At 72.7% G+C, this 115011-nt stretch carries 100 protein-coding genes, 3 tRNA genes, 2 pseudogenes and 1 riboswitch (1 of these 106 only partly in view); of the genes and pseudogenes, 65 read left to right on the top strand and 40 right to left on the bottom strand.

From position 1 onward, the window contains the following. Nucleotides 1-116: 116 nt before the first annotated feature. From BXY45_RS24825 to BXY45_RS08625, 3 genes are read left to right on the top strand one after another with little or no spacing between them, the layout of a single operon-like run. The gene (locus tag BXY45_RS24825; RefSeq protein WP_170131396.1) at nucleotides 117-593 is read left to right on the top strand and encodes a transposase family protein; all 477 of its coding nucleotides are present in this window, start codon (nucleotides 117-119) and stop codon (nucleotides 591-593) included. Next, nucleotides 590-841, top strand: a complete 252-nt coding sequence (locus BXY45_RS08620; RefSeq protein ID WP_109773938.1) for a hypothetical protein — start codon at nucleotides 590-592, stop codon at nucleotides 839-841. The genes BXY45_RS24825 and BXY45_RS08620 overlap by 4 nt, the downstream gene beginning before the upstream one ends. Beyond that, nucleotides 838-1119 (top strand): hypothetical protein, encoded by a 282-nt coding sequence (locus BXY45_RS08625; protein ID WP_146211140.1) that lies wholly within the window; start codon nucleotides 838-840, stop codon nucleotides 1117-1119. The genes BXY45_RS08620 and BXY45_RS08625 overlap by 4 nt, the downstream gene beginning before the upstream one ends. Nucleotides 1120-1191: 72 nt before the next feature. Here the strand turns inward: BXY45_RS08625 and BXY45_RS08630 are convergent, their stop codons facing one another. After that, the gene (locus BXY45_RS08630; RefSeq protein ID WP_109773940.1) at nucleotides 1192-2463 is read right to left on the bottom strand and encodes a transposase; all 1272 of its coding nucleotides are present in this window, start codon (nucleotides 2461-2463) and stop codon (nucleotides 1192-1194) included. Nucleotides 2464-3040: 577 nt separating this feature from the next. On the opposite strand from BXY45_RS08630, the pseudogene BXY45_RS24830 reads away from it, so the two are divergent. From BXY45_RS24830 to BXY45_RS08660, 6 genes and pseudogenes are all read left to right on the top strand, one after another. Continuing rightward, nucleotides 3041-3298 (top strand): annotated as a pseudogene (locus tag BXY45_RS24830) (transposase family protein); the annotation flags it as partial. Nucleotides 3299-3482: 184 nt separating this feature from the next. Further along, the gene (locus tag BXY45_RS24170) at nucleotides 3483-4058 is read left to right on the top strand and encodes a hypothetical protein (protein WP_245961705.1); all 576 of its coding nucleotides are present in this window, start codon (nucleotides 3483-3485) and stop codon (nucleotides 4056-4058) included. Beyond that, a complete protein-coding gene (locus BXY45_RS08645; protein ID WP_109773943.1) occupies nucleotides 4058-4714 on the top strand; it encodes an ISAs1 family transposase in 657 nt (218 codons plus the stop codon). The genes BXY45_RS24170 and BXY45_RS08645 overlap by 1 nt, the downstream gene beginning before the upstream one ends. Before the next feature lie 395 nt (nucleotides 4715-5109). Continuing rightward, nucleotides 5110-5478: a peptidase inhibitor family I36 protein gene (locus BXY45_RS08650; protein WP_109773944.1), complete on the top strand. Its 369-nt coding sequence runs from the start codon at nucleotides 5110-5112 to the stop codon at nucleotides 5476-5478. Nucleotides 5479-5588: 110 nt separating this feature from the next. Next, the gene (locus tag BXY45_RS08655; protein ID WP_146211141.1) at nucleotides 5589-6134 is read left to right on the top strand and encodes an RNA polymerase sigma factor; all 546 of its coding nucleotides are present in this window, start codon (nucleotides 5589-5591) and stop codon (nucleotides 6132-6134) included. Beyond that, nucleotides 6131-7315: a CU044_5270 family protein gene (locus BXY45_RS08660; RefSeq protein ID WP_109773946.1), complete on the top strand. Its 1185-nt coding sequence runs from the start codon at nucleotides 6131-6133 to the stop codon at nucleotides 7313-7315. The genes BXY45_RS08655 and BXY45_RS08660 overlap by 4 nt, the downstream gene beginning before the upstream one ends. Nucleotides 7316-7344: 29 nt before the next feature. Here the strand turns inward: BXY45_RS08660 and BXY45_RS08665 are convergent, their stop codons facing one another. Beyond that, nucleotides 7345-8628 (bottom strand): MFS transporter, encoded by a 1284-nt coding sequence (locus tag BXY45_RS08665; RefSeq protein WP_211319377.1) that lies wholly within the window; start codon nucleotides 8626-8628, stop codon nucleotides 7345-7347. Between the two features lie 110 nt (nucleotides 8629-8738). Here BXY45_RS08665 and BXY45_RS08670 point away from each other — a divergent pair, with 110 nt between their 5' ends. Further along, entirely contained in the window at nucleotides 8739-9794 is a 1056-nt protein-coding gene (locus BXY45_RS08670; protein ID WP_281270567.1) for an NAD(P)-dependent alcohol dehydrogenase, read from the top strand. 87 nt (nucleotides 9795-9881) lie between these two features. Here BXY45_RS08670 and BXY45_RS08675 read toward each other — a convergent pair whose 3' ends face one another. The 4 genes from BXY45_RS08675 to acs form a co-directional block, all read right to left on the bottom strand. Beyond that, on the bottom strand, nucleotides 9882-11528 hold the full coding sequence (locus BXY45_RS08675) for an FAD-dependent oxidoreductase (RefSeq protein WP_109773947.1): 1647 nt from the start codon (nucleotides 11526-11528) through the stop codon (nucleotides 9882-9884). 113 nt (nucleotides 11529-11641) lie between these two features. After that, a complete protein-coding gene (locus BXY45_RS08680) occupies nucleotides 11642-12169 on the bottom strand; it encodes a CoA-binding protein (RefSeq protein WP_172601933.1) in 528 nt (175 codons plus the stop codon). A 4-nt stretch (nucleotides 12170-12173) separates the two neighbouring features. Further along, the gene (locus BXY45_RS08685) at nucleotides 12174-13580 is read right to left on the bottom strand and encodes an O-acetylhomoserine aminocarboxypropyltransferase/cysteine synthase family protein (protein WP_109773948.1); all 1407 of its coding nucleotides are present in this window, start codon (nucleotides 13578-13580) and stop codon (nucleotides 12174-12176) included. A 141-nt stretch (nucleotides 13581-13721) separates the two neighbouring features. Beyond that, a complete protein-coding gene (gene acs, locus BXY45_RS08690; RefSeq protein ID WP_109773949.1) occupies nucleotides 13722-15794 on the bottom strand; it encodes an acetate--CoA ligase in 2073 nt (690 codons plus the stop codon). 78 nt (nucleotides 15795-15872) lie between these two features. Here acs and BXY45_RS08695 point away from each other — a divergent pair, with 78 nt between their 5' ends. Beyond that, nucleotides 15873-16319, top strand: coding sequence for a hypothetical protein (locus BXY45_RS08695; RefSeq protein ID WP_211319378.1), 447 nt, complete (start codon nucleotides 15873-15875; stop codon nucleotides 16317-16319). Nucleotides 16320-16323: 4 nt separating this feature from the next. Here BXY45_RS08695 and BXY45_RS08700 read toward each other — a convergent pair whose 3' ends face one another. The 3 genes from BXY45_RS08700 to BXY45_RS08710 form a co-directional block, all read right to left on the bottom strand. Further along, entirely contained in the window at nucleotides 16324-17214 is an 891-nt protein-coding gene (locus BXY45_RS08700; protein ID WP_109773950.1) for an ABC transporter permease, read from the bottom strand. Then, nucleotides 17211-18272, bottom strand: a complete 1062-nt coding sequence (locus BXY45_RS08705) for an aliphatic sulfonate ABC transporter substrate-binding protein (RefSeq protein ID WP_245961706.1) — start codon at nucleotides 18270-18272, stop codon at nucleotides 17211-17213. Before BXY45_RS08705 ends, BXY45_RS08700 begins: the two co-directional genes overlap by 4 nt. A gap of 84 nt (nucleotides 18273-18356) precedes the next feature. Beyond that, nucleotides 18357-19196 carry an ABC transporter ATP-binding protein gene (locus BXY45_RS08710; protein ID WP_109773951.1) on the bottom strand — a complete coding sequence of 280 codons (840 nt, stop codon included), beginning with the start codon at nucleotides 19194-19196 and terminating at the stop codon, nucleotides 18357-18359. Beyond that, nucleotides 19190-19288: riboswitch (SAM riboswitch) on the bottom strand. It overlaps the preceding gene by 7 nt. A gap of 363 nt (nucleotides 19289-19651) precedes the next feature. Between BXY45_RS08710 and BXY45_RS08720 the strand changes: the two genes are divergently transcribed. From BXY45_RS08720 to BXY45_RS08735, 4 genes are all read left to right on the top strand, one after another. Next, nucleotides 19652-20023, top strand: coding sequence for a BlaI/MecI/CopY family transcriptional regulator (locus tag BXY45_RS08720; protein ID WP_109773953.1), 372 nt, complete (start codon nucleotides 19652-19654; stop codon nucleotides 20021-20023). A 15-nt stretch (nucleotides 20024-20038) separates the two neighbouring features. Next, nucleotides 20039-21049: a M48 family metalloprotease gene (locus BXY45_RS08725; protein WP_109773954.1), complete on the top strand. Its 1011-nt coding sequence runs from the start codon at nucleotides 20039-20041 to the stop codon at nucleotides 21047-21049. 106 nt (nucleotides 21050-21155) lie between these two features. Continuing rightward, nucleotides 21156-22445 carry an acyltransferase family protein gene (locus tag BXY45_RS08730; protein WP_170131397.1) on the top strand — a complete coding sequence of 430 codons (1290 nt, stop codon included), beginning with the start codon at nucleotides 21156-21158 and terminating at the stop codon, nucleotides 22443-22445. Nucleotides 22446-22545: 100 nt separating this feature from the next. Next, nucleotides 22546-23919: an ATP-dependent 6-phosphofructokinase gene (locus BXY45_RS08735; RefSeq protein WP_245961708.1), complete on the top strand. Its 1374-nt coding sequence runs from the start codon at nucleotides 22546-22548 to the stop codon at nucleotides 23917-23919. 47 nt (nucleotides 23920-23966) lie between these two features. Here BXY45_RS08735 and BXY45_RS08740 read toward each other — a convergent pair whose 3' ends face one another. The 3 genes from BXY45_RS08740 to BXY45_RS08750 all read right to left on the bottom strand — a co-directional run bounded on the left by BXY45_RS08740 (nucleotide 23967) and on the right by BXY45_RS08750 (nucleotide 25985). Continuing rightward, nucleotides 23967-25343, bottom strand: coding sequence for an FAD-binding oxidoreductase (locus BXY45_RS08740; protein ID WP_109773956.1), 1377 nt, complete (start codon nucleotides 25341-25343; stop codon nucleotides 23967-23969). 23 nt (nucleotides 25344-25366) lie between these two features. Continuing rightward, nucleotides 25367-25867, bottom strand: a complete 501-nt coding sequence (locus BXY45_RS08745) for a phage tail protein (protein ID WP_109773957.1) — start codon at nucleotides 25865-25867, stop codon at nucleotides 25367-25369. A gap of 44 nt (nucleotides 25868-25911) precedes the next feature. Next, nucleotides 25912-25985 (bottom strand) — tRNA-Gly (locus BXY45_RS08750). Nucleotides 25986-26094: 109 nt separating this feature from the next. Between BXY45_RS08750 and BXY45_RS08755 the strand changes: the two genes are divergently transcribed. The 5 genes from BXY45_RS08755 to clpX all read left to right on the top strand — a co-directional run bounded on the left by BXY45_RS08755 (nucleotide 26095) and on the right by clpX (nucleotide 31050). Next, nucleotides 26095-26168: transfer RNA gene (locus tag BXY45_RS08755), tRNA-Pro, on the top strand. 157 nt (nucleotides 26169-26325) lie between these two features. After that, nucleotides 26326-27918 carry a trigger factor gene (tig, locus tag BXY45_RS08760; protein WP_109774047.1) on the top strand — a complete coding sequence of 531 codons (1593 nt, stop codon included), beginning with the start codon at nucleotides 26326-26328 and terminating at the stop codon, nucleotides 27916-27918. A gap of 446 nt (nucleotides 27919-28364) precedes the next feature. Then, nucleotides 28365-28949 (top strand): ATP-dependent Clp protease proteolytic subunit, encoded by a 585-nt coding sequence (locus BXY45_RS08765; protein ID WP_109774048.1) that lies wholly within the window; start codon nucleotides 28365-28367, stop codon nucleotides 28947-28949. Between the two features lie 31 nt (nucleotides 28950-28980). Next, a complete protein-coding gene (locus BXY45_RS08770; RefSeq protein ID WP_109774049.1) occupies nucleotides 28981-29631 on the top strand; it encodes an ATP-dependent Clp protease proteolytic subunit in 651 nt (216 codons plus the stop codon). A 135-nt stretch (nucleotides 29632-29766) separates the two neighbouring features. Continuing rightward, complete coding sequence (clpX, locus tag BXY45_RS08775; RefSeq protein ID WP_109773958.1) at nucleotides 29767-31050, top strand: ATP-dependent Clp protease ATP-binding subunit ClpX; 1284 nt, start codon at nucleotides 29767-29769, stop codon at nucleotides 31048-31050. Nucleotides 31051-31115: 65 nt separating this feature from the next. Here clpX and BXY45_RS08780 read toward each other — a convergent pair whose 3' ends face one another. Both BXY45_RS08780 and valS read right to left on the bottom strand, forming a co-directional pair. Next, the gene (locus tag BXY45_RS08780; RefSeq protein WP_109773959.1) at nucleotides 31116-32054 is read right to left on the bottom strand and encodes a type IV toxin-antitoxin system AbiEi family antitoxin; all 939 of its coding nucleotides are present in this window, start codon (nucleotides 32052-32054) and stop codon (nucleotides 31116-31118) included. A gap of 120 nt (nucleotides 32055-32174) precedes the next feature. After that, nucleotides 32175-34832 carry a valine--tRNA ligase gene (gene valS, locus BXY45_RS08785; RefSeq protein ID WP_342799529.1) on the bottom strand — a complete coding sequence of 886 codons (2658 nt, stop codon included), beginning with the start codon at nucleotides 34830-34832 and terminating at the stop codon, nucleotides 32175-32177. A 118-nt stretch (nucleotides 34833-34950) separates the two neighbouring features. On the opposite strand from valS, the gene BXY45_RS08790 reads away from it, so the two are divergent. Then, nucleotides 34951-35730, top strand: coding sequence for an SDR family oxidoreductase (locus BXY45_RS08790; protein ID WP_109773961.1), 780 nt, complete (start codon nucleotides 34951-34953; stop codon nucleotides 35728-35730). Between the two features lie 57 nt (nucleotides 35731-35787). Here BXY45_RS08790 and BXY45_RS08795 read toward each other — a convergent pair whose 3' ends face one another. Continuing rightward, a complete protein-coding gene (locus BXY45_RS08795; RefSeq protein WP_109773962.1) occupies nucleotides 35788-36672 on the bottom strand; it encodes a sugar phosphate isomerase/epimerase family protein in 885 nt (294 codons plus the stop codon). Between the two features lie 83 nt (nucleotides 36673-36755). On the opposite strand from BXY45_RS08795, the gene BXY45_RS08800 reads away from it, so the two are divergent. From BXY45_RS08800 to BXY45_RS08815, 4 genes are all read left to right on the top strand, one after another. Then, a complete protein-coding gene (locus BXY45_RS08800; protein ID WP_109773963.1) occupies nucleotides 36756-39383 on the top strand; it encodes an AMP-binding protein in 2628 nt (875 codons plus the stop codon). 372 nt (nucleotides 39384-39755) lie between these two features. After that, entirely contained in the window at nucleotides 39756-43082 is a 3327-nt protein-coding gene (ileS, locus tag BXY45_RS08805) for an isoleucine--tRNA ligase (protein ID WP_211319379.1), read from the top strand. After that, entirely contained in the window at nucleotides 43079-44497 is a 1419-nt protein-coding gene (locus tag BXY45_RS08810) for a bifunctional folylpolyglutamate synthase/dihydrofolate synthase (RefSeq protein WP_109773964.1), read from the top strand. Before ileS ends, BXY45_RS08810 begins: the two co-directional genes overlap by 4 nt. 157 nt (nucleotides 44498-44654) lie before the next feature. Next, entirely contained in the window at nucleotides 44655-45257 is a 603-nt protein-coding gene (locus BXY45_RS08815) for an anthrone oxygenase family protein (protein WP_211319380.1), read from the top strand. A 369-nt stretch (nucleotides 45258-45626) separates the two neighbouring features. Here BXY45_RS08815 and BXY45_RS08820 read toward each other — a convergent pair whose 3' ends face one another. Then, complete coding sequence (locus tag BXY45_RS08820; protein WP_109773965.1) at nucleotides 45627-46793, bottom strand: hypothetical protein; 1167 nt, start codon at nucleotides 46791-46793, stop codon at nucleotides 45627-45629. A gap of 695 nt (nucleotides 46794-47488) precedes the next feature. Here BXY45_RS08820 and BXY45_RS08825 point away from each other — a divergent pair. Then, nucleotides 47489-47881: a methyltransferase family protein gene (locus BXY45_RS08825; RefSeq protein WP_109773966.1), complete on the top strand. Its 393-nt coding sequence runs from the start codon at nucleotides 47489-47491 to the stop codon at nucleotides 47879-47881. A gap of 130 nt (nucleotides 47882-48011) precedes the next feature. After that, nucleotides 48012-48491, top strand: a complete 480-nt coding sequence (locus BXY45_RS08830) for a DUF4233 domain-containing protein (protein ID WP_109773967.1) — start codon at nucleotides 48012-48014, stop codon at nucleotides 48489-48491. A 10-nt stretch (nucleotides 48492-48501) separates the two neighbouring features. Here the strand turns inward: BXY45_RS08830 and BXY45_RS08835 are convergent, their stop codons facing one another. Next, nucleotides 48502-49170, bottom strand: coding sequence for a biliverdin-producing heme oxygenase (locus tag BXY45_RS08835; RefSeq protein ID WP_211319381.1), 669 nt, complete (start codon nucleotides 49168-49170; stop codon nucleotides 48502-48504). A 100-nt stretch (nucleotides 49171-49270) separates the two neighbouring features. Between BXY45_RS08835 and ndk the strand changes: the two genes are divergently transcribed. Continuing rightward, a complete protein-coding gene (gene ndk / locus BXY45_RS08840) occupies nucleotides 49271-49717 on the top strand; it encodes a nucleoside-diphosphate kinase (RefSeq protein WP_109773969.1) in 447 nt (148 codons plus the stop codon). Between the two features lie 20 nt (nucleotides 49718-49737). Here the strand turns inward: ndk and BXY45_RS23780 are convergent, their stop codons facing one another. The 3 genes from BXY45_RS23780 to BXY45_RS08855 form a co-directional block, all read right to left on the bottom strand. After that, entirely contained in the window at nucleotides 49738-50511 is a 774-nt protein-coding gene (locus BXY45_RS23780; protein ID WP_211319382.1) for a class F sortase, read from the bottom strand. A gap of 133 nt (nucleotides 50512-50644) precedes the next feature. Then, nucleotides 50645-51553: a DUF4397 domain-containing protein gene (locus tag BXY45_RS08850; RefSeq protein WP_170131398.1), complete on the bottom strand. Its 909-nt coding sequence runs from the start codon at nucleotides 51551-51553 to the stop codon at nucleotides 50645-50647. A 157-nt stretch (nucleotides 51554-51710) separates the two neighbouring features. Next, a complete protein-coding gene (locus BXY45_RS08855; RefSeq protein WP_109773971.1) occupies nucleotides 51711-52757 on the bottom strand; it encodes a hypothetical protein in 1047 nt (348 codons plus the stop codon). A 183-nt stretch (nucleotides 52758-52940) separates the two neighbouring features. Between BXY45_RS08855 and BXY45_RS08860 the strand changes: the two genes are divergently transcribed. The 11 genes from BXY45_RS08860 (at nucleotide 52941) to BXY45_RS08905 (ending at nucleotide 63456) form a co-directional block, all read left to right on the top strand. Next, entirely contained in the window at nucleotides 52941-53531 is a 591-nt protein-coding gene (locus tag BXY45_RS08860; protein WP_245961711.1) for an NYN domain-containing protein, read from the top strand. Nucleotides 53532-53919: 388 nt separating this feature from the next. Beyond that, nucleotides 53920-57180 (top strand): Rne/Rng family ribonuclease, encoded by a 3261-nt coding sequence (locus BXY45_RS23785; protein WP_218566908.1) that lies wholly within the window; start codon nucleotides 53920-53922, stop codon nucleotides 57178-57180. Between the two features lie 221 nt (nucleotides 57181-57401). Further along, on the top strand, nucleotides 57402-57707 hold the full coding sequence (rplU, locus tag BXY45_RS08870; RefSeq protein WP_109773973.1) for a 50S ribosomal protein L21: 306 nt from the start codon (nucleotides 57402-57404) through the stop codon (nucleotides 57705-57707). A 28-nt stretch (nucleotides 57708-57735) separates the two neighbouring features. Continuing rightward, nucleotides 57736-57999 (top strand): 50S ribosomal protein L27, encoded by a 264-nt coding sequence (gene rpmA / locus BXY45_RS08875; RefSeq protein WP_109773974.1) that lies wholly within the window; start codon nucleotides 57736-57738, stop codon nucleotides 57997-57999. 156 nt (nucleotides 58000-58155) lie between these two features. After that, the gene (obgE, locus tag BXY45_RS08880) at nucleotides 58156-59697 is read left to right on the top strand and encodes a GTPase ObgE (protein WP_109773975.1); all 1542 of its coding nucleotides are present in this window, start codon (nucleotides 58156-58158) and stop codon (nucleotides 59695-59697) included. Beyond that, a complete protein-coding gene (proB, locus tag BXY45_RS08885; protein WP_245961712.1) occupies nucleotides 59694-60917 on the top strand; it encodes a glutamate 5-kinase in 1224 nt (407 codons plus the stop codon). The genes obgE and proB overlap by 4 nt, the downstream gene beginning before the upstream one ends. Nucleotides 60918-60973: 56 nt before the next feature. Then, a complete protein-coding gene (locus tag BXY45_RS08890; protein ID WP_109773976.1) occupies nucleotides 60974-61429 on the top strand; it encodes a hypothetical protein in 456 nt (151 codons plus the stop codon). 79 nt (nucleotides 61430-61508) lie between these two features. Beyond that, the gene (locus BXY45_RS23180) at nucleotides 61509-61661 is read left to right on the top strand and encodes a hypothetical protein (protein WP_170131399.1); all 153 of its coding nucleotides are present in this window, start codon (nucleotides 61509-61511) and stop codon (nucleotides 61659-61661) included. A gap of 59 nt (nucleotides 61662-61720) precedes the next feature. Continuing rightward, nucleotides 61721-62293, top strand: a complete 573-nt coding sequence (nadD, locus tag BXY45_RS08895) for a nicotinate-nucleotide adenylyltransferase (RefSeq protein WP_211319383.1) — start codon at nucleotides 61721-61723, stop codon at nucleotides 62291-62293. 45 nt (nucleotides 62294-62338) lie between these two features. Beyond that, on the top strand, nucleotides 62339-62749 hold the full coding sequence (gene rsfS / locus BXY45_RS08900; RefSeq protein WP_109774055.1) for a ribosome silencing factor: 411 nt from the start codon (nucleotides 62339-62341) through the stop codon (nucleotides 62747-62749). Beyond that, nucleotides 62746-63456: a histidine phosphatase family protein gene (locus BXY45_RS08905; RefSeq protein WP_170131400.1), complete on the top strand. Its 711-nt coding sequence runs from the start codon at nucleotides 62746-62748 to the stop codon at nucleotides 63454-63456. Before rsfS ends, BXY45_RS08905 begins: the two co-directional genes overlap by 4 nt. Before the next feature lie 54 nt (nucleotides 63457-63510). Here BXY45_RS08905 and BXY45_RS08910 read toward each other — a convergent pair whose 3' ends face one another. Next, on the bottom strand, nucleotides 63511-64626 hold the full coding sequence (locus BXY45_RS08910) for a 3-dehydroquinate synthase II domain-containing protein (protein WP_109773979.1): 1116 nt from the start codon (nucleotides 64624-64626) through the stop codon (nucleotides 63511-63513). A gap of 26 nt (nucleotides 64627-64652) precedes the next feature. Next, nucleotides 64653-65477 (bottom strand): beta/alpha barrel domain-containing protein, encoded by an 825-nt coding sequence (locus tag BXY45_RS08915; RefSeq protein ID WP_170131401.1) that lies wholly within the window; start codon nucleotides 65475-65477, stop codon nucleotides 64653-64655. 208 nt (nucleotides 65478-65685) lie between these two features. Here BXY45_RS08915 and BXY45_RS08920 point away from each other — a divergent pair. Then, a tRNA-Ala gene (locus tag BXY45_RS08920) sits at nucleotides 65686-65758 on the top strand. 76 nt (nucleotides 65759-65834) lie between these two features. Here the strand turns inward: BXY45_RS08920 and BXY45_RS24690 are convergent. Then, nucleotides 65835-66848: pseudogene (locus BXY45_RS24690) on the bottom strand (aldo/keto reductase). A 516-nt stretch (nucleotides 66849-67364) separates the two neighbouring features. Here BXY45_RS24690 and BXY45_RS08930 point away from each other — a divergent pair. Next, nucleotides 67365-68288: a P-loop nucleotide/nucleoside kinase family protein gene (locus BXY45_RS08930; protein WP_170131402.1), complete on the top strand. Its 924-nt coding sequence runs from the start codon at nucleotides 67365-67367 to the stop codon at nucleotides 68286-68288. A 212-nt stretch (nucleotides 68289-68500) separates the two neighbouring features. Here the strand turns inward: BXY45_RS08930 and BXY45_RS08935 are convergent, their stop codons facing one another. The 3 genes from BXY45_RS08935 to BXY45_RS08945 are packed head-to-tail and all read right to left on the bottom strand — an operon-like array spanning nucleotide 68501 to nucleotide 71354. Next, the gene (locus tag BXY45_RS08935; protein WP_211319385.1) at nucleotides 68501-69178 is read right to left on the bottom strand and encodes a pyridoxamine 5'-phosphate oxidase family protein; all 678 of its coding nucleotides are present in this window, start codon (nucleotides 69176-69178) and stop codon (nucleotides 68501-68503) included. Further along, the gene (locus BXY45_RS08940; RefSeq protein ID WP_109773982.1) at nucleotides 69175-69990 is read right to left on the bottom strand and encodes a creatininase family protein; all 816 of its coding nucleotides are present in this window, start codon (nucleotides 69988-69990) and stop codon (nucleotides 69175-69177) included. Before BXY45_RS08940 ends, BXY45_RS08935 begins: the two co-directional genes overlap by 4 nt. Further along, nucleotides 69987-71354 carry an FAD-binding oxidoreductase gene (locus BXY45_RS08945; RefSeq protein WP_109773983.1) on the bottom strand — a complete coding sequence of 456 codons (1368 nt, stop codon included), beginning with the start codon at nucleotides 71352-71354 and terminating at the stop codon, nucleotides 69987-69989. Before BXY45_RS08945 ends, BXY45_RS08940 begins: the two co-directional genes overlap by 4 nt. Before the next feature lie 34 nt (nucleotides 71355-71388). Here BXY45_RS08945 and BXY45_RS08950 point away from each other — a divergent pair, with 34 nt between their 5' ends. Then, nucleotides 71389-72036: a helix-turn-helix domain-containing protein gene (locus tag BXY45_RS08950; protein ID WP_109773984.1), complete on the top strand. Its 648-nt coding sequence runs from the start codon at nucleotides 71389-71391 to the stop codon at nucleotides 72034-72036. Nucleotides 72037-72065: 29 nt separating this feature from the next. On the opposite strand, the gene BXY45_RS08955 is transcribed toward BXY45_RS08950, so the two are convergent. The 6 genes from BXY45_RS08955 to BXY45_RS08980 form a co-directional block, all read right to left on the bottom strand. Then, on the bottom strand, nucleotides 72066-73124 hold the full coding sequence (locus tag BXY45_RS08955) for a methylenetetrahydrofolate reductase C-terminal domain-containing protein (RefSeq protein WP_211319386.1): 1059 nt from the start codon (nucleotides 73122-73124) through the stop codon (nucleotides 72066-72068). Beyond that, nucleotides 73121-74221: a methylenetetrahydrofolate reductase C-terminal domain-containing protein gene (locus BXY45_RS08960; RefSeq protein WP_211319387.1), complete on the bottom strand. Its 1101-nt coding sequence runs from the start codon at nucleotides 74219-74221 to the stop codon at nucleotides 73121-73123. Before BXY45_RS08960 ends, BXY45_RS08955 begins: the two co-directional genes overlap by 4 nt. After that, entirely contained in the window at nucleotides 74218-75468 is a 1251-nt protein-coding gene (locus BXY45_RS08965) for a hypothetical protein (protein ID WP_211319388.1), read from the bottom strand. The genes BXY45_RS08960 and BXY45_RS08965 overlap by 4 nt, the downstream gene beginning before the upstream one ends. Nucleotides 75469-75614: 146 nt before the next feature. Next, a complete protein-coding gene (locus BXY45_RS08970) occupies nucleotides 75615-76520 on the bottom strand; it encodes an ABC transporter permease (protein ID WP_109773986.1) in 906 nt (301 codons plus the stop codon). Then, nucleotides 76517-77317 (bottom strand): ABC transporter ATP-binding protein, encoded by an 801-nt coding sequence (locus BXY45_RS08975; protein ID WP_109773987.1) that lies wholly within the window; start codon nucleotides 77315-77317, stop codon nucleotides 76517-76519. Before BXY45_RS08975 ends, BXY45_RS08970 begins: the two co-directional genes overlap by 4 nt. After that, complete coding sequence (locus BXY45_RS08980; protein WP_109773988.1) at nucleotides 77314-78594, bottom strand: amidohydrolase family protein; 1281 nt, start codon at nucleotides 78592-78594, stop codon at nucleotides 77314-77316. Before BXY45_RS08980 ends, BXY45_RS08975 begins: the two co-directional genes overlap by 4 nt. 215 nt (nucleotides 78595-78809) lie before the next feature. On the opposite strand from BXY45_RS08980, the gene BXY45_RS08985 reads away from it, so the two are divergent. Next, nucleotides 78810-79814 carry a PDR/VanB family oxidoreductase gene (locus BXY45_RS08985; protein ID WP_109773989.1) on the top strand — a complete coding sequence of 335 codons (1005 nt, stop codon included), beginning with the start codon at nucleotides 78810-78812 and terminating at the stop codon, nucleotides 79812-79814. Between the two features lie 17 nt (nucleotides 79815-79831). Here the strand turns inward: BXY45_RS08985 and BXY45_RS08990 are convergent, their stop codons facing one another. The 3 genes from BXY45_RS08990 to BXY45_RS09000 form a co-directional block, all read right to left on the bottom strand. Further along, nucleotides 79832-81223: an amidohydrolase family protein gene (locus BXY45_RS08990; protein ID WP_109773990.1), complete on the bottom strand. Its 1392-nt coding sequence runs from the start codon at nucleotides 81221-81223 to the stop codon at nucleotides 79832-79834. Nucleotides 81224-81628: 405 nt separating this feature from the next. Then, a complete protein-coding gene (locus tag BXY45_RS08995) occupies nucleotides 81629-82333 on the bottom strand; it encodes an ABC transporter ATP-binding protein (protein WP_109773991.1) in 705 nt (234 codons plus the stop codon). Continuing rightward, a complete protein-coding gene (locus tag BXY45_RS09000) occupies nucleotides 82330-83439 on the bottom strand; it encodes an FtsX-like permease family protein (protein WP_109773992.1) in 1110 nt (369 codons plus the stop codon). The genes BXY45_RS08995 and BXY45_RS09000 overlap by 4 nt, the downstream gene beginning before the upstream one ends. 169 nt (nucleotides 83440-83608) lie before the next feature. Here BXY45_RS09000 and BXY45_RS09005 point away from each other — a divergent pair, with 169 nt between their 5' ends. Both BXY45_RS09005 and BXY45_RS09010 read left to right on the top strand, forming a co-directional pair. Further along, a complete protein-coding gene (locus BXY45_RS09005; RefSeq protein ID WP_109773993.1) occupies nucleotides 83609-84811 on the top strand; it encodes a sensor histidine kinase in 1203 nt (400 codons plus the stop codon). Further along, complete coding sequence (locus BXY45_RS09010) at nucleotides 84808-85425, top strand: response regulator transcription factor (protein ID WP_109773994.1); 618 nt, start codon at nucleotides 84808-84810, stop codon at nucleotides 85423-85425. Before BXY45_RS09005 ends, BXY45_RS09010 begins: the two co-directional genes overlap by 4 nt. An 18-nt stretch (nucleotides 85426-85443) precedes the next feature. Here the strand turns inward: BXY45_RS09010 and BXY45_RS09015 are convergent, their stop codons facing one another. Continuing rightward, the gene (locus tag BXY45_RS09015; RefSeq protein ID WP_172601934.1) at nucleotides 85444-87051 is read right to left on the bottom strand and encodes an AMP-binding protein; all 1608 of its coding nucleotides are present in this window, start codon (nucleotides 87049-87051) and stop codon (nucleotides 85444-85446) included. 698 nt (nucleotides 87052-87749) lie between these two features. Here BXY45_RS09015 and mscL point away from each other — a divergent pair. Beyond that, entirely contained in the window at nucleotides 87750-88157 is a 408-nt protein-coding gene (gene mscL / locus BXY45_RS09020) for a large conductance mechanosensitive channel protein MscL (protein WP_109773995.1), read from the top strand. Between the two features lie 114 nt (nucleotides 88158-88271). Further along, nucleotides 88272-88715: a ChaB family protein gene (locus BXY45_RS09025; protein ID WP_109773996.1), complete on the top strand. Its 444-nt coding sequence runs from the start codon at nucleotides 88272-88274 to the stop codon at nucleotides 88713-88715. A 69-nt stretch (nucleotides 88716-88784) separates the two neighbouring features. Here the strand turns inward: BXY45_RS09025 and BXY45_RS24520 are convergent, their stop codons facing one another. Then, nucleotides 88785-88910: a hypothetical protein gene (locus BXY45_RS24520; protein ID WP_281270570.1), complete on the bottom strand. Its 126-nt coding sequence runs from the start codon at nucleotides 88908-88910 to the stop codon at nucleotides 88785-88787. 233 nt (nucleotides 88911-89143) lie between these two features. Between BXY45_RS24520 and BXY45_RS09030 the strand changes: the two genes are divergently transcribed. From BXY45_RS09030 to BXY45_RS09095, 15 genes are all read left to right on the top strand, one after another. After that, entirely contained in the window at nucleotides 89144-90097 is a 954-nt protein-coding gene (locus tag BXY45_RS09030; protein WP_170131403.1) for a GGDEF domain-containing protein, read from the top strand. Nucleotides 90098-90202: 105 nt separating this feature from the next. Next, nucleotides 90203-90340, top strand: coding sequence for a hypothetical protein (locus BXY45_RS23185; protein WP_170131404.1), 138 nt, complete (start codon nucleotides 90203-90205; stop codon nucleotides 90338-90340). Nucleotides 90341-90490: 150 nt separating this feature from the next. After that, entirely contained in the window at nucleotides 90491-93436 is a 2946-nt protein-coding gene (leuS, locus tag BXY45_RS09035; protein WP_109773998.1) for a leucine--tRNA ligase, read from the top strand. Nucleotides 93437-93575: 139 nt separating this feature from the next. Further along, nucleotides 93576-94451: a ComEA family DNA-binding protein gene (locus BXY45_RS09040; protein ID WP_211319390.1), complete on the top strand. Its 876-nt coding sequence runs from the start codon at nucleotides 93576-93578 to the stop codon at nucleotides 94449-94451. Continuing rightward, the gene (locus BXY45_RS09045) at nucleotides 94448-96112 is read left to right on the top strand and encodes a ComEC/Rec2 family competence protein (protein ID WP_109773999.1); all 1665 of its coding nucleotides are present in this window, start codon (nucleotides 94448-94450) and stop codon (nucleotides 96110-96112) included. Before BXY45_RS09040 ends, BXY45_RS09045 begins: the two co-directional genes overlap by 4 nt. A gap of 47 nt (nucleotides 96113-96159) precedes the next feature. Next, complete coding sequence (gene holA, locus BXY45_RS09050) at nucleotides 96160-97227, top strand: DNA polymerase III subunit delta (protein ID WP_109774061.1); 1068 nt, start codon at nucleotides 96160-96162, stop codon at nucleotides 97225-97227. 303 nt (nucleotides 97228-97530) lie between these two features. Then, complete coding sequence (locus BXY45_RS09055; RefSeq protein ID WP_109774000.1) at nucleotides 97531-99186, top strand: ABC transporter substrate-binding protein; 1656 nt, start codon at nucleotides 97531-97533, stop codon at nucleotides 99184-99186. Nucleotides 99187-99219: 33 nt separating this feature from the next. Next, on the top strand, nucleotides 99220-100224 hold the full coding sequence (locus BXY45_RS09060) for an ABC transporter permease (protein ID WP_109774001.1): 1005 nt from the start codon (nucleotides 99220-99222) through the stop codon (nucleotides 100222-100224). Then, nucleotides 100217-101134: an ABC transporter permease gene (locus BXY45_RS09065; protein ID WP_109774002.1), complete on the top strand. Its 918-nt coding sequence runs from the start codon at nucleotides 100217-100219 to the stop codon at nucleotides 101132-101134. The genes BXY45_RS09060 and BXY45_RS09065 overlap by 8 nt, the downstream gene beginning before the upstream one ends. After that, on the top strand, nucleotides 101131-102045 hold the full coding sequence (locus tag BXY45_RS09070; RefSeq protein ID WP_109774003.1) for an ABC transporter ATP-binding protein: 915 nt from the start codon (nucleotides 101131-101133) through the stop codon (nucleotides 102043-102045). Before BXY45_RS09065 ends, BXY45_RS09070 begins: the two co-directional genes overlap by 4 nt. Then, nucleotides 102042-102908 carry an ABC transporter ATP-binding protein gene (locus BXY45_RS09075; RefSeq protein ID WP_109774004.1) on the top strand — a complete coding sequence of 289 codons (867 nt, stop codon included), beginning with the start codon at nucleotides 102042-102044 and terminating at the stop codon, nucleotides 102906-102908. The genes BXY45_RS09070 and BXY45_RS09075 overlap by 4 nt, the downstream gene beginning before the upstream one ends. Then, a complete protein-coding gene (locus tag BXY45_RS09080; RefSeq protein WP_109774005.1) occupies nucleotides 102905-104080 on the top strand; it encodes an ROK family protein in 1176 nt (391 codons plus the stop codon). The genes BXY45_RS09075 and BXY45_RS09080 overlap by 4 nt, the downstream gene beginning before the upstream one ends. A gap of 43 nt (nucleotides 104081-104123) precedes the next feature. Beyond that, entirely contained in the window at nucleotides 104124-105407 is a 1284-nt protein-coding gene (locus BXY45_RS09085; RefSeq protein WP_109774006.1) for a family 4 glycosyl hydrolase, read from the top strand. Continuing rightward, nucleotides 105395-106417, top strand: coding sequence for an N-acetylglucosamine kinase (locus BXY45_RS09090; protein WP_211319391.1), 1023 nt, complete (start codon nucleotides 105395-105397; stop codon nucleotides 106415-106417). Before BXY45_RS09085 ends, BXY45_RS09090 begins: the two co-directional genes overlap by 13 nt. Beyond that, nucleotides 106414-107253 carry a PIG-L deacetylase family protein gene (locus tag BXY45_RS09095; protein WP_146211142.1) on the top strand — a complete coding sequence of 280 codons (840 nt, stop codon included), beginning with the start codon at nucleotides 106414-106416 and terminating at the stop codon, nucleotides 107251-107253. Before BXY45_RS09090 ends, BXY45_RS09095 begins: the two co-directional genes overlap by 4 nt. 392 nt (nucleotides 107254-107645) lie before the next feature. Here BXY45_RS09095 and rpsT read toward each other — a convergent pair whose 3' ends face one another. Further along, nucleotides 107646-107909 (bottom strand): 30S ribosomal protein S20, encoded by a 264-nt coding sequence (gene rpsT, locus BXY45_RS09100; protein ID WP_109774008.1) that lies wholly within the window; start codon nucleotides 107907-107909, stop codon nucleotides 107646-107648. A 354-nt stretch (nucleotides 107910-108263) separates the two neighbouring features. Between rpsT and BXY45_RS09105 the strand changes: the two genes are divergently transcribed. Genes BXY45_RS09105 through BXY45_RS09115 form a run of 3 tightly spaced genes read left to right on the top strand, consistent with a single transcriptional unit; the run spans nucleotide 108264 to nucleotide 111606 of the window. Next, nucleotides 108264-109823 carry a circularly permuted type 2 ATP-grasp protein gene (locus BXY45_RS09105; protein ID WP_109774063.1) on the top strand — a complete coding sequence of 520 codons (1560 nt, stop codon included), beginning with the start codon at nucleotides 108264-108266 and terminating at the stop codon, nucleotides 109821-109823. After that, complete coding sequence (locus tag BXY45_RS09110; protein WP_109774009.1) at nucleotides 109817-110764, top strand: alpha-E domain-containing protein; 948 nt, start codon at nucleotides 109817-109819, stop codon at nucleotides 110762-110764. Before BXY45_RS09105 ends, BXY45_RS09110 begins: the two co-directional genes overlap by 7 nt. Beyond that, nucleotides 110761-111606: a transglutaminase family protein gene (locus BXY45_RS09115; RefSeq protein WP_109774010.1), complete on the top strand. Its 846-nt coding sequence runs from the start codon at nucleotides 110761-110763 to the stop codon at nucleotides 111604-111606. Before BXY45_RS09110 ends, BXY45_RS09115 begins: the two co-directional genes overlap by 4 nt. Here BXY45_RS09115 and BXY45_RS09120 read toward each other — a convergent pair. Together BXY45_RS09120 and BXY45_RS09125 are read right to left on the bottom strand one after the other, a co-directional pair. Continuing rightward, nucleotides 111590-114406, bottom strand: a complete 2817-nt coding sequence (locus BXY45_RS09120) for an alpha/beta fold hydrolase (RefSeq protein ID WP_170131406.1) — start codon at nucleotides 114404-114406, stop codon at nucleotides 111590-111592. The two genes, BXY45_RS09115 and BXY45_RS09120, sit on opposite strands and share 17 nt — an antisense overlap. 146 nt (nucleotides 114407-114552) lie before the next feature. Continuing rightward, nucleotides 114553-115011, bottom strand: partial view of an amidase family protein gene (locus tag BXY45_RS09125; RefSeq protein ID WP_211319392.1) — the 3' end only. 1359 nt of this gene lie beyond the right edge of the window; only the last 459 of its 1818 coding nucleotides appear in the window; the start codon falls outside the window, past its right edge; the stop codon is at nucleotides 114553-114555.

Here is a 115011-nt window from a genome sequence, read left to right on the forward strand (position 1 = left end):
GTCGGTTCTCACTGACATCGCGCGGTGACCGCTCAACTTGATCTTTGCGAGCCGTCGATGTGGACGGCCCGTTGATCATCGGGAGCGGCTCCGGGATTTACACCACTTCACGGGACGTGACTGCGGCCAGCGACCACCGGCAGTCCACGTTGCCGACCAGACTGGCCAGCGCTGCCACCTCGTCCGCCACTCGCTTCGCCGACCCGGTCAACCCTGCCGACCAGGCCCCCTCGCTGCAGGAAGCCCTCGCCGCCCTGCCCGACCCACGCCGCGCCCGAGGAGTACGCCACCAACTACTCGTCGTGCTGCTGCTGGCGTGCTGCGCGGTGCTCGCTCAGCACTCCTTCTACGTCGCCATCGCCGAATGGGTCAGCCACAGCGGACCGGCGGTCCTGGACGCGCTGGGGTGGAACGACGTTCACTCATGTCGGCGTCTGCCATGCGAGTCCACGATCTGCAGGCTCCTGAGCAGCATCGATGCCCCTGCCCTGGAAGCGGCCTTGTGCTCGTGGGCTGCCCGCCACCTGGCCGTCCGACGACGCGCCTTGACCCCACCCGGCTGCTGCTGCCCCGCGCCGAGGCGACCAGGGTGATCGCGCTGGACGGGAAGACCCGCCGCGGCTCGGCTGCCCGCGGCACCCCCGAAGCCGATGCGGCCGCCGCCGGCGGCGGCCGCATCCACCTGGTCGCCGCCCTGGTCGCCGCCCTGGTCGTCGAAGCCGGCGTCGTCCTCGGGCAGGCAGAGGGCGACATGAGTGAGGGCAAGGGCGGAGAGATCGCCACCGCACGTCACGTTCTGGAGAACTGCACGAACGTGGGCTGCTCGCGGGGGCGGTGGTGACGATGGATGCGCTGCACGCCCAGCGATCCCATGCCGACTACCTGCACGCCGCCGGAGCGGACTGGATCTTCACAGCGAAGGGCAACCAGCCCATCCTGCTGGCCCGATTGAAGGCGCTGAACTGGGCTGATGTCCCTGTTGGGGAGCGCATCCGCGAGGTCGGCCACGGCCGCCGCGAGACCCGGACGGTCTACGTGATGAGCATCGAGAACATCCTCGACCGCCCGGCTACGGCGTGGTGGAGTTCTTCCCCCAGGGCCAGTGCAAGGTCGCAATAACTGTGTGTGACCTGCACTGATGCGCCTCGGCGGGCCAGCCTCGGCCTGCCCTGCTGTGAGCCAGTGGGCAGCTCATGCGGCCAGTAACACGGCGAGGGCTTCCTCCTCGCGGCGGCACCATCGACGGGTCGTACGGGCGACGTTCGACCTGCCGAACAGCCGGGCCAACGAGATCACCGTGTTGCGGATCGCGGCCATCACCTGCGGTCCCGAACCCGTCCGCACCCGCGAGGCGTCCTCACCCAGAGTTACATCCCTCACGTGATGGACGCGGTTCTCGATCGTCCAGTGACCACGGATCCACGCCGCCAACGCCGCCGGTGTCGCCGTGGTGTGGTCCATCGAGGTGACGTAGTAGACCACCTCACGCACCTTGGTCTTCTTGGGCGTCGTGCTCTTGGGTGTCTTGCTGGTCTTGCACGCCTTGGAGGCGGCCTTGCCCTTGCCCTTCTTGGGTTTGCGGGCGGTGCGCGGACGCGGCACCGGGGTGTCGGCAAGGGTGGTACGGGTCCGGGTCATCTGCAGCATCTGCGTCGCGCCGGGGATCGCCTTGCGCAACTCGGCCAGCTGCTCCTCGGTGCAACCCAAGACCTTGATCGAGCGGGACTCCTTACGGGCATGGCCGCGTTCACGTCCACCGCCTGCCTGCCCGGGGGCCGGCGGGATCGCCACCCACGGCTGCTCAGCCAGCAGGTCATACAGCGTGGGGGTGTTCGCCTTCACCGCGAACACGTAGTGCGCGCCGTAGCCCAGGATCTGGGTGGCGGTGGCGCGCACGGTGTGCCGAGCGTCAGCGGTGATGACGCATCCGCGCAGGTCAACCGCTGCGGCGAGGTCTTCCAGTGCGGCCTGGGCGGCGGCGACCTCATCGCCGCCTTCGATGGCGCTCTGGGTGATGGTGATGCCGGAGTCCACGTGCAGGACTGACACGAACGCGGCCCGCACCGTGCGCGCCGCCTGCTCCTGCTCCTGGGCGGGCTCCTGGCTGGGCTGGTCATCAGCCGCGCCGACGGGCTGCTCGACGGGCTCGGGGTGGGCTGAACCCGTGGCGACCTTGCCGTCCAGGGCGAACGCATTGGTGGCCCACGCCATCTCGGTGGCTGTGCCCGGGCGGCGGCGCAGCTGTGCGGTGCGAGCTTGGGCGTGGGCCAGCATCCGCCGGGTCGCCCACCGCCGCAGCGCTGCTTCCAGCGCCGGGGCGCCGGCCGCGATCAGCACCCGGCGGATGGTGGAGCGGTGCGGCAACCCCCAGCGTGGGTGACACAGCCCGATGACGTCGATCAGCTTCTCGGCGGCGTCTTCAGCAGCGTCAGCGATGGCGGCGAACGACCTCGCTCCGCCCATGACGGCCCAGATCGCCAGAACCAGGATCGGTAACGCAACGCGGACGAAGCCCTTGGCGGCTGCGGCCGTCGATCTTCAAGGCGTCGGCGGCCAGCTCAGCTACGAGCAGGTGCGCGTCAGCGGCGCTGACCTCCTCCAGGGTGGGCAGGACGTCGGCGGGGAGAGCACTCAGGGCAGGCAGGACATGGGAAGATGGGAACGCGGACACGGGCCACCTCGGCAGGGTCACCGCATAGTCGCGAATACGGTGCGTGACCTGGGCGTTTGAACTGCGGGGATGCCGCTCGCAGAAGGGTCCGGACCCTGGGGTGAGGATGTGGGTGTCTAGACCAGTCCCACCAAGAGAGCCCGGACCCGCATGGCATCTTCCCCGACTGCCGCGGTGATCGACCACCCCACACCGGTCAGCACCGTCCACCACGTCGCCAACCACCATCTCGAGCACCCTGCCGGGCACGCTGCCGACCGTGTCGATCACGCCGTCGATCACGCCGTCGATGTACTGCCGGAGTCGCTGGCTGCGCTGGTCACCGACGCCCGCACCGAACCCGCGACCTCGGCGCACTCTTCGCTGCTGATGCAGCTCGAACGCGGCCCCGAGGACCTCACCGCTGTGCACGACGCCCTGGCCGCGCTCGGCAAAGCCGAGCTGAAAGCCTTGGCAGCAGCGTTGGGACGCGCCAACCGCGTCGCGGTGTCCTCCCTGGCCGCTGCCGCAGCCACCCTGGTCGACCCTCGTGACCCCCGAGGGGTGCGCCACCCCTTCATCTTGATCGTGGTGGTGACGGCGTGCGCGGTGCTGGCCGGCAAGAACAGGTGGGTCTCGATCGCTCGCTACGCCGCGGTGCGTGGCCCCGCCATCCGCGCCGCGCTGATCGCCGAAGGATGGATCCCCCCAGAACCCCAGGACGACCTCAGCGGCGGTGGTGTCGGTGGTGTCCGTCGTTCTCGCCGCAAGGGCAGCAAGGGCAAGGGCGGCAAGAACGTCACCGCCCCCCGGGGCGATGCCGAGCCAGGATGTGTTCGCCCGCACCATCGCCGACATCCCCGCCGGGGAGCTGGCGGGGATGCTGGCGACCTGGACCATCGCCTCCCTGGCCGCCGCCCGAGCTGTTGCTCTCGGCCTGAACGGCACCAGCGTTGGTGCCCCCACCAGCACAAACACCAGCACCAGCACCAGCAGTGGTACTGGCACGGGCGCTGGTACGCGGCCGTTCGTGCCGGTCAATGCCCGCCGGATGGTCATCAGCATGGACGGCCAGACCGCTCGGGGGTCGGGCACGCAGAACACCGGCCCGGACGGGCGGGTGCACATCGTCTCGGCCTACGAGCACGCCAGCGGCTTGACCCTGGGCCAGGTGGCCACCGGCGCCCACAACACCCACGCACACACTGCGACGAGCACGACGAGCACGGAGTCCAGCTCACAGCGGGAGGACCCGCAGGTCGACGCCGACGTGAGCACCGACGAGCACTCCCAGGTCGACCCTGCGGCCTGCACAGCTGCCTGCCGTGACGGCAGTGACCGTTCCGGCAAGGGCGGGGAGGTCGCCGCCGCCCGCGTGTTGATCGACGACCTCGCCGACCGGGCCTGATGAAGGGCACTGTCATCACCGGCGATGCCGGCTTCACCTGCCGTGACCTGGCCGGACACATCCTCGCCATCGGCTGGGAGTACCTGCTGCGGATCAAAGGCAACGCCGGCACCGTCCATGACCGCCTCAAGGCGCTGCCGTGGTCGGCCGTTCCTGAGGCAGCCAAAGTGATCAGCGTCGGGCATGGTCGGGCCGAGACCCGCACCATCCGCGTCATCGACCTGGCCGCTTCCCGCGACGCCGCCTACGCACGTCGGGGTGGGTTCTACCCCGGTGCGGTGCAGGCCGCCAAGATCGTGCGCCGGCGCAAGGTCAACGGCCGCTGGCAGGTCCGCACCGTCTACGTGATCACCTCGTTGGGGGCGGGGCAGGTGGACCCGGCGTTGCTGGCAACCTGGGTGCAAGATCATTGGGGTATCGAGGTGCGCCTGCATTGGATCAAGGACGTGACCTGGGGCCAGGACGCCTGCCGGGTGCGGCGGCGCAACGGCCCGGCGAACCTGGCCGCGTTCAACACCTTGGCGTTGAACGCCCATCGGTTGGCGGGGTGGACGAACATGGAAGCCGCCCAAGACGAGCATCAGCTGGTACCGACGCTGGCGTTGCACACCTTCGGGCTCCTGTCGGACCCCTTACCGGCCAGCTCATCAGCATGATCACGCGACTATGCGGCGACCCTGGAGGGTCGGGCCGTCTGTGGCTGAGCGGTCCACGAAGGCATCGAGGTGGGCTGCTGTTGCCTGCGCGGTGATCCCGGCCTGCCAGCGGCCGTCAACCGTGCTCGACGGCGGTGTGTCGCGCAGGATGACCACCCGCGGAGGCTCTCCGGTGAAAGGAGCCGGCAACGTCCGCAGCGGGGCTTGCGTCGAAGCAGATGAGGCCGCCCCCTGCGCCGTCGCCGGTGCCGGTGCCGAATGAACGGTGTTGGAGCCGCACGCTGTGGTGAGCAGGGCGGCGCTGGCCAGGAGGGCTCGCCGTGACATCACCGAACTGTGATGCGAATCACTGGGGCGTTTTGTGATCGCCATCGCTGACCTCCGCATGAGGGGGCATGACTCAGCTCAGATTCCGCCTTCTTTCCGGCGCCATCGCCATGATCGCACTGCTGCTCGCAGGAGCCCCTGCTGCCGGTGCCTACACGGTGCAGGGCACAGAGGATTGCCCTTCGAGTCGCCTCTGCCGCTGGCCGGAGTCAGGGTTCCAGGGGCGGATGCAGGTGGTCCCCTCCTCCTCCACGGTGATCAACGTCAGTGGCACCTACTCGTCGTTGTACGTGAACCGCTCGGGAGCAGTGAGGCTTCACTCCGGCAGCAACGGCACCGGTTCGGCCGTGTGCATCCGCCCTGGCCGGGCCGTCAGCTCCCTCAGCGGCTGGCGGGCCAGCCCCGGCTCGATCACGCTGCTCTCGAGCGGTTGCTGACGTTCCATGGTGCTGACCATCGAACCCTTACGCCGGATCATCTCTGGGGGCGGCGGTCGGACTCCGTACGCTGCGGTCCGGACAGGCCCGCCATCGGGCGCAGTTATGAGGTGCCGGGGTGGGTATCGGTGCAGGAGGCGCAGTTCGATGCCCTCCACCGGACCATGGCCGACGAGGTCTACCGCTTCGCCGCTCGCCGTACCAGTCACGCCACGGCTGAGGAGGTGACGGCCGAGGTGTTCATGGCGCTGTGGACCGGCCGCCACAAGATCCCTGAGCCACCCGATGAGCAGCGGGCGTGGGTGTTCGGGGTGGCTCGCCGCCAGTTGCTGCGGGCACAGGCCGCAGAGGAGCGCCATCGCACCATCGGGGCAAGGGTGCGTGCCGCGCTGGGGGTCGGGGCGCCGGTCGTCGAGGAGGACGTGGCGCTCGACGTCCTGGAGACCCACGCCGCGCGGCGGCTGTGGGACCAACTGCCGGTACGAGACCAGGAGGTGTTGGCGTTGACCGCATGGGAGGGACTCACTCCGGCCCAGGTAGCGGCGGTGCTCGGCGTGAGCATCACGGCGGTCACCACTCGCCTGCATCGCGCTCGTAGGCACCTGGCGGACCTGCAGCAGTCCCCGCATGAGGACACCGCGGGAGACAGGTCATGAACCGCCGCCGGCTGCGACGCGCGTTCGGTGAAGCGTCAGCCGATCAGCGACGTGCCGCCGACGAGGCAGCGGCTCAGGCGCGCGCGGACCTCGCCGCCGGCGGCTTCGCCGCGAACGTCTCGCCTGATCCGGCGCTGGAAGCGCAGGCTCGTGCCGTCAGCTTCGACGCAGTCATGAGGCTTCGGCAAGCCGAGGCCGAGGGCAAGGCCACCAGCGCCCGTTCCGCAGCGCTCAGTTCCGCAGCGCCCCGCTCGGTGCTGCGGCGACCGGTGCTGCTGACCGGACTGGTCGCCGCAACAGTGGTGGTGGCGGTCGTGGTCAGCGCCGTCTTGCCCGGGGGTACACCGTCCGCAGCGGCAGGCACGCCGCCGCTCCTGACCTTCTCCCAGGTGTCGGTCTCCACCGACCTCGACGATGTCGAACCCGCCCGCGCGGAGCTGCTCACCCTGGCCTCGCGCGCCGCGGCACAGCCCGCGGTGGACGGCAGCCGCGGGTACGTACTGACCCGCTCGGAATGGGCGTTGTCCTCCTCGGCCGACGCCTCGGACCCTCGGGCCGCTGTGGTGCCCTTCGAGACCACCATCACCGTCACCCCGGATGGCGCGGCCGTCCGAGTCGACCACCGGGGAACTCCGCTGACCCCTGACGGGCGCGGCATCGCGGGCTCTAGCGCACCTCCGGGCGGGCCTGCTCTCCAGACTGACCGGTTTCCCCCCGGCTACCTCGACCTCCAGCTGCCGGCGTCATTACCGAGGGACCCGACGGCGTTGCGAGGGGACCTCGTGCAGAGGGGCGACTGCCTCGCCGCGTCGGCGCAAGGGGCCGCCGCGTCCGGCGGCGATGATGGCGAGGACGCTGTATGCCTGGTGAAGGCCGTCACGTCCCTGTACTCCTACCAGCTGCTGCCTCCGGATCTCCAGGCTGCGCTGTGGCAGGTCCTGGCTGCCGAGCCCGGACTGAAGCTCGCAGGAACGGGCACTGACCGCGCGGGGCGCCCGTGTGTCGCCGTCGTCCTGGACACCTCCCAGGGCGGCCGCACCGAACGGTGGGTGCTCATGGCAGACCCCGCCACCGGTGCCTTCCTCGGCATGGACCAGATGCTGACAGCGGGCTCCGAGGGAGGGGTCCCGGCGCCCGTCGTCCTCGACTTCACCGTCGAGCGCGGCGCGCGCTCCTTCTGACGGTTGCCCACGGACCCCGGCGGCGCAGCTCAGCCGGCGCCGGGGGCGGGGTGAGAGGTCGACGACGGCGGCAGCAGCGGCCGCGTTCGCGCCAGCAGGCCCGTGAGTACCAGCGCCACCAGCGCCGCCGCCCCTGCGAGCAGCACCACCGCGGACCACCCTCCGGCGGACCACGCGACCCCGCCGCCGGTGCCTCCCAGCGACGAGCCGACGTAGTAGGCGAACAGGTACGTGGACGCCGCCTGCGCCGTCGCCCGGCCACCGGCCCCGGCGCGCGCGGCCACCCAGCCGCTGGCCACGCCGTGCGCGGCGAAGAACCCGGCGGTGAACACCGCCATCCCCACGATCACGGCCCACAGTGGCGCCGCCACCGTGATGGCGAGCCCGACACCCATGACCACCACCGAGACGGGGACGACGACGCGCCGGCCGAGTGCATCAGCCAGCCGCCCGCCCTGCGCCGACGTGTACGACCCGAGCGCGTAGACCGTGAAGACAAGCCCCGCGACGGCCGGGCCCAGCGAGTACGGCGGAGCCTCGAGGCGGAACCCGATGGCGTTCCACACCGCCACGAAGGAGCCCATGAGCGTCAGCGACAGCCCGTACAGCGCGAGCAGCGCCGGGTCGGTGACCACTCCGCGGGTGCGGTGCGCGAGCGCCCGCAGGCCCGCGGGCGCTGGGGTGAACCGCCGCGAGCGCGGCAGCAGCCACCACACGAGCGCCGCGCACACCAGTCCGAGGACGGCGACGCCGCCCTGCGCGGCCTTCCACCCTCCGAGCTCGGCGAGCCCGGAGGAGACCAGCCGGCCGAGCATCCCCCCGATGGCGTTGCCGCCGACGTACAGCCCGGTCGCGCGGCCCGCGGCCAGCGGGTGCACCTCCTCTCGGAGGTAGGCGACGGCGACGGCGGGCAGCCCGGCCAGCGCGAGTCCTTGGACGGCGCGCAGCGCGACCAACCAGTCCCACGTTGGCGCGAGCACCGCGACCAGCCCGAGCACGCTGGCCAGGACGAGGGAGCTGTGCACGAGGCGTGTGCGCCCGAAGCGTTCCGAGACAGGCCCCGCGACCAGGAGCCCGACCGCCAGCGCCGCCGTGGTGGCCGAGACCGCCAGGGTGGCGGCCGCCGGTGTCTGGGAGAAGTCCGACGCCAGCAGCGGCAGCAGTGGCTGCGGCGCGTAGAGCAGCGCGAACACCGCGACCCCGGCGAGGAACAACGCCCACGAGGCCCGCCGCAACCCGGAGGAGCCGGGCAGGTAGCCCTCGTCCGCTCCGGGGCTGCCACCGGAGTCGGCTCCGGGATCGGGAGGGATCACGGGCACCAACGCTAAGGACCCATCGTGCGCGACCCGCAAACCGGCCCCAGGATGGTTCGGTAACCCAACCGTTCGTGACGGAACCCGACCCTCGACCACGGAGGAGACCCGTGCCCACCATCGTGCACGCCCGCAGCACCGCCGGACCCGGCGAGCCGTTCCAGGCGGCCACCATCGAGCGCCGTGACCTGGGCCCTAAGGACGTCCTCATCGACATCGCCTACGCCGGCATCTGCCACTCCGACATCCACACCGCTCGCGGCGAGTGGGGCAAGACGCTGTACCCGCTGACCCCCGGGCACGAGATCGCTGGCGTCGTCGCCGAGGTCGGCTCCGAGGTCACCCAGCACGCTGTCGGTGACCGCGTCGGCGTCGGCTGCATGGTCGACTCCTGCCGCGAGTGCTCCGAGTGCCAGGCCGGCCGCGAGCAGAACTGCCAGAACGGCAATGTCGGTACGTACAACGCCATCGGCAAGGACGGGCGCCCCACCGAAGGTGGCTACAGCGAGAAGATCGTCGTCGACGAAGACTTCGTGCTGCGCATCCCCGAGGGCATCGACCTCGACGTCGCCGCGCCTCTGCTGTGCGCCGGCATCACGCTGTACTCGCCGCTGAGTTACTGGAAGGCCGGGCCCGGCAAGCAGGTCGCCATCGTCGGCATGGGCGGCCTCGGCCACATGGGCGTGAAGATCGCCCACGCGATGGGCGCCGAGGTGACCGTGCTGTCGCAGTCACTCAAGAAGCAGGAGGACGGCCTGCGCCTCGGCGCTGACCACTACGTCGCCACCGGTGACGAGGGTGCGCTGGAGTCCCTCAAGGGCACCTTCGACCTCATCATCACGACGATCTCCGCCGACGTCGACATCAAGCCCTACATCGCCGCGCTCAAGCCCGAGGGCGTGCTGTGCACCGTGGGCCTGCCGAGCAAGCCGTTCCAGGTGCCGGCCGGAGCGCTGATCATGGGCCGCAAGAGCCTGGCCGGCTCCAACATCGGCTCGATCGCGGAGACCCAGGAGATGCTCGACTTCTGCGCCGAGCACCACATCGGCGCCGAGGTCGAGGTCATCACCGGTGACCAGATCGACGAGGCGTGGGACCGCGTCGTGAACTCCGACGTGCGCTACCGCTTCGTCATCGACACCGCGACGCTGGCGCCCTCCGCCTGACAGCTGCTCCGGAGGTCCATGGTCACCGTGATCATGGACCTCCGGAGCACGTTCACTTCCCCGTGATCATGGGCTTCCGGAGCACCTTCAGGGACGGAGCAGCTCCTCTTCCAGCTGCAGCACTTCGAGGTCGCGACCGACGCCGGCGACGGCGGTGACCCGGCCATCGGCGTCGCGGTAGCGGATCACGGCGTCGCCGTCAGTCAGGGAGCCGTCCACCTCCGCGGAGCCGTCAGAGAGGTCCGGCACGTCTCCGGCCAGGCGGTACTGGCGGCTGAACTGCTTGGTCCAGAAGAACGCCGGCTCCGCCAGACCGCCCTCCTCGCCGCGACCGAGGATGTCCAGCGCAGCCGCCGCCCCCTGCCGCTGCGCCTGCGCCCAGTGCTCCACCCGACGACGACGGCCCGTGGTGGCGTCCGGCCAGGCGGCGATATCACCCGCGGCCCAGACACCCGGCGCCGAGGTGCGCCCGCACGCGTCGACGAGCACGCCCCCGCCGTCGTCGTCGCCGGCCATCGCGAGATCCGCGCTCTTGGCGAGGTCGAGTCGCGGCGTCACCCCCACCCCGACCACCAGCAGGTCCGCGCGGCCCTCGGCCGGCGCCCGCGAGCCGTCCTCGAGCTCCAGCACCCCGTCGTTCCAGCGGGCAGCGCGCCCGGTGACGAACGCGACTCCCTCCGACTCGTGCGCGGCGCGGACGGCACGGCCGACGTCCTCGCCCATCTGCCGCGCCAACGGCACCGGCGACGTCGCCACGACGGTGACCTCCACGCCCTTCTCGCGCAGCACCGCCGCGGCCTCCAGACCGATGAAGCCGGCGCCGAGCACCACGGCCCTGCGCTGGGTACCGGGCGACTCGGGGGAGTCACCGACGACGGCGAGCAGCGCATCGGCGTCGTCGAGGGTGCGCAGCACGTGGACGTCGTCACGGGTGAAGCCCGGCAGCGGCGGGCGCACCGGCTCCGAGCCGGGCGCCAGCACCAGCGCGTCGTAGCCCATGACCGTGGGCGCCCCGTCGGGCCCGCGCACCGTGAGGCGCTTCTGGGCCTTGTCGAGCACCGTGGCCTCGCTGGCCAGGCGCAGCTCGACGCCGTGCTCGGCGTACCAGTCGGTGCCCAGCAGCGGCAGCGCGTCCTTCGGCTTGGCGCCCGCGAGGTAGAACTTGCTCAGCTGCGTCCGGTCGATGGGTGGGTGCGGCTCCGCGGAGACGAGCACCAGCTCGCCGTCGTAGCCCTCGCGGCGCAGCCGTTCCACCGCCGCGAATCCCGCGGCGCCACCTCCGACGACGACGACGCGGTGCAGCGCCCCTTCGCGCGGCGCGACCGCGGCGTCCGGGCCGGGCGCCGGCTCCTCCGCGGGGCCGATGACGCGGACGACGGCGTCGTCGCCGTCCCCGCTCACCTCCACGGAGTACCGCGTCAGCGGCGCGTACGCCGGAGCCAGCAGTGCCTCACCCGAGCGCAGGTCGAAGCACGCGTGGTGGAACGGGCAGCGCACGAGGTTCCCTGTGCGCAAGCCCTTCGCCAGCGGCGCACCGACGTGCGTGCACGTCGCGGAGACCGCGGAGACGCGCACTGGGCCGTCGCGGGCGTCGTCGTCGACGAAGCGGGTCAGCAGCACCTGCTCGGCATCGTCACCCGTGCCCAGGGTGCCGGCGAGCACGCCGTCGAGGGGGAGGTCGCGCAGTGGGACGCCGCGCGTGAGGTCGGGGGTCGTGTCGGTGTCTTCAGCCACGGCGACCCCCTACCCGGGCAGTCCCCACTTCACGCACCCACCCCTCCTCGACGATCAAGGACGTTGTGCACGGTCACCGTGCACAACGTCCTTGATCGTCGAGGAGGGGGCGGTCAGGCGCGGATCTGGCGCCGGCTGGAGATGACGCCGGTGTCGAAGCCCGCCAGGTGCAGCCCGCCGTGGAAGCGCGCGTGCTCGATCTTCACGCAGCGATCCATGACCACGGACAGTCCCGCAGCCTCGGCGCGACGGGCGACGTCCTCGTGCCAGGAGCCCAGCTGGAGCCACAGCACCGACGGCGAGGTGCTGCCCCCCTTCGCGTCCCGGAGAGCGAGTACCTCGTCGAGCACCGACGGCAGGTCGTCGTGCCTGCGGAACACATCCACGACGTCCGGCACCACCGGCAGCGCGTCGAGGCTCGGGTACACGGGGTGCCCGAGGATCTCCTTCGCGCGCGGGTTGATGAAGTAGACGTCGTAGGGGGAGCTGGAGAGCAGGTACGTCGACACGAAGAAGCTCGCGCGCGCCTGGTTCTCCGAGGCGCCCACGATGGCGATGCTCTTCGCCGCACGCAGCAGCACGAGGCGCTCGGGGGCGGTCGGGCCCACCCAGGTGCGGGTGGTGTCCACGGTCAGGGTCATCGCCTTAGCCCTCCTTCACAGCGGCGGTCAGGGCCTGGTCGAGGTCCCAGAGGATGTCGTCGAGGTCCTCGAGCCCGACAGAGATGCGGACCAGCTCCGGCTTCACGCCGCCGGCTTCGAGCTGCTCGGCGCTCAGCTGCTGGTGCGTCGTCGACGCGGGGTGGATGACGAGGGTGCGGGTGTCGCCGACGTTCGCCAAGTGCGAGGCGAGCTGCACCGCCTCGATGAAGCGGCGTCCAGCCTCGCGGTCACCGGCCACCCCGAAGGAGAACACCGACGACGGCCCCAGCGGCAGGTACTTCTTGGCCCGCTCGAAGTGCACGTGCGAGGGCAGCCCGGCCCAGTTCACCCAAGCCACGCGCGGGTCCCGGTCGAGCCACTCGGCCACGCCGCGGGCGTTGCGTAGGTGCTCCTCCATGCGGGGAGCGAGCGTCTCGACGCCCTGCAGCAGCTGGAACGCCGACTGCGCGCTCAGCGTGGGCCCGGTGTCGCGCAGCTGCTCCGAGCGCAGCTTGGTGAGGAAGCCGTACTCGCCGAAGTTCTGCCACCAGCGGATGCCGTTGTAGCTGGGCACCGGCTCGGTCATCTGCGGGAAGCGACCGCTGCCCCAGTCGAAGCGACCGCTCTCGACGACGACGCCGCCCAGCGTGGTGCCGTGCCCGCCGAGGAACTTCGTGGCGGAGTGGATGACGATGTCGGCGCCGTGCTCGATGGGCCGCACGAGGTAGGGCGGGGTGAGCGTGGAGTCGACCACGAGCGGCACACCCGCGGCGTGCGCCGCCGCGGCCAGACCGGCGAGGTCGGCGACCTGGCCGGAGGGGTTGGCCACCACCTCGGTGTAGACGGCCTTGGTGTTGTCCTTGATGGCGGCGGCGTAGTCGGCCGGGTCGGTGCCCGCTACGAACGTCGTGTCGATGCCGAAGCGGCGCAGCGTCACGTCGAGCAGCGTCACCGTGCCGCCGTACAGCTGCGAGCTCGCGACGATGTGGTCGCCCGCGCCGGCCAGCGCCGCGAGCGTGATGAACTCCGCGCTCATCCCGGACGCGGTGGCCACGGCGCCGATGCCGCCCTCCAGGGAGGCGATGCGCTCCTCGAACGCCGCCACCGTCGGGTTGGCCAAGCGGGAGTAGATGTTCCCGTACTTCTGCAGGCTGAAGAGGTTCGCGGCGTCGGCGGTGTCCTCGAACACGAACGACGTCGTCTGGTAGATCGGGACGGCGCGGGCGCCGGTCGCCGAGTCGGGGGTGCCGCCGGCGTGCAGCGAGCGGGTGCGGAAGCCCCACGTGCGCTCGCCGCTGGGCCGCTGGGCGAGCGGGTCCGGGGAGACCGCGCCGGGAACGGCCTGTGGGGTGGCTTGCTGGCCGGCGGTCTCCGGGTCGACGGCGGCGCCGCCGGGGGTGTCCTGGCTCATGCGTCCATCCTCTCTCTGACTGTCGTGGGGCCTGTCTGTCCACTCCCTTGACGACGATCAAGCGCTCCAGCGCCACCCCGCCAGGCCCGCAGCCTGTGGGCGTGACGCTCACGTGCTTGATCGTCGCGGAGGGGGTGGGGGTCAGGGGGCGGAGCGGGCGCGGCGGGCGGCGATGCCGTCGCGGACGGCGTCCACGGCGCGCTCGTCGGACAGCGACGTCGTGTCGCCCGGCGCCCTGCCCTCGAGCAGGTCGCCGAGGATGCGCCGCATGATCTTGCCGCTGCGGGTCTTGGGCAGGTCGCGCACCACCACGACGTGCTTGGGCTTGGCCACCGGCCCGATGACGGTGGCCACCTGGGCGCGCAGCGCCGCCTCCAACGCGGGGTGCGCGTCGTCGTCGTCGAGCACCACCCGGCGGGACGGGATGACGAAGGCCGCCACCGCCTGGCCGGTCAGCTCGTCGCTGATGCCCACCACGCCGGCCTCGGCGACGTCGGGGTGCGCCACCAGCGCCGACTCCACCTCGGTGGTCGACAGTCGGTGCCCGGAGACGTTGACGACGTCGTCGAGGCGGCCCAGCAGCCACAGGTACCGGTCGGCGTCGTAGCGGGCGCCGTCACCGGCGGCGTAGTAGCCCTGCACGGCGAACTGGCGCCAGTACGCGTTGCGGTACCGCTCGGGGTCGCCCCAGACCGTGCGGGCCATGCCCGGCCACGGCTTCCGCACCACCAGCCAGCCGCCCTGCCCGGGCTCGACCTCACGGCCGGTGTCATCGACGACGGCGGCGTCCAGGCCCGGCAGCGGCCGCGTGGCCGAGCCCGGCTTGAGCGTGGTCGCACCCGGCAGGGGAGCGACCACCGTGGCGCCGGTCTCGGACTGCCACCACGTGTCGACGACGGGCGCGGTGCCCCCGCCGACGTGCTCGCGGAACCACATCCACACCTCGGGGTTGATGGGCTCCCCGACGCTGCCCAGCAGCTTCAGCGAGGACAGGTCGTAGCGGGCGGGCACGTCGTCGCCCCACGTCATGCATGCCCGGATCAGTGTCGGCGCGGTGTAGTACGTCGTCGCGCGGTACTTCTCGATGATCTCGAAGTGCCGGCCCGGGGCCGGGAAGTCGGGCACGCCCTCGTACATGACCTGCGTGACCCCGTTGAGCAGCGGCCCGTAGATGGCGAAGGAGTGGGCCGTCACCCAGGCGAGGTCGGCGGTGCACCAATGGACGTCGGTCTCGGGGTGGGCGTCGAAGTGCGCCCAGTGCGCGTACCGCGCGTGCGTGAGGTAGCCGCCCGTGGTGTGCAGCAGCCCCTTGGGCTTACCGGTCGAGCCGGAGGTGTAGATGATGAAGAGCGGGTGCTCCGCGGGGAAGGCGACGGCCTCGTGGACGGGCTCGGCCACCTCGACGGTCTCGTGCCACCACACGTCGCGGCCCTCGGCCCAGGGGATGGGCTCCCCGGCGTAGGCCTCCTCGCCCGTGCGGCGCACGACGAGTACGTGCTCGACGTGGTCGAGCCCAGCGACGGCCTCGTCGACGGCGGCCTTCACCGGCACCGCCTTGCCGCGGCGGAACTGCCCGTCGGTGGCGACGACGACCTTCGCCGTCGTGTCCGCCACCCGGAACCGCAGCGCCTCCGCGGAGAAGCCGCCGAACACCAGCGAGTGCACCGCCCCGATGCGCGCGCACGCCAGCACCGTGACGAGCGTCTCAGGGATGACCGGCAGGTACAGCACCACGCGGTCACCCGGCTCCACCCCCAGCGCCGTCAGCGCGTTGGCGGCGCGGCTGACCTCGGCGAGCAGGTCGGCGTAGGTGATGGTGCGGGTGTCGCCGCGCTCACCCTCGAAGTGCGTGGCCGCCCGGTCTCCGAGGCCCGCGGCGACGTGCCGGTCGAGGCAGTTCACGGCGGCGTTGAGGGTGCCCCCGTCGAACCACCGCGCCGACGGCACGGACAGCTCCGCCAGAGGGTCGGCGGGGTCGGCGCCATCCCCGAACTGCGGCGGTGACCACTGGAGCACCGTGTGCCACGGCGTCTCCCAGTCCAGGTGTGCCGCCTGCTCCGCCCAAAAGCCCTCCGGGTCGTCCTCACCGCGCTGCCGCCAGGCCTCCGCCGTGGCAGCGTCGAGGTTGGCCACCTCGGCGACGGCTGCCGGCGCGGGGAACGTGCGCTCCTCGGCGAGCAGGGTGGTCAGCGTGGCGCTCGCGGGCTGCGGCATGGGGCGGATCCTCCGGGCAGGGATGCGGGTGACGGGCGACAGTGGGGTGTGAGCGGTGGCGTGGAGAGTCTGGCGATCGTGCTGCTCGTCGCAGCCACCGCGCTGCACCTGGGCTTCCAGCTGGTGGTGACGCTGCTGGTCTACCCGGTGCTGCTGGCGGACGGCACCGAGCAGGACGACGACGGCGACGGGCGGGGCGAGGGCCGCTGGCGCCGCGCGCACGATCTCCATCGGAGGCGGATCACGCCCGTGGTCGGCCTCGTGTACGGCCCGCTGGCGATCGCCTGCGCGTGGGTGCTGCTGGTCGGAGCGCCGACAGGGTGGCGGGGCGTGGCAGCACTGCTGGCCGTGGCGGCGGTCGTCGTCGTCGTCCTCATCACGGCGACGACAGCAGGCCCGGCCCACGGGCAGCTTGCCAGCAGGGGTCGGTCCGAGGCGCTGGTGCGCCGGCTGCGGCGCGCCGACGCTGCTCGGCTGGCGGGCGCTGCCGTCGCGGCGGTAGCAGCCCTGCTCGCAGCGGTGTGACGCCTCACGCCCACCGCCGCAGCGCCCAGCGCTCGAACAGCCCGACCACCGCGTCGCTGAGCTTGCCGAGCACTGCGAGGGTGATGATGGCCAGGAAGATCCTGTCGGTGCGGCCGTTGTTGACGCTCTCGGTGAGCAGGTAGCCCAGGCCGATGGACGAGGCCAGCAGCTCCGCTGCCACCAGGAACAGCCAGGACTGCGCCAGCGCCAGCCGCAGTCCCGCGATGACGGCCGGGACGGCGGCGGGCAGCTGCACCTGGGTGAGCAGCGCGATTCCGCGCAGACCGTAGGCGCGGCCGGCCTCCACGAGCCCGGCGTCGACGTGGCGCAGCGCCGACGCCGTGGTGGTGAACACGGGGAAGAACGCCCCGATGGCTACGAGCGTCAGTTTGGGTGGCTCACCCAAGCCGATCCACAGGAGGAGCAGCGGCACCCACGCCAGTGACGGCACCGCGCGCAGCGCGCCGATGGTCGAGCCGAGCAGGGCGTCGGCCCAGCGGGAGAGCCCGACCAGCGAGCCCACCGCGAGGCCCGCGGCGGCGCCCAGGGCGAAGCCCACGAAGACGCGCTGCGCGGAGATGGCGATGTGCTGCTGCAGCAGCCCGCGCTCCCACAGGTCGCCCGCCGCGCGCACCACGGCGGCGGGGGAGGGCAGCTGCGAGGCGGGGTAGTTGCCCGTGCTCGTGGCCAGCTGCCACGCGCCGAGGAGCACCAGCGGCAGCAGCGCCCCCCACCACGGGGAGAGCCGCTTGCGCGTGCCTGGTTCACCACTCGCAGCGGGGCGACGCGGGCCGAACCCCGCTCTCAGCCCCCGCGGTGAGGACGGCTCGTCCGAGCCACCGAGGCCTTGAGCCTGCGCGCTGCGACCGCTCAGCGGGACAGCGTCGGCGCTCACGACGGGTCGGCCTTCTGCGCGTAGGTCGGCTCGAAGAGGCTCCCGAGGGCCTTGTCCACCGTGGCCTGGTCGGGCACGTCACCGTTGGCCACGAAGAGGGGGCCGATCTTCTCCAGCACCGCTTGCTGCGTGGCGCCGGGAACGGGGGAGATGTCGAGCTTGGTGCGTCCCAGCGTGGTGGTGGCCACCTGCGGGTCGATGCCGGCGACCTCGGCGAGCAGCGCGGTAGCGGCGTCGAGGTTGGCAGGTACCCACGCACGGGCCTTCTCGTAGGCGTTCACCACGGCCTGAGCGAGGTCGGGGTGCTCGGCGAGGAAGTCCTCGCGGGCGTTGAGCACGCCGTAGGAGTTGAAGTCGATGTTCTGGTAGATGATCTTTGCGCCGCTCTCGGCCTGCGCAGCGGCCATGATCGGGTCGAGTCCGGCCCAGGCGTCGACGTTGCCGGCATCGAGCGCGGAGCGGCCGTCGGCGTGCTGAAGGTTCTCCAGCGTCACGTCCGACGTGGTCAGCCCGGCCGTCTCGAGAGCCTGCACGAGGAAGAAGTACGGGTCGGTGCCGGTGGTCGCGGCCACGCGCTTGCCGCGCAGCGCTGCGACGTCGGTGAGCGGAGAGTCCTTGCCGACCACCACGCCGGACCAGTTCGGCTGGCTGAAGACATCGACGACCTTGATGGGCGAGCCGTTGGAACGCGCCAGCAGGGCAGCAGCCCCGGCGGTGGAGCCGATCTGGATGTTGCCGTTGCGGAGGAACTCGTTGGCCTTGTTCGAGCCTGCTGACTGCACCCACTCCACCGTGACGCCCTGGCCGCCGAGCTCGGTCTCGAGCCACTTCTGGTCCCTGATGACCAGGCTGAGCGGGTTGTAGGTGGCGAAGTCGAGGGTCAGCGTGCGGGCGGCCTGACCTGCCGAGGAGGCGCCGCCGGTCGCGGCGGGAGCAGCCCCGGAGGCGTCCTCGCCCTGCGCGCAGGCGGCCAGTCCAGCCGCGCCGAGGGGAGCAAGGGCGAGCAGGCCGAGCAGGGACCGGCGTGAGGGCTGGCTGGGCAGGACGTGGCTGGGCACGGTGGAACTCCAAGGGGGTCGGCGCAGGGCGTCGGCACTGGGCGTCGGCGCGGTGGGTGATGCGGGTGCGAGGTCGGTGCGCCGTCAGGCGCGAGGCACACCGAGTAGCTCGAGCAGCTCGGCGCGCAAGGAAGCCAGGTGTGCGTCGCCACGGTCGCGCGGGTGCGCCAGCTCGACCTCGGTGGTGCGCAGCACGCCCGCGCCCTGCTCGGGGGGAGCGCCGGTGGGGCGCCCCAGGACGACGACGCGGTCGGCCAGGTGCAGCGCCTCGTCGACGTCGTGCGTGACGAGCAGCACCGTGGTGGGCGTGGCTGCCAGCACGTCGAGCAGGAGGTCCTGCATGGTCAGCCGGGTCAGCGCGTCGAGCGCAGCGAACGGCTCGTCGAGCACGAGGACACCGGGACGGCGCGCCAGCGCCCGTGCCAGCGCCGCACGCTGCGCCATGCCCCCGGACACGCTGCGGGGGCGGTGGTCGGCGAAGCGGGCCAGGCCGACGACGTCGAGGAGGGCGGCCACGCGCTCTCGGCCCTCGGCCTTCGGGGTACCCGGCGGCAGGCCCAGGGCCGTGTTGCCGGCCAGCGTGCGCCACGGCAGGAGACGGGGCTCCTGGAAGGCGACGGCGCAGCGCGGGTCGTGGTCGCGCACGGGGGCGCCGTCGAGCAGCACGCTGCCCGTGCTCGGTGCGTCGAGGCCGGCGACGGCCCGCAGCAGCGTCGACTTGCCGCAGCCCGACGGCCCGAGCAGCGCCACCACCTCGCCGGCGGCGACGTCGAGGTCGACGTCAGCGAGGACGACGTGGTCGCCGAAGGTGCGGCCCACACCCTGCAGCTGGACCGCCACGGGGGAACCTGCGCCGCGCGGCGCGGCGGCGGAGCCGGCGCGGGACGCGGGTGCGCTGACAGCGCTGGACACGAGAGCCTCCATCGGTCCTGGCGGTAGCACCGGCCCGCGCTGGAGTGCGCGGGTGGTTGCTGCGGCGTCGCTGAGCCAGGTCTCTCGGCCGCTCGGGATGGTCGGCGTCCATCTTACGGGCCGGTCAGCTGTGCCTGCCCGCGCTGACCGCGCGGACGATGGGGCGGATCACCGTGCAGATCACCGTGCAGATCACCGGGCGCGTGACCGCGTTGTGGTCCGCCGGTGACAGTTGGGCCTCCGCTCGGGGGAGGGCAGTGCCCCGGGCGGCCCCCTGTGTCGCCCGACCGGAGTGCTCCGCGGTGGACAGCCCCCTCGCCGAGAGGACAACCTCCCGGACGTGGACACCGCGACGGAGCAACTCATCGCCTCTCTCGAGGCGCTGTTGCACGCCGCCAGTCTCGACGGCCCGACCACACAGGTCGTTCCGCTGGAGGACTGGGCTGCTGAGCAGGCATGATGCTTCGATGGCAGGGGGCGGGGCGCGGCGTGCGCGAGGCGATCTCGAGCGCGAGGTGCTCGCGGCCCTGACCGCCGCGGGAGCCCCGTCGACGCCGGCCGAGGTGCGCGAGCGGATCAGCGCCGACCTCGCCTACACCACGGTGATGACCACGCTGGTGCGTCTGCACGAGAAGGGCCTCCTCGCGCGTGAGCGCGACGGGCGCGCCCACCGCTACTGGGTGGCCGACGCCGCCGAGGTGGCCGCGGCGCGCATGCGGCAGGCGCTCGAGGCCAGCGACCGGCGCGACGCCGTCCTGGCCCGCTTCGTCGGTGACCTGCCCCCCGAAGACGTGCCGGTGCTGGAACGGCTGCTGCGCGACGCCGAACGCCGCGGCTGAGGGCGGGCGGTCGGCGTGCTCTACGCGATGCAGGCGCCCCTGGTGGCGAGCCTCCTGCTGACCCTCGTCGCGCGCGCCGTGGCCCACCGCTGCCCGCCGAGGGCGGCGGTCATGGTGCTCGTCGCGTGCGCCGTCGGGTGCGCCGTGACCACAGCGCTGGTCCTGGCCCTGCACCTGCTCGTGCTGGTCGCGCAGCAGCCTTCCGTCGCCGCGGCCCTCGGCTACGACCCCGCGCGCTTCGCCCACCACGTTCCGGTGCCCTGGCAGGCGTCCCTGCTGGCCGTGGCGCTGCTCGCGGTCGCCGTGGTGCGGGTGCGACTGCTGCGCCGTCGGCGCAACCGGGCCCTGCGCGCCGCTGACGACCTGTGCTCCCGGCTGGGCGGGCAGGTCGGCGGGGTCGTCGTCGTCGATGACGGCGCGGAGGCGTTCGCCCTGCCGACGCGCGGCGGACGGGTCGTCGTCTCACGGGCGCTGCTCGAGGCGCTTCCCGCTGGCGAACAGGCGGCGCTGCTGGCCCACGAGCGGGCCCACCTGCGTGACCACCACGACCTGCTCCGCGCAGCCACCGCATGGGCGGCCGCGATCGACCTGCTGCTGCTCGGGGTGCCCGCCGCGGTGCGGTACGCCAGCGAGCGGTGGGCCGACGAGTCCGCCGCGGCCGAGCTCGGCGGTGATCGGCCGCTCGTGGCGCGTGCAGTGGCCCGCGCCGGCCTGGCGCGCACTGCGCTGCAGGAGCGACCCGCCTGGGCGAGCGTCGCGCTCGCAGGTGGTGAGGGCGACGTCGTACGGAGGGTGCGGGCGCTGCTGGCGCACCGCCCCGGCCGCGGGCGGCCCCTGCTGGGGCTGGGGGCGGTGTGCCTGGCCCTGCTCCTCGCGGCCGGGGGGCACGCGGTGGAGGACACCGCGGAGGTGTTGCAGCACGTACGCAGCGGCGGCCAGGACACCGAGCACGGGCTGGCGTCCGTGGAGCTCGCCCACCAGGTGGGCCACCGAGCTCTCGAGGAGCTGGTGCCGTCGAGGGGCTGACGGTCGCTCACGGCGAGTTACCGCCATTACCCGTTCGGCAGAGCGCCGTAGATGCTCTATCTCCGATCTCCTACTACGTTCTCAGTAGTAGGAGATCGGAGGATGCGTGGTCCACCACGTCCCCGCCCGCTCGGCGGCCACCTCACCGGCCGTTCAGTCGGCGCCCACGCGCAGCGGCTTCCGCCCGGACGTCGAGGGCCTGCGCGCCGTCGCCCTGGGTCTGGTCCTGCTCTTCCACGCCGGAGTCCCGGGATCAGGGGGCGGCCGCCTCGGCGTCGACGTCTTCTTCGTCATCTCCGGCTTCCTCATCACCGGGCTGCTGGTGCGCGAGGTCGAGCGCACCGGCCGCCTCGACCTCGCGGGGTTCTACGCCCGGCGTGCCCGCAGGATCCTGCCGGCGGCCGTCGTCGTCCTCCTCGCCACCCTGACGACGACGGCGGCCCTCGCGCCCGCCCAGCTCGCCACCACCGGGCGCGACGGCCTGGCCGCGGCCCTGCAGCTGGCCAACTGGCGCTCGGCCCTGGCCGACCCGATGGACCTGCACCCCGACGCCGCCGCCAGCCCGCTGCTGCACTACTGGTCGCTGGCGGTGGAGGAGCAGTTCTACCTGCTCTGGCCGCCGCTGGTGCTCCTGGCGCTCGCCGCCGCTCGGCGCCGTGGCAGGTCATCTGACGGGCCGGGTGGCACCTCGATACGGCGGGCGCTCGCGGTGGCCGCAGGCGCCGTCGCCGTCGTGTCGCTGGCCTGCTCGGTGCTGCTCACCCCGGTCCTGCCGACCCTCGCCTACCTGGGCACGCCCACGCGCGCCTGGCAGCTGGCGGCCGGCGCCCTGCTCGCGCTGGCCGTGCCCCGGCTGCAGTGGTGGAGCACCGGTACGTCGCAGAGGCGGCACCTGCGGCGGTGGGCGCCCGCCGTCAGCTGGGCCGCACTCGCCGTGGTGCTCACCAGCTCGCTCTGGACGGACGACGTCCCCTACCCCGGCTGGGCGGCCCTCGTGCCCACCCTGGGCACGGTCGCGCTCATCGCGGCGGGCATCCCGGGGCTGACGGGCGCTTCGGGTCAGGGTGACGACGGCGTGGGTGCCCGACCAGTGGGCGCTGCTCGCCTGTTGTCCGCCCGGCCCGTGCGCTGGGCGGGGCGGGCCTCGTACTCCTGGTACCTGTGGCACGTGCCCGTGGTCTTCGCCGGGGAGGCCCTCGGCGTCTCGGGCTGGCCCGCGCTGCTCGCCCTGGAGCTGCTCGTGGCCGGGCCCCTGGCCGCGCTCACGCTCGTCGTCGTCGAGCAGCCGTTCCGCACGTCTCCGCGCTTCGCAGGCGCACGGCGAGGGCTCGTCCTGGGCGCTGTCGCCACGGCTCTCGGGGTCGCGGCCTCGGTGCTCGCCATCGCCGCCTCATGAGGCCGGGTCCGCTGGGTCACTGCCTGTCCACTCGTCTCGGAAGGGTGAGATCGCAGGGTGGGCTCCCGCGCGGCGCCGCGGTGGAGCAGACTCCCGCCACGTGAACCACCCGAACCCCCACCCGGCGCCTGACTCTGCTGTGCAGCCGGGCGGCGCGTCCCAGTGGCAGATCGCGACCCTCGGCACGGCGCGACTCGACTCGCCGCTGAAGCCGCTCATCGAGGCCCGGGAGCGCAGCGAGAACTACGTCGACGAGAGCGACCTCGTCCTCGTCGACGACGTCCTCTCCACCGCCTGTGAGCGCGGGGTGCCCGTCGAGCAGCTGCCCGGGCTCGAGCCGGGCGGACCGCGCCGCAAGATCTTCTTTGACCCTTCCAAGCTGCGGGCCGCCATCGTCACGTGTGGCGGCCTGTGCCCGGGCCTCAACAACGTCGTGCGCGGCGTCGTCGACGAACTGTGGTGGCAGTACGGCGTGCGCCGTATCCACGGGATCCGCAACGGCTACGAGGGGTTCATCGCCTCCTACGGGCACGAGGTGCTCGACCTGACCCCCGCCTCCGTGCGCGGCATCGACGAGCAGGGCGGCACGGTGCTCGGCACCTCCCGCGGCCAGCAAGACCCAGAGGAAGTGGTCGACTGCCTGGAGCGCCTCGGCATCGGCGTGCTCTTCGTGGTGGGTGGCGACGGGTCGATGCGCGGAGCCCTGCGGATCGCGAGCGTCGTCGCCGAGCGGGGCTTGAAGATCAGCGTGGTCGGCATCCCCAAGACCATCGACAACGACATTCCCTTCATCGACCACAGCTTCGGCTTCCAGACCGCGTTCGCGCGCGCTGCCGAGACCATCCGGTCGGTGGTGGTCGAGGCCCGCTCCACGCCGCACGGCGTGGGCCTGGTCAAGCTCATGGGGCGTCACTCGGGGTTCATCGCCGCGTACGCCGCACTCGCCCGCAACGACGCCGACTTCGTGCTCGTCCCCGAGGTGCCGTTCGGGCTCGACGACGACGCCGACGGCAGGCCGGGGCTGCTCTCGCTCGTGCAGCAGCGGGTGGCGGAGCGCGGCAACGCCATCGTCGTCGTGGCCGAGGGCGCCGGTCAGGACCTCGTGCCCGGCGAAGGCGTCGACGCCTCCGGCAACGCCGTCCTCGGTGACGTGGGGCGCTACCTGCGGCGGCGCCTCCTCGACTCCTTCGCCGAGGCGGGACGCCCGGTGAACCTGCGCTACGTCGACCCGAGCTACGCCATCCGCAGCGTGCCCGCCAACGGCTACGACGCCGTGTTCTGCCTGCGCCTCGCCCACGCCGCGGTGCACGCGGCCATGGCCGGCCGTACCGCGATGGTGGTGGGTCGCTGGCACGGCAGGTTCGTGCACGTGCCGACCGAGCTGGCGATCAGCCGCCGCAATGTCGTCGACCCCCACGGCGACCTGTGGCTGTCCGTGCTGGAGGCCACCGGGCAGCCCCCGCGCATCGGCTGAGCTCCGCCGCTCGGGTCTGCGGCGTTCGGGTCTGCGGCGTTCGGGTCTCAGGCGCCCGCCGGGAAGAGGCCGCCGGGGTCGAAGGCGGCCTTGAGGCGCCGGTACAGCGCGGTCTGCGCGCTGCCGCGCTGCAGTTCCAGGTAGGGCAGCTTCGCCAGGCCCACGCCGTGCTCGCCGGTGATGGTGCCGCCCAGCTCGAGCGCCGTCCGGTACACCTCGCCCCAGGTGGCCCGGGCGGCGTCCGCGGCGCCGTCGTCGGACGGGTCGTAGCAGAGGACGGGGTGCAGGTTGCCGTCGCCGGCGTGACCGAACACGGCGACGTCCAGGCCGCGGCCTCGCGTGGCCTCGCCGATGCGGTGCACGGCCTGCGCCAGGTGCGGGCGGGGCACGCCGACGTCGCCCAGGTCGGCCACGGGCGCCAGCCGCTGCAGCGCCGGGAGGGCGCAGCGGCGCGCCGCGAGCAGGTCCTCCGCCTGGGCTGCGCCCTCGGCGACGACGACGTCGCGACCACCGCCGGCCGCGCACACCTGCGCGATCTGCTCCAGCGACCGCTGGACGGCGCTCGCGTCGCCGTCGTCCCCGAAGATCAGCAGCGCCCCGGCCGTGGTGTCCAGACCCAGGTGGGCGGCGTCCTCGACGGCCGTGATCGAGCGGTGGTCGAGGAACTCCAGCGTCGCCGGGACCACGCCCGCGGCGAGCACGGCGGTCACGGCGCGGCTGGCGGCCTCGAGGTCGTCGAAGACCGCCACGCCCGTGCTCGAGGTCTGCGGCACCGGCTGCAGCGCCACGATGAGCTCGGTGATGACGCCGAGTGTGCCCTCCGAGCCCACGAGCAGCCGCGTGAGGTCGTAGCCGGCGACGTCCTTGCGCAGCCGACCGCCGGTCCTGATGACCTCGCCGTCGGCGAGGACCACCTCCAGCCCGAGCACGGCCTCGCGGGTGGTGCCGTGCTTGAGGCCTCGCAGTCCGCCCGCGCTCGTCGCGGCCGAGCCGCCGAGCGTGGCCCACGCCGAGCTTGCCGGGTCGGGGGCGTAGCGCAGGCCGTGCTCGTCGGCGGCGGCGTCGAGATCGGTGAGGACGACGCCCGGCTGGGCGACCGCCAGCAGCTCCGGCCGGCTCACCTCCAGCACGCGGGCCATCCTGCGCGTGGAGAGCACGACCCCGCCGCGGCTGGGCACCGCAGCGCCCGCCAGGCCCGACCCGGCGCCGCGCACGGTGACCGGAGCGTCCAGTGCCGCTGTGGTCCGCACGACGGCGACCACCTCGGCGGTGCTGGAGGGCTCGACGACGACGTCGGGGCGCGCCGCGTGCAGCGGAGCGGTGTCGCGGCCGGCCGCGGTCAGGGCGGCGTCGTCGACGAGGACGGCGTCGGCCGGGAGGACCTCGACCAGGGCGGCGACGAGCCTGTCAGCGCTGACGTGCACCCCGTCATCCTGCCCCGGTGCTGTCAGGTGCGCGGCGGGGTGTGCTCGCCCTTGATGATGAAGAACGAGCCACGGATGGTGCCCGCCAGCTTGGACCGCTGGCGGGCGAACTTGAACTTGTCGGCCAGCTCCGGGGGCACCTCCATACCGTCGGAGAGCTTGAAGCCGACGGCGCGCTTGGACCCGGGCTCGAGGCCGTAGAGCACGTTGATGCTCAGTCCCGACGCGTAGAAGACGTACGTCCAGCTGGTGCCCTCGACGACGAAGGTCGTGGCCTCCAGCGGCGGGGAGGCGATGACCAGGTCGCGCTCGGTGGCGAGCAGGTCGGCCACCCAGGCCGCCAGGTCCGCGCCCGGCTCACCGCCGCCCGCCGGCTCGGTGGTGAAGACGTGGCCGTACTTCGTGTGGAAGTAGCGGGCCTCGTTCGCGCGCAGGCCCGCGAGGGCCGGCGCGACGGGGGATGACTCCAGACCGGCCGTCGAGACGGTGGTGAAGTCGACGGCGTGCGGCGCGGGGACGGACATGTCCGCATCTTGCTCCGGGCACCGGGACCGTGCTTCGGAGCCTGTGGAGCGGGTGACGAGAATCGAACTCGCGTAGCCAGTTTGGAAGACTGGTGCTCTACCATTGAGCTACACCCGCAACACCGTGAGTCACTGACCCCGAGGGGTCGTGCACAACGGCGCGAGGATGAGAGTAGCGGCACGGCGCAGGGTCCCGGGCGCGTAGCCTTCGGTACGTCCGCCGGGCACGGGGTGTGGCGCAGTCAGGTAGCGCGTCCGCTTTGGGAGCGGAAGGCCCCCGGTTCGAATCCGGGTACCCCGACGTGCGGCGATAGAGTGACCGGCAGTGCCCGGCGTCGATGAGTGCTGTGCGGTTCGGTGTTGCCCGCGTGAGTTGGCACCTGGTCGTCGCCATCACGCTTGAGCACGACCTGATCGCTGGAACGCCCGACCACCTGAAGACCTGGAGAACCCCTGCCGTGAAGAGCGACGTCGAGACCCTCAACCCGACGCGGGTCAAGCTCACCGTCGAGGTGTCCTACGCCGAGCTGAAGCCGAGCCTCGACAAGGCGTACAAGTCGATCGCTGGCCAGGTCTCGGTGCCGGGCTTCCGCCGCGGCAAGGTGCCCGCGCGCATCATCGACCAGCGGTTCGGCCGCGGCACGGTGATCCAGGAGGCCGTCAACGACGCGCTGCCGGGCTTCTACCAGCAGGCCGTTCAGGAGAGCTCGGTGCGCCCGCTGGGCCAGCCCGAGGTCGAGATCACCGAGGTGCCCCTCGGTGAGGGCAAGGACGCCGGTGAGCTGAAGTTCACCGCCGAGGTCGACGTCCGCCCCACCATCGACCTGCCTGACTTCTCCACCATCGCCGTCACCGTCGACGACGTCGAGGTCACCGACGCCGACGTCGACGCGAAGCTCGAGGAGCTGCGCGTCAGGTTCGGCACCCTCGTTCCGGTCGACCGCGCCGTCCAGACCGACGACACCGTGAGCCTCGACCTGCGCGCCGAGATCGACGGCGAGCTCATCGACTCCGCCGATGGCATCACCTACGTGGTGGGCATCGGCACCATGCTCCCCGGCCTGGACGAGGCGCTCGAGGGCGCCACCATCGACGAGGAGCGTTCCTTCACGACCACGCTGGCCGGTGGCGAGCACAAGGGTGAGACCGCCGAGGTCACCGTCGTCGTGAAGGCCGTCAAGGTCCGCGAGCTTCCCGACCTCGACGACGACTTCGCCCAGCTCGCCAGTGAGTTCGACACCGTCGAGGAGCTCCGCACCGACCTGCGCGACAAGGCCGAGGACGAGGCCGTCTTCCGCCAGGGCGTCCAGGCGCGCGACAAGGTGCTCGAGGCGCTGCTGGAGCAGGTCGAGATCCCCGTGCCGGACGGCGTCGTCGAGGACGAGGTGCACCGCCACCTGGAGAACGAGTCCCGCCTCGAGGACGACGAGCACCGCGCCGAGGTCACCGAGGAGACGCGCCGCGTGCTGCGCACGCAGTTCCTCCTCGACGCCGTCGCCGAGGCCGAAGAGGTCACGGTGGCTCAGCAGGAGCTCATCGAGTACATCGTCGCCCAGGCGCCCGCCTACGGCATGGACCCGAACTCCTTCGCCCAGGCCATGGACCAGGCCGGCCAGGTGCCGGCGCTGGTGCAGGAGGTCGCCCGCCGCAAGGCGCTGGCCGCCGTCCTGGAGAAGGCCGTCGTGACCGACGCTTCCGGCAACACCGTCGACCTCGGGGACGACGAGGACGACGACGCCGAGGCCAGCGCCGAGGCCGACGCCCCGGCCGCCGAGGAGAAGCCGAAGCGGACCCGCGCCAAGAAGCCGGCCGCTGACGCTGCCGACGACGCTTCCGCCGCGGAGGACGCCGGCGAGGAGAAGCCGAAGCGCACCCGCGCCAAGAAGCCGGCCGCTGACGCTGCCGACGAGGCCCCCGCGGAGGACGCCGCCGAGGCGCCCGAGGCCGAGGAGAAGCCGAAGCGCACCCGCAAGCCGAAGGCCGAGGCCGCTGAGGCCGCCGGTTCGGCCGAGGCTGCCGAGGGCGCTGAGGCTGCCGGCACCCAGAGCTGACGCCCGTGGCTCCGCCTCTGCCGCGGAGCCACGGCGTTGCCACCACCGCCAGTCCTGACTGGCACGGGGTGGCCCTGTGCCAGACCTACTGGCACGGGGCCACCCCGTGCCATTCCGGGACGGGCGTAGATCCACCCAGACCTGGGGCGCGAGGCCGCCGTCGTCGTCGTCCTCGGATGTCGCCCTGGCCCCTGTCGCGGCGCACGCCCGAGCGTCGGCCTCCGGCTCGCGGCGTGCGCTCGCAGCGAACAGGAACGCAGACCGGGACTGACGCGTCAGCGCCCGGCGCTAGGGTCGACAGGGTCGCCAACCCGTCACAGGGGGCGACCACGACGGTGGCCGGAGCGTTCCGGCCCAGATGGATGGAGACCGACCCCGTGAGCGATTCCCGGCCGCGCGGACCCGAGGCCGCCGACGTGACGGCCCGCAGCCAGCCCTCGTCCCCGATGGGGCTCGACGAGCACATCTACCAGCGCCTCCTGCGCGAGCGGATCATCTGGCTCGGCTCGGACGTCCGTGACGACAACGCCAACGCGATCTGCGCCCAGCTGATGCTGCTCGCCGCCGAAGACCCCGACCGCGACATCTGGCTGTACATCAACAGCCCCGGTGGCTCGGTGACCGCGGGCATGGCCATCTACGACACCATGCAGTACGTCAAGCCCGACGTCGCCACGGTGGCGATGGGCCTCGCCGCGTCGATGGGCCAGTTCCTGCTGGCCAGCGGCGCCAAGGGCAAGCGCTACGCCACGCCCCACGCGCGGATCATGATGCACCAGCCCTCGGGCGGCATCGGCGGCACGGCCAGCGACATCGCCATCCAGGCCGAGCTGATCCTCGACATGAAGCGCACCCTGTCCCAGCTCACCGCTGACCAGACCGGTCAGACGATCGAGCAGATCAACAAGGACAACGACCGCGACCGCTGGTTCACCGCGGCGCAGGCCAAGGAGTACGGCTTCATCGACCACGTCATCACCAGCGCCGCCGACGTGCCCGAGGGTGGCGGCACCGGCTCGGCCGCGGCCTGAGCGCGCCGACGAGCAGAGTCAGGAGACTCCCATGAACACCCCGGCCTTCCCCCACGGCGCTCCGACGTCGCGGTACGTGCTCCCGCAGTTCGAGGAGCGCACCGCCTACGGCTTCAAGCGCCAGGACCCGTACACCCGCCTCTTCGAGGACCGCGTGATCTTCCTCGGGGTGCAGGTGGACGACGCCTCCGCCGACGACGTCATGGCCCAGCTCCTCGTCCTCGAGGCGCAGGACCCGGACCGCGACATCACGCTGTACATCAACAGCCCCGGTGGCTCGATGACGGCGCTGACTGCGATCTACGACACCATGCAGTACATCCGCCCCGACATCCAGACCGTCTGCCTCGGGCAGGCGGCGTCGGCGGCCGCGGTGCTGCTCGCCGCGGGCAGCCCCGGCAAGCGCCTGGCGCTGCCGAACGCCCGTGTGCTCATCCACCAGCCGGCCAGCCCGGGCGGTGACTACGGCCAGGCCTCGGACATCGAGATCCAGGCCGCCGAGGTGCTGCGCATGCGCTCCTGGCTGGAGACCACGCTGGCGCACCACACCGGACGGACTGCCGAGCAGGTCAAGATCGACATCGAGCGCGACAAAATTCTCACCGCCGCCCAGGCCAAGGACTACGGCCTCGTCGACCAGGTGCTCGAGAGTCGTAAGGCCTCTGCCCTCACCTCTGCGTGACCCCGCGGGCGGTGCCCGGAAGAACCTCCGAGCACCGCCCGCAACTCAGGCTGTCCCGCTGACACAGCGTCGTCAGTGGTGTTCCATGGACCTATCCGCGCGGGTGCGCGGGACGACTCGAGGAAGGCCCCCCACGTGGCACGGATCGGCGATGGCGCGGACCTGCTCAAGTGCTCGTTCTGCGGGAAGAGCCAGAAGCAGGTCAAGAAGCTCATCGCGGGCCCTGGGGTCTACATCTGCGACGAGTGCATCGACCTCTGCAACGAGATCATCGAGGAGGAGCTGGCCGAGGCCAGCGAGCTGGGCCTGGTGGAGCTCCCCAAGCCCCGCGAGATCTTCAGGTTCCTCGAGCAGTACATCATCGGCCAGGACGACGCCAAGCGCGCTCTGAGCGTGGCCGTCTACAACCACTACAAGCGCATCCAGGCGTCCGACCCGGCGAAGAAGGTCGAGGAGCCCGTCGACATCGCCAAGTCGAACATCCTGCTCATCGGCCCCACGGGCTGCGGCAAGACGTACCTGGCGCAGACGCTCGCGAAGATGCTGAACGTGCCGTTCGCCATCGCCGACGCCACGGCCCTCACGGAGGCGGGCTACGTCGGCGAAGATGTCGAGAACATCCTCCTCAAGCTCATCCAGGCCGCCGACTACGACGTCAAGAAGGCCGAGACGGGCATCATCTACATCGACGAGGTCGACAAGATCGCTCGCAAGAGCGAGAACCCGTCGATCACGCGTGACGTCTCCGGTGAGGGCGTGCAGCAGGCGCTGCTGAAGATCCTCGAGGGGACGACGGCGTCGGTGCCGCCGCAGGGTGGTCGCAAGCACCCGCACCAGGAGTTCATCCAGATCGACACGACGAACGTGCTGTTCATCGTGGGCGGGGCCTTCGCCGGCCTCGAGGAGATGATCTCCGGGCGGATGGGCAAGAAGGGCATCGGCTTCGGAGCCCCGCTGCACGCCGCGTCCGACCTGCCGAGCATGTTCGGCAAGGTCATGCCGGAGGACCTGCTGAAGTTCGGCCTGATCCCCGAGTTCATCGGCCGTCTGCCGGTCATCACGTCGGTGCGCGAGCTCGACTCCGAGGCGCTGGTCCGGATCCTCACCGAGCCCCGCAACGCCCTGGTGAAGCAGTACCAGCGGATGTTCGAGATCGACGGCGTGGAGCTGGAGTTCACCGACGAGGCGCTCGTCGCCGTCGCCGAGCAGGCCATCCTGCGCGGCACCGGGGCCCGCGGTCTACGCGCGATCATGGAGGAGGTCCTCCTCCCCGTGATGTTCGACCTGCCGAGCCGTGACGACGTCGCCCGCGTCGTCGTCGACCACGACGTCGTGCTGAAGAACGTCAACCCGACGCTGGTACCGAAGGACAAGGCGTCCGAGGCTCGCAAGCGCGAGCGCCGCGACAAGTCCGCCTGACCCTCGACGATCAAGCAAGTTCTGCACGGCTCCTCTCCCCTTTCTCACGATCAAGGAAGTTCTGCTCACCAGAGCCGCTTCCGGATCTGCGGTTCGAGGCCGAGGAGTTCCCCGACAGCGCGTTCCACCGCCATGTCGTGTCCGAGCACCTCGCCCTTGCGGACTGGCCACACGGTCCAGCCGTAGCGGTTGCGTAGGTCGTCGCGGCGAGCGTCGTCGTGGTCCTGTGCTTCCTGGGAAGTGTGGTCGGCTTCGCCGTCGTACTCGATGGCCTTCCGTAGTTCCTCCCAGCCCATATCGAGCCGGTAGGCACCTGGACGCTTCTCAGGCACCCAGATCTGCGGACGAGGCCGGGGAAAGCCGGCATCGACGATGCGCAGCCGTGTCCACGACTCCCCGTAAGACTCAGTGTCTGGCTCGCAGAGGTCCAGGCACCTCTTGCCCCGGGCCATCCAGCGCTGTCGCGGTGGCCATTCGTCGTAGCGCGTCAGGAGCTCGACCGGGTCGACGAGCCCCGCGTGAGCGATGGCGTCAGCGACGGCCAGGCCCATGTGTGGCGCGAGGAAGCGCGATGTGTCGAGAACCGTCCGCTCGATCGTGGTGACCGCGATGCCGTGAATGGTGGTGACATCGTCGTCAGGGAGCCTGTCGCGGTGGGTGATGAGGCCACGACGGTCTGGGGTTCGTCGGCCAGGTACCGCCACGCACTCGAGAGCGAGCGGCCGCTCCTGCTCGTGGGGTGCTCGGGGATCGAACCCGTGCAGCCAGGCCGCCAGCCCACGTGCCACAACAGCATCGTCACCCGTGGCGAGGTGGATGACCTGGGCACGAATGATGGCGTCGTCCGCGAGGCGCGCGTCAACGTAGACGCCTGTCACGGGCTGGAGCATCGCTCCCGATCTCAGCGACGCAGCCAGGGCCCGGCGTGAGATGCCGAGCCCGGTGAGGTCGCGGTAGCGAAACGGGTGCGGCGGCTCATCCGAGAGCCACGAGGGAGTCGTCACCTCTGCACTGTGGCGGCTCCGTGAGAAGAGCCGCTGAAGTTATCCACAGGCCAGGGCGCGGCTGTGCATAACTTCCTTGATCGTCGCGGGGGAGGGGCGGCGACCAAGGAAGCGCGCCCGTCAGGCGGTGGGGGCGGGGGGAGCCAGCTCCACGTCGGTCACGGTGATCGCCTCGGCGCCACCGGCCGCCGCGGGGTCGGCAGCGATTCGCAGGTCGGCCACGCGGCCGGCCGCGGCCAGGTCGGACGCACCCGCCTCCAGCAGCGGCACGAGTGCGGCCGGCGCCGTGACCGTGGCCGTGAGGACCTCGGCGCGCATGCCGACCTTTGCCACCGTCTTGGCCTTGCGGACCCCGGCCAGCGCCCGGCCGACGGCGGGCAGCAGCGCCGGGTCGGCGCCGGCGGCCACCTCGGCCAGCGGCTCGGCGGACGGCCACGGCGCGGTGTGCACCGAACCCTCCGCGGCACGCCACCAGCTCCAGACCTCCTCCGTCGCGAAGGGCAGGAACGGAGCGAACAGCCGGAGCATCGTGTCGAGCGAGCGGGCCAGTGCCGCCCGGGCAGAAGCGGCGGCCGCCTCGCCCTGGGCGCCGTAGGCGCGGTCCTTGACGAGCTCGACGTAGTCGTCGCAGAACGCCCAGAAGAACGCCTCGGCAGCCTGCAGAGCGGCAGTGTGCTCGTAGCGCTCGAGCGCGTCCGTCGCCGTCCTGACCACCGACGCCAGCCCCGCGAGCACCGCGCGGTCAAGAGGCTCTGTGACCGGCGCGGTCGGGTCGGTGGCGCCCATGGACAGGGCGAACTTGGAGACGTTGAGCAGCTTGAGCGCCAGGCGGCGCCCGATCTTCATCTGCCCGACCTCGAAGGCGGCGTCGGTGCCCAGGCGCGCGGACGCGGCCCAGTACCTGACGCCGTCGGCGCCGTGCTCCTCCAGCAGGCCCAGTGGCGTCACGACGTTGCCCTTGGACTTGCTCATCTTCTTGCGGTCGGGGTCGAGGATCCACCCGCTGATGGCGGCGTCGGACCACGGCAGCGACCCGTGCTCGTGGTGCGCGCGGACCACGGTGGAGAACAGCCAGGTCCTGATGATGTCCTGCCCCTGCGGGCGCAGGTCGAAGGGGAAGACCGCGGAGAACAGCTCCGGGTCACGCTCCCATCCACCGGCGATCTGCGGGGTCAGTGACGACGTCGCCCAGGTGTCGAAGACGTCGGTCTCCCCGACGAAGCCTCCGGGGACCCCGCGCTGCGCCTCGGTGAAGCCCGGCGGCACGTCGGTGGACGGGTCGATCGGCAGCGACTCCTCGGACGGCACGAGCACGTCCTCGTAGGACACCTCGCCGGACGGCGAGATCCGGTACCAGACCGGGATCGGCACACCGAAGAAGCGCTGGCGCGAGACCAGCCAGTCACCGGTCAGACCGCCGACCCAGTTCTCGTAGCGCACGCGCATGAAGTCGGGGTGGAACCCCAGCTCCTTGCCGCGCGCCAGCAGCTGGTCACGCAGGTCCTCGAACCCGGCGGCGGAGCGGCCGCCGTTGCGCAGGTACCACTGGCGCGAGGTGACGATCTCGAGAGGCTTGTCGCCCTTCTCGAAGAAGTTGGCCTTGCGCTGGGTGGGCTTGGGGTCGGCCTTGAGGGCCCCGGAAGCCTTGAGGGCGTCGACGACGGCGACGCGGGCCGAGTGCGTCGTCTTCCCGGCGAGCTCGCCGTACGCCTCCGCGCCCGCGCCGGACAGCCACGCCGGCACCTCGCGCACGAGCCGGCCGTCCCGGGCGACGACGGGGCGGGTCGGCAGGTCGAGGTCGCGCCACCACGTGACGTCGGTGAGGTCGCCGAAGGTGCAGCACATGGCGATGCCGGCGCCCTTGTCGGGCTCGGCGGCGGGGTGCGCGAGCACCGGCAGCTCCACCCCGAACACAGGGGAGACCACCGTGGTGCCGAACAGCGGCTGGTAGCGCTCGTCGTCGGGGTGGGCGATGAGCGCCACGCACGCCGGGAGCAGCTCGGGGCGGGTGGTCTCGATGACCACCTCGCCCGTTCCGTCAGCCTTGGTGAACGCGACCTCGTGGTAGGCGCCCGGGTAGTCGCGGGCCTCCAGCTCGGCCTGGGCGACTGCGGTCTGGAACGTCACGTCCCACAAGCCCGGGGCCTGCGCCTGGTAGGCGCTGCCGCGGGCGAGGTCGCGCAGGAACATCCGCTGGGATGCGGCACGCGCCGGGCCGCCGATGGTCGAGTACGTCAGCGACCAGTCGACCGAGAGGCCGAGCCGGCGCCACAGCGCCTCGAACTCCTTCTCGTCCTCGGCGGTCAGCTGCTCGCACAGCGCCACGAAGGTGCGCCGTGAGACGGGCACCTGATCAGCGGCCTTGACCGACCCAGCGTCACCGGCGTGCGGCGGCGTGAAGTCAGGCCCCTCGTAGGGCAGCGACGGGTCGCAGCGGACGCCGTAGTAGTTCTGCACGCGGCGCTCGGTCGGCAGGCCGTTGTCGTCCCAGCCCATGGGGTAGAAGACCGTGCGCCCGCGCATCCGCTGGAACCTGGCGACGACGTCGGTGTGCGTGTAGCTGAACACGTGCCCCACGTGCAGCGAGCCCGAGACGGTCGGCGGCGGGGTGTCGACGGCGAAGATGCCGCCGGGCGCGGCCAGCGCGTCGGCGCGGGGGAAGGCGTAGGTGCCGCGCTCGGTCCACGCGGCGTCCCAGGTCTGCTCCAGGCCCTCCAGGGCCGGGCGGTCGGGCACGCCGGCCGGGGTGCTGCTCGGGGAGGTGGGGCGGTCAGTCACGGACACCCCGTCATCCTCCCACCAGCTTGCTTGCGTGCTTGCAAGCGCGCAGGCTTGCCGGCGCGGTCGTGGCTCGGGGCATGGCCGACGAGGTGCCCCGACGTGGTGGGATCTCCTCATGAGTTCGGACGTCGCCCGCACCTCCACGCCTACCGCCGTCGTCACCGGGGCCAGCTCGGGCATCGGCGCCGCCACGGTGCGTCGCCTGCGCGCCGAGGGCTTCCACGTGCTCGCCGTCGCCCGTCGTGCCGACCGCCTCGAGGCGCTGGCCGCCGAGACCGGCGCCGCCGTCCTGACCGCTGACCTCACCCACGGCGACGACGTCGCCCGTCTGCGCGACGCCGTGCAGGACCGTTTCGGCGGTGACCTCACGGCGCTGGTGAACAACGCGGGTGGCGCCTTCGGCACCGACACCGTGGAGCACGGCAAGGTCGAGGACTGGCAGCGCATGTTCGACGTCAACGTGCTCGCCACGCTGCGTGTCACGCAGGCCCTGCTTCCGGCGTTGCGCACCGGCCGCGGCGGTGACGTGCTGGTCATGAGTTCGACGGCGGCGCGCATCGTCTACGAGGGCGGCGGCGGCTACACCGCGGCCAAGCATGCCGAGGCGGCCATCGCCGAGACGCTGCGCCTGGAGCTCGCAGGCGACCCGGTGCGGGTGCTCGAGGTGGCGCCGGGCATGGTCAAGACCGAGGAGTTCTCCCTCAACCGCACCGGCGGCGACTCCGCTCGCGCCGATGCCGTCTACGCGGGGGTGAAAGAGCCCCTGGTGGCCGAGGACATCGCCGACGTCGTCGCGTGGATGCTCACTCGCCCGCGGCACGTCAACGTCGACCTGCTGGTGGTGCGCCCGCTGGCCCAGGCCGCTCAGCACAAGGTGGTGCGGGAGAAGCAGTAGCCGGCGTCAGGTCTCCGGCTGAAAGTGTTCGGGAAGTCCATGATCAGGGGCGGGGTGTCACGGATGGGGGGTGGCGCGGCGGGCGGCGAAGGCCTCCAGCACCCGCCGGCCCGCGTCGTAGGTGAGGCGGCACGCCTCTCCGGCGCCACCGGCCACCACGGCATCGGAGAGCACCTCCGTGGCCACCGTCGCCGGTGGCCGCGATGCGGAGCCGTCCAGCGCGGGGGCCAGTGCGTCCAGCCAGGCGAGCAGGTCTACCGCCCCCGCGCCGGGCAGCTGCCGGTAGTGGCGACCTTCCTCTCGCAGGTCGGGCATCCGTTCCGGTAGGGCGTCGCACAGCTGCACGGACACGACGAGCCCGTCCTCCGCGGCGGCTGCAACCTCCTCCAGCGAACCGCCGGAGCGGTGCCAGTGCCAGGCGTCGAGGATGAGCCCGGAGTTCGGGGCGCCGACGTCCTCCACGAGCGCGCGAGCGGCGGCCAGGGTGCGCAGCTCCGCGTACGGCATGAACTCCACCCCGATCCGCAGCCCGTGCCGGGCGGCCCGCGTGCAGAGCCGCTCGAAGCCGCGGCGCACGACGTCGTCGGGGACGACGTCGAACAGCCCCACGTTGATCTGCTGCGCGCCCGTGAGGTCGGCCAGGTGCAAGAGGATGTCCTCCTCCAGGCGTGTGCCGCGCACGTCGGCGTCGGTCCACCAGTCGCGCAGGAACTCCAGCTCCACCACCTCCAGCCCCGTGCGGGTGAGGTAACCGCGGATGTCGTCCTCGGCGATACCGCTGCGGCGGGCGCTGAGGTAGTCGGCCGCGCCCAGGCCGATGCCGGCATATCCCGCGGAGGCTGCAGCGCGCACCCGCTGGGCGAACGCCGTCGTCTTGAGCGTGAGCGCCGACAGGTGCAGCGGCGGCGCGCTGAGGGGGGTCGGAGGGTTCGGCTGGATCATGGGCGGGTACTCCGAGCGGTCGACGTGACCTGGCGGCTTCCGCTTCTGACCGTAGGGTTGGCCGTTGATCGAGGGGGGCTCAGATGGGCTGGTCGGGGGACCGTGAGCAGGGCCGGGGGGCGTTCGTCGCCTTGACGGCCCATGAGGTGCACCAGCACGTCGTGACGCGCGTCCGCGCCGTTGCCGCCGCCCAGCCGGGTGCGCTCGCCGTCGACGACGGCTCGCTCCGGCTCGACTACGCCGAGCTCGAGCGGCGCGCAGCCGCCCTCTCGGCACGGATCGCGGCAGTGGCGCCGGCGGGCGAGCCGGTGGCGGTGCTCCTCGGGCAGGGCGCGACCGTGGCCGTGGCGGTACTGGCGGTGATCGGCACGGGCGCCCCCGTCGTCGTCCTCGACTCGACCACCCCGGTGGCCCGGCTGCGCCACTACGTCGAGCTGGCAGGAGCCACCACGGTGGTCACCGACGCCGTGCGCGCCGCTGACGGCGCGGAGCTGTGCGCCCGCGTGGTGAGGGCCGACAGGTCGTTGGTGGCGCTCGGGGAGGACGGCGACCCCACCGCCTCCGCCCTCGCGTGGCCCTGCAGCGAGGAGCAGCTCGACAGCCGCGCGCCCGTCGTCATCGTGTTCACCTCAGGGTCCACGGGACGCCCCAAGGGGGTGTCGGCGCACTCGGAGTCCGTCCTTCACGACGCCACCACCAACGGCCGCGGCTGCTACGGCCCGGGCGCGGTGATCGCGAACCTCCTGCCGATGGCGTTCAGCGCGGGCATCGGCCTGCTGCTGGCGGGCCTGGCCACCGGCTCGGGGCAGGTGCTGTTCGACCCGCGCACCCGGCCCGTCTCGGAGCTGCCCGGCTGGCTGCTGCAGACCGGTGCCACCGTGCTCGCCGCGAGCCCGGCCATCCTGCGTGGCGCCGTCGCCGCGCTCGCCCCCGGGGAGCAGCTCGGTCACCTCAAGGCGGTGACGACGGCGGGGGAGACCATCCACGCCGCGGAGATGCAGCGTCTGCGTGCGGCGCTGGGCCCGGGGTGCGCCGTCCACAACCGGTACGGCTCCACCGAGACCTGGCTCATCGCTGAGCACGTCATTGCCCCTGCTGACAGCGGACCCGCCGGCGCCGTGCCGGTCGGGCGACCGGTAGACGGTGTGTCGCTGCACGTGGTCGACGAGCACGGCACACGCCACGACTCCGGCACCGGCCGCCTCGAGGTGACCTCGCGATGGCTTTCGGACGGCTACTGGAACGCCCCCGAGGCGACCGCCGCCGTCTTCACCGACCACGCCGACGGCTCCCGCTCCTACCTCACCAGCGACACCGCCACCATCGACGACGACGGCGTGGTGCGCCTCCTCGGCCGCGTCGACCACAGCGTGAAGATCCGCGGGCACCTCGTGGAGCCCGGCGAGGTCGACGCCGTGCTCCACGCGCTGCCCGAGGTGCGCGAAGCCGTGGTGGTCGGGGTCGTGCCTTCCGTTGATGAGGGCGACGACGGCGACAGCGCTGGAACGGGCCGCGCCCGGCTCGTCGCGTACGTGGTGCCCGAGAGCGCTGCACTGCAGATTCCGGAGCTGCGGCGCTCGGTGCGCGCCGTGCTGCCGTCGTTCATGGTGCCCGAGCAGGTGGTGCTGCTCGACGCGCTGCCGCGCACCGAGCGCGGCAAGCTCGACAGGTCAGCCCTCCCGCCTCCGCCCGCCGTGCAGGTGGGAGCCGCGCCGCCCCGCACCGACTGGGAGCGGGTGGTGGCCTCGTTCGTGGCGCGCGCCCTCGACCTCGACGGCGTCGGCGCCCACGACGACTTCTTCGAGCTGGGCGGCGACTCCCTGGCCGCCGAGGCGCTCATGGCGGCGATGGCCGCCTCCCTCGACGTGCCGTCCGGCGTGCTCACCACACGTCTCATCGCGGAGAACCCGACCGTCGCCGAGCTCGCCGAGGCGCTGCGGCGGCGCCGCCGGCCCGGGCGCGACGCCGCCGTCGTCACGTTCAACGCCACCGGCACTCACCGCCCGCTGTTCGTCGTGGCCGGCGCCGGCGGCGTGGCCCTCGCGTTCCGGCGCCTGGCCGAGCGCCTCGGGTGCGACCAGCCCGTCATCGCCCTGCAGGCCCGGGGCCTGGAGGGCGGCGGACGCCCGGAGTGGTCGGTGCGGAGCCGCGCCCGCCACCACCTGGAGCAGCTGCGGCGGGCGCAGCCCGAGGGGCCCTACCGCCTGGCGGGGCACTCGCTGGGAGCGCTGGTGGCGCTCGACATGGCGCAGCAGCTGCGCGAGGCCGGCGAGGAGGTGGAGTCGCTGATGATCATCGACTCGTTCCCGCCCGACCCGGACGTCGCGCCCCCGGCGCTGGAGGGCCCGCTGCCGCAGCGCGCCAAGATCCTCGCGTCGATCCTGCTCACCGGCGTGGTGCAGAGCCGCGGCCTGGGCCACTACGACAGGTTCCACCTGCAGGGCAAGCTGCTCCAGCGCCGGTACCGCTCGCAGCCGTGGGCCGGTCGGGCGCTCGTGCTGGTGGCCGCTGACGACCCCGACGCCGATGCTCGCTCCCGGTGGGCCCAGCACCTGACGGGCACGTGGTCGCTGCACCGGACGGGCGGAGACCACACCGGCGTGCTCCAGGAGCCGCACGTCGGCCCGCTGGCGCGGCTGGTCAGGGCCGAGCTCGACGCGCTGGACCGGCTCGGAGCCGACGCCGTCCAGCGCCCCGCCGGCGCCGCCTGACCACCACTCCTCGACGATCAAGGAAGCTGTGCATGGGGGCGTGCACGACTTCCTTGATCGTGCCCGAGGGTGAGGGGTGAAGGTCGACGCGACCCCGGCGTAGGATCTGCGGCACAGGCATCGACCCGGCCATCACCGGTGAGCCTCCGGAAGAACAGGGCCCGCGCCGCACGGTGAGCGGCCCCCAGTAGAACCGGACGGGAGCAGCCCGTCAGCGCTGCACGACGAGCGGTCGTCGTCGTCGTCCTCGGCGGGTTCGAGGACGGTGGTGGCGGCAAGCGGGGTGGTACCGCGGGGCCTGGCCAGTACGGCGGGCGTCGTCCTCGCACCGACCTGACATCGAGCTGACAGCCAGATGACGGATGGTGTGACGTGAGCGAGCGCAAGAGCTACCCCCTGGCCTCGGCGCTGGGCGCCGAGCGCGGCGTACCGGCCTCCCCGAGCTTCCCCGACCTCGAGGCTGCAGTGCTGGCGCACTGGAAGTCCGACGACACCTTCGAGGCGTCCGTCGGTGCGCGTGAGGCCGGTGAGAAGGGGAGCAACGAGTACGTCTTCTACGACGGCCCGCCCTTCGCCAACGGACTGCCCCACTACGGCCACCTGCTCACCGGGTACGTCAAAGACGTCGTGCCGCGGTACCAGACCATGCTCGGCAAGCGCGTCGAGCGGCGCTTCGGGTGGGACTGCCACGGCCTGCCCGCCGAGGTCGAGGCCGAGCGGCAGCTGGGCATCACGCACAAGAGCCAGATCGAGGAGCTGGGCGTCGCGGCGTTCAACGACGCCTGCCGCACCTCGGTGCTGAAGTACACCGACGAGTGGCGCGACTACGTCACCCGCCAGGCCCGCTGGGTCGACTTCGACCACGACTACAAGACCCTCGACACCGACTACATGGAGTCGGTGATGTGGGCCTTCAAGACCCTGTGGGACAAGGGCCTCGTCTACGAGGGCTTCCGCGTGCTCGCGTACTGCTGGCGCTGCGAGACGCCGCTGTCCAACACCGAGACCCGCATGGACGACGTCTACCGCCAGCGGCAGGACCCGGCCGTCACCGTGGGCATGACGCTGACCAGCGGCGACTGGGCCGGCGCGAAGGCCCTCATCTGGACGACGACGCCGTGGACGCTTCCTTCCAACCTCGCCATGGCCGTCGGCCCGGACGTCGAGTACGCCCTGGTGGAGCCGTCCGAGGGCGCCTTCGCCGGGCAGCGCCTCGTGCTGGCCGCGGCGCGGGTCGGCGCGTACGCCCGCGAGCTGGGCGGCGGTGACGCGGCGCCGACCGTGCTCGCAACCAAGCTCGGCCGTGAGCTGCTCGGCACCACGTACACGCCGCCGTTCGCGTACTTCACCGGCCGCGAGAACGCCCACCAGGTGCTCCTGGCCGACTACGTCACCACCGACGACGGCACCGGCGTCGTCCACATCGCCCCGGCCTTCGGTGAGGACGACAAGCTCGTCACCGACGCCGCCGGCATCGAGGCCGTCGTGCCCGTGGACGGGCAGGGAACGTTCGACGCCCGCGTGAGCGACTACGAGGGCCAGCACGTCTTCGACGCCAACGCGGTGATCATCAAGGACCTCAAGGCCGCCACGCGCGGCGACGCGACCGAGCCGACCCCTGTCACCGAGGGCACCGTGCTGGTCCGCCAGGAGACCTACGACCACCCATACCCGCACTGCTGGCGCTGCGGCAACGCCCTCATCTACCGGGCGGTGAGCAGCTGGTTCGTCAAGGTCACGGCCATCCGTGACCGCATGGTCGAGCTCAACCAGCAGATCGACTGGGTGCCCGGCCACGTCAAGGACGGGTCCTTCGGCAAGTGGCTCGAGGGCGCCCGCGACTGGTCGATCAGCCGCAACCGGTTCTGGGGCAGCCCGATCCCGGTGTGGACCAGCGACGACCCGACCTACCCGCGGGTCGACGTCTACGGCTCCCTCGCCGAGCTCGAACGCGACTTCGGCGTGAAGGTCACCGACCTCCACCGGCCCTTCGTCGACGAGCTGACCCGCCCGAACCCCGACGACCCCACGGGCAAAAGCACCATGCGGCGCGTCCCCGAGGTGCTCGACTGCTGGTTCGAGTCCGGCTCGATGCCGTTCGCGCAGGTCCACTACCCGTTCGAGAACGCCGAGTGGTTCGAGCACCACTACCCGGGTGACTTCATCGTCGAGTATGTCGGCCAGACCCGCGGCTGGTTCTACACGCTGCACGTGCTGGCCACCGCGCTGTTCGACAGGCCCGCGTTCCGCACCGCGCTCGTGCACGGCATCGTGCTCGGCGACGACGGCCGCAAGATGTCCAAGAGCCTGCGCAACTACCCGGACGTCTCCGAGGTGTTCGCGCGCGACGGCGCCGACGCCATGCGCTGGTTCCTCATGTCCAGCCCCATCCTGCGCGGCGGCAACCTCGTCACCACCGAGGCCGGCATCCGCGACGGCGTGCGCCAGGTGCTCCTGCCCCTGTGGAGCACCTGGTACTTCCTCGCCCTCTACGCCGGCGCGCTGCGTCCCCAGGGTGATCAGGACGACGACGGCGAGGGCGTCGCTCCGTCAGCGGGGCTCGTCGGCCGCTGGCGCACCGACTCGCCCCACGAGCTCGACCGGTACGTCCTCGCCAGCCTGCGCGACCTCGTCTCGGACGTGCGTGGCCAGCTCGACGCCCTCGACGTCGCCGGGGCCTGCGAGAGCGTCCGCGTCTTCCTCGACTTGCTCACCAACTGGTACGTGCGGCGCTCGCGGGAGCGGTTCTGGGGCAACGGCCCGGACGCCGTCGACGCCGTCGACACCCTCCACACGGTGCTGGAGGTGCTCACGCGCGTGGTGGCGCCGTTGCTGCCGCTCACCGCGGAGGAGATCTGGCGCGGCCTGACGGGCGGGCGCAGCGTGCACCTGGCCGACTACCCCTCACCCGAGGACCTGCCTGCGGACCCCGACCTCGTCGAGGCCATGGACGCCGTCCGCGCCGCGTGCTCGGCGGCCCTGGGCCTGCGCAAGGCCGGTGGCCTGCGCGTGCGGCAGCCGCTGCCGCGCCTCACGATCGCCGTCCCCGGAGGCGGGTCCGAGGGGGCCCTCAGGGAGCTGGTGGGGCTCGTCGCCGACGAGGTCAACGTCAAGGACGTGGTGCTGCTCGACGCGGAGGACTCCGCCGCCGAGAACTTCGGCGTCACCCAGAAGCTCACCGTCAACGCCCGCGCCGCCGGTCCGCGCATCGGCAAGCAGGTGCAGCAGGCCATCCAGGCTTCCCGCAGCGGTTCCTTCGAGGTGCGGACCGCGCCCGACGGCAGCGAGTTCGTGGTCGCAGGCGGCATCGAGTTGCTCCCCGGCGAGTACGAGCTGAGCACCGTCGTCGGGAACGCCGACGCGGGGGCCGAGCGCGTCACGGCGACCCTGCCGGGCGGCGGCTTCGTCGCCCTCGAGACCACCGTCGATGAGGGGCTCGCCGCCGAAGGCTGGGCCAACGACGTCGTCAGGCTTGTCCAGGACGCCCGCAAGACCGCGGGCCTGCACGTCTCCGACCGGATCGCCCTGGTGCTCGACGTGCCGGACGAGCGGGAGGCATGGGCCCGCGCCCACGCCGACCGCATCGGCGCCGAGGTGCTCGCCACGAGCGTCGAGGTGCGGCCCGGTGCTGACGACGTGCTCGTCGAGGTCACGAAGGCGCCATCAGCCGAAGGCTCGACCGTCGGGACCGCCCGATGAGCCGCGTCGACGGAGCATCGCCGGAGCGCGCCGCTCACGAGGCGGAGGAGCGGCGGGCCGCGGCCGAGCGGCTGCGCGCCGTCTACGCCGAGCTGCTCGCCCGCACGCCCGAGAGCGCTGTCCAGCCCCGGCTGCAGCCCATCCGCGACGTGCTGGAGCTGCTGGGAGACCCGCAGCGCGCCTACCCGGTCATCCACCTGACGGGCACCAACGGCAAGACGTCGACGTCGCGGTTCGCCGAGCGGCTGCTGCGCGAGATGAACCTGCGCACGGGACGGTTCACCAGCCCGCACCTGAGCAGCGTCACCGAGCGCATCAGCATCGACGGCGAGCCGATCTCCGACGAGGCGTTCGTGGCGGTCCACGAGGACGTCGCGCCCTACCTCGCCATCGTCGACGGCCGCCTGCGCCAGGCGGGGGAGGTGCCGCTGACGTACTTCGAGGTGCTCGCCGTGCTGGCGTTCGCGGCGTTCGCCGACGCGCCCGTCGACGTCGCCGTCGTCGAGGTGGGGGTGGGCGGGGAGTGGGACGCGACCAATGCCGCCGACGCGACCGTCGCCGTCGTCACCCCGATCTCCCTGGACCACACCGAGCTGCTCGGCGACACCGTCGATGAGATCGCCGAGACCAAGGCGGGCATCTTCACCGAGGGCTGCGCTGTGGTGCTCGCCCAGCAGCCCGTCGAGGCGGCGCAGGTGCTGTTGCGTCGCGCGGTCGAGGTGGGCGCCACCGTGGCCCGCGAGGGCCTGGAGTTCGGGGTCACCTCGCGCGTGGTGGCCGTCGGTGGGCAGGTACTCGAGCTGCGGGGCATCGGTGGCACGGTCTACTCCGACGTGCTGCTCACGGCGTTCGGGGAGCACCAGGGCCATAACGCCGCGGTCGCCCTGGCGGCCGTGGAGGCCTTCCTCGGCGGGGACGGCCTTGAACCCGACGTCGTGCGTGCCGCCTACGCCGACGTCACCACGCCGGGGCGTCTGGAGGTGGTGCGCCGCTCGCCGGTGGTGCTCGTCGACGCCGCCCACAACACCGGCGGCGCGCAGTCGCTGGTGGCGGCCCTGGAGGACTCCTTCGAGTACACCCGCCTGGTGGGTGTGGTGGCCATCCTCGACGGCAAGGACGCGCTCGGCGTGCTCGAGGTGCTCGAGCCCGTACTCGACGAGGTGGTCGTCACCCGGTCCAGCTCGCCGCGCGCCATGGAGGTCGACGACCTCGCCGACATCGCCCTGGACATCTTCGGCGGTGACCTCGGCGAGCGCGTCCACGTGGCCGAGCGCCTCGACGAGGCGCTGCAGGTGGCAGTGGACAGGGCAGAGTCCGAGGCGCCCGGCGGCCTGGGCGCCGGCGTGCTGGTCACCGGCTCCATCACGCTGGTCGGCGACGCCCGGACGCTGCTGCGCGCTCCGGCGCCCCACTGACGGGGCCGACGGCCACCGGAGCTGCTGCACGTCGAGACGAGGCTCGACGAGCGCGGTCGCGTCACCCTGCGCTTGCAAGGTCGCTGAAGCTCCTCTCCCCGGTGATCATTCCGGTGCTACGTTCCCGGCGCGGAGCTACCAGCGGGGACGGGGTTGCATGGGCAGCAGGCAGAAGGTCACGCGGGCGTTCCTGTGGCTCGCTGTGCTCGCGGGCGGACCGCTCCTCGGCGCCAAGCTCTTCGACCTGGTCGTCCTCGCCAGCGCGTGGAGTGCAGACCCGCCAGCGTCGCTGGCGATGATGCCCTACGGGGAAGACTGGCTTGTCGACACCGGCGTGTTCTTCATCCCATTGTCGGCGGCGATGCTGGTGGCGGGCTTCGGTGCTCTCGTCTCCGGCTGGCGCACCCCGTGGCGCTACCGGTGGCTCCTCTGCCTCCCGTCGATCGGCATCCTGCTGCTGCTCGTCCTGACGGTGGTCGCCTTCTGGCCGATGAACGCTGCGCTCTACTACCACGGCGTCCACTCGCCGAAGGACTCGATCTCTGACGCCGAGTCGATCGCGATGGCTCATCGCTGGGTCCTGCTGGACTGGGTCCGCGTTGCGGGCGCGACCGCCGCCTTCGTCGCTCCGCTGCGTGCTCTGACACTTCCCTGGCCTGCGCAGGAGGCACCGAAGGACCCTCCTGCCGTGCGGATCGTGCTGGCGCTGGCACTCCTCGGCGTCGCGGCCTTCGTCGTCTGGTTCGTCCAGAACCTCTGAGGCTCACGGCCCACCACGCAGCGGCAGTCCGGACCGGGAACCGCCCGTGGGCGGTCGAGCACCCTGCCCGAGGACGGCCGATGTGAGGTTGCTCGAGCAGAGCTGGCTCGGTACAGCTCCACGGCGGCCGTGCGGAACTCCTCGGAGGAGGTCTTGCGTGCCACGTGCTGAGTCTCGCTTCCTCCAGGCCCGGCCTGGGTTCAGCGTGTCCACGAGACGGGGTCAGGTCCCGACCGCCGACCGGCACGGCGCGGGGCGCCTCGGTGGTCACCGGCAGGGATCGCGCTCCTCGTGCGGGAGCGTGCCGCTCGCCCCCTAGCGCCTGCGTTCCCGATGACGCATGCGTTGAAGCGCCCCTCTGCCTGACGGCTACGACGGCTCGAACCACGCACCGCACACCTCAACCACAGGGGGTGATCCGTGCACGGTGACGTCGACGACGTCGAGATCGGAGGTGGACCAACCGAAGCGCACCGTCCCGTGCACGGTGTCCAGCAGCACCGAGTCCTCCTCGTCCAACGGTGCAAGCTGAGCGACGGCGACAGCGGCCTTGCCCAGCGGGGACGTGAAGTCTCCGCGCAGTCGGCGGCTGAGGTGCTTGGTGAACGCTTCCCAGTCCGAGGTGTCCAAGGACGTGGACCACTCCACCGCCGACGCACCGAGCTGCCGAGTACCGGCGAGAGCCGTCGCCTGCTCCAGCCGGCGCCGCGCGGCGCGGTAGCGACGTCCCCGACGGGCCAAGTCCTTGTCGCGCTCCCACGCCACCCACGGCATCTCCATCGGGCCCGGACTCGCCGCGAGGTGCTGCTCCACTCCTGGTAGCGCGCGGTTGCTCTGGCGGAACCTGAAGGCGGCCTCACCGAAGAGCGTCCGGACCGTCGTGACGTCTGCCGAAGGGTGCGAGTCCGGTGACTCCCAGGGGCTGGTAGCGGTCTGAACCAGCAGCGCGTGCTCGCCGGCGGCTTGCGCGAAGGGCAGGGATCGCAGCGCGGGCTTGGCCTCGACGATGGCTCGGCCGTAGTAGTTCAGCCAGAACACTCCTTGCAGCCCCGAGGTCGGCGTGGGGCTCGGGTTCTCGCGGCTGACCGGGGAGGGGTCTGCGTCCAGGTATCCGTAGCTGGCGTCCATCGCCTGCGCCAGGTCGATCAGCAGTCCGACTGCCTCCTGCAGCGCGCAGGACTGGCTCATGGTGGTGGCGTTCCAGCGGTGTTCGATGTGGTTGCCGACGAGCAGGTAGTTCATCTCTTTCTGCGCGTCTTCCGTTCCGATGGCCCCGCCGCGTCCGGGGTACAGGGAAATCTGTCCGGACTCGTAGGTGTCGTCGTCGACGTCGCCTCGTACAGTCAGCCAGTCGATGGGCAGCCCGGTCTTGGCGATGACCGCTTCCATGCTCTGTTCGACCTTGATGCGTGCTGGGTCGCCGCCGACCTTGTGGGGGCGCAGCTGGGGGTGGGCGTCGTAGGCGAGGCCCACCCGCCGGGCTCGCTCGGTGGTCATGTCCGCGAAGGAGTGGATCAGCAGTCGTAGGCCACCCATGTGAATCAGCCTGCCTCGGGTCCTTGGCTGAGCGGTCACCTCTGCGCACGATGCCACCCGTGTGCCTGTCGAGCCGCACGCGATGACCACACGACCCCGGAGCGGTTCACGCCGTCGGATGTCGACCGCGACGTCGTGTCGACAGGCGAACGCCGACCGGCAGGGCTGAGGAACTCATGACCGCCACCGTCATGGGCCGCGACCGTGTTCCGCTCGGGCACGCTGTTGGGGCACATCCCGGTGCATTTCCCGGGGACGTGGGGGCTGGGCCCCGTGGCACGGGGCGGCCCGACGGCGAGGATCGACGAGGCACCGCACTCCGGGAGAGCCGTGGTGACGAGCACGCATCGAGTGCCCCTGCACGCCCAGCTGCGTGCATCGGATCGGGCGGGACGGCTGCGCACATGAGGGCGGGAGAGGGTCTGTGCGCTGGCCGTGCGCCGGGCTCGAGCGCTGCGACGCCGTGGAGGTGCTCGCTGTGGCCTGGCGTCCACTCGCGCACGCCCAGCGGCCCATGAGGAAGGCCTGGTGCACGGGGAGGTAGATCGATGAGCTCTGGTGAGCGCTCTGGACATCGACGTGATGGCTCAGCTGGCCATCAGCCCCGTGACGGGACGGGCGAGCGCGGGCACGTCGGCGCGTCAGTGCCACCCATCCCTCCACCCGTGTACTAGGCGGCCGGGATCGCGGGCGGCATGGCGCTGGACCGGTGGCTGCCCTGGAGCGTGCCCGGCCGTGCGACGGCCACGGCACTCGGGCTGGTCTTGATCGCTGCCGGCGTGACCGTGGCGGCGTGGGCCGTCAGCAGCGTCGTGCGCCACCGGACGACCATCGTTCCTCACCACGCGGTGACGACCCTGCTCACCACAGGACCGTTCGCCCGCTCGAGGAACCCCATGTACACCGGCCTCGCCGTGATCTACCTGGGTGTGTCCTTCGTGCTGGGATCCCTGTGGCCCGTCGTGCTGCTCCCGGGCGTCCTCGCCCTCGTCGGCCGGCTCGTGGTCCACCGCGAGGAGGCCTACCTCGCGGTCCGCTTCGGTGCCCAGTACGACGCCTACCGGGAGCACGTGCGGCGGTGGATCTGATCGACGACGTCGACCCTTCAAGGGACGCTCCACGGCGTGGACCCGGTGAGCGGCGAGAACGAGGTCGAGGGCGGCTGTGCACGATTTCCTTGATCGTCGGGGCGGGGGAGGGGCGACGTAGGCTGGAGGCGTGTCTGACAGCCCGCAGCAGCCGAGCGCGCCCGAGGGCCAGAGGACAGGCCAGGAGCACGGGCAGCAGGGCGACCTCACGGTGCCGCCGCCCACCATGACGGCCCGCCTCGCGTCGACCACGCTGCTGCTGGAGGCCTTCGCCGTCCTCTTCGGCACCATGGTGGCCGCCGCGTTCCTGCCACCGCTGGGCGTGGGACTCGGCTGGGTGTGGGGCATCGGCCTGGCGCTCGTCGTCGTCTGCGTCCTCGCCACCGGTACCGCGCGGAGCCCGCGCGGCGTGGTGATCGGGAACGCCGTCCAGGTGCTCCTGGTGGCGGTCGGCGTGGTGCTCGCGGTGCTCGTGTTCGAGGCGGGTATCGCCACGCTCGTCGTCGCGATCGGGTTCGCCGCACTGTGGTGGTGGCTGGTGTCCATCGGCAGGCGCATCGACACCGACCGGCGACGCTGGGCCGCTCAGCTCGCAGAGCAGCAGCGCTGATGCAGTCGCACTAGCGGCGCCACTGCGGAAGCAGCGCGCTGAGCTCGGTGAACAGCTCCTCGTTGAGCCGGTAGCCCCGGCGAGCCTCCTCGACCACGCGGTCGCGCTCGGCGTCGTCCCAGGGCGCCGCGTCCAGCAGCGACCGGTAGTGGTCGCGGTACCGCTTGGGCGAGGGCACCTCGGGGAAGTCCCACGAGCGCAGCTCGGCCTCCGGCCAGCCGTACGCCCGCGCCAGCAGCCGTCGCACCACCTGCCCGCCGGACAGGTCACCGAGGTAGCGCAGGTAGTGGTGGGTCACCAGCCCCGCCGGCCACACCGCCACCTCCTGCAGCCGCTGGGCGTACCGCTCGGTGGCCGGCAGCGGCACGAGGTGCTCGTGCCAGTCCTCCCCGGCGTGGGCGCGCAGGTCAGCCGAGACCGCCGGCAGCCGCCGCAGGCGGTCGTCGGCGAAGGGCGCGACGACGACGTCGTGGCGCAGCGCATCGACGGCGGGCTCCAGCACGGCGTACAGCTGGTGCACCTGGGCGAGGAAGGTGGTCAGCGCCTGCGGCGCCAGCGCGCCGGAGAGCAGCTCCTCCATGAAGGGTGAGCGCTCCGCCGCACCGTGAGCTTCGGCCGTCTCCCGGCGCAGCCGGGCGGCGAAGCCGTCGTCGGTGTTGCGGCCCGCGTCGTCGTCCACGTCCCCATGCTCTCCCGGCGGCGACCGCGGGCCGTCGCGGGTCACCCGCGAGGGTGCGGCAGGGTCGGCCCGGTCCCGGCGCGCCGCTAGGGTCCGGGCCGTGAGCACTGAGCCGACCACCGCGTCGACCACCGAGCGCAGCCTCGTCCTCGTCAAGCCGGACGGCGTCCGCCGCGGCCTTACCGGCACGATCCTCGCCCGCATCGAGGCGAAGGGGTACCGGATCGTCGCGCTGCAGCAGTGCGAGGCCACCGAGGCCGAGCTGGCGGCGCACTACGCCGAGCACGAGGGCAAGCCCTTCTACCCGCCGCTGCTGGAGTTCATGGCCTCCGGGCCGCTCGTGGCCGTGGTCATCGAGGGCGAGCGCTGCATCGAGGGTTTCCGCTCCCTGGCCGGCACCACCGACCCGACCACCGCCGCCCCCGGCACCATCCGCGGCGACCTGGGCCGCGACTGGGGCCTGAAGGTGCAGCAGAACCTCGTGCACGGCTCGGATTCTCCCGAGTCGGCGGCGCACGAGATCGGGATCTGGTTCCCGTCCCTGTGAGGTGCTGCTGAGCGGCTGGACTACGACGTGGTCGTCTGCGCCAGCCGCGCGTAGACGACCACGTTGTCCACGTAGTGACCGGTGCCCTCGTCGAAGGCACCGCCGCACGTGATGAGGCGGAGCTCCGGCCCGGCCACCGGGCCGTAGACGGCCTGCGTGGGGAAGGCGTCCTTGGCGACCTGCTCCACGCCCGTCACCACGAACCGGACGGTGGAGCCGTCAGCGCGGTCGACCTCGACCTCGGCCCCCCGGGCGATGCTGCCGAGGTCGGCGAAGATCCCGGGCCCGCGGCGGGAGTCGACGTGACCGGCGATCACCGCGGGACCCTGCGCGCCGGGCGCCACACCCTGCGCGAACCACCCCGCCTGCGCCGCGTCGGCGGGCACCTCGAGGGCCCCGTCAGCCGTGGTGCCGAGGCGGACGAGGTCCGAGGTGATGCCGAGGGAGGGCACCCGCACCGCCGTCGGCGCGGGCACCGTGACACCCGCGGCGAGGGGGACGGCGGACGGCGCCGGCACCGCGCCGTCAGCACCATCGACACTGCCAGCGCCGTCGGCGCTGCCCGTGGAGTCTTGGGGGGCGGTCGTGCTCCCACCCTCAGCAGCGGCACCAGCACTGGTCGCCGCTGATGCCCCCGCCACCACCGCGGTCTCCGTCAGCTCGGGCGGCGGGCCGGACAGCACCGCCGCCCCCGCCGACCCGGCGACCGCCAGCAGGCCTACGCACACCACCGCCGCTGCCGCGCGGCTTGCCGGCGAGGTGCTGCGGCGTTCGCCGTCGAGGGGCGGGAGCACCGCGGGACGACGCGAGGACGCGTGCCGACCGCGCCGACGCTCGCGGCCCCTGCTCGACGGCTCCGAGAGCTCCGACGGCTCCGACGGCTCCGACGGTTCCCGCGGTGACCCGGCCGCCGTCACCGGAGCGCCGTCATCGGTCGGCGTGAGCCCCGCGACGACGGCGGCCCAGCGCCAGCGCGACGGCGAGGGCGCCGCCCGCCAGCGCCGTCCCCGCCGCCGCGGAAGCCGCAGGGCCTGCCCAGGACCCGTCGGCGGCGTGCTCGGCGAGGTAACCCCCGCCGGTCGCGGCGCCGCCACGGGGGACCACACCGGAGCCGGTGGCGTCCGTCACGGGCTTGAGCGTGATGCCGGTGGAGCCGTCGGCCAGGACGAGCACGGTGTAGACGCTTCCCCCGGCCAGCGTCGTCGTCTCCTGCCCACGGCGCTGTCCCGTGCTGGCCTGGAAGGTCACCTCACCGGCGGGGACGTCGACGTAGCCGGTGGGCTCGGAGAACGCCGCGCCCGTCGCCACGGCGCGCCCGCTGGCCGTGACATCGGTGGTCTGACCGGGCTCGGCCGCCGGCAGCACCCGCACCCTGGCGGTGCCGGGGCCGGGGGAGGTCAGGTCGTCGTCGAGGGCCGACAGTCGCGGCGCCGTGCTGTCGCCGAGGCCCGCGATCGTGTAGGCGGCGCCCGGCTGGGCGGTGAGGGTCTGCGTGAGCACCGGGGCCGTGCTCGGCGAGGCGCCCACCGGTCGTACCGCGACGGCGTAGGACCCCGCCGGGAGCGGCTCGTAGGGAGTGATGGCGCCGTACGTCGCCTCCGGGGCCAGCGTCAGCTGCCGGGTCGACCCGTCGAAGCTCGTGAGCGTGGCCGTCATGGTGACGCCGCCGAAGCCCGGGACGAGGTGCGCGACCCGGATGTAGGCGTCGTTGCCGGAGGCCGCCCCGCCAGCCGCGCGTCCGGAGGCCGCCGCCCCGGATGCCGGACCCAGGGCCAGCGTCGCCAGCAGCAAGCCGACGAGCGCAGTCCTCCTCGTCGCACGGTGTGCAGCGTGCACGGGTCCCCACCCTTCCGGCCGAACGGCGGGCACCGTCTGTTGCGGTGTCGTCGCTCACCGCTGCGTTCGGTCGCGCGTCATCATCCACGGGTCGCTGAAGGCCCGCCACCCGTCGGACGCGTACCCGGCACACCCCCGCAGCCCTGTTATCGCGCCATCACGTCCCGACGGGAGGCAGCTCGAGCCGGAGCAGCGTCGTCGGGCCGTCCTGCTGCTGCTTGGCGCTGGCGCGGTAGGGACTGTCCTGCGCGCTGAGCTGCCGTTCCAGCGACGCGAGAGCATCGGGGTCGGCTCCCACGGCCCGCCCCGCCAGGCCGTCGACGAGCACCGCCCGCACCGGCTCGGAGGCGCCGAACGTCGGCGGCAGGTCGGACACGGACAGCGGTTGGACGGCAGCGAGCTGGACCAGCAGGGCCGCCAGACGCAGGTCGATCGGCCGGCTGCGCAGCGCGTCGCGGGCTTGCGGTGAGAAGTCGAGGCGAGGATTGCGCAGGAGCTGCTCGACGGCCGCGGGGTCCGCGGGGGTGGCCGTCGGTGGCGGGGGAGCCGAGGTGACGGCGGGGGACGTCGTGCCGTCGGCCGCCAGAGGCACCACCGGCCGGCTCGGGGCGCTCCCTCCTGGCAGTTCTCGGACCTCCACGCGGTCCTCTCCGCTGCCGAAGACGGCCACCTCGCTCGACGTGGCAAGCGCCTGCGCCAACCACGAGCCAGGCTCGGCCTCAGCTCGCAGGGCTGACCCCGCGACCACCCAGCGCACCGCGACGTCCCTGTCCGTGCTGGAGGTCGGGGCCGGCACCAGGCGGGAGGCCAGCTGGGCGGAGCTGGCGACGTCGTCGTAGAGGGCTGGGTCGACGGCGACGCGCCCGGCCTGCGGCGGCTGCGCGGCGAGCCACAGCGCCGCCGCCTGAGCTGCCCCCTGCGCGGTGGCGGAAGCGCCGCTGAGAGACGAGGCCGGCGCTCCGGCCGGCGGGGACGAGGTCACCGAGGTCGTCGAGGACTCTGACGACGGCACCGTCGCCGTCGTCGTCCCCGCGGAACCGCGTGGCGCGCCGGCGGTGGCCGAGTCCAGCCCGCTCGACGGCGGCCGCTCCACGACCACCGCCGTGACCACGATGGCCGCCGCGAGCAGCGCGAGCGTCGGGAGCAGGGCGCGCCCGCGCCGACCGGCTCCGCCTGCGGCGCGGTGTCGCGCGTGCTCCGTCACCCGGGTCTGCTGATCGGTTGGCGCACCGGTTCGGGCAGCCCGGGGAGCGATCATCGCGGGCCTCCGAGACGGGAGTGGGTGGAACCTCCATGGTCTCTCCGCGGACGACCGGTCGCACAGCGTGGCCACCCGTCGTGGTCGGCGGGGCACCGGGGGCGCCCTGCTGGTGGCTAGGCTGCGGAGGTGGTCGGCGTCAGTGATTCCCCCGGTGCCCCGCAGCGGGTGACGTACCTGCTGGTCGACGGCGAGAACATCGACGCGACGCTCGGCATGAGCGTGCTCGGGCGCCGTCCTTCCCCGGGGGAACGCCCACGGTGGGACCGCGTCAGAGACTTCGCCGAGCAGGCCTGGGGCCAGCCCGTGCGCGCCCTGTTCTTCCTCAACGCCACCTCGGGCTCGATGCCCATGAGCTTTGTCCAGGCGCTGCTGGCCATGGACTACCGCCCGATCCCGCTGGCCGGCGGCCCGGGCGAGAAGGTGGTCGACCTCGGTATCCAACGCACGCTGGACGCCATCGCCGACCGCCCCGGTGACGTGCTGCTGGCCAGCCACGACGGAGATTTCACCGCCCACCTGCGGCAGGTGCTGGAGAGCGAGGGCCGCCGCGTCGGCCTGCTCGGGTTCCGCGAGTTCGTCAGCTCCACCTTCAACGATCTCGTGACCCGTGGCCTGCAGGTCTTCGACCTGGAGGACCACGTCAACGCCTTCACCGAAGTGCTGCCCCGGGTCCGCGTCATCCCGCTGGCCGACTTCGACCCCGAGCGCTACCTCTGACGCGTCGTCCACCCGGGCGACGCTCGGTGGGACCAGCCGGGGCGAGGGGGCTGGACGGCCTGTGCGAAACTGGCCGTGGACGAGCGGCACTCCACACCTGACGCCCGTCCCGACGACGTCCTCGCCGCTCGTGGTGGTGGCCCGACTCCGCGCCGCAGCCCCTCACCGGTGGCTCGCAGGCGCAGGGGCGCGCCTCACGGGCGGTTGCAGGGGCACCGGTCCCCCGGTGCTCTCCGGGCCGTCGCCGACGCCGGGGAGGACCGCGCCGGGGCCACGAACCCAGCGGCGCTCCTACCCGGCCACCAGACTTCCCACCGCTCGAGGGCGGTGGCCGAGCACCCGAGCGGCTCCGGTGGTGTGGCCGGTCCCCGGGGTGGACGGAGCTCCCGTGAGCACCAGCAACGACGTCGACGACGACGGGACGACAGCGCCGGGCCCGCGGCGCCGGCGGGGCCACCACCGCGCCGCGTCGCGTCCCGCCGGGCCCCCCGCACTGCACTTCGAGTCCGGCGCCCCCGGCGCCGGTGAGCACGACGACGCCAGCTCGGCGTCCGAGGCGGGGCCGGTCGAGCGCCAGGCCACCGGCAGCGCGCTGCCGGTGTTCCAGACCGCGGTGACCGCCCCGGCTCCGGTGGCGCCCCCCGCTGCCACCCCGGCACCCGCGCCCGCAGCCTCCGCGGAGCAGCCGGCCTCCGAGCAGCCGGCCTCCGAGCAGCCGGCCTCCGAGCCCGCTCCTCAGGCCGCCCCGCAGACGGGGCGCCGCCCCCGCCGGCGCGCAGCCACCCGCCCCGCCGGCCCCCCGGTGGAGGTCCCCCAGGACAGTGCGCCGGCCGAGGTGAGCGACCCCTTCGACGCGGACGACCTCATCGACGTCGTGGACGCTGCGGACACGGACACCTCCGACCCGGCCGATGTCCTCGACGTCCTGGCCGCGCTCGACGCCGCTGACCTCTACTTCGATCTCCCCGAAGACTCCGAGGCCACCGACGAGCCCGACGTCGATGCAGCTGACGACTCGGCCGACGACTCAACCGACGACGCGGGTGATGACTCCGAGGAGTCCGAGGACGGCACCGCCCGTCCACGTCGCGGCCGTCGGCGTCGTGGCGGCCGCGGTCGTCGCCGTCGCACCGGCGAGGACGGCGACGACGCCACGGATGACACGTCCGAGGACACACCCGAGGGTGCGACCGGCCGAGTGACGGATGGCGCGGACATCGCCAGCGCCGACCACGCCGAGGAGCCCGAGGGCACCACCACGGGAACCGTGGGCGCGGCGGTCGCCGTGGAGGACACCGACGACGACGCGGACGACACCGACGCCGATGGCGACGGCGAGGAGACCGAGGACGACGGCGACGCGTCGTCCTCCTCGACCCGTCGGCGCCGTCGTCGGCGGCGTCGCGGCGCCGGTGAGACCGAGGACGAGCCCGCCGAGACAGAGGCCGAGGCCACGTCCACGACGTCCCGCCGCTCGCGGTCGAGGCGGAACCGCAGCGAGAGCACCGAGAGCAGCGACGTCACCGCCGTCAAGGGCTCGACCCGCCTGGAAGCCAAGCGGCAGCGGCGACGCGACGGCCGTGACGGCGGTCGTCGTCCCCGGGTGCTGTCCGAGGCGGAGTTCCTCGCCCGGCGCGAGAGCGTCGAGCGGACGATGGTCGTGCGCTCGCGTGGTGGCCGTTCGCAGGTCGCCGTCCTGGAGGACGGCGTGCTCGTCGAGCACTACTCCGCGCGCAAGCAGCAGACCTCGATGATCGGCAACGTGCACCTCGGCCGCGTGCAGAACGTGCTGCCGAGCATGGAGGCGGCCTTCGTCGACATCGGCCGCGGCCGCAACGCCGTGCTCTACGCCGGCGAGGTCGACTGGGACGCCGCGGGCCTGTCCGGTCAGGCCAAGAAGATCGAGTCGGCGCTGAAGTCGGGCGACCCGGTGCTCGTGCAGGTCACGAAGGACCCGATCGGTCACAAGGGCGCCCGTCTGACCAGCCAGATCTCCCTGCCCGGCCGCTACCTCGTCTACGTGCCCGGCGGAAGCATGACGGGCATCTCCCGCAAGCTGCCCGACACGGAACGGTCGCGGCTGAAGTCGATCCTCAAGGACGTGGTCCCCGAGGACGCCGGCGTCATCGTGCGCACCGCCGCCGAGGGTGCCAGCGAGGAGGAGCTGCGTCGCGACGTCGAGCGCCTCACCGCCCAGTGGGCGGAGATCTCCGCGCGTGCCAAGCAGGTCAGCCCCCCGACGTTGCTGCACGGCGAGCCGGACCTCGTCATCAAGGTGGTCCGCGACGTCTTCAACGAGGACTTCGCCCACCTCGTCGTCGAGGGCGAGGAGGCGTGGAGCTCGATCAAGCCCTACGTCGACTCCGTCGCCCCCGACCTCGCCGAGCGGGTCACCCGCTGGGACGACGACGCCGAGGGCGCGCCCGCCGGCGGAGCCTTCGCCCGCTATCGCATCGACGAGCAGATCGCCAAGGCCCTCGAGCGCAAGGTGTGGCTGCCCTCGGGCGGTTCCCTCGTCATCGACAGGACCGAGGCGATGACGGTCGTCGACGTCAACACCGGCCGCTTCACCGGCTCCGGGGGCAACCTCGAGGAGACCGTGACGCGGAACAACCTCGAGGCGGCCGAGGAGATCGTGCGCCAGCTGCGGCTGCGCGACATCGGCGGCATCGTCGTCGTCGACTTCATCGACATGGTGCTCGAGTCCAACCGCGACCTTGTGCTGCGCCGCCTCGTCGAGTGCCTCGGCCGCGACAGGTCCAAGCACCAGGTGGCCGAGGTCACCTCGCTCGGCCTGGTCCAGATGACCCGCAAGCGCGTGGGTCAGGGGCTGCTGGAGACCTTCAGCGAGCCGTGCGAGCACTGCGCGGGCCGAGGTGTGGTTGTCCAGGACGATCTGGGGGGCAGCTCGTCGCACTCCGGCCCTTCCAGCCACTCTGGGCCCTCTGGCTACGCGGGGACCTCCGGTTCTTCTGGCGGGGGAAACCCGGCGGGCGTGCTACCCCTGCCGGCTCCGCCGCGACTGCGCGGCGAGCCGCGCACCGCCGACAGGCCTGAGCGGGCCGACAGGTCCGACAGGTCTGAGAAGCCCGAGCGCCCCGACACGTCGGAGCGGCCCGAGCGCCCCGAGCGCCCAGCGCGTGAGAGCAAGAGCCGCACCGCACCCGCTGAGCGCACCAAGCCCGCTGAGCGCGTCGAGCCGACCGATCGCGCTGAGGGTGGCGACGGCGCGGCTCGCAGCCGCGAGGAGGCCGCCCGTGACGCGGTGCGCGAGGCCATGAACGGCATCGCCCTCGCATCCCTGAAGCCCGCCCACCCAGCACCGCCTGCCCCCTCCCCGGAGGCGGCAGCGCTGCTGGCGGCGCTGGGTGGCCTCGAACCCGTCCACACCGACACCGACACCGACGCCGCGGAAACTGCCGGCGCCACAGCCGGTGACGATGCGCCCGTCGACAGCGTGGAGGTCGCGGTGGCGGAGGCCGCCGTCGTCGAGCTGGACCTGCCGCCGCTGCGCTCGAGCGGGCAGCTTGACCAGGAGGCCGACCAGCCTGCCCCGGTGTCCTTCGACGAGCAGCCCGGCTTCTCCGGAGAGCCGTTCGAGGAGTCACCGCATGGCGGCTCCGAGCACGGTGGGGGAGACCACAGCTAAGCCCGTGCCAGCCGCTTTGACGCTCGCAGGCCGGGGTCAGTATCCTGGCTAGTCGGTGCGCCCCCGGTGCGCCTGTGCGCGCCTACGGCGCGCGCCCGCCGGGAGCTCCACAGCAGCCCACCACCGGTCGCCGCCGGTGATGGCGGTGCGCCGGAGAGCAGCAAGTGCCAGCAGTACCCAGCACAGCCAGTCCAGCAGTTCCAGCAGAGAGTGAGCGACACGTGTACGCCATCGTCCGTGCGGGCGGCCGCCAGGAGAAGGTCGCCGTCGGCGACATCCTCGTCGTCGACCGGGTCAAGGGTGGGGCTGGCACGTCCGTCTCGCTGACGCCGCTGCTCCTGGTCGACGGCGAGACCGTCACCAGCGCTGCTGATGCGCTGGCGAAGGCCACCGTCACCGCTGAGGTGCTGCGCGACGAGCGCGGCCCGAAGATCATCATCCAGAAGTACAAGAACAAGACCGGCTACAAGAAGCGCCAGGGCCACCGCCAGGACCTGACCCGCCTGCGCGTCACGGCCATCGGCTGACGCCGACGATCTAGGGGAGAGCACTGAGATGGCACACAAAAAGGGCGCCAGCTCCAGCCGCAACGGTCGCGACTCGAACGCCCAGCGCCTCGGCGTGAAGCGCTTCGGTGGCCAGGTCGTCGGCGCTGGCGAGATCATCGTCCGCCAGCGCGGCACCCACTTCCACCCGGGCGACAACGTCGGCCGCGGTGGTGACGACACGCTGTTCGCCACGGCTGCCGGTGCGGTGCAGTTCGGCACGCGCGGCGGTCGCCGCGTCGTCGCCGTCGTGCCCGTAGCCGTCGAGGCCTGAGCACAGCAACAGCTTCACCGGGACGCCGCGCCTGACGCGGCGGACCACCGAGGGGGCGGCCGGACCACCGGCCGCCCCTTCGTGCGTACCGGACGTCGGTGCGCACCGCACGGCCGTGCGATCAGCGCGGCCGGTCTGACTAGAGGAGAAGACCCGGTGGCGACGTTCGTCGACCGCGTCGTGGTGCACGTGGCAGCGGGCAGCGGCGGCAACGGGTGCGCATCGGTGCACCGCGAGAAGTTCAAGCCGCTCGGCGGTCCCGACGGCGGCAACGGTGGACGCGGCGGTGACGTCATCCTCGAGGTCGACACGTCCACCACCACGCTGCTCGACTACCACCACGCTCCGCACCGCCGGGCGACCAACGGCAAGCAGGGCGCGGGGGGCCACCGCAACGGCGGCGACGGCGACGATCTCGTGCTCCGCGTTCCGGAGGGCACCACGGTGCGCAGCGAGGGCGGCGAGCTCCTCGCCGACCTCGTCGGGCACGGAACGCGCTTCATCATCGCGGCGGGGGGCCGCGGTGGCCTGGGCAACGCTGCCCTGGCGAGCCCGCGCCGCAAGGCGCCCGGCTTCGCGCTGCTCGGTGAGCCCGGCGAGTCCGCCGACGTCGTCCTGGAGCTGCGGAGCCTGGCCGACGTCGCTTTCATCGGTTACCCGAGCGCCGGCAAGTCGAGCCTGGTGGGGGCGCTCTCCGCGGCGAAGCCGAAGATCGCCGACTATCCGTTCACCACGCTGGTGCCCAACCTCGGGGTGGTCACCGCCGGCGACGAGCGGTTCACCGTCGCCGACGTCCCGGGTCTCATCCCCGGCGCCAGCCAGGGCAAGGGCCTGGGCCTGGAGTTCCTGCGGCACGTGGAGCGGTGCGCCGCGCTGGTGCACGTGCTCGACTGCGCCACCCTCGACCCCGGGCGCGACCCGATCACCGACTTCGACGTCATCGAGGCCGAGCTCGCGGCGTACCCGATCGCTCCCGACGCGACCGGCCCCGCCTCGGTGCCGCTGCCCGACCGCCCGCGCCTGGTGGTGCTCCACAAGGTCGACGTGCCCGAGGCCAAGGAGCTCGCCGAGCTCGTGCGCCCCGAGCTGGAGGCCCGCGGCCTGTCCGTGCTCGAGGTCTCCTCCGCGAGCCACGAGGGCCTGCGGCAGCTGTCCTTCGCGATGGCGGCGCTCGTGCGCCGCGCCCGCGAGGAGGCGCCCGAGCTGCCCGCGCCGCGCGTCATCATCCGGCCGAAGGCCGTCGACGACGCAGGCTTCACCGTCACCCGCGAGGGCGCGCCCGCCTACGCCGAGGCTCACGAGGACGTGGTCTTCCGCATCCGCGGCGCCAAGCCCGAGCGCTGGGTGCGCCAGACGGACTTCGCCAACGACGAGGCCGTCGGCTACCTCGCCGATCGCCTCGCCCGCCTCGGCGTGGAGGAGGAGCTCTTCAAGGCCGGTGCGGTGGCCGGCTCCACCGTGGTCATCGGCCCCGGGGACGACGGCGTCGTCTTCGACTGGGAGCCCACTCTCGTGGGCACCGACATGGCCGTCGGCCCGCGCGGCACCGACCTGCGCCTGGAGGGCACCGGACGCGCCAGCCGCGAGGAGAAGCGCGAGATCTACGAGGAGCGCCGCACCGCCAAGCGCGAGGCCCGCGAGGAGCTGGCCGAGGAGCGTCGGGCCGGTGTCTGGACGGACGCCGGAGACGAGGGGTGAGCAGCGCGGGCGGTGCGAGCGCGACCGGGGCCGCACGGCTGGCCGACCGGTCAGCTCTCGCCGCCGCGGGTCGCGTGGTGGTGAAGGTGGGGTCCTCCTCGCTCACCACGCCGAGCGGCGGCATCGACGATGCCCGGCTCATCGCCCTCGTCAACGCCCTCGCCGAGCGCATCCAGTCGGGCACGCAGGTGGTGCTCGTCTCCAGCGGCGCCATCGCCGCGGGGCTGGGACCGCTGGGGCTGGCCCGCCGCCCGCGCGACCTGGCCACCCAGCAGGCCGCCGCCAGCGTCGGCCAGGGGCTGCTCGTGGCGCGGTACACCTCGGCCGCGGCAGCGCACGGCCTGACCGTCGGGCAGGTACTACTCACCGCCGACGACGTCATCCGCCGCACCCAGTACCGCAACGCCCAGCGCGCGCTGGAGCGGCTGCTGGGGATGGGCGTGCTGCCGGTGGTCAACGAGAACGACACCGTGGCCACCGCTGAGATCCGCTTCGGCGACAACGACCGGCTCGCCGCGCTCGTCGCGCACCTCGTCCACGCCGATGCGCTCGTGCTGCTCTCCGACGTCGACGCGCTCTACGACGGCCCGCCCAGCCGGCCGGGCTCGCGGCGGGTGCCCGTGGTGACGTCCGCGGCCGACCTCGACGACGTCGTCATCGGCGGCAGCAGCTCGGCCGTGGGTACCGGCGGCATGACGACCAAGCTGCAGGCCGCCTCCATCGCGACCGGCGCCGGCATCGCCACGGTCCTAGCGTCGGCGGCGCAGGCCGGGGAGGCGCTGCGCGGCGACGACGTCGGCACGTGGTTCTCTCCCACCGGAGCCCGGCCCCGCACCCGCATGCTCTGGCTCGCGCACGCCGCCAACCCGCTGGGGAGGCTCGTGCTCGACGCGGGCGCCGTTGCCGCGGTGGTGAAGCGCGGTGCGTCGCTGCTGCCGGCGGGCGTGGTGGCCGCCGAGGGCACCTTCGAAGCGGGCGACCCGGTGGACCTGTGCGATGAAACCGGCCACGCCGTGGCCCGCGGCCTGGTCAACTACTCATCGGCAGAGGTGCCCGAGTTGCTCGGGCGCTCGACCCGGGAGCGGCTCGACGCTCTCGGGCCGGGGTACGACCGCGTGCTCGTCCACCGTGACGACCTGGTGCTTCTGCCGCGGCGTCGCCCAGCAGGGCCCGTCGCTCCCTCAGCCTCGAGTAGCCGCGAGCATGCGGTGATGCCGTAGCACCGTGACGCCGTGACACTGCGGTGCCGCAGCACCTGAAGGACGGAGAAAGTCCCGTGGACGACGCCCCGAGTCAGACGAAGCCCCGCCGGCTGGCGCTGGCGCCCGATGTGGCCGAGTCCGATGTGGCCGAGTCCACTGCCGCCGACGACGGCGGTGCGTTCACCGAGTCCGGCCAGGTGTTGCTGTGGCACGTCACCGTGACGTTCGCCGGGCCGAGGCGGCCGCGCCAGCAGCTCCACGCGGCGCTCGTGCGCCTGGTGGAGGCGCAGCCGTTCCCCGCCACCGTCCGCTACAACGACGAGCGCGCTGAGATCAGCTACTGGGACGAGGCGGAGGACGTCGACGACGCCGCCGCGCTCGGTCTGCGTCTGTGGGCCGAGCACCGCCGCACGGCGGACCTGCCGGGCTGGCGCGCCGTGGGCATCGAAGTGGTCGACCGCGCCACCCTGCGAGCCCGTGGAGATCGGACGCCGCCACCCGCAGCCCTTGGCGACGTTCGGCCGTGGTGACCTGGCAGACTGTTCCCGGTCCGATCGTTGCACCCGCCGCCCCTGGCGCTGGTGCCCCTGAACTCCTCGTGGAGGCACCGTGCTCGTCGCCCTGGTCATGAGCGCTGCAGGTTCTGCTGAGGCCGAGCACTCGGGGATGCCCCCCCTCGTCTACGGACTCATCGCGTTCGCCGTCTTCCTGCTGCTGCTGGGGATCACCTGGTCGTTCCGCCACGTCGGCAACCGCCACTGATCACCCCCGGCGCGGTGCCTGCCCCGGAGCGGTCTGCGGGCAGGCCCAGGGTCGGGGTGATGGGCGGCACGTTCGACCCCATCCACAACGGCCACCTGGTGGCCGCAAGCGAGGTCGCCGCTCGCTTCGACCTCGACGAGGTCGTCTTCGTCCCCACGGGTGAGCCCTGGCAGAAGAGCGAGCGCGAGGTCTCCCCGGCCGAGCATCGCTACCTCATGACCGTCATCGCGACGGCGTCGAACCCCCGCTTCACGACCAGCCGTGTCGACGTCGACAGGCCCGGCCCCACCTATACGGTCGACACCCTGTCCGACCTGCGTGCCGAACGACCTGACACCGAGTGGTACTTCATCACCGGCGCTGACGCCCTCGCGCAGATGCTCACCTGGAAGGACGCCGAGCGCCTCGCCGAGCTCGCGAGCCTCGTCGGCGTGACTCGCCCGGGCCACGACCTCGCCGTCCCCGCGGCGGGCTCCTTGCCCGCTGGCGCGGTGCACCTGCTGGAGGTGCCGGCACTGGCCATCTCCTCGACCGACTGCCGCGACCGGGTGCGCCAGGGCCTGCCCGTCTGGTACCTCGTGCCGGACGGCGTCGTGCAGCACATCGCCAAGCACGGCCTCTACCTGTCCTAAGCCCGCGGTCGGGTGCAGCGCCGGGTCCGTGCCATCCTTGGGAAGGTGACTGCCACCCCCCGAGCCGTGGAGCTGGCCGTGGCGGCCGCTCGCGCGGCCTCCGAGAAGGGCGCCACCGAGGTGCTCGCCCTGGACGTCAGCGAGCAGCTGGTGATCACGGACGTGTTCGTCCTGGCTGCCGCCGCCAACGACCGGCAGGTGCGTGCCGTGGTCGACGCCATCGAGGACGCGCTGCACCAGCTCGGCTCCGACGTCGTCCGCCGCGAAGGCATGTCCGAGGCCCGCTGGGTGCTGCTGGACTTCTCCGACATCGTCGTGCACGTCCAGCTCGCGGAAGACCGGCAGTACTACGCCCTCGAGCGCCTCTGGAAGGACGGGCCCTCCATCGAGCTCCCGGAGGACGTCACCGGCCCTCGCAGCGCGTACGACAGCGGAACGGCCGGGATCGCCCGGTGAGCGCGGCCGGCGGTGGCGCTTCGCGACTCGTGCTCTGGCGGCACGGACGGACGACCTCCAACGCCGAGGGCCGCTTCCAGGGGCAGCTCGACATCCCCCTCGACGAGGTGGGGCATGCCCAGGCCCGCGCCGCCGCCGAGCAGATCGCGGCGATGCGCCCGGACCGGCTCGTCAGCTCCGACCTCTCCCGCGCCCGGGCCACTGCGGCGCACCTCGAGGAGCTGACGGACCTGCGTGCCGTGGAAGACCGGGCGCTGCGGGAGCTGCACGCCGGCGCCTGGCAGGGCCTGCTGCACCGCCAGATCGAGGACCACTGGCCCGAGGGGCACCGAGCGTGGCGCTCCGGTGAGGACGTCAGGATCGGCGGGGGTGAGAAGCGCAGCGAGCTGGGCCGACGGGTCGCGGCGTCGCTGGAGCACCACGCGGCCCTGACCCGGGACGGCGGCCTGCTGGTGGCGGCCTCGCACAGCGGTGCCCTGCGTGCCGGTGTGCTGACGCTGCTCGGTCTGCCGCCGGAGGCGTGGGCCAACCTCGCCTCCATCGGCAACGGTCGCTGGGCCGTGGTGGAGCGCCGCTTCGGTCGATGGGTGCTGCGCGGGTACGACCTCGGCCCCCGTGGCGTGGGAGAGGCGCTGGAGGGTCGCACCAACGCCGACGGCGCCCTCTCCCGCTCCGAGGCGGAGCGGTCGGCGGGCGCCGTCGTCTGAGCGGTTCCGGGGCAGTTCCCCCGAGGCAGTTCCCCGGGGGAGACCCCGGGAGCGTCAGTTCTCGAGGATCTTCTCGGAGACCTTGATGCCCACGTGGCGGCCGGGCTCCCAGATGCCGCCGAGGAGCTTCTCGCCGGGTTTGACCTGCGTGAGGTTGCGGACCTCGCCGCCATCGCCCATGACCCGCACGTGCCAGTCGTCCTGGAGGATGACGTTGACGAGCGAGCCGGAAGCCTCGTCGCGGGCTTCCAGCAGGCGCAGCGGGCGTAGCTCGATCTTCACGCGGCCCACGGAGGTGTCGCGGAAGCGACCGGCCGCGTTGACGCCCGAGACGGGCGCCCCTGCCCGCAGGTCGGTGATGTACGACGTCGTGGTGGGGGAGAAGACGTAGGAGTGCACCGCCCCGGCGTTGACCCGGAACGGGCGCAGGTCCATGTACGGCAGGTAGTGCACCTCGGCGCACACGAGGATGCCGCCCGAGGACGTCGATCCGATGATCATGCCTTCGTCGTCGTCGAAGAGCGTCGTGGTGTCGATGCAGCCGCGGTAGCCCATCCCGATCGGCCGTGAGCCCGTCACCGTGAGCGGCACCAGCGGCGCGGTCTGCTCGGCCTGGCGGGCCACCACCTGCGCGGCGACGTCGAGATCGACCAGGGAGGTGGCATCCACGAGCACCCCCGCCGGTCCGGACTCCAGCACCCCGGCCACCGTGGAGGTCTCCGAGCCGCTGGCGAGTGCCTTGAACACCGCGGTGCGGGTGCCCTGGGCACGCGCGAGCAGCAGCTCCAGCGGGATGTTGGTCTCGTCGGTGAAGACCGAGAGGAGGACGTCGACGACGCCGCACTGGTCGGCGGCCTCGTCCATGCTGGCGCCGTCGTCGATGAGGCAGCGCACGCCGAGCCTGCGGCCCTCGGCCAGGGACCGCGCCGCGGTCAACGACCGCACCCCATCGGCGACGACGACGTCGACGGGCACGTCCGCCAGGTCCGCGCCGGACGAGGCCGGTCCGACCAGCACGGCCACGGCCAGCCGCTCGATCGGCTTCCAGCCGTCCAGCTGCTCGGGGCGCACGAGCACGGCGTCGACGGCGGCCGTGCGGACGTGGGCGAGGGCGGCGGCGAGGTGGTCGCCGGACAGGGCCGTGACGTCGGCCCACAGCTCGGAGGTCATGCGGGAGTTCTCCTGTTCAGGGAGCTTCAGGGGCGCGTGAGGTCGAACGACGAGGGCGTGGCCGTGCCGTGCCCATCGGTGCTGGAGCCGGTGCAGTGCACGAGGTCGCGCAACGCGCGGGTGGCGGCGGCGGGGTCGGCGTGAGTGAACACCCAGCGGCCTACGCACAACCCCGCCACACCAGTCAGCAGCGTCTGCCGTGCGGTCTCGAGGAAGTCCTCGAAGGTGGCGCCCTGGCCGGTCTCACCGCCGGCGACGACGACGGGCACGCCGATCATCGTGGCGAGCGCGTGGCTGGTCTCGAGGTCGGGGGAGGTCGCTTTGACGATGTCGGCGCCCATCTCCGCGGCCACGCGCGCGGCGTGCAGTGCCGCTGCCCCCGCCGACCGCGGTCCGCCCGGGCGGACGTAGGTCATGACGAGCAGGGGCATCCCGAACCGCTCGCAGTCGGAGGAGACGGCGCCGAGGTCTGCCAGGGCCGCCCTGTCATCGGCGGCACCGCACCCCAGGGTGACGTGCACGGAGATGGCGTCGGCCCCGAGCGCCACTGCCGACTCCACGCTGCACACCGCCGTCTTGACGTCACCCGCGGGGGAGAGGTTGGTGCTGCCCGACAGGTGCACCAGCAGCGCCGTGCGGCGCTGCACCGGGGCGTGGCGCTTGGCGGTGCCGCGGTGCACCACCACGCCGTCCGCGCCGCCGTCGGCGACAGCCCGCAGCAGCGGTGCCATGTCTCCGAGCCCGGAGTCGAACCCCGTGGTCACCCCGTGGTCGGCGGCCACGAGAAACGTGCGTCCGTCGGGGCCGAACAAGCGGCCCAGCCGACGGTCCTTGCCGGAGATGATCGTCATGGAGCGGTCCCCCCTGGGACGTGCGCGGACATCGGCCGACGTGCGAGCACCACCGTGCACCCTCACCCCGGTTGCTGGAGCAAACCTGTGGCGATCCGACGCGCCGGGCAAGCCAGCACCCCCCATCCGGAGGTACCGGTCGGGACGCGCTACAGTTGCTCCCACGTCCTGAGCGGCGGGTTCCTTCGGGAAGCCCGCGTGACGGTACGGGGCTGTGGCGCAGCTGGTAGCGCACCTCCATGGCATGGAGGGGGTCAGGGGTTCGAATCCCCTCAGCTCCACCCACGAAACATCATGAGCGCCGATCCGCCCGACCGGGCAGGTCGGCGCTCATGCGTTTCCGAAGGTGTGCGGGCGTCAGCGGTGGACGCTGGACATGTCCGGAGACCGGTCCCCGGCGGCGATGCCCACCGGCAGCACGGCGTCGAGGCGAGCGAGATCTTCCGGGGCGAGGCTGATCTCCGTCGAGGCCAGGTTCTGGGCGAGGTACGTGCGCCGCTTGGTGCCGGGGATGGGGACGACGTCGTCGCCCTGCGCCAGTAGCCAGGCGAGGGCAATCTGTCCCGCGGTCACGCCGCGCTCGGCCGCGAGGGAACGCACCTCGTCAACCAGGCGCAGGTTCCGCTGCAGGTTCTCGCCCAGGAAGCGGGGGTTGTGGCGGCGGAAGTCGTCGTCGGCAAAGTCGTCGAGGCTGCGGATCGTCCCCGAGAGGAACCCGCGTCCCAGGCGAGTACGGCACGAAGCCGATTCCGAGCTCGCGGGTGGTCGCGAGGACCCCGTTCTCCTCGAGGTCCCGCGTCCACAGCGACCACTCCGTCTGCACCGCGGTGACCGGGTGGGTGGCGTAGGCACGGCGGATCGTGGCGGGTGCTGCTTCGCTGATGCCGAGGTGGGTCACCAGGCCTGCGGTGACGAGCTCGCCCATCGCGCCCCACGTCTCTTCCATGGGGACGTCCGGGTCGACGCGGTGCTGGTAGTAGAGGTCGATGTGCTCGACGCCGAGGCGGGTCAGGCTCTCTTCGCGCTCCGTGCGCACGTACTCGGGGCGACCGTTGATGCGGCGGGTGCCGTCGGGCAGGCGCTCGTTGCCGAACTTGGTAGCCAGCACCACTTCGTCGCGGCGGGAGGCGATGGCGTGCCCGATGAGGCGCTCGTTGGTGAAGGGGCCGTACATGTCGGCGGTGTCCAGGAGCGTGCCGCCCGCGTCGAGGAAGGCGGCGATCGTGGCGAGGGACTCCTGTCATCGCCGGATCCATAGAACTCGTTCATGCCCATACAGCCCAGGCCAAGGGCAGAGACGGTGAGCGTGCTCCCGGAGCAGGCAGAGCCAAGAGTTCGGGTGGGCAACGGAGTGGTGTGCAGGTTCGTCATGCCTCGACCCTCGACCTTCGAGTGCACTCGAAGTCGAGTGCTCCCCCGAGCGGCATCGCTCGCCTTCCTGGCCGCCGCGATCTCTGCCAGGCTTCGGGGGCGTGAGCTTCGACGGCACCATCAGGTCGAGGGAGAGCACGTCAGCGCGAGCGTTCGGCGGTGGCCGCGGAGTCACCGTGCGAGCCCGGCTTCGCAGGTCGGTGCTCTTCACCTCGGTCGTCGTCGTGGCCAGCCATGTCAACTACATCGCTGGTACGCCCGCTGCCGGGGCCAGCTGGAGAGACGGCGAGCTGGTCTACGGCGTCGAGACGGTCGAACCCATCGGTCGCCAGCCGGCGAGACTGGCCGATGTCGCGACCTTCGTCGCGTCGCTCTCCGTGTTGCTCGTCATGTGGGAGGGACGGCTTCCGGGTGTGGTTCCTGGACTCATCCATGAGCGCCTGGACGAGGGGACAGCGGGGAGGCTGCGGCTACCCATCGGCCGGCGCTGTTGCCCAACCAGAAGGGAGCGGATGGATGATCGAGGTGCGGCCGACAGTGGCGATCCGGCGCCTAGAGTGGGTTTTGGAAGGGCTCGACAGCAAGCCTGGTTGGGGTGCCGACGCTGCCGTCGTGATGGCTCCCGCCTTCGCCGATGTCGTGCCGCCGGAGATGTTCGTCAACGCCTACCAGCGGCGCGCCGAGCGCTTCGCCCCGGTCACCGTCGTTGCTCTGGAGGCTGACGGCGATTACAGCGCACGGGCCAGCGTGGCCGACGTGGAGGGTGCGATCTCGGTTGTGCACTGTCACGTCGAGGAAGCCGAACCGCACCGGATCACCCGTACGTGGATGCTCGGATATGTCCCCGACGGCCTCACGGATCGGCTTCCGGTCGTCTTTGGCGTCGATGATGTCCCGAGTGCGCGTGCCGTCGACGGTGGCTCCCGCCTGGTGGTGATGACCGGGGTGCCCGGCAGTGGCAAGAGCACCATCGCCGACGAGGTGGGGCGCGTCCTGGGTGACCCGGTCTTCGCGATGGACTGGCTGCTTGGCGCCTTGACGCCGTTCGGCGGTCACCACCTGAAGCACACCGGCGAGATTGCGGACGAGCTGCTGACCACGCTGGCCTTCCGGCAGCTGGTTGCCGGGCAGTCCTCGATCTTGGACGCCCCCGCCGAGGACGCCGCCACACGGGAGCGCTGGATCAGCATGGCGAAGGCGGCCGGAGCCCGGCTGCGCGTCGTGCACTGCGTGTGCACCGACCTCGAACTGCACCGCTCCAGGGTTGAGGGACGTCGACGAGGCATCCCCGGTTGGTACGACGCCGGGGACTGGGGTGATGTGACGACGCGCATGGCCGCCTTCACCCCATGGCCCGCCGCCACGCTCACCCTGGACACGAGCCGGCCGCTGGCAGACTGCGTCGCTGACGCCGTCGCGTTCATCACCCGAGGCACGTAGACGTGTAAGCCCGGCGCGACCGCCGGGTCGCCTACAGCCTGACCCCTCGCCAACTGCCTTCGGCCCGGCCGGAGCGTGAGGTCCCCAGCGCCTTCTGCCAGCAGCTAGGAGAGTCCCTGCTTGCCATAGCGGGCTTGGGCGACCCAGAAGACCAGCTTGCGAGGTCGGTCATGCCCTGACCCTCGACCTTCGATCGCACTCGACGTCAAGCGTCAGCCGGGCAGAGGGGTCATGTCCCAGGTGTCTTCGTTGCGAACGTAGGAGAGCCTCCGGCTCGCGGCGGCGGGGTTGGACACCCAGAAGGTCAGCCGGTGGGGTGTCACGGCGAAGCCCGCCCACGAGTCGGGGGGCGTGAACGCGGGCGCGTCTGGTCCGCCGTGGGCCTCGAGGAACGCTGCCCACCGGGCTCGCCGCTCCCCGAGGGGCAGGCTCGCGAAGTCCGGTGTGTTCTGCCAGGCCAGCTGCTGCAGGTACGGCGACCGCAGCCGGTACGCCGCGTCGGCCTCCTCCTGGTTGCAACGGGCGGCGGTGCCGTGGACGACGAGCTGCCGCGTGAACCCGGGCCAGAGCAGCGTCAGCGCGACCCGGGGGTCCCGCGCCAGCTCGGCCGCCTTGGCGCTCTGCGCGTCGGTGTGGAAGTGGAATCGCTGACCGTCGAAGTCGCTGAGCATCGTCGTGCGAGCGTCGGGGGCTCCGTCGAGGCCGGTCGTCGAGACGGTCATGAGCATCCGGTCCTCGCCGGGCCCCGGCAGCCAGGCCGCGGCCAGCGCGAGGGGGTCCAACCACGGGGTGTCGGACTGGACGGGATCGGTGTCGTGGTCGATGACGGGCACCGGCAGGACGCCGACGACGACGGGTGCCAGCGGAGAGCTGGGCTCGGGAGGCGTCACCCGAACACGAACCCTTCGATCTCGGCCAGCGCCTCGCACACGAAGTCGACGCCCCGGGCGAACAGCTCCGCCCCGTACTCGGCGTTGGCGCCGGTCGCGTCACCGATGACCCCTTCGGGGCCGAAGTCGTCGCTGGTCCACCCGAACATCACGGGCTTGCCGTTGAAACCGATGTGCTTGAGCCCCGCGATGTGCTCCGGCACGTTGCGCGCCGGCATCTCCGGAGCGACGAGGTGCGGCGCCAGGTGCATGACCACCGACGTTTCCGCGAACCCCCCGTGGATGCCCTGACCCCTCTCGTCAGGACGGCCGTCGAGCCCGTCACCGGGGCCGCCGACGCCGGCGGGCATCGAGAAGGTCCGCAGGCCGAAGCGCCGCCGCAGCTCACGGTTGGCCCACCCGAGGAGCATGACGTTGCCGCCGTGCCCGTTGATGAAGACCACCGTGCGCGCGGGTGTCGCCGCGATGGAGCGGCCCAGGTCGATCAGGACGTCGAGGACCGTCGTCCCCTCCAGCCACAGCGTGCCGGGCGCCCAGTGGTGCTCGTCGGACTTCGCACAGGTGATGGTCGGCAGGAGCCAGGCGTCGATGCCCTGCGCGGCCACGCGCTCGACCGCCGCCGTCGCCACCGCTTCGGCCACCAGGGCGTCGGTGCGCAGGGGCAGGTGCGGCCCGTGGTGCTCGATCGCCCCGATCGGCACCACGGCGATCGACCGCTCGGTCAGGAGCGAGGTGAGCGCGGGACCGGACAGGTCCGCCCAGAGACGCGACGCGGGGGCGAACGGGCGGGCCGTCACCGGACTGTTCGTCATCGGATCGCGCCCTTGGTCGGACCCGCGTAGGAGGCGTTGAGCTTGCCGGGGTTGAGCAGCCCGTGCGGGTCGGTGGTGCGGGCCAGCTCCACCGTTTCCGGGAGCCGGAAGTCGACGTTCCACTGGTGCGGGCTGTGCACTCCCACCCCCAGCGCGGTCAGCGCCTCGATGCCGTCAGCCACCTGCTCGGGGCTCTCGTAGACCCCCGCGAGCATGCCGATGGGGTACGTCGAGCTGGCTTCGAGGTGCAGGTGGGCGCCCGGGTAGACGGCGACCACCTCGTCGTAGCGGTCGATGAGCGCATCACCGCCGACCTCGACGTGGAAGTAGACGCCCGGCTCGGACTTCTGCAGCCACTCGATGGGGTGGTTGTAGCTGAGCACCGAGATGGCAGCGGAGACCTGCGGCCCTTCGCGGACGTCCTCGACGCGCCCGCCGCCGTCGCTGATGATCCGGCTGGCCTCCTCGACGAGGGCGACGTCGAGGATGGCGCGCAGCGAGCTGCGGCCCTCGGGGAAGGCGGGGTCGGGCGGGAGCTGCGCCGAGACCTGCGGGTCGTCGGCGGAGACCAGGCGTGGGTGCGGTCGCAGGGCGCCCAGCTGCCGCAGGACGGTCCTCGCCCCCGCGAAGTCGGGGAAGGAGGCGTACACACCGCGCCACTCCTGCAGGGGTTCGAGCCGCACGGTGGCCCGGGCGATGATCCCCGCCGTGCCGTAGTTGTGCACGTAGCCGAGGGCCTCGTCCCCCTCGACGTGGACGAGCGCGCCGCCGGAGGCCGGGGTGACGACGTCCAATGCGACGACGAACCCCTGGTGGTTGGCCCCGTGCGCGATCGACCCGGTGCCGCCGGAACCGCCGGAGAGGAAGCCCCCGATGCTGGAGTGCACCGTGGAGGGGTACATCCACAGCTGCTGACCGTGCTGCCGGGCTGCCTGCTCGAGCGTGGCCATCGGCGCGCCGGCCTCGGCGGTGATCCACCCGTCGCCGACCGCCACCACGGCGCGCGCCCGGGACATGTCGAGCACCAGGCCGCCGGGCATGGGGATCGCCTGGCCGTAGTTACCGGTGCCCTTGCCGCGCGGGGTGATGGGGGCTCCGTGGGCGACAGCCAGCCGCACGACGTCGGCGATCTGCTCCGCCGTCGTCGGGAACGCCACGAGGTCGGCCACGCCGAGCGGCAGCTGCTCGGCGATGATCGGCGACATCCGGGCGCCGTCGACGGACGCCTTCTCCCGCTGGCGCAGGTCACTGGAGACACCGCGCGGTCCGAGCAGGGCAGCGAGGTCCGCCTCGAGCGCCGCGTAGTCGGGAGCTGGTGTGCCCGTGACGTGCTCGAGCACGTCAGGTGAGGTCGCGCGGTTCATGGGCAGTGCCTTTCGGGTGTCGTAGCCTCGCCGAATGACGGACGTCGTCTCTGCGGGTCAACTCGCCTCCGGATCGGAGTCGATGGAGGAGCCGGGGGCGTCCGCCGCTGAGGACGGACCCACCTCGGCCGCTCGCGCCCTGGGGGCTCGGATCCGCGCGCTCCGCCAGGACCGCGGAATGACGCTGGCCCAGGTGGCGGCCCAGGCGGAGCTGTCGCACTCGTTCCTCAGCCAGGTCGAGCGTGGGCTCGAGCGGATGAGCATGACGTCGCTGTTCCGCGTGGCCCAGGCTCTGGGGACGACGCAGCAGGCGCTCCTCACCGACGACGTCGCCGCGGGCCCCCGGGCGTCCGGCGCGTTCCACGTCTTCCGTGCGAACGAGCCGACACCTCTCGACGCGGGCGGCAACCCCGCGCGGGTGCTCGCGCGTGACCACCCGCGCTTCGTGCCCATGCTCACGTCGGGCACCTTCACCGAAGACCTGTGGTGGGTGCACGACGAGGACGAGTTTGTCTTCGTGGTCGACGGTCGGCTGATCATGATGCTGGGAGACGAGGAGTTCGTCATGGAGAAGGGTGACGCCGTCTACTACCAGGGGGGCGTACGGCACCGCTGGCGCACGCAGCCGGGCGAGACGGCGAGCGTGCTCAGCGTCAAGGAGGGCGGCGTCTTCTGCCGGTGACATCGCTGATCGTGACGCCGACGCCGTCGTCACGAGCCTCCTCCGAGCTCTCGCGCCACGGTGGCCAGCGCGGTGGCATAGGCCACCTCGTGCCCCCGGCGTACGCCGCCGGCCACCACCACTCCGCCGACCTCGCCGCTGTCGAGCAGCGCGCTCCCGTGCGCCACGGCGAGCCGGACGCCCTCCGCGCGGACGTCGCGGGCCGCGAAGAGCCGGTCGAGGAAGCCGGTGGTGAGCTTGGCGGCGTGGAAGGACGCGAGCAGCTCGGCCCCTTCTCTGTCGACGACGAGGGGAACTCCGGGCAGAACGGGCACGGTGGCGCCGGCGTCTCGGCACCGCGCCACGAAGGCGAGCTCGTCGTCGACGTCTCCGGCGTACTGGGTGAAGCACAGCTGGCCTCCCGCGCGCTGCTTCTGCGCGACGCGGGCGCCCCGCGAGGCAACGTCGGGCGCAGCGGGTGACTCCGCGAAGGAGGCGAACAGCCCGAGAGCTCGGGCGCGCGGCAGCATCGTCGTCGATTCGAGGTCGAACACCGGCCGCGCGTCGGGGCGGTCGCCGGTGCGTGTGTGGTCACCGGTGACGCAGTGCACGCCCGCCGCGCCGAGGGCGGCCAGGGAGGCGAGTTCGGCGTCGGTCGCCGTCCGGTTGCGATCCCGGGACGTGACCCCCATCCACACGCGCAGGCCGGTCGCCGCGATGAGAGCCGCCCGGTAGGACGGCGGGAACTGCACGCGCGCACGTCCCGCGTCACCGGACAGGACCGCGTCGACACTCCCGGCCAGTTCCGCGGCCGTGGGAGCGACGGTCTGCGAGCTCATGGCCCGCGCCGGGATGCCGGTGAGGACCAGAGGACGACGGCGGGCGATCGCCTGCAGCTCGCGGCCGGCTCGGGTCGCCACGTCCTTGCCGCCGCCCGCGGCGCTCGGCGTCCAGGGCACCGGGAGACTGCGGCGCAGGAACACGCACGTGGTGGGGGCCACCTCGCACGTGTCGTCGGGGTTCACCCCGCCGCACGGCCCGTAGGTCATGGACTTGGGACAGTCGGGTGCTCGCGCCAGCAGCGGAGCAGATGTCACGGGAGTGCTCACGCGGCGGGCTCCACCCGTGGCGGGGGCGGTACCCGCTCGAGGTGCTCCCGCAGCTGCGTCGCCATCCTGACGAGGACGTCGACCGCGCCCAGACCCTGTGTACCCAGACCCGTCGGGTCGGTGTCGTCGACGAGAGCCGAGAGGTGAACACCGCTCACCCCCGGTGCGGACAGCACCAGCTGGGCCCACGCGGTGGCCACGTGGACGGCCGCCGCGTCAGTGGTCACCACCGGCACCGACACGAGCACCGGGAGCGCAGCACCGGTCGCGGCGAGCGCGTCGGTGAACGTCGCGAGGTCGGCCAGGTCACCGTTGAGGTCCACGATGACGAGCTCCGCCCCGGCGCTGGCCTTGAGCGCGAGGCGGGAGGGACGGCAGGACGACGGGGGAGCGGCCGGACGCTCGACGACGGCGACGAACAGCCCCGCGCGGCGGGCCAGAGCCGCCAGACGCGGCGAGTCGAGGTCGAAGACGGGCTCCGTCATCGTCGCCGTCGTCGTCCCGATCCTGGAGGTGCCGGGTAGCCCGGCCGAGGACGAATGGTCACCCGTGACGGCTAGGACCCCCGCGACGCCGATGTCGGCGAGTGCGGCGAGCTCGCCCTCCAACGCCACGCGGTTGCGGTCTCGGCAGGTCAGAGCCGACAGGACCGTCGCCCCGGTGCCGGCCAGGAGGAGGGCGGTGTGCGAGGGGCTGAGGGTGGTCCCCAGCCCCTCGCTCGTCACCACGGCGCTCATGGCGCTCAGCCTCGACCCCGCCTCGGCGATCAGCCCGGGGTCGCGGGACCGCACAGGGAGGCCGGCGGTGATGACCCCGCCGGTCGTCACCGCCTCGGCGAACGACGTTGCTGCCGCACCACGGGGAATGGTCGCGAGGGCGTCACCGCTCTCCCGAGCGCTCGCGGGCGCCGACACCAGCTCGGGAGCGAACCCGAGATCGCGCAGGTGGTCCGCCGCGGCGGCGAACGAGCACGTCAGACCTGGCACTTCACAGCCTCCGTCTGCTCGGACGCCGCCGCACGGGCCGTAGACCATGCGCTTGGGGCAGCCTGCAGCGGCTTGGTGCAGCCCCGGGCGCAGTCTCGGGTGGGTCGTCACGGCATCTTGATGGAGGGGTCGATGAACTCGTTGGTGTAGAGCGCGGAGGGGTCGATCTTCGAGGCGGCGTCCTGCGTCATGCTCCCGGAGGACACGAGGAACGGCGTGAAGTCCTTGACGATCGCGGACATCCGGTCGGGGTCGAACTGGCCGAAGACACCGGACGCCGGGTCGTTGACGACGATGCCGAGCTTCTTCTGCTGCTCGACCGAGAAGTTCGCGACGCCCGCGGAGTAGGTCCACCCCGTGTCGTACTTGGTGACCAGGTCAACGATGACGGCGTTGGCGTGCGCGGGGGAGCTCAGGTAGTCGATCTGCGACTGCTGCATGATCGGCACGAGCTTCTTCAGGCAGTCTGCCTTGTCGGTGACGTCGGCCTTCCGCACCGCGAGGGGCTCGGGGTAGATGGTGTAGCCGACCTCGGAGAGGAGCTGGTAGCTGACGTCCTTGCCCCACTGCGAGATCTCGTTCTTGTAGATGTAGGGCTCGGCGGTGGCGAAGCCCTGCTGGAGGATCTTCGGGTCCGAGACGAACCGTTGCGGAGTGCCCTCGTAGCTGGTGTCGATCTGCGCCTGGGTGATGATCCCCTGCGACAGCAGCAGGTTCGGGAGGACGTCTCCGGAGGTGACCACCGGGTCACCGCCGGCTGCGGCTTCCTTGATGGTCTTCGCGCCGGGGTGGCTGGCCGGGTCCCACATGAGGATCTGGGGGCTGTAGGTCATCTGCGAGGCGACGGCCACGGTCGGCTGGTCGGCGTCGGCGACGATGGCGGCGTCGGTGTTGACGGCGCCGATCAAGATGTCGGGGTCGAGGTACATGAGCGCCGGCACCGGCTGGAAGTTGGTGTTGGGACCACCGGGGCGGACCTCGATCTTCACGCCCGTGTCGGTGCCGTTGACGACGAGCGGTCCCGTGACGGACTTCTTGTCCGTGTCGACCGTGTACCCGTCGCCGACGAGGTTGTACATCGCGCCGTGCTCGGCCTCGGGCTGCCAATCCTGCTGCATGACGATGGTGGACGGGCAGACGCCGGAGAGGTCGAGCGGACCGCCCTTCTCCGCGGGAGTAGCGGTACTCGTCGTCGACGGTGCGGCCTCGGAACTGCTGTCGGAGCTACCGCATCCCGCCACGGCGAGCATGCCGATGGTGAGGGCGCTGGCGGCCAGCACGCGCGCGGTCGGCCGGCGGGTCGGCGTGCGGGTCGGCGTGCGGGTCGGCAGGGGAGTGGTGTGGCTGGTCGGTGACACGGATGTCCTCCTGGAGGGGTCGCGCGACGTGGGTCCGACGGCGCGGCGGGCAGGCGTCAGGTGCGGATGCTGGTGCCGGTAGGGAAGGCTGGTACCGGGAGCGGGGGGCTCGCGCGACGGGCGAGCGGGCTCAGGGACGTGTCGTGTCAGCGGGTGGAGACGCCGAACAGGCGGCCGACGACGAACCTGTCGAGCGCGGCGAAGATCGAGAAGACGACGACGCCGAACAGGGCGGTGAAGATGATCGCCAGGAACAGTGGCTCCATGTTGAGCCGCAGCGTGTAGGTGCGCAGCAACCCGCCGATGCCCTGGCTGCCCTGCTGGAAGAAGAAGTCTCCGACGATGGCGCCGATCACGGCCAGGCCGGCGGACTGGCGCAGACCCGTGAAGATCGACGGGATGGCCGCGGGCAGCATGAGCTTGGTCATCCGCTGCCGCTGCGTGGCCTTCTGCAGGGTGAAGAGGTCATGGGCGGCCGCCGTCGCGGACTGCAGACCGAAGAGCGTGTTCGAGATCATCGGGAAGACCGCGATGATGACGCAGACCACCACGCGTGCGGGCGGGCCGTAGCCCATCCAGATCCCGATGAGCGGCGTCAGCGCGAGGATGGGGATCGTCTGGAGGATGACGGCGTAGGGGTAGAGGATCTTCTCCGCGAGCTTCCACTGGGACATCACGAGCGCCCAGGTCATGCCGATCGCCACGGCGATCGTGAGGCCGATGAGTGCGACGGTGATGGTCTGCACCAGTGCCGCGAGCATGGGAGCGATCACCAGCGTGTTGCCGACCGTCTCGGCCAGCACCTGGTGCGGGGGCGGCAGGAGGAAGCGGCGGCTCTCGCTGAGGAAGACGTAGGAGACGACGTACCAGATCGCGACGATGCCCAGCAGCGCCGCGACGATCGGGGCGCTGCGGCCCCAGACGGTGCCGGCGGCTGCCCCTGCTCGACCGCCCGAGGGACGCACAGCCGTGGTGGCGGCGCGTGGGGGCGTGGTGGCCGCGGAGCTGCTGGCTTGCGCCGAGGGGGCGCCGACGGCCGTGTCGTGGCTCATGAGTGGGCCTCCAACGCGTGCGACAGACGACCGACGATGCGACCGAACTCCGGCTCGTACCGCAGCTCGGGGGAGCGCGGGTACGACCACGGCACCTCGATGTCGTCGACGATCCGCCCGGGACGACCGCTCATGACCAGCACGCGGCTGGACAGGTAGACCGCCTCGGAGATCGAGTGCGTGATGAACATCGCGGCGAACCCCTTGAGCTGGAACAGCCGCTGCAGCTCCGTCTGCATCTTGAGGCGGGTGATCTCGTCCAGGGCCCCGAACGGCTCGTCGAAGAGCGCCAGCTGAGGCTCGGCGACGAGCGCACGGGCGATCGACACGCGCATCCGCATGCCGCCGGACAGGGAGCGGGGGTGCTGGTCCTCGAATCCCGCCAGACCCACCAGTTCGAGCGCCTCGGCGGCCCGTCGACGGCGCTCGGCGGCGGCGACGCCGGCCAGCTCGCCCACCAGCTCGACGTTGCGCCGGGCCGTGCGCCACTCCAGGAGGGTGGCCTCCTGGAAGACGAAGCTCGTGGTGGAGGCGCGGACGTCGACCTCGCCCTCGGTAGCCCCGTCGAGGCCCGCCGCGAGCCGCAGCAGTGTCGACTTGCCGCATCCGGAGGGGCCGACCACGGAGACGAACTCGCCGGCGCGGACGTCGATCGAGACGTCCTCCAGGGCTCGCGTTCCCGTGGGGAAGACCTTGGCGACGCCACGGAAGGCGAGGGTCGGCGTGGCCGGGTCGCTGCTGCTCGTGGTCTCGGGGGGAGGGCCTGTGACCTTCGGCGCCGCGGTTCCGGTGCTCACTGCATGGCTCCTTCGGCGGTGGGGACGGACGACGGGTCCGACGGGCTGTGGGGATCAAGCACGCTGCTCACGACGCGGCGGCGAACGGCGACCACCCGGCCCGCGCGGATGACGACGCGGTCAGGAGCGCGCTCGGCCAGGGCCTCGGCGGTGTGGGCGGCGCGCACGAGGACGACGTCGGCGACGTCGCCCACCAGGCCACGTGCGGGCGGCAGACCGAAGGTGGCTCGGCCGCCGTGGGAGCTCACGTGCCAGGCCTCGGCGGGCGTGAGGTGGCCGGCCGTGACGAGCTCGCAGGCCACGTCGACCATGTCGGCGTTGCCGAGGGGGTTGAACGGGTCCTGCACGTTGTCGCCGCCCGCGGCGAGCGTGACACCAGCCTCCATGATCTCGCGCAGCGGAGGGATGCCGCGCGGGGTGGCGACGGGGTGCTGCCAGCCCTGCAGGTAGAGGTTGGTCAGCGGGTTGGTGATGATCGAGACGCCGGCTGCGGCCACCGCCGCGAGGGTCCGGGCGCGTGTCGCGTCGTCCTGCGTGGACAGGCTGACGCAGTGCCCCGCTGACCGGATGCGGCCGGCGGGCCAGTGGCGTGTCCGTTCGGCCAGCTGGAGCAGACCGACCGAGGAGGCGTCGAGCGTCTCGTCGGTGTGGAGGTCGATGCCGAGCCCGAACTCCTCCGCGAACGCGGCGCACCTCTCCAGGTCGGCGGCGGGGTCGTCGGCGAGGTGCGGGAACCCGCCGATGAGGTCTGGCCCGAGGGGGATGCCGGCACGGCCCAGGTCGTCCGGGCCGTCCCAGGGGCCGGGCGCCATGACGACCTGGAGGTCGACGACGCCCGCGAACTCGGTGCGCAGCTCCGCCAGCGCGCGGACTCCGCGGAGCGGATCATCGCCGAGGTGAAAGTTCGTGTGGGAGCGCACTGCGGTGACGCCGGAGTGGAGAGCAGCCAGGAGGTGGCGGCGAGCGCCGGCCTTGATGGCCCGGTACGTGTGGTGCTCGCCGTGCTCGGCCCAGCAGGCGATGGCGTCCTCGAGAGGCCCTTCCGGCTCGCCGAAGGCAGTCCAGGTGTAGTCCTTGTCGAGGTGGGCGTGCAGGTCGGCCAGGGGCGGCAGAGCCACCCAATCTGTCGCATCGACCGTCAGGCCAGACGGATCGGTCTCGGCCTCGGCCGCCACGCTTCCTTGCGAGAAGCAGAGCGTCTCCCCGACGTCACCGGCCGGCGTCAGCCCCGTGAGGGAGCTGATCCGGTGGCCCGGCGCGAGGAGTTCTGCGTGCATCCCGTGGACCTCCTCGCGGTCGCCTCGTGGTCTTGCGAACGGTTCTGAGTGATGGAACGTTGTTGGCGTGACCAACATCGCGTGGGTGGAGTACACGTCCGGTGCGTTTCCCGCCAGACCCGTGCTCGTTGCCGTTGCGTTAAATCGGGCTGGGTGCCGTCGTCGTCCTGACCCCGTGGACACCACGTCCGCCCGCGAATCGTGAGAGTGGGGCCATGAGCTTCTTCAGCGACGTCGAGCGCGACCTCGTGGTCGCGGCGCGCACCGTGGTCGCCGACGGGGTGGTTGCGCTCGACCTCGTCGCCCACAACGGGCGTGACCTGCCCGCGTGGGCACCTGGCGCTCACGTCGACCTCGTCCTCGCCGACGGCCGCGCACCCGGCACCGAGCGGGTGGAACGGCAGTACTCGCTGTGTGGCGACCTCGCGGATCGCTCGACGTGGCGCGTGGCGGTGCTCCGGGAGGACGGCGGACGCGGCGGCTCCGTGCGTGTGCACCACGAGGTGCGCGAAGGCCAGCGCCTGCGCGTGCGAGGCCCCCGCAATCACTTCACCTGCCAGCTGCTCCCCGGAGCTGCGTACCGCTTCCTGGCGGGGGGCATCGGCATCACCGCGGTCCTGCCGATGGCGCGCGCCGCCACGGCTGCCGGCGTCGACTGGACGCTCGACTACGCGGGGCGCTCGATCTCGACGATGGCGTTCGCCGACGATGCGCTGGCCCTCGATGACGGCACCGGACGCGTGCGGTTGCACCCCGCTGACCAGGGAGCCCGGCTCGACGTTGCCGCGCTGGTCAAGGGTGCCGTGGACCACGGCGCCGGCGTCTACGCGTGCGGCCCCGCGCGTCTGCTGACCGCGTTGGAGGAGGCTTTCACGGCCGAGGGCCGTCCCGAGTCGCTGCACGTCGAGCGGTTCGAGGCCGTGGAGTACGGCGAGCCGGTGTGGGCGGAGCCCTTCGAGGTGGAGCTCGCGACGACGGGCGACGTCGTCGTCGTCTCACCCGGGCAGTCGGTGCTGGAGGCGATCGAGGAGCAGAGCCCCGCGGCCGTGGTGCTGTCGAGCTGTCGGCGCGGCACCTGCGGCATGTGCGAGGTGCCGGTGCTGGAGGGGGAGATCGAGCACCGTGACTCGGTGCTGACGCCGGTGGAACGGGAGGAGAGCGCCGTGATGATGGCGTGCGTCTCGCGTGCTGCGGGTCCGCGGATCGTCCTCGATGTCTGACTCGTGCGCGGGCGGCCTCAGTGGCCGGTGCGGGCGCGCAGGGCTGCGGTCAGGGCGGTTTCATCACCGGTGACGAGCCGATAGTCGCGAACGACGACGCGCCCGCCGACCACCACGTGCCGCGGGCGGCGCCCCGGGTTGGCCCACAGCAGCCCCGCCACCGGGTCGGCGACCCCCGCGTCGGCCACGCCTGAGACGTCCCAGACGCACGCGTCGCCCGCTGCACCCGGCGAGAGGACACCCAGTTCGGCTCGTCCCAGCCCGGCTGCGCCGCCGGAGGTGGCCATCGCGAGGACGTCGCGCGCAGGCAGTTGCGGACCGACCAGGCCCGAGACCTGCATCGCGAGGCGCGCATCGGCGAGGAGGTGCCCGGCGTCGTTCGACCCTCCGCCCGAGGTTCCGAGGCCGACGACGACGCCCGCCTCGCGCAGCCGCCGCACGGGGGCGATGCCCCAGCCCATCGGCACGTCACAGCCCGGGGCGTGTGTCGCCGTGACACCTGCGGCGGCCAGCCGCGTGATCTCCTCCTCGGTGACGTCGCACAGGTGCGCGACGGTGACATCGGGCGCGAGCCAGCCCCAGTCCTCCAGTAGGTCGAGGGGGCGGCGGCCGTAGCGGGCCAGGGCGATCTCGGTGTCCACCTGCTCGTTCGCCTGGGTCCGCCGTCGCAGTCCGTACCGCCGGGCGACGTCGCCGAGGGCGCGGAAGGTGGTTTCGGAGTCGGAGTGCACACCGGCCGGGCCGACCGCGAGCTGCAGCATCCCGTCAGTGCTTGTGCCGCCCGGTGCCGCGGGGCTGGACGTTGATCGGGTTGATCCGGTTGATCGCAGCAGGGATGTGACGATCGCCTCGGCGCTCGCGGCGGCCACCTCAGGGGCGTCCCGCGCGGAGCCGCGCACGAACACCAGCCGGGCTCCGAGGGACGCCGCCGCATCGGCGATGGCCCGGGCGATCGCGACGGTGTCACCGACCGGGTCACGGCTCGCCGAGGGGTCAGGCCAGTTGAGCTGGTGGTCGGCCACCGTCGTCACCCCGCACAGCAGCGACTCGGCCAGGCCGACACCGGCGGTCGCGGCGACGAGCGAGGCGTCGATCCCCGCGGAGGCGTACGCGGCAGCCATGGCGGGCAGCCAGTCGCGCATCGGCACCCCACGGGTGCCCGGCAGGGTCCGGAACCCCGACTGCAGGAGGTGGTGGTGGGCGTTGATGAGCCCCGGCGTGACGATGCAGCCCGCCGCGTCGAGCACGTCGTGTGACCCGGGCCCAGTTCCGCTCGCGCCCGGTCCGGGCGCGGGTCCAGCGACCCGGCCGTCTGCGCCTATCACCAGGTCCCCGGTGCGGTCTCGCTCGGGGTCGTCGAACCGTTCCACCACCAGGGATGCCGACGTGATGGTGAGCGAGCGCGTCATGCGGCCTGTCGTACCAGCCCGTCGCGGCGGGCGGAGAAATGGCTCACCACGTCGTTGGCGTGACCACGTGCTCGTCGCCGTCCCGCTCGACCTCGACGGATGGTTGATTCCCAGGCGTCACCAGCTCCCATGGCTGCGTCCCCAACGGCAGCGGACGTCCTGGAGTGAGAGCTCTCGTGCCGGGAGCTGCACATGTTGGCCCCGTGAAGCGCGACCGCTTGGCCCCTTGACCGTGACGATGTGAACACGGTCAAGGGGCCAATCCTGCTCACCCAAGGGGCCAACACGTGCAGCTGCGGGGCAACGACCCGTCTCTGGCGAGGGTGCCCAGGTCGGTGTACTCGGACCGGCATCCCGTCGATGGCGGGGCTTGACGTCAGCCGGGCTGCCTCGAGGTCCCCACGCTCACCTGAGTGCTGGGACGTCGAGGCGGCCGTCGCTCATCCGCACCACACGCTCCAGGCCGGGCACGCTGTTCAGCCGGTCGAGGTCGTGCGTGACGAGCAGCGTCGCCGTTCCGCGCTCACGCGTGAGGCGCACGAGCAGCTCCACCACCTCGGCGGCGCGCTCGGAGTCGAGGGCGCTGGTCGGCTCGTCCACCAGCAGCACCGACGGTGCGTGCACGAGCGCCCGGGCGATGGCCACCCGCTGCCGCTGCCCGCCGGAGAGCTGATGAGGACGGCGACGGCCCAGCCCGTCCAGGCCCACCTCGGCGAGCAGGGCGTCGGCGTGCTCGCGCAGCTCCCGACGCCGCTGCCCCCGACCTCCCGCGACCGCACCCAGCTCGCCCATGACCAGCAGCTGGTCACGCACGGTCAGTGACGGCAGCAGGTTGGCCTGCTGGAACACCACGCCGACGCGCTCGCGTCGCAGCGCGGCCGCCGCCGAGGGGGCCAGGCGCGCGACGTCGTCGTCGTCCAGAAGTACCCGGCCGGAGTCGGGGCGGACCAGCCCCGCGGCCACCGCGAGCAGGCTCGACTTGCCGGAGCCGCTCGGTCCGGTGAGCACCGTCACGGCGCCGTCCGGCACGACGAGGTGCACGTGGTCGAGTGCGGTGACGCGCCCGGCGCCGTCGGGGTGGGTCAGGGTGACGTCGTCGAAGGTGATCACCGGATGCTCCCGAGGGCCGTGAGGGGGTTGGCGCTGACGATGGCCCGCAGGGCCACGAGGACGCCGACCAGACCGAGGACGACGACGAGTAGCGACGGCGCCAACGCCGTCAGCGGTGACAGCACGAACGGCACCGCCGTCCCCGCGGCCAGGCCGATCGCCACCACGCCGGCGGTGCCCGCCGCCACGCCGCCGACGAGCACCGCCGTGCCCTGGCCGAGCGCGTCGACCACGAGCGACCGCGTCGAGGCGCCGAGGGCTTTGAGGACGGCGACGTCGGCGGTGCGCTGCAGCGTCCACACCGTGAAGAACGCCCCCACCACCAGGGCGCTCACCACGAGGAGCAGCCCGATGATGAGCCCGAGCGAGCCGACCTCGGAGCGGAACGCGCCGATCGCGCCGAGAGACCCGAGCAGCGTCGTCGCCGTCGTGCCGGTGCGGGTGTCGAGCGCGGCGCGCTGGTCGCCGTCGAGGTCACCGCGCACGAGCAGCGCGCTCGCCTCGCCGGACCCTCCGGTGGCGCGCGAGAGCTGCTGCCAGTCCAAGAACGTCGTCCAGACGACGGGCGTGTGGGAGTACCAGCCGTCACCGCTGACCTGCGCGACGGTGAAGCGCTGACCGCCGAGCTCGACCGTCTCGCCCGTGCGGGCCTTCAGTGCCTCGGCAGCGGGCGTCGACAGGACCACGGTGGCGGGGGAGGCGGGTGTCGTGGCGGTCAGGCCGGGGTCGGTGCCGAGGACGGCGACGGCGGCCGACTGAGTGCTGGCCGTCCCGCTGCTGCTCTGGCGTGTCGCGCGGGTCTGGGACACCCCGAGCGGCCACGCGCCGGTGACCCCCGCTGCGCTCGCCCACGCAGACTGCTGCGCGCTGGAGACGGACGAGTCGGCGAAGGTCAGCGCGCCGCTCGTGCTGCCGCTGCTGCCCGCGGGGCGGGCGAGGACGACGGCGTCGGCGTCCAGACCGAGCACAGCGGAGACGTTCTGCGCGGCCAGGCCGGCGGTGAGGCCGGTGAGCGAACCCACCAGCAGGGTGACGAGGGCGACGACGGCGGCGAGCAGGGCGAACCTGCCGCGGGCGGCGCGCAGGTCGCGCCAGGCGACGAACACGGGAGGACCTCCGGGGTGAGACGAGGGGAAGTGCAGTGAGTCCACGTTCCCTGTGCTCGCCCCGCCGGGGCATCGCCCGCGATGCGGGAGTTCGCGGTGCGGGGGTTGGAGCCGCGCGTCCATCGTTCGACGGATGTGGTCGGGGTCGGCGCGCCGCTAGCGTCGCCCGGTGCACCGCAACGCCCTCGCCCCCGTCTTCCTCGGGCTGCGCGTGGGCCTGCACCTGCTCGTGGTGGGCGTCGCGGCGCTCGTCGTCGTCCTGGCAGACCCCGCTGACCGTCCCGCGGTGGCAGCGCTGGCCGCAGCATTGCTGGCCGTCTACGCCGCGGGTGCGGCGATCGCCCGGGCCCGGCGCAGCGGCTGGACACGCGCGTGGCTCGCCGTGCTCAGCGTGCTGTGGCTGGCGCTGGTCGTCGCATCACCGCAGGCCGCGTACCTCGTCTTTCCCCTGTATTTCCTCTACCTGCATCTGCTGCCGCGTCGGTGGGGGCCGGCGGCCGTCGTCGTCGCCACGCTCGCCGCGGTGGTGGCGACAGCCGCCGACGGCGGCCTGACCGTGGGCGGGGTGGTCGGCCCGGTGATCGCCGCGGGCGTGGCCCTGGCCATCGGGCTGGGCTACCGGGCGCTGGCCCGCGAGGCGGCCGAGCGCGAGCAGCTGCTCGCCGAGCTGGTGGCCGCCCGCGCCGACCTCGCCGCCAGCGAGCGGACTGCGGGCGCGCTCGCGGAGCGGGCGCGCATCGCCCGAGACCTTCACGACACCGTGGCGCAGGGGCTGTCGAGCATCCAGATGCTGCTGCACGTCGCCGAGCGTGCGGACCCTGGCAGCGCGGGCGTGCAGCACATCCGCCTGGCACGGGAGACGGCCGCGGGAAGCCTCGGCGAGGCCCGCGCCCTCATCGCCGAGCTCACGCCGCCGCCCCTGGCGGAGCAGGGTCTGCTGGCGGCGCTGCGGCGGCTGGCGGTCACGCAGTGGAGCCGGCCCGGGTTGCAGGTGGAGGTCGACGGAGAGGACGACGACGGCGAGCCGCCCGTGCAGGTGGCCACCGCGCTGCTGCGGATCGCGCAGGGCGCCGTCGCCAACGCCCTCCAGCACTCCGGGGCTGGTCGCGTGCAGGTGCGCCTGGACCGGTCACCCGGCGTGACGCGGCTCGCGGTGCAGGACGACGGCCGCGGCTTCGACCCCGCAGTCGTGGCCGAGCGGACTGCCGGCGGCGCTGGGCACTTCGGCTTGCGCGCGGTCCGCGAGCGCGTGGAGCAGCTGGGTGGCGCGCTCGCCGTGCGCACGGCACCCGGACGCGGCACCGAGGTGGAGGTCGAGCTGCCGGACGCCCCCGCCGCAGCTGCCGTCCCTGGCGCGGAGGTCATGGCGTGACCCGCGTGGTGCTGGTCGACGATCACCCGGTGGTGCGGCTGGGCTTGCGGGCGCTGCTGGAGCAGGAGGGCTTTGAGGTGGTCGCGGAGGCGGGCACCTGCGACGACGCGGTCTCTGCCGCGGCTGAGCACGCGCCCGACGTCGTCCTCATGGACCTCCAGCTGGGTGAGGGGCTGGGCGGCGCCGAGGCCACGCGGCGGATCCGCGCCCTGCCCGACGCACCACCCGTGCTGGTGCTGACCAACTACGACACCGACGGCGACATCCTCGGCGCGGTGGAGGCCGGCGCTAGCGGCTACCTGCTCAAGGACGCCCCGCCCGCCGAGCTGCTCACGGCCGTGCGCGCCGCGGCCGCGGGGGAGAGCGCGCTGGCGCCCGCCGTCGCCAGTCGACTGCTCGCGAGGGTGCGAACGCCGGCGGTGTCGCTCACCGCACGTGAAGTGGAGGTGCTGTCGCTGGTGGCTGACGGGCGCTCCAACCTGGAGATCGCCGAGGGGCTGGGCATCAGCGAGCCGACGGTGAAGTCGCACCTCGTGCACGTCTTCACCAAGCTCGACGTGACGTCGCGGACCGCCGCGGTCGCGCGGGCGCGTGAACGCGGCGTGCTGCGCTGAGCTCGCCGGCCCGGGCCGTCAGCTCTCGTACTCGGCCACCAACTCGCGCTTGAGGATCTTGCCGGACGGTCCCTGGGGCATCGCCTCTCGCACGTGCACCACCCGCGGGTACTTGTAGGCGGCCAGGTGCTGGCGCGCCTCGGTGACCATCGCGTCGGCGTCGAAGGCGCGGCCCGCTTCGGAGTCTTCCAGGACGACGGCGGCGTGCACCTCCTGCCCGTGCTCGTCATCGGCGACGCCGAACACGGCCACCGACGCGACGCCGGGGTAGCGGACCAGCACCTCTTCGACCTCGCGGCAGTACACGTTGTAGCCGTTGCGGATGATCATGTCTTTGGCGCGGTCGACGATGCGGATGCGGCCCTCGTCGTCCTTCGTGGCGATGTCACCGGTGCGCAACCACCCGTCGACCACCGCCGCCTCGGTCGCGTCAGGGTTGCCGAGGTAGCCCTTGAAGAGGTTGTGACCGCGGATGACCAGCTCGCCGCGCTCCCCGCGCGGCAGCACGACGATGCGCTCGGGGTGGGCGGGGTCGGTGACCTCGGCCTCCACGCCCCACACCGGGAAGCCCACCGAGCCGGCGACGGCCGGCTCCCCAACCCGGTTGAACGAGGCCACCGGCGAGGTCTCGGTGAGGCCGTAGCCCTCGTGCACGGGCGCGCCGAACACCTGCTGGAACCTGTCGAGCACCGCCTCGGGGAGTGCTGCCCCGCCGGAGATGGCGTACCGCAGCGGCGGGAGCTCCGCGCCGCCGTCGCGGTGCGGGCCAGCGGCCTGCAGCAGCGCGCCGTACATCGTGGGGACACCGATGAACACCGTCGCGCGCTCGGCGTCCATGATCTTCAGTGCCGTCGCGGGGTCGAACTTCGGCAGCAGCAGCACGGTGGCGCCCACGCGGAACGCGGTGTTCATGACGCACACCTGTCCGAAGGTGTGAAACAGGGGCAGCCCGCCGAAGACGACGTCGCCGGTGCGCATGTCGAAGCAGTCGATGAGCACGACGTTGACGTTCTCGACGATCGCCAGGTGACTGCCGACGGCGCCCTTGGGCTTGCCGGTGGTGCCCGACGTGTAGAGCACAGTGGCGGGGGCCAGCGGGGGCACCGGCACGAGGCGCTCCAGCGGCTCTGTAGCGGCTGCCTCGTCTTCGAGGCGCGGGGCGGGCACCTTGTCGCGCAGGGCGTCCGGCACGAGCACGGTGACCACGGGCACTCCGGCGGCTGCGGCGGCCGGCAGAGCTGCCGCGAGCACCGGCGCTGCGGCCACCACGAGGGTGGCGCCGGAGTCGCGGATGACGTGCTCGACCTCGTCGGCGGTGAAGAGCAGGTGGACGGGGACGACGACGGCGCCCAGCGCGAGCAGGCCGAAGTAGACGCGCGGGAAGTCGGGCACGTTCGGCACGAGCACCGCCACGCGGTCGCCCGGGCCGATGCCGCGGGCGCGGAAGGCGCCGGCGTAGGCGCGGGCCTGGTCCCAGAGCTCCGCGTACGTGACGCGCTCCTCGCCGCAGACGACGGCGATGCGGTCGGCGTGGCGTCCGGCGGAGGAGGCGAGCAGCGACGCCACCGACAGCGACCCCAGGCCGGGCCCGGTCAGGGCGTCGGCGCGGGGGTCGGGCCACCTGATCAGCTCGAGGGAGTCCTTCTCGACGGTGTCCTGCGCGCGGGTCGACGGCGCCGCGGGGGCGGTGGTCACGGGTCTTCTCCTCCCGGCGCCATCACCGGCGACGACGCCTGGTGGTCATGGTGTCCGCTCGCCCGCGGTCGGTCCACTCGTACCCCCGTCTCTCGATGGTTGATTCCCGGCCTCCCGCGAAAGACGACCCCCTGACCACCGTGATCATGGGCAGTCGGCCACCTCGAGCTCTCGCGCTCAGCGGAGCTGGCCCGATGAGGCCTGATCGTTGCCAGGGGCGCGCTGCACGTGACGCAGCAAGGCTCCCGACCAGGGCTTTCCCTTCGTCCTGCACGCCTTCGCGGGTGATCACATCGATCGACGAGTCGTTGCAGGGCGTCGCTGAGCAGCCCGCGGGCCTGCCGGTGGGTGGGCTGCCTGCCGGTGGGTGGGCTGCCTACCGGTGGGTGGGCTGGCTCCCGGGTGTGAGGGCTCTACCCGGGCGTGAGCCCACCCAGTGGGCATCTGGCCACCCAGGACCACCGAGCCGACCGAGCTCACGGCTGGGAATCAACCGACTAGCAGGTCGAGGTCTGCATCCGGACCCCACCCGTACCCCTCCCGGTAGACGCGAGCCCCTGCCATGCTGCTCGCGCACGATCACGTCGAGCGGGAGCTGTGCTCCCGCTCACGACCCCCGAGGAGACACCGTGAAGGGCTTCCGCGAGTTCATCCTGCGTGGCAACGTCGTCGACCTGGCCATCGCCGTGCTCATCGGAGCAGCGTTCGGAGCGCTGGTGAAGTCCTTCACCGACGACATGCTGACGCCGCTCCTGGGTGTCTTCGGCGGCGTCCAGGACTTCTCCTCGCTGCACTTCGCCATCAACGGCAGCGAGTTCCGGATCGGCGCGTTCATCAACGCGGTCATCGCGTTCCTCATCACCTCGGCGATCCTCTACTTCTTCGTCGTCAAGCCGGTCAACGTGCTCATGTCGCGCTACCGCACCGAGCCCGAGCCCAAGGCGCCCGTGCACGACTGCCCCGAGTGCCTGTCCAAGATCCCCGTGAAGGCCACGCGCTGCGCCTTCTGCACCGCGGAGGTCGCCCCCGCCGCCTGACGGGTGGCGCGCGGCCGGGTCGGCGGTGCTTCGGGCGCCCGTGATCTCCGTGATCATGGGCGTCCGACGCAGTTTCAGGGGCGTCGACGCCCGTGCGCGGGGTAGGGGACGGCCATGGCGATGACCACGAAGTCCGAGGCCGTTCGCGAGGACGAACTACCGAGCACGCTGCAGCGCTCGGACAAGAAGGCGCAGGCGACCTTCGCGAAGGCGCATGACGCCGCAGAGCAGACCTACGCCGACGAGCCGAACACCGAGGAGCGGGCACGCCGCACGGCGTTCTCCGCGCTCAAGCACACGCACGAGAAGGTCGGCGACCGCTGGGAGCCGAAGGACGGCGGCCGGCGTGGCCCCTCGGACGCGCAGGCTGCTGGCGGCGCCGGCACGGATCGTGAAACGGCAGGTGGCGTCGATGCCAACGCCACCAAGGCGCACCTGCTCGACCTGGCTCGGCGTCTCGACGTGCCGGGCAGGTCGTCCATGACCAAGGACGAGCTCGTTGCGGCGCTGCAGAGGGCCAACGACAGAGAGACCGCCAGGGCCCGGTCGGGCTCCTGACGGTCTCTCTGGCATGAAGCTGGGAGCGGCCCGTCCGTGCTGTCGCGGGCCACGCGGCTCAGCGAGCCGTCACTGGCACGCCTCGCACTCGTCGCCGTTCTCGATCGAGCAGGCGGTGGCGCCGGTGAGCCAGTCGTCGTCCTCGGCGGCAGCCTGGGGCTGCGCGGGAGCGGTGGTGGCGGTGGTCTGCGTCACGGTGTCCTCCGGGGTGCTGCGGGTCGGCGCACCCAGGGTAGACGTGCCCGGGCGAGGTCATCCCGGGGCGCGCGAGGGGCTCGGCCGCTCCGACACGCTCGCGGACGGCTGCGACGGGCCGACCGGGTGCGGGCGGTTTGGGGGGTTCGTGTGGCAGTCTCGTCCCGTGCGGTGCTGCACGGGCGATCACCCTCCCGGGTGGACGTCACGCCTGGCCGCTCATCCTCGAGGCGGTGGGCGCCGAGGAGACGGGTGTGGAGGTGGCTGAGACGGCGCAGCGGCGCACAGGCACGCGGGCAACCGTGGGCACTGTGGTGGGTACGTGGGGCGCTTCGGCGGGTGTCGCCGGGTCGTTTCTCGTGCTCTGCGCTGCCACCGACTCGTCCTGGCCGGCGGCCGCGTTGCCCGCGCTGATCGCTGCGGTGGCCCTCGTCCCCCTGTCCGGCACGGCGACTGCCCTCGCGGTCGCGCCGCTGGTGGCCGCCACCATCGCCGTCGCGCTCTCGAGCATCGGCCGCGGAGAACTCGTGGCCGCCGCGGGCCTCGGCGCTGCCGTGCTGCTCGGCGTGCTGGTCGCCGTCGTCGTCGTGATCTTCCGGCACCGGGCGATCGCTGAGCTCGACGCCGCCCGCCAGCTCGCCGACGCCGTCTCCGTGGTCGACGAAGCGACCGGTTGCTACAACGCCAACGGGCTCGACCTGCTCGCGCGTCACGTGCTCGGCGCGGCGCGCCGCTCCAGCGGCGCGATGCACGCCTCCCTCGTGCAGCTCGGCGACCTCGAGCCTGTGCGCGAGCTCGGGGGGCCGCAGGCCGTCGCGGAGGTCATCGGCGGCGTGGCCGATGCGCTGCGTGCCAGTACCCGCGGCGCCGACGTCGTCGGCCGCTGGGGTGAAGACCTCTTCGTTGTGCTCGGACCGGGCACCGGCACCACCCCCGCCGAGCTCGAGCGCCGCCTGCGCGTGCGCCTGCTTGGCAGCCCGGACGCACCGCTCGTGCGCTGGGCGTGCTCCCTCACCGTGGGCTCGGGGCTGCTCGAACCGTGGGACTCCGGAGGCCTGGCCGAGCTCGTCAGCCGCGCCGAGCAGGACCTGGCGCTGCGCCGCGCGCTGCGTGCACCCAGCGCCGTGGAGCCCGCGCGCCAACGTCCGTCACGTCGCTCCGAGGACCAGCCCGGCTCGATCGGCTGACCGCCCCGCTCTGAATGGCACGGGGCCACCCTGTGCCATTCCTACTGGCACGGGGTGGCCCTGTGCCATTGAGGGAGTGGCGCAGATCCACCCACGCGCTGAGGCGTGGACGCTCACGACGACGACGGACGCGGGATCGCCCGCCCGGGCTGCGCCTCAGCGGCGGAGTTCAGGGTCGCGAACCGGCCCGCGATGGCCCTGGACTCCGTCAGCGCGGACGGCCGCGTGCCGGCGTCGTCCTGATCGCCTTCCCTTCGGGACCTGGTGAGCGCCGGAAACCGCCTGGCCGGCGCTACTACCCTGGTCGTGAGAGCGAGACCTCCGGCACAGCGAACCCGGAGGAGCAGCGACTCCGGAAGCGAACCGGAGCACCCAGAAGGAGCGCCCCACCGCATGAGCACCACGGACCAGTCCGCCCCCGCGAGCGGCGCAGCCAGCCCCGGCGACGCCCCTGCCCAGCGGTACACCGCCGCGCTCGCGGCGCAGCTGGAGCTCGCGTGGCAGCAGCGGTGGGCTGACGAGGGCACCTTCGAGGCGCCGAACCCCAGCGGGCCGTGGGGCGACGCGGCGGCGGTGGCCGGGCGCGAGCCGCTGTTCGTCATGGACATGTTCCCGTACCCGTCGGGCGCCGGGCTGCACGTCGGCCACCCGCTGGGCTACATCGCCACCGACGTGTGGGCCCGCTACCAGCGCATGAACGGCCGCAACGTGCTGCACACGCTGGGGTACGACGCGTTCGGCCTGCCCGCTGAGCAGTACGCGGTGCAGACCGGGCAGCACCCGCGGGTGACGACCGAGGCGAACATTGCGAACATGCGCCGCCAGCTGCGCCGGCTGGGCCTGGCGCACGACGCGCGCCGCTCGATCTCCACCATCGACCCGGACTACTACCGGTGGACGCAGTGGATCTTCCGCGAGATCTTCGAGAGCTGGTACGACCCGGAGTTTTTGCGGCCCGACGGCGGCCGCGGTGCCGCCCGGCCGATCTCGGAGCTGCGCGAGGCGTACGCCTCGGGCCGCCGCCAGCCCGAGGACGGTTCGACCTGGGCCGATCTGGACGACGTCGCCCGCCGCCGCCTGGTCGACGCGCAGCGCCTGGCGTACGTCTCCGACGCGCCCGTGAACTGGTGCCCCGGCCTGGGCACGGTGCTGGCCAACGAGGAGGTCACCGCCGACGGCCGCAGCGAGCGCGGCAACTTCCCCGTGGTGAAGCGTCCGCTGCGCCAGTGGATGATGCGGATCACCGCCTACGCCGACCGCCTCGTCGACGACCTGGACCGGCTGGACTGGCCCGAGCCCGTCAAGGCGATGCAGCGGCACTGGATCGGCCGCTCCACGGGCGCGCAGGTGCGCTTCGCCCTGCTCGACGGCCCGGCCGAGGGCGGTGAGCTAGAGGTCTTCACCACCCGCCCGGACACGCTGTTCGGTGTCACCTTCATGGTGGTGGCCCCTGAGCACAGCGCTCTGGATGACCTGCCCGCCACCTGGCCGGCCGGCACCCCGGAGAACTGGACCGGTGGCGCCGCCACCCCCGCGGAGGCCGTGGCCGCCTACCGCGCGCAGGCCGCCGCCCGCAGCGAGGCCGAGCGCACCGACGAGGGCCGCACCAAGACCGGCGTCTTCACCGGACTGCACGCGGTCAACCCGATCACCGGCACGGCGGTGCCCGTCTTCACCGCCGACTACGTGCTGGCCGGCTACGGCACCGGCGCGATCATGGCCGTGCCCGGCCAGGACGAGCGCGACTTCGCCTTCGCGGAGCGGTTCGAGCTGCCCGTCGTCCGCACGGTGCAGCCCCCGGAGGACTTCGAGGGCGGCGCGTACACGGGCGCCGGTCCGGCCATCAACTCCTCGAACGACGATGTCGACCTCGACGGCCTGGAGGTCGCCGAGGCCAAGGAGCGCATCACCGCGCACCTGGAGCGCACCGGCGCCGGCCGCGCGGTGACCACGTATCGCCTGCGGGACTGGCTGTTCAGCCGCCAGCGGTACTGGGGTGAGCCCTTCCCGATCGTCTACGACGAGGACGGCCTGCCGGTCGCCGTCCCGGAATCGCAGCTACCCGTGCTGCTGCCGGACGTGCCCGACTACTCCCCGCGCACCTTCGCCCCGGACGACGTCACCAGCGAGCCCTCCCCGCCGCTGTCGCGCGTGCCGGAGTGGGTCAACGTCACCCTCGACCTGGGCGACGGACCGAAGCAGTACCGCCGCGAGACCAACACCATGCCCAACTGGGCGGGCTCGTGCTGGTACGAGCTGCGCTACCTGGACCCGCAGAACGGCCAGAAGCTGGTCGACCCGGAGGTCGAGCGGTACTGGATGGGCCCGCGTGCTGAGAGGGCGGTCCGTGCGGCCGACGGCACCGCGGTGAAGGACACGGGAGGGGTCGACCTGTACGTCGGCGGCGTCGAGCACGCCGTCCTGCACCTGCTGTACTCCCGCTTCTGGCACAAGGTGCTCTTCGACCTGGGCCACGTCTCCTCCCAGGAGCCGTTCCGCCGCCTGTTCAACCAGGGGTACATCCAGGCCGACGCGTTCACCGACGTCCGCGGCACCTACGTGCCCGCTGCGGAGGTGGAGGAGACCACCTCGCCTACCGGTGCACGCGAGTTCACGTGGCAGGGCGAGCCCGTCACCCGCGAGTACGGGAAGATGGGCAAGTCCCTGAAGAACGTCGTCACGCCCGACGACATGTACGAGGCGTACGGCGCCGACACGTTCCGCGTGTACGAGATGTCGATGGGTCCCCTGGACGACTCCCGCCCCTGGGAGACCCGCGCGGTGGTCGGCTCTCAGCGTTTCCTGCAGCGGCTGTGGCGCAACGTCGTCGACGAGGCCACCGGTGAGGTCCTCGTGACCGACGCTCCGGCCGACCCGGCCACCCGCGCCCTGGTGCACCGCACCGCGGCGGGTGTCGCCGCCGACTACGAGGCCCTGCGCTTCAACACCGCGGTCTCCAAGCTCATCGAGCTCAACAACGAGCTGACCAAGCTCTCGTCGGTGCCCCGCGAGGCCGCCGAGGCGATGGTCCTCATGGTGGCGCCGCTCGCGCCGCACATCGCCGAGGAGCTGTGGTCGCGGCTGGGGCACTCGGGTTCGCTGACCTTCGAGCAGTTCCCCCAGGCCGACCCGGCGCTGCTGGTGCAGCAGACGGTGACGTGCGTGGTGCAGCTGCAGGGCAAGGTCCGCGACCGCCTCGAGGTGCCCGCCGACATCACCGAGGCCACGCTGCGCGAGCTCGCGCTGGCCTCCCCGGCGCTGCAGCGGGCGCTGGACGGCCGCGGGGTGCGCACGGTCATCGTGCGCGCACCGAAGCTCGTCAACGTGGTGCCCGCCTGATCGTCTGATCCGCCTGATCCTCCGCTGACGGGGCCCGTCGTCCGCCCACAGGGCGGCCGGCGGGCCCTGTTCGTGGGCCTGTGTCCACAGGGGCCCGCGCGGGGCCCGCCGCATCGGAGGGGCGGGCCAGCCTGGTCCGGTGCTGGACGGGGCGCCCGGCTCGGGCTGGGAGGAGGACGACGACGACGGCGGCTTCCCCGGTGAGGCCGCTCCGCTGCGCGACCGCGCCGCCCTGCGCGCGGCGCAGCGGCGCGAGGCCCGCGACACCCACGAGGTGTGGCGCCCGTCGGCGATCGACAGGCTCCGGGAGGCGCGCTGGTCCCTGGCGCCGCCTGCCGCGGCGGGAGCGGTGCTCCTCGTGGCGGCGGTCGTGGTGCTGCTCGTGCTGTCCGCGGCGAGTGCGGGGCGGGCGTCGGTGCCTACGCCCACCCCCGGTGTGGCGGTGCCGACGCGCACGCTGCAGCCGTCGTCGCCGCCGTCGTCCTCGTCCCCGGGGCCGCCCTCGTCGTCATCGTCGGTACCGGGGTCGGCGGTGTCCTCCGGGGGCGCTGCGGGCGGGGAGGTCGTGGTCGACGTCGTCGGTGAGGTGGAACGGCCCGGCCTGGTGCGACTACCCGCCGGATCACGCGCTGACGACGCGGTCCGCGCCGCCGGCGGTGCCCGACCCGGTGCTGACCTGCGGCGGGTCAACCTCGCGCGGCTGCTCGTCGACGGTGAGCAGCTCGTGGTTCCCGCGCCGGGCGAGGAGCTCACGACGTTCGCGCCCGGGGCGGCGAGCGTGCCCGCGACGTCGGCTGCGGCGGGGGCCTCCCGGACTGCGAGCGGGCCCGTGGACCTCAACCACGCAACCCTGGCCGAGCTCGACGGCCTGCCCGGCATCGGTCCCGTCCTCGCCCAGCGCGTACTCGACTGGCGCGCGGCGCACGGACGGTTCACCAGCGTGGAGGAGCTGAGTGAGGTCCCCGGCTTCGGCCCGGCCACGCTGGCGCGGCTCACGCCCCTGGTAACGGTGTGAACCGCGGGGGCGTCGTGTCGTCGGCGTTGTCTGCGGCGCCGTCGCTGGAGGCCTCCGCGGACCGGCGCCTCGACGCCCGGCTGCTCCCCGCGGCCGTGGCGGCGTGGGCGTGGGCGGCGCTGGCGCTCGTCGTCCCGGTGGTGGTGCTGGCAGCAGTGGCGCTGGGAGCTGTTGGCCTCGCCACGGCGTGGGCGCTGCGCCGCCGGGCCGGGACGGCGTCGCTCGCGCTTGTGCTGATCGCGGCGGTTGCGGTGTCGGTAGGTGCCGGGCGCCTGGAGCGCTCGGCCGGGCTGCTCCAGCCGTTGGCGGCCGAGCAGGCGACGGCCGTGCTCGACGGCGTCGCCGTCTCCGACGCCACCCGGGTGCGGGTAGATCCAGCTCGCTCCTGGGGGCGCCCCAGCCCGCGCTGGACGGTGCGCCTGTCGGTGAGGACGGTGACCGGACGCGGGAGCACGTCCGCGGCGCACGCCGAGGTGCTCGTCATCGGGGGAGCCGGCTGGGAGGCCGTGCGCCGCGGCGACCGCGTGCACGCCGTCGGGCGCCTACAGCCCACCGACCTGGCCGACCCGTCCGCCGCCGTGCTGCGCGCGATGCGCTCGCCCACCACCGCCCCTGCGAGCGGGTGGGCCGCCCGGGCCGGTCAGCGACTGCGCGAGGGACTGGTGAGAGTGTGCGCGCCCCTGCCCACCGATGCCCGCGGACTGCTCCCGGGCTTGGTGGTCGGCGACACCACCGCCGTTCCCACGAGCCTCGACGCCGACCTGCGCACCACGGGCCTGACGCACCTCACGTCGGTCTCCGGCGGCAACACCGCGCTCGTCGCCGGAGCAGTGGTGCTGCTCGGCGGCGTCGTCGGGCTGTCCCGCCGGGCGCGCCTCGTGCTGGCCGTGGGCGCGCTGCTCGCGTACGCCGCCCTCGCCGGCGGCGAACCCAGCGTGCTGCGAGCCGCGGCGATGGGCACCGCGGCGCTCCTCGGGACCCTGCTGGCCCGCGGCGGGGGAGGACTGCCCACGCTCTGCCTCGCCGTCGCGGTGCTGCTGGTGGCCGATCCATGGCTGGCCCGGCAGGCTGGCTTCACGCTGTCCGTGCTGGCCACCGGGGCGCTGCTGGTCCTCGCGCCGTCTCTGGCCGCGTCGCTCGCACGCCCCCTGCTACGGGGCCGGGTGCCGGGCCGGCGGGCGGCGCCCGTTCGCGACGCGCTGGTCTCGGGGATGGCGGTGGCCGTCGCCGTGCCTGTGTCGGCGCAGCTGGTGTGCGCCCCCGTCGTCCTGCTGCTGGCCCCCGGGCTGCCGGCGCTCGCGGTGCCGGCCAACGTGCTGGCCGGTCCTGCGGTGGCCCCGGCCACCCTGCTGGGACTGCTGGCCGCGCTCCTGGAGCCGTGGGGGCCGGTGGGTGCCGCACTGGCCGGCCTCGCCGCGCGGCTCGGTGGGCTGGCGGCGCAGTGGATCGCGCTGGTGGCCCGGACGGGCGCCGAAGTGCCGGGAGCGGTGGTCCCGTGGGCGCAGGGGCCGGGGGCCGCCGTCGCGCTCGCAGTGCTCACGGTCGTGGCGCTGAGCGCGCCGCGGGGTGTCCGCGCGGTGAGCGCCGCGCTGCAGCACCGCCCGGATCGCCGGCTCGAACGGCGGCTGAGTCGGTCGCCCGATCGGCGACCGGCGGGCTGATCCCGGTGAGTCTGATCACCGTCGGACGCTCGTGGCAGGGTGTGGCCGTGCCCGCTCCACGGTCCTCGTCCCGCAGCCGCGCCTCCGGAGCGTCGAGCCGCGACAGCACCGCTGCGCTGCCGTGGCACCAGGCCGTCCCCGGCCCGGTGGTGCTCGTCACGGGGCCGGAGCAGCTGCTGGCCGAGCGCGCCGTCGAGCGGATCCGCGACGCGTGCCGCGAGCGGTCGCCGGAGCTCGAGGTCGTCGCGGTCGAGGCCGCGGCGTACCGCTCCGGAGAGCTCACGCAGTGGACGAGTCCCTCGCTGTTCGAGGAGGCGCGGCTCGTCGTCGTCAACGGTCTGGAGGCCGCCCCCGACGTCCTCGTCACCGACGTGAGCGCCGCGCTGGGGGGCCTCCCCGACGACGTCGTCCTCGTGCTCCGCCACTCCGGCGGGGCCCGCGCCGGTGCGTTGCTCAAGGCGGCGCGGGTGGTGCCGGGGGCGGTGCTGGTGGAGTGCCCGGCGGTGAAGTCGCCGGCGGAGCAGCGGGCGTTCGCCCAGACCGAGCTGCGCTCCCACGGCCGCACCATCGACGACGACGCCCTCGACGCGCTGCTCCTGGCCATCGGCTCCGACCTCCGATCGCTGGCGGCCGCGTGCTCGCAGCTGGCCACTGACGTGCCCCGCGGCACTGCTGCCGGCGGACGGGCCGCGCGGCTGACCGCCGACGACGTCGAGCGGTACTACGGCGGCCGCGCCGAGGTGACGGGCTTCAAGGTGGCCGACGCCGCGGTGGCCGGCCAGCGGGCCGAAGCGCTGCGTCTGCTCCGTCAGGCCCTCGAGTCCGGACTCGACCCGGTGCCCCTCGTGGCCGCCCTCGCGCTGAAACTGCGGGGCATGGCCAAGGTCGCCTCGGCCGGGCGCGGGTCGCCCGATGTGCTCGCCAAGAGCCTGGGCATGGCCCCCTGGCAGGTCCGCACCACGCGCGACAGCCTGCGCGGGTGGACGCCGGACGGCATCGCCGCTGGCATCACGGCGCTTGCCGAGGCCGACGAGGCCGTCAAGGGCGGCGGGCGCGACCCTCGCTACGCGGTGGAGAAGGCCGTTATCGCCATCACCGCCGCCCGCGCCGGCTGACCTCGAGGGTCGGCCAGTCCGCACCCCAGCCCCAACGCCGCGCGCCGAGCGCGTCCGCGTCGGGAGCCGTGCTCTTCACCCGCTCACGTCCCTGAGATCAAGGACGTGAGCGCGGGCTCCTCAAGGCGGGCCGTGCGCTCCGCGCAGCACGACGACCTTCCGATGTGGGCCCCCTGTCCCGGGCCCTACGAACGTCGTCACACAGAAGTAACAGGCAAGAGTCTTTACGGATAGTTCCTTGCCAGTTAGCTTCCTCGTCATCGACGCCCGCAGGCGTCCCCCGTCCGGCAGCGAGGACTCACGATGAGACGAGCACTGCGCACGACCACCGCCCTGATCACCGCGGGGGCACTGGCCCTCTCCGGAGCGCTGGCGAGCTGTTCCTCGTCCTCCGCCGACAGGTCGGGGGTGCTGCGGGTGTGGGCCGGTGAATCCACGCCGTTCAACGACAACTTCAACCCGTTCTCGCCCGACGCCGTCTTTGCGACGTTCGGTGCGATCTACGAGCCGCTGTTCTTCTACAACCAGCTCTCCAGCGACCCGCCGACCGGCATGATCGGCCAGTCCTTCGAGATCAACGGTGACGGCACCGTCATCACCGTCAAGATCAAACCTGACCTGCAGTGGAGCGACGGTCAGCCCCTCACCGCCGACGACGTCGCCTTCACCTTTGGCTACGGCCCCAACAAGAGCCCGCAGATGGTCAGCGCGACCGCCCCGGACGCCACCACCGTGGTCCTGACGTACAACGCTCCCCAGTTCACCGCGGAGTCGCTGATCCTCGGCTCGACGACGATCATCCCGAAGCATGTCTGGAGCTCCATCACCGACTACGCCTCCCAGACCAACGAGAAGCCGGTCGGCTCAGGGCCCTACGTGCTCGACTCCTTCTCCGACGCCGCGTACACGATCAAGGCCAACCCGAAGTTCCGCGACGGCGAGCCGGCGGTCAAGGAGGTCCAGTACCTCGCGCTGGACGCCAACCAGTCCGGGCAGGACCTGCTGACCACTGACAAGCTCGACTGGTCCGGGCAGTTCATCGCCAACCCCGACAGCGTCACCGCCGGCGGGCGCATCGGCACCGCGAACTTCCAGCAGGACCCGACGGTCATCATGGCCTGCTCGAACGCCGACCTCGGATGCAAGGGGCCGCAGACCGACCCGGCCGTGCGTCAGGCGATCAACCTGCTGCTGGATCGCGACGAGATCGCGAAGAAGGCGTTCGCCGGTCTGACCGCGAAGGGCAACCCGGCGTTCCTGCTGCTGCCGCGTGACCAGCAGTGGCTGGCCGACCCGGCGACCGGCGAGAGCCCGCAGTCACCGAACATCGCCGCGGCCCAGAAGGTCCTCGAGGACGCCGGCTATGCCAAGGGCTCCGACGGGATCTACGCCAAGGACGGCGTGCCGCTGGACATGACGATCGTCTCTCCGGACGGCTGGACCGACTACAACGACGCCGACAAGCTCATCAGCGAGCAGGCCGCCGCCGCGGGCATCCGCATCGAGGCGCGGACCGTCTCCGACGCGGAGTACTACACCCCGGCCAGCACCGGCGACTACCAGCTCATGCTCTGGGGCCTGACGCAGTCGCTCGTGGCCGACCCGTACTCCAACTACCACGAGTACTTCGCCAGTTCGGGCACCGCCGAGGTCGGCACGGCCCCGCCCTCCGGCCAGAACTTCGCGCGGTACTCCAACCCCGAGGTCGACGCCGCGGTGACGGCGGCCGCGGCCACCCAGGACGTGGCCGCCAAGCAGGCCGCCTACGCCACGGTCCAGCAGCACATCGCGGCCGACCTGCCCTACATCCCGGTGGTGGTCAACGCATCGCAGGCGTTCTTCGACACCAAGGACTTCACCGGCTGGCCTTCCGTGGAGGACCCCTACGCCGACCCGCTGCCCTACCTCTCGACGGCGTCCGGTGTGGTGCTCGCCCACCTCAAGCCCGTCCAGAAGTAGCGGGCTCAGGACGACGACGAGGACGAGCACCCGATGGCCTTCTACCTGCGCCGCACGGCGTTCTACGCGGTCACCGTCTGGGCGGCGGTGTCGCTGAACTTCCTCCTGCCGCGCCTGCTGCCCGGAGACCCGGCGGCGATCATGATCGGCAAGCTGCGCCGCGCGAGCGGGGGGCGCCCGCTGTCCCCGGAGGTGATCGCCTCGATCAACGCGGTGCTGGGCCCGCCGAAGGGCACGTCCCTGTGGGAGCAGTACCTCATCTACTGGGGGCGGCTGCTGCACGGAGACCTCGGCATCTCCTCCACCCGGTACCCGGCGCGCGTCGTCGACCTCATCGCCGCGGCGCTGCCGTGGACGGTGGTGCTGGTGGGCACCGCCACGGTGCTCTCGTTCGTGCTGGGCATCGTCGCCGGGGCCTGGGTGGGGTGGCGCCGCGGCACGTGGCTCGACCACCTCGTGCCCGTCACCACGGTGCTGCAGTCGATCCCGTACTTCTGGCTGGCCCTCGTGCTCGTGGCGGTGCTGGCGGTCCAGCTGGGGATGTTCCCCATCGTCGGCGGTTACGACGTCTTCGACTTCCCCGCGGGTCCCGAGGCCAGCTGGGCCTTCCTCGTCAGCGCGTTCACCCACGCCATCCTCCCCGCCGTCACCATCGTCATCTCCTCCGTCGGAGGCTGGCTGCTGGGGATGCGCAACATGATGGTCGCCACGATGTCGGAGGACTACGTGGTCACTGCCCAGGCCAAGGGCCTGCGGCCGAGCCGGGTCCGCTCCCGGTACGCCGCCCGCAACGCGGCGATCCCCAGCCTGGCGGGCTTCGGCATCGCCCTCGGCTTCGTGGTGGCGGGCTCCATCGTCACCGAGCAGGTCTTCAGCTACCCCGGCGTCGGCAGGCTCATGATCCAGGCGGTGTCTGGACTGGACTACTCCCTCATGCAGGGCGTCTTCCTGGTCATCACCCTCACGGTGCTGGCGGCCAACTTCGTCATGGACCTCCTCTACGGCCTCATCGACCCGAGGGTGAGGACGCATGCGTGAGCTGATGCCCCGCTGGGACGGCAAGCTCGCCATCGGCGTGGCCACCGTCGCCCTCATCACGGTCTTCGCGCTGGTGGTGCCCCTGCTGGCGCAAGACCCGCGCAGCAGCGCCAACCCCGCGCTCCTGCCGCCCGGGCCAGGCCACTGGCTGGGCACCACCAAGCTCGGCAACGACGTGCTGGCCCAGCTGGCCGTCGGCACCCGCGGCTCCCTGTTCGTCGGGGTGCTCGGCGGGCTGGTGTCGCTGGTGCTGGCGCTGTTCTTCGGCATCCTCGCCGGCTACATCGGGGGTGTGGTGGACGAGGTGCTCATGCTCCTCACCAACATCAACCTCGTCATCCCCGGCCTGCCGCTGGTGATGGTCATCGCCGCGTACGTGCAGAACGCCCCCGGGCTGGGGTCGCTGGCGCGCAGCTCGCTCATGGTGGCGCTCGTGCTCGGGGTGACCGGCTGGGCAGGCTCGGCGGTGGTACTGCGTGCGCAGGCCCGTTCGCTGCGCACCCGCGAGTACGTCGCCGCAGCCCGCGTGGCCGGCGAGGGCACGCTGCGCATCATCTGCGTGGAGATCCTCCCCAACCTCGTGCCGCTCATCGCCGCCCAGCTCATCTACGGCGTGATCTTCACGGTGCTCGGCGAGGCCGGCCTCAGCTACCTGGGCCTAGGCCCCACGGGCTCCATCACCCTCGGCACCATGCTCAACGACGCGCAGACCGGCCAGGCCGTCGGCACCGGCGCGTGGTGGTGGTTCGTGCCGCCCGGCACCATCATCGCCGCGCTCGGCGCGGGGCTGTCGTTGGTCAACTTCGCCCTCGACGAGGTGGTCGACCCGCGCCTGCGCCAGGCTCCGCAGGCCGTCCGCCGCCAGCGCCGCTCCCGCGCCGCCATCACCCGCGAGGAGGCCAGCGCATGATCGTCGAACGTGCGGCCGAGCCCGATCTCACCGTCCAGCCCGTGCTCACCGTCGAGGACGTGTCCATCCGCTACGAGGTCGACCCACCCGTCGACGCCGTCCGCGGGGTCTCCTTCACCCTGCACCGCGGCGAGATCCTCGGGCTGGCCGGGGAGTCCGGCTGCGGCAAGACCACCCTCGCCTACGGCATCACGCGCCTGCTGAAGCCGCCCGCGGTGATGACCGGCGGCCGCGTGGTACTGCACGGCAGGGCCGGTCGAGATGCCGGTGGAGACCAGGACGACGACGAGGCCACCACCGACGTCGTCGCCCTGACCGGCGAAGAGCTGCGAAGGTTCCGGTGGGACCGCGTCTCCATCGTCTTCCAGGGGTCGATGAACTCCCTCAACCCCGTGATGACCGTCCGCGACCAGCTCCACGACGTCTTCACCACGCACCGCCCCGGCATGCGCCGCCGCGTCCGCGAACAGCGTTGCCGCGAACTGCTCGAGCTGGTCGGGGTCGACCCGGCGCGCCTGGCCAGCTTTCCCCACCAGCTCTCCGGCGGCATGCGTCAGCGCGTCATGATCGCGATGGCGCTTGCGCTCGACCCGCAGGTCATGGTCATGGACGAGCCGACCACCGCCCTCGACGTCGTCGTCCAGCGCAGCATCATCCGGGAGATCATGGTGCTACGGGAGCGGCTCGGTTTCGCCGTCATCTTCATCACCCACGACCTGCCGCTGCTCATCGAGATCAGCGACCGGATCGCCGTGATGCGCGACGGTGAGGTGGTCGAGCTGGGCACCGCCGAGCAGATCTACCGCGCCCCGCAGGCCGACTACACCAAGCAGCTCCTCGCAAGCTTCCCCAGCCTGTCAGGCACTCGCGGCGGCTTCGTCAGGGGTCGCGAGGAGGTGCTCGGCGCATGACGCCTGTCGACGGCGTGCTCAGCGCCAGCCACCTCGTGAAGACGTTCCGCCTGCGCTCCGGCCTTCGGAGCACCCCCGTGCACGCCGTGAAAAACGTGTCGTTCGAGGTGGTCCGCGGCCGTACGGTCGCGCTCGTGGGTGAGAGCGGGTCGGGCAAGTCGACCATCGCGCGGATCCTCGCCAAGCTCGAGACACCCACCTCCGGTCAGGTGCTCCTCGACGGCGTGCCCACGCCCACCCGGGGGCGCGCGCTCGCCGAGTACCGGCGGCGTGTGCAGATGGTGTTCCAAGACCCGTTCGCCTCGCTGAACCCGTTCCACTCGGTGGCGCACCACGTGGAGCGGCCGGTGCGGATCCACCACCCGGAGTTGACATCGGCGCAGGTGGCGGCGCGGGTGCGCGACCTGCTCGACCGGGTCCAGCTGTCACCGGCCGACAGGTTCGCCTCCCGCCGACCGCACGAGCTGTCCGGCGGGCAGCGCCAGCGCGTGGCGATCGCGCGGGCCCTGGCCCCGGGCGCGCAGTACGTGGTGGCCGACGAGCCGGTGTCGATGCTCGACGTCTCCATCCGGCTCGGGGTGCTCAACCTCCTGGCCGACCTGCAGCGCGAGCAGCACCTCGGTGTCCTTTACATCACCCATGACCTCGCCACTGCCCGCCACTTCTCCGACGAGCTGCTCGTCATGTACCGGGGAGACGTCGTGGAGCGCGGCCCCGCTGACGACGTGATCCTGCGCCCGCAGCACCCGTACACCCAGGCACTGCGGGAGGCCGCTGCAGACCCGGAGCGCCTCGGCGCGCTGCGCGACGAGGTCAGGCGCTCCCTCCGTCCCCTCGGCCAGGAGAGGAGCGCCAGCGCATGACTCCCGTCGACCCGGGCACCCCCACCTGGCTGCGTACCCGCAACGACCGCACCGCCCTGGCGCTGCTCCTGGAGCACGGCCCGCTCAGCCGCTCCCAGCTGGGCCGGCTGTCCGGCATGTCCAAGCCCACTGCGGGCCAGATGATCTCCCGCCTGGAGCAGGTCGGCCTCGTGGGGCCCGTGGGGGAGATCTCGGAGTCTCGCGGGCCCAATGCCGTCGTCTACGGGGTGCGCTCCGACGTCGTCGCCGGCGTGGCGGTGTCCGTGCTGGAGGGCTCGCTCGAGGCAGTGCTCACCGACCCGCTCGGCACGGCGCACCCGGTGGCGCAGGTGCCGTTGGCCGGCCGGGACCGCTCCCCCGAGGCCGACGTCGGCGCCGCCGTGGAGGCGGCGTGCCGCGCGGCGGGGGCCGACCCGGCGTCGGTGACGGTGGTCGTGGTGGGCGTGCAGGCAGCCGTCGGCGTCGCCCACGACGAGCTCTCGTTCACCGACACCCTGCCGGGCTGGCCCCGGCGGGGCGCGCGGTCGCGGCTGGAGGCCGCCACCGGCCACGCGGTGACCCTCGAGAACGACGTGAACCTCGCGACGATCGCCGAGCGGGCCACCCCCGAGCTGGCGGACGCCGATGACTTCGCCCTGCTGTGGGTCGGCGAGGGCCTCGGTGTCGGCGTGGGGGTCGGCGGGGTGGTGCAGCGCGGGGCGTTCGGCGGGGCGGGCGAGATCGGCTACCTCGAGGTGCCGCGGTCGGCCGCCGCCATCGACCCCAATGCCACCGACTTCACCGACCTGCTCGGCGGCGCCGCGGTCGTGCGCCTGCTGGGCGGGCCTCCGGAGGAGCCGCTCCGATCGGCGCTCACCCGCCTCGACGACGACGTGCTCGCGCAGCTCGCCGACCGCATCGCGCTGGCCGCGGCGCCCGTCGTGGGCCTGCTCGACCCGGGCGTGCTCGTGCTGGGCGGCCCGACCGGCCTCGCGGGCGGCCCCGAGCTGGCCGCGGCCGTCAAGGCGCGCCTGGCGTCCGCGCACCTCAAGACGGCGGACCCGCGGGACCGGCTCGGACGGTTGCGGGTGCTCGTCAGCGGCAGCGGGCCGCAGCCCGTGCTCCAGGGCGCCGGGCAGCTGCTCGTCGACGACCTGCGGGCGCGGCTCGAGTCCCGCATCGGCGTCCCGTGACGGGTCGCCGTCCCCCGTCCTGTTCCTACGTCAAGGAGACCCCGTGAAGCTCGCCATCGTCGGCGGCGGCTCGACCTACACCCCCGAGCTCATCGACGGCTTCGCCCGCCACCGCAGCGCGCTGCCGCTGGAGGAGCTGGTGCTCGTCGACCCCGACCCCCGCCGACTGGAGCTGGTCGGTGGCATGGCCCGGCGCATGCTCGCCCACGCTGGCCACCCCGTCACCCTCACGACGACGTCGGACGTGCGCGCCGGCGTCGACGGCGCGGACGCCGTGCTCCTGCAGCTGCGGGTGGGCGGGCAGGACGCCCGCAGCGCCGACGAGACGTGGCCCCACGAGGCGCACTGCATCGGCCAGGAGACCACCGGCCCGGGCGGCCTGGCCAAGGCGCTGCGCACCGTGCCGGTGGCCCTGTCCATCGCCGACGTCGTCAGGGAGCACGCGCGGCCGGGCGCGTGGATCGTCGACTTCACCAACCCCGTCGGCATCGTCACGCGCGCCCTGCTGGAGGCCGGGCACCGCGCCGTGGGCCTGTGCAACGTGGCGATCGGCTTCCAGCGCCGCTTCGCCGCGGCGCTCGGCGTGCCCGCCGACGACGTCCTTCTGGGCCACGTCGGGCTGAACCACCTCACGTGGGAGCGCAGCGCGGTGGTCGGCGGCGTCGACCAGCTGCCGGGCCTGTTGTCCGAGCGGCTGGGCGAGCTGGCCGAGGAGGTGGAGCTGCCGGCGCCGCTGCTCGCGCAGCTGGCGGCGGTGCCCTCGTACTACCTGCGCTACTACTACGCGCACGACGAGGTGCTCGCCGAGCAGCTCGCCGCCCCCACGCGCGCCGACGCCGTGCGCGCCATCGAGCGGGAGCTGCTCGACCTCTACGCCGACCCGCGCACCGTCACCAAGCCGGAGGCGTTGGAGCGCCGCGGGGGCGCCTTCTACTCCGAGGCGGCGGTGGAGCTGCTCGTGCAGATGAGCAGCTCGGCGGGCAGTCCGCTCGACAGTCCGGCGGGGCGACCGCGGGTGGTGAACCTCCGCAACGACGGCGCCCTGCCGTTCCTCCCCGACGACCACGTGGTGGAGGTGCCGGCGGTGTTCCACGACGGGCGCTTCGTGGCGCGCGACGTCGAGGAGGTGCCGGTGGAGGCGCAGGGGCTGGTCGCGGCGGTGGCCGCCTACGAGCGGCTGGCCCTGGAGGCCGCCGTGCACGGCGGGCGCGAACGGGTGCTGTCGGCGATGCGCAGCCACCCGCTCGTGCTGCAGCACGAGCGTGCCGAGAAGCTCACCGACCTGCTGCTCGCCGAGAACGCGAGGTTCCTCCCGTGGGCGCGGTGACCGGGGACCAGACCGTGGACCAGACCGTGGTGGTCGCCGTCGACGGCGGGGGCAGTAAGACCGACGCCGTCGCCGTGCGTCTGGATGGCTCCGTGGTGTCCCGCGCGCGTGCCGGAGGGAGCAGCCCCCAGATCGAGGGGCTCACGCGGTCGGTGGAGGTGGTCGACGCGCTGGTGCGCGAGGTCGCCGGCGTCGCGCCCCTGGCGGGAGTTGACCTGTTCCTCTCGGGCCTCGACTTCCCCGCGGAGGAGGAGGCGTACCGGCAGGCGATCGCCGACCTGCCGTGGGCGCCGGGTGCGCTGCTGGACAACGACCTGTTCGCGGTGCTGCGCGCCGGCACGTCCGCGGAGGCCGCCGTCGCCGTGATCTGCGGGACGGGCATCAACGCGGTGGGACTGGGGCACGGCGGAACGCGGGTGCGCTTCCCCGCGGTCGGGGCGATCTCCGGTGACTGGGGCGGCGGGGGCGGGTTGGGCTCGGAGGCGCTGTGGCACGCCGCGCGCCACGTCGACGGGCGTGGCCCGGCGACGGCGCTGACCGAGGGCATCTGCCGGGTGCTGGACGTTCCGTCCGTGCCGGAACTCATCGCCGACCTGCACTTCGGGCGCCGCTCCCAGGGCGACCTGAGGTTGCTGGCCCCGGAGGTGTTCCGCGCGAGCGACGCCGGTGACGCGGTGGCGGGCGCGCTGGTGGACCGGCAGGCCGACGAGGTGGCCGCGCTGGTCACCGCCTGCGTCCGCCGGCTCGACCTGGCAGGCGAGCCCTTCCCGGTGGTGCTCGGCGGGTCGGTACTGCAGGCGGGGCACCGGCGCCTGGAGGACCGGATCGCCGCGAGGGTGCACGACGTCGCGCCGCACGCGGAGCTCCACCACCTGCGCGTGCCGCCGGTGGTGGGGGCGGTGCTGCGGGCGCTGGAACGGGCGGGAGCTGACGGCGGTGCGCTGGCCCGCGCCGAGGCCGAGCTGGTAGGGACGGCTCACGCCGCGCTGGTGGGCGGGGTGGCTCGATGACGCGTGACGGAAGTGGTGGGGGAGTGACGGGCGTCGCGGTGGTCTCGGCGCACCTCGATGACGCCGTGCTGTCGGCGAGCATCGAGGTGGCCACTGCCGACCGGGTGATCACCGTCTTCGCCGGCGTCCCGCCGGAGGGGACGCCGCCTGGCGGGTGGGACGTCCTCACCGGAGCGCCTGACGCCGCGGCCCGTGTCCGCGACCGGCACCGGGAGGACGACGCCGCCCTGGCCGCGCTGTCTCCGCAGGTGACGGCGTTGCGGTTGGGGGAGCTGGACCTGCAGCACCGCCCGTCGGGGGACCACAACGACGACGGCGCGGCGGGTGCTCCGCCGGTTCTCGCCGAGCTGGGCGCGGCGCTGGCCGACGCGGCACAGGGCTGCGGGCACCTGTACCTGCCCGCCGCCGTCGGGCAGCACCCCGACCACGTGAGCACGCACCGCGCGGGCTTCGTGGCGGCGCAGCGGCTCGGGGTCCCGGTGACGCTGTACGCCGACGTCCCGTACAGCGTGCGGTGGGGGTGGCCGGAGTGCGTCACGGGCCAGCCCGACTCGCCGTTCCTGCGCTGCACCGCCGAGTGGGACGAGTCGTTCGCCGCCACCGGCCTGGACCGCGAGCACTGGCGACTGCAGGTGCGGCGGCTCAGCGAGGAGCAGGTGGCCGCCAAGTCCGCGGCCCTGGAGTGCTACGCCTCGCAGATGCCCGCGCTCGACGCGGGGACCGCGCGCATCGTGACCCGCCCCGACGTGATGGCCTTCGAGGTGGTGTGGACGTGGGCCCTGGATCGTCCGGTAACGCTGGCTGACGCTGGCGTCCCCATCGACGGGTCCTGCTGAGGTGACGATGGACGTGCCCAAGCCGGCCTGAGCCGAACGCGCGCGGCTGGCTTCCCCGCGGGGAGGTGGCGCGCAGACGCTTGATCGTCGACGGTGGCGTGTACACCCGTCGAGCTGGGGACGCATCCTCCCGGTGGGGACGCACAGGCCCGGTCTTACGCGGTCCCAGGCGGGCTCGAACGTCCCCACCGGGCTTTAGCGTCCCCGGAAACGTGCAGAGCTTCCGTGATCGTGACCGAGAGGGTGGCGGACGCCCATGATCACGGACGAGGTGGCGCTGAGGTCCTCGATCGTGGCCGAGGGGGTGCGACGAAGCGGGTGAGGACGGCGAAGGGCGGGGACGGACCGCGTCCGTCCCCGCCCTTCGTGCGGAGCTGTGAGCCGGAGCCGCCTCAGGAGGCGGAGTTCACGGCCTTCGCCAGGGCCGACTTGCGGTTGGCGGCCTGGTTGGAGTGGATGACACCCTTGGAGACGGCCTTGTCGAGCTTGCGGCCGGCGACGCGCAGGGCGCTGGAGGCCTTCTCGGCGTCACCGGCGGCGACGGCCTCGCGGACCTGGCGGACGGCCGTGCGCAGCTCCGACTTCACGGACTTGTTGCGCAGACGCGCAAGCTCGTTGGTGCGGATGCGCTTGATCTGGGACTTGATGTTGGCCACGGGCCGGTCTCTCCGTCGCTTCTGGGGTGTCTGGTCGAAAAACCTGGGCAGTGCTGGTGGCGTCTCCGCCGAAGCTCTCGCGCAGCCCCGCCGCATGTGGGTGGTGCGCACGCAGCCACCCAGGTTACCAGTGCCTGGAGGGCGTTCGCGCACGGCGAGATCCAGACCAAGACTTGCCTGTCGGTGTGCCCGCGGGGCTCCCGTCTCGGTACCGTCCGCACCATGGACCTGGGGTCGTCGCTGAGCAGTAGTGGCGGTGCTGGCACGCGGAGCGCGGGGGTGGTTGACGAGGTGTCCGGCGGGCTCTTCGACGGCTACGGCGCTGCTTCGGCGGCCAGCGGCGCATGGGACGAGATGTTCACCGCCGACGGCGCCGTGCGCGAGTCCAGTGCGCATGTGCACGCAGCGCTGGCCAGCACGGCGGTGCGCGACCTGCGCGGTCGGGCGGACGCGCTGGCCACCTCCTACACCGACAAGGGCATCACCTTCGCCGTCGGTGGAGAGGAGCGCCCCTTCCCCCTCGACGTGGTGCCCCGCGTGGTCAGCGCGCAGGAGTGGGCCGTGGTCGAGGTCGGCGTCGCCCAGCGGGTCCGCGCCCTCGAGGCGTTCCTCGCCGACGCGTACGGCCCGATGCGCGCCGTGGAGGACGGCGTCGTCCCGCGCGGTGTCATCACCTCCTCCTCGCACTTCCACCGCGTGGTGGCCGGCATCGAACCGCCCAACGGGGTGCGGGTGCACGTGGCCGGGGTCGACCTCATCCGTGACGCGGAGGGCGTCTTCCGGGTCCTGGAGGACAACGTCCGCGTGCCGTCGGGCGTTAGCTACGTGCTCACCAACCGCACGGCGATGGCGGGCGCCATGCCCGAGGCGTTCAGCGACCAGCGGATCCGCCCGGTCTCGGCGTACCCGCGCCGGCTGCTGGCCGCGCTGCGCGCCGCGGCGCCCGTGGGCATCGAAGACCCGACCGTCGTCGTCCTGACCCCCGGGGTCTACAACAGCGCCTACTTCGAGCACGCGCTGCTGGCGCGCAGCATGGGCATCGAGCTGGTCGAAGGGCGTGACCTCGTCTGCCGCGGCGGCCGGCTGCACATGCGCACCACCGCGGGCCTGCGGCCCGTCCACGTGGTCTACCGACGCGTAGACGACGAGTACATCGACCCGGTGCACTTCCGCGCCGACTCGATGCTCGGGTGCCCGGGCCTGCTGAACGCGGCCCGCGCGGGCAACGTCACCATCGCCAACGGCATCGGCAACGGCGTCGCCGACGACAAGCTGCTCTACACGTACGTGCCCGACCTGGTGCGCTACTACCTCAGCGAGGAGCCCGTGCTCCCCAACGTGCCCACGTGGCGCCTGGAGGAGCCCGAGGCCCGCGAGGAGGTCTTCGACAGGCTCGCGGAGCTGGTGGTCAAGCCCGTCGACGGCTCCGGCGGCAAGGGCATCGTCATCGGCCCGGCCGCCAGCCCCGCCCAGCTGGAGAAGCTGCGCGAGACCGTGAGCGCCGACCCCCGCGGGTGGATCGCCCAGCCGGTGGTGCGCCTGTCGACGGTGCCCACCCTCGTCGGTGACCGCGTGGCCCCGCGCCACGTGGACCTGCGGCCCTTCGCCGTCAACGACGGCTCCCGCGTGTGGGTACTGCCGGGCGGACTGACCCGCGTGGCGCTGCCCGAGGGAGAGCTGGTGGTCAACTCCTCCCAGGGCGGTGGCAGCAAGGACACCTGGGTGCTCGCGGACGACCGCCCCGAGGAGCAGGCGCCGACGCGAGCGCGCGCCGCCGCCATCACGACGCTGCCGAGTGCTCCACCGGACCGGGGGCCGGGAGTCGCCGGCGCCGCTGACGTCAGGGACCAGCAGCAACAGCAACAGCAGCAGCAGGCCCAGCAGGCCCGGACAGGGGAGGAGCGGCCGTGCTGAGCCGGATCGCGGAGGCGCTGTTCTGGATCGGGCGCTACGTCGAGCGCGCCGAAGACACCGCCCGCCTGCTCGACGTGCAGCTGCAGCTGCTCGTCGAAGACCCCTGGCTCGACGAGCAGACCGCCTGCGCGAACCTCCTCGCCGTCATGGGTGCCCCGATGGAGGTCTCCGAGGACGGTTCCGTGCCCCCGGCTGACCGGCGCACGGTGCTGGAGAGGCTCGGGTACGACCCGTTCTCCAGCGCCTCGATCGTCGCGTCCATCGGCGGCGCCCGCGAGAACGCCCGCCGGGCCCGCGAGACCGTCTCCACGGAGATGTGGGAGGTGCTCAACACCGCCTACAACGCCGTGCCCTCGGGCCGCTGGCGCGCGGTGAGCCCGCACACCTTCTTCGCGTGGGTGCGCGACCGCACCTCCACCGTCACCGGCATCGCCGACTCCACCATGAGTCGCGACGACGGCTGGCTGTTCCTCACCCTCGGCCGCAGCATCGAGCGCGCCGACATGACCGCCCGTCTCATCACGTCCACCGCGAGCCTGGGCGGTCCCGCCAGCCGCTGGCCGTCGCTCCTGCGCGCCTGCGGTGCCCACGAGACCTTCCTGCGGACCTACCGCGGCCTGGAGGACGAGACGGAGGCCGCGGAGTTCCTCCTGCTCGACAGGCTGTTCCCGCGCTCCATCGTCCACGCCCTCGCGCAGGCGGAGAAGTGCCTGGCGGACCTGGAGTCGAGCGGGCAGCGAGCGGGTGTCTTCGACGAGGCGCAGCGGCGCCTGGGCCGGGCCCGCGCGGAGCTGGAGTACCGCCCGTTCGCCGACGTCCTGGCGCACCTGCCCGACGAGATGGAGCGCGTGCAGCGCACGTGCTCGGCCGCCTCCGACGCGGTGACCCGTCGGTACTTCTCCAGCGCCGAGGCGCTGACCTGGGTGGGGGGCATGTCATGAGTTCGCGGCTGCGCATCGCGCACCACACCGGCTACCGGTACGGCGCGCCGGTCACCAGCTCCTACAACGAGGTGCGGGTGGCTCCCATGACCACCCCGGAGCAGACGGCGCTGCGCACCCGCCTCGAGGTGCGCCCGGCGCCCTGGCAGCACGTCTACCACGACTACTGGGGATCCCAGGTCACGGTCTTCGAGGTGCACGAACCGCACTCCGAGCTCGCCGTCACCGCCACCTCCACGGTCGAGGTGGACCGGCCCAGCACCCCGCCCCCGGGCGGCGGCTGGGACGTGCTGCGCGACCCCCGCACCAGCGACGAGCTGATCGAGCTGCTCACGTGCTCTCCGGCCACGGCTCCGCCGCCGGAACTCGTCGAGCGCGTCACGGCCTTGGTCGACGCGGGCGCCAGCCCCGACGACCTCGCCGCCGAGGTGTGCTCGCAGCTGCACCGCGAGATCCGCTACGTGCCGGGCGCCACGGGAGTGCACTCGCACGCCGCCGACGCCTGGGGTGAGCGCGCCGGTGTCTGCCAGGACTTCGCCCACCTCGCCCTGGGGGCGCTGCGGACGGCGGGCATTCCCGCGCGCTACGTCTCCGGGTACCTCCACCCCGACCCGACCGCCCCCATCGGCGCCACCGTCACCGGAGAGTCGCACGCGTGGGTGGAGTGGTGGACCGGCGAGTGGTTCAGCTGGGACCCCACCAACGACGTCGCCCCGGGAGACCGTCACGTCATCGTGGCGCGCGGCCGGGAGTACTCCGACGTGCCGCCCCTCAAGGGTGTCTACGCGGGAGGCGCGCCCTCGGAGATGGTCGTCAAGGTGGACATCACGCGTCTGGCGTGAGCCGGGTCCGCACGCCGCCGTCGTCGTCCTCGTCGCGGAGAGCGACGGGGACGACGACGGCGGCACCCTTCACCGCGGTCTCGGCTTCCGCAGCCAGCGCCGCCGCGACCCGCGCCACGTGGGGTGGTCGCAACACCGATGCGTGGGTCGCGGGCAGGGTCTGAGTCACCACCTCACCCGTCAGCAGACCGTCCCAGGCACACGGTCCGTCGGGGTTGAGGTGACTGCGGAACACCAGGGTCCGCCCTGACCAGGGGCGGCGCCGGTGCAGCTGCGAGGTCCGCACCGCCAGTGCCTCGAGCTGCGGGGCGTCCAACGCGCCACGGCGCACTCCCAGCGTGCTGGCGAGCGCCGTCACGGCGGCGATCCGTCCGCCCCAGCGCTGGCCCACGTCGACCCTCGGGCCGCCGTCGATCGCGGGGACGGGGATACCGCCGGGCAGCTGACCCCGCAGCACGGCCCGTGGCCCGCGCGGCGCGTACGTGTCGAGCAGCGTCACGGACACCACCTGCTCGCCGGCCATCGTGAGCAGGCGCGCCACCTCGAGCGCCACGAGGCCGCCCATGGAATGACCGGCGACGACGTACGGCCCTCGCGGCTGCAGCGACCGCACCGCGGCCAGGTGGCGGCGGGCGGCGCGGCTGACCGACCAGTCGGGCGCCTCGCCGTCCTCCAGCCCGTGCGGCTGGTAGGCGACGAGCGGCTGCGACGGCCCGAGCGCTTCGGCGAGTCCCAGGAACGACAGGCCACTCGCGCCCGCCCCGGCGAAGCAGTGCAGCAGCGGGCGGCTGGGCGCCCGCTCCGGAGGGGTCAGGAGGACGACGCTGGCGGGCAGGTCCGGCCGGTCCCTGCGGGCTCCAGGCCTGAAGACCCCAGGGCTGCAGGTTCCTGCGCCCGCTGCTGCCGCGGCGACCACCTCGGCCAGCTCCCGCACCGTCGGGGCCTCGGCGACGTCGGAGGCCACCAGCGCCGCGCCCTGCTCGACACGCAGCACCGTGAGCAGCTCCTGCACGGCAAGGGAGTCACCGCCGAGAGAGGTGAACCTGTCGTCGCGGCCGATCGCCTCGAGGCCCAGCACCCGCCCCCAGGCCGCGGCCACCGCCTCCTCCCACCGGCCCACGGGCGGCTGCCGTGGCGGGCGCCGGGGGACGGGCAGCGCGGCCCGGTCCACCTTGCCGCGCTCGGTGCGCGGCAACTCGGCCAGGAGGACCACCTCGGCGGGCACCATCCACTCGGGGAGCCGCTCGAGCATCCGCCGCCGCAGGGCCGCGGGGGAGGGGCAGCGCACGTCGGGGGCGACCGCCGCGTAGGCCACCAGCTGCGTGGGGCCCTCGTCGGTGCACCGCACCGCGACGACGACCGCGTCGGTCACGCCCTCCTGCCCGCGGAGCGCCTGCTCCACCTCCACCGGTTCCACGAGGTAGCCGCGCACCTTCACGGCGTCGTCGGCGCGACCCCGCAGCTGCAGCGCGCCGTCGGCGCCGATGCGCGCCAGGTCGGACGTGCGGAACACCGCCCACCCGTCGGGGTCGGTCGAGAAGCCCCCTGCGGTCCCGGCGGCGGGTGGGCTCCCGGCAGAACTCCCGAGGTAGCCGCTCGCGAGCACCGCCGATCGGACCTGCAGCACGCCCGTGGTGCCTGCCGCGACGGGGACGCCGTCGTCGTCGACGACCTCCAGCACCACCCCCGGCAGCGCCCGACCGGGCGGGACGGCACCGGCGGGCACGTCGTCGTCGGGACCGATCACCTCCGCGGCCGTGTGCCAGGTCTCCGAGGAGCCCAGGCAGTTGGCCACCGTGACATGCCGCCCCAGCTGCTCGCGCGCCCGCGTGACGTCCGCCCCCTGCAGCGGCTCCCCACCGCAGACGACGCGGCGCAGGTCGGGCAGGGGTGAGCGGGTGGCACCGCACAGCCCCCGCAGCAGCGACGGCGTCACCCACGTGCTCTGCACGCCCTGCTCCCGGAGGAACGCCACGAGCGCCTCCGCGCCGCGCTCACGGGCGTCCATGACGTGCAGTGAGGCGCCCCCGAGCAGACCGGCGAACAGCAGCGTCTGCCCCATGGCGAAGGCCGGCGGAGCGAGCACCCCGAGCCGGGAGCCCGGCTCGGCGCCGAGCAGGTCGAGGCCGGTGAGCGCCCCGTCGACCACCTTGGCGTGCGACAGCACCACGGCCTTGGGGGTGCCGGTGGATCCCGAGGTGACGACGACGGACGCGGCGTCGCGACGCGCGGGGCGCGGGCGCTCCGCCTGCCACCGTTGCAGGGCGTGCTGCCCAGCTCTCTGCCCGGCCCGTTGCCCGGCTTCCCGCTCGGTCCCCTGGTCGCTCGGACCATCGAGGACGACGACCCGATCCGCCCCCACCAGGTCCGCGGCGGTGTTGGCGTGCGCGGCGTCGGCTACACACGCGATCGCCCCGGTGAGCTCGACCACCGCACGCAGGCGCGCGGTGGGCACCCCAGGGTCGAGGAGGACGAGAGGGCGGCCCGACAGGACGACGGCGACCGTCGCGACGGCCACGTCCACACTGCCCGCCGTGAGGGCGGCCACCGGCGCGCAGGGCAGCCCCGCGACCGACAGTTCGGCCGTGTTCTCGGCTCGTACGGCCTCGACGGAAGCTCCGATCCGCTCCACGAGCGCCGACCACGCGGTGGCGCCCGCCTCGAGCAGCTGCTCCCAGCTGAGGCTGCGGTCGACGTCCGCCACTGCCAGCTCGCGCCTGCCCTGCCGGGCGGCGCGCAACAGCGCATCGACGACGGAGTCGTCGCCGCCTCGGGGGAGCGGCGGGGTGCAGGAGATCACAGCGGCTCCAGGGTGGACCGTCGGCTCGTGGGGTCGTCGTGCGAAGGAGAGCATCCCCCCGACGAGCGTCCCAGCGGCGGCCGCACTGCTGGTTCACCACGTCACCCGATCAGCCGATGGGCAGCCGACCCACCGTCAACCGGCCTTCACCCGGCCGTGGGCAGCAGTTTCGGCGGGGTGCGCGCGTCGACGGCGGCCTCGAATGCCGCGGCGTAGCCGAGCACATCGACGTCGTCCCACTGGGCGCCCGTGAAGGTGATGCCGATGGGCAGCACGTCGGCGGGGCCGGCGAACCCGGCCGGCACGGTGACGGCCGGGTAGCCGGCGACGGCGGCCGGTGTCGAGCTGGCGTACACGAAGGCGGGCGGCTCGCCGTCACGGTTCTGATAGCTGATGAGGTCCGGTGGTGTGTTCGTCAGCGAGACGATGGCGGCCAGGTCGTCGTCGGCGCCGGGTCCCTGGGCGAGCACGGTGTCGATGGCGGCGCGCGCCAGCCGCCGGGCGTCCGCGCGGGCCGTGGCGATCTGCGGGGAGTCCGCGCGCGGGCCGGAGGCGGCGGAGGTGAAGGTCTCCTGGCCGAACAGCGACAGTTCGACCGGGTCGGC

The organism is Quadrisphaera granulorum, assembly GCF_003149145.1.
In the GTDB taxonomy this organism is placed as follows: Bacteria; Actinomycetota; Actinomycetes; order Actinomycetales; family Quadrisphaeraceae; genus Quadrisphaera; species Quadrisphaera granulorum.

Excerpts from the sequence above, each read along its gene's own strand:
- BXY45_RS08630 (WP_109773940.1), bottom strand. The coding sequence starts at position 2,463 with ATGGGCGGAGCGAGGTCGTTCGCCGCCATCGCTGACGCTGCTGAAGAC.
- BXY45_RS08645 (WP_109773943.1), top strand. The coding sequence starts at position 4,058 with ATGAAGGGCACTGTCATCACCGGCGATGCCGGCTTCACCTGCCGTGAC.
- BXY45_RS08650 (WP_109773944.1), top strand. The coding sequence starts at position 5,110 with ATGACTCAGCTCAGATTCCGCCTTCTTTCCGGCGCCATCGCCATGATC.
- BXY45_RS08660 (WP_109773946.1), top strand. The coding sequence starts at position 6,131 with ATGAACCGCCGCCGGCTGCGACGCGCGTTCGGTGAAGCGTCAGCCGAT.
- BXY45_RS08680 (WP_172601933.1), bottom strand. The coding sequence starts at position 12,169 with ATGACCCTGACCGTGGACACCACCCGCACCTGGGTGGGCCCGACCGCC.
- BXY45_RS08685 (WP_109773948.1), bottom strand. The coding sequence starts at position 13,580 with ATGAGCCAGGACACCCCCGGCGGCGCCGCCGTCGACCCGGAGACCGCC.
- acs (WP_109773949.1), bottom strand. The coding sequence starts at position 15,794 with ATGCCGCAGCCCGCGAGCGCCACGCTGACCACCCTGCTCGCCGAGGAG.
- BXY45_RS08710 (WP_109773951.1), bottom strand. The coding sequence starts at position 19,196 with ATGGAGGCTCTCGTGTCCAGCGCTGTCAGCGCACCCGCGTCCCGCGCC.
- BXY45_RS08720 (WP_109773953.1), top strand. The coding sequence starts at position 19,652 with ATGGCAGGGGGCGGGGCGCGGCGTGCGCGAGGCGATCTCGAGCGCGAG.
- BXY45_RS08745 (WP_109773957.1), bottom strand. The coding sequence starts at position 25,867 with ATGTCCGTCCCCGCGCCGCACGCCGTCGACTTCACCACCGTCTCGACG.
- BXY45_RS08765 (WP_109774048.1), top strand. The coding sequence starts at position 28,365 with ATGGGGCTCGACGAGCACATCTACCAGCGCCTCCTGCGCGAGCGGATC.
- BXY45_RS08770 (WP_109774049.1), top strand. The coding sequence starts at position 28,981 with ATGAACACCCCGGCCTTCCCCCACGGCGCTCCGACGTCGCGGTACGTG.
- BXY45_RS08790 (WP_109773961.1), top strand. The coding sequence starts at position 34,951 with ATGAGTTCGGACGTCGCCCGCACCTCCACGCCTACCGCCGTCGTCACC.
- BXY45_RS08795 (WP_109773962.1), bottom strand. The coding sequence starts at position 36,672 with ATGATCCAGCCGAACCCTCCGACCCCCCTCAGCGCGCCGCCGCTGCAC.
- BXY45_RS08800 (WP_109773963.1), top strand. The coding sequence starts at position 36,756 with ATGGGCTGGTCGGGGGACCGTGAGCAGGGCCGGGGGGCGTTCGTCGCC.
- BXY45_RS08810 (WP_109773964.1), top strand. The coding sequence starts at position 43,079 with ATGAGCCGCGTCGACGGAGCATCGCCGGAGCGCGCCGCTCACGAGGCG.
- BXY45_RS08815 (WP_211319380.1), top strand. The coding sequence starts at position 44,655 with ATGGGCAGCAGGCAGAAGGTCACGCGGGCGTTCCTGTGGCTCGCTGTG.
- BXY45_RS08820 (WP_109773965.1), bottom strand. The coding sequence starts at position 46,793 with ATGGGTGGCCTACGACTGCTGATCCACTCCTTCGCGGACATGACCACC.
- BXY45_RS08825 (WP_109773966.1), top strand. The coding sequence starts at position 47,489 with ATGGCGCTGGACCGGTGGCTGCCCTGGAGCGTGCCCGGCCGTGCGACG.
- rpmA (WP_109773974.1), top strand. The coding sequence starts at position 57,736 with ATGGCACACAAAAAGGGCGCCAGCTCCAGCCGCAACGGTCGCGACTCG.
- nadD (WP_211319383.1), top strand. The coding sequence starts at position 61,721 with ATGGGCGGCACGTTCGACCCCATCCACAACGGCCACCTGGTGGCCGCA.
- BXY45_RS08910 (WP_109773979.1), bottom strand. The coding sequence starts at position 64,626 with ATGACCTCCGAGCTGTGGGCCGACGTCACGGCCCTGTCCGGCGACCAC.
- BXY45_RS08915 (WP_170131401.1), bottom strand. The coding sequence starts at position 65,477 with ATGACGATCATCTCCGGCAAGGACCGTCGGCTGGGCCGCTTGTTCGGC.
- BXY45_RS08930 (WP_170131402.1), top strand. The coding sequence starts at position 67,365 with ATGATCGAGGTGCGGCCGACAGTGGCGATCCGGCGCCTAGAGTGGGTT.
- BXY45_RS08940 (WP_109773982.1), bottom strand. The coding sequence starts at position 69,990 with ATGACGAACAGTCCGGTGACGGCCCGCCCGTTCGCCCCCGCGTCGCGT.
- BXY45_RS08945 (WP_109773983.1), bottom strand. The coding sequence starts at position 71,354 with ATGAACCGCGCGACCTCACCTGACGTGCTCGAGCACGTCACGGGCACA.
- BXY45_RS08950 (WP_109773984.1), top strand. The coding sequence starts at position 71,389 with ATGACGGACGTCGTCTCTGCGGGTCAACTCGCCTCCGGATCGGAGTCG.
- BXY45_RS08970 (WP_109773986.1), bottom strand. The coding sequence starts at position 76,520 with ATGAGCCACGACACGGCCGTCGGCGCCCCCTCGGCGCAAGCCAGCAGC.
- BXY45_RS08980 (WP_109773988.1), bottom strand. The coding sequence starts at position 78,594 with ATGCACGCAGAACTCCTCGCGCCGGGCCACCGGATCAGCTCCCTCACG.
- BXY45_RS08985 (WP_109773989.1), top strand. The coding sequence starts at position 78,810 with ATGAGCTTCTTCAGCGACGTCGAGCGCGACCTCGTGGTCGCGGCGCGC.
- BXY45_RS08990 (WP_109773990.1), bottom strand. The coding sequence starts at position 81,223 with ATGACGCGCTCGCTCACCATCACGTCGGCATCCCTGGTGGTGGAACGG.
- BXY45_RS09025 (WP_109773996.1), top strand. The coding sequence starts at position 88,272 with ATGGCGATGACCACGAAGTCCGAGGCCGTTCGCGAGGACGAACTACCG.
- leuS (WP_109773998.1), top strand. The coding sequence starts at position 90,491 with ATGAGCACCACGGACCAGTCCGCCCCCGCGAGCGGCGCAGCCAGCCCC.
- BXY45_RS09055 (WP_109774000.1), top strand. The coding sequence starts at position 97,531 with ATGAGACGAGCACTGCGCACGACCACCGCCCTGATCACCGCGGGGGCA.
- BXY45_RS09060 (WP_109774001.1), top strand. The coding sequence starts at position 99,220 with ATGGCCTTCTACCTGCGCCGCACGGCGTTCTACGCGGTCACCGTCTGG.
- BXY45_RS09065 (WP_109774002.1), top strand. The coding sequence starts at position 100,217 with ATGCGTGAGCTGATGCCCCGCTGGGACGGCAAGCTCGCCATCGGCGTG.
- BXY45_RS09070 (WP_109774003.1), top strand. The coding sequence starts at position 101,131 with ATGATCGTCGAACGTGCGGCCGAGCCCGATCTCACCGTCCAGCCCGTG.
- BXY45_RS09075 (WP_109774004.1), top strand. The coding sequence starts at position 102,042 with ATGACGCCTGTCGACGGCGTGCTCAGCGCCAGCCACCTCGTGAAGACG.
- BXY45_RS09080 (WP_109774005.1), top strand. The coding sequence starts at position 102,905 with ATGACTCCCGTCGACCCGGGCACCCCCACCTGGCTGCGTACCCGCAAC.
- BXY45_RS09095 (WP_146211142.1), top strand. The coding sequence starts at position 106,414 with ATGACGCGTGACGGAAGTGGTGGGGGAGTGACGGGCGTCGCGGTGGTC.
- BXY45_RS09105 (WP_109774063.1), top strand. The coding sequence starts at position 108,264 with ATGTTCACCGCCGACGGCGCCGTGCGCGAGTCCAGTGCGCATGTGCAC.
- BXY45_RS09115 (WP_109774010.1), top strand. The coding sequence starts at position 110,761 with ATGAGTTCGCGGCTGCGCATCGCGCACCACACCGGCTACCGGTACGGC.